General features: G+C 37.3%; 76 protein-coding genes, 1 other RNA gene and 4 pseudogenes. 66 read left to right on the top strand and 15 right to left on the bottom strand.

The annotated features are described in order from the left end of the window. The first annotated feature begins 340 nt into the window (after window positions 1-340). Together GD441_RS07165 and GD441_RS07160 are read left to right on the top strand one after the other, a co-directional pair. A complete protein-coding gene (locus GD441_RS07165; RefSeq protein ID WP_153125177.1) occupies window positions 341-547 on the top strand; it encodes a hypothetical protein in 207 nt (68 codons plus the stop codon). Between the two features lie 175 nt (window positions 548-722). Beyond that, window positions 723-1,727 carry a phosphotransferase enzyme family protein gene (locus GD441_RS07160; protein ID WP_153125175.1) on the top strand — a complete coding sequence of 335 codons (1,005 nt, stop codon included), beginning with the start codon at window positions 723-725 and terminating at the stop codon, window positions 1,725-1,727. A gap of 83 nt (window positions 1,728-1,810) precedes the next feature. Here the strand turns inward: GD441_RS07160 and GD441_RS07155 are convergent, their stop codons facing one another. Beyond that, window positions 1,811-2,377, bottom strand: a complete 567-nt coding sequence (locus tag GD441_RS07155; protein ID WP_153125173.1) for a biotin transporter BioY — start codon at window positions 2,375-2,377, stop codon at window positions 1,811-1,813. Between the two features lie 256 nt (window positions 2,378-2,633). Here GD441_RS07155 and GD441_RS07150 point away from each other — a divergent pair, with 256 nt between their 5' ends. The 3 genes from GD441_RS07150 to adhE all read left to right on the top strand — a co-directional run bounded on the left by GD441_RS07150 (window position 2,634) and on the right by adhE (window position 6,799). Then, the gene (locus GD441_RS07150; RefSeq protein WP_153125171.1) at window positions 2,634-3,572 is read left to right on the top strand and encodes a DMT family transporter; all 939 of its coding nucleotides are present in this window, start codon (window positions 2,634-2,636) and stop codon (window positions 3,570-3,572) included. A gap of 129 nt (window positions 3,573-3,701) precedes the next feature. Next, window positions 3,702-3,929: a hypothetical protein gene (locus GD441_RS07145; protein ID WP_153125169.1), complete on the top strand. Its 228-nt coding sequence runs from the start codon at window positions 3,702-3,704 to the stop codon at window positions 3,927-3,929. A gap of 257 nt (window positions 3,930-4,186) precedes the next feature. Then, window positions 4,187-6,799 carry a bifunctional acetaldehyde-CoA/alcohol dehydrogenase gene (gene adhE, locus GD441_RS07140; RefSeq protein WP_153125167.1) on the top strand — a complete coding sequence of 871 codons (2,613 nt, stop codon included), beginning with the start codon at window positions 4,187-4,189 and terminating at the stop codon, window positions 6,797-6,799. Between the two features lie 650 nt (window positions 6,800-7,449). On the opposite strand, the gene GD441_RS07135 is transcribed toward adhE, so the two are convergent. Together GD441_RS07135 and GD441_RS07130 are read right to left on the bottom strand one after the other, a co-directional pair. After that, window positions 7,450-7,728 (bottom strand): hypothetical protein, encoded by a 279-nt coding sequence (locus GD441_RS07135; protein ID WP_153125166.1) that lies wholly within the window; start codon window positions 7,726-7,728, stop codon window positions 7,450-7,452. Window positions 7,729-7,858: 130 nt separating this feature from the next. Then, the gene (locus GD441_RS07130) at window positions 7,859-9,478 is read right to left on the bottom strand and encodes an ABC-F family ATP-binding cassette domain-containing protein (protein WP_153125165.1); all 1,620 of its coding nucleotides are present in this window, start codon (window positions 9,476-9,478) and stop codon (window positions 7,859-7,861) included. A 184-nt stretch (window positions 9,479-9,662) separates the two neighbouring features. Here GD441_RS07130 and GD441_RS07125 point away from each other — a divergent pair, with 184 nt between their 5' ends. After that, window positions 9,663-10,202: a hypothetical protein gene (locus GD441_RS07125; RefSeq protein WP_153125164.1), complete on the top strand. Its 540-nt coding sequence runs from the start codon at window positions 9,663-9,665 to the stop codon at window positions 10,200-10,202. A gap of 48 nt (window positions 10,203-10,250) precedes the next feature. Here GD441_RS07125 and GD441_RS07120 read toward each other — a convergent pair. Further along, a pseudogene (locus GD441_RS07120) lies at window positions 10,251-10,655 on the bottom strand (aminotransferase class I/II-fold pyridoxal phosphate-dependent enzyme); the annotation flags it as partial. 142 nt (window positions 10,656-10,797) lie between these two features. On the opposite strand from GD441_RS07120, the gene GD441_RS07115 reads away from it, so the two are divergent. After that, on the top strand, window positions 10,798-11,661 hold the full coding sequence (locus GD441_RS07115) for a CvfB family protein (protein ID WP_153125163.1): 864 nt from the start codon (window positions 10,798-10,800) through the stop codon (window positions 11,659-11,661). A 198-nt stretch (window positions 11,662-11,859) separates the two neighbouring features. Continuing rightward, the gene (locus tag GD441_RS07110) at window positions 11,860-12,042 is read left to right on the top strand and encodes a cold-inducible protein YdjO-related protein (protein WP_153125162.1); all 183 of its coding nucleotides are present in this window, start codon (window positions 11,860-11,862) and stop codon (window positions 12,040-12,042) included. Between the two features lie 91 nt (window positions 12,043-12,133). Here GD441_RS07110 and GD441_RS07105 read toward each other — a convergent pair whose 3' ends face one another. Next, the gene (locus tag GD441_RS07105; RefSeq protein ID WP_153125161.1) at window positions 12,134-13,444 is read right to left on the bottom strand and encodes an anaerobic C4-dicarboxylate transporter family protein; all 1,311 of its coding nucleotides are present in this window, start codon (window positions 13,442-13,444) and stop codon (window positions 12,134-12,136) included. A 214-nt stretch (window positions 13,445-13,658) separates the two neighbouring features. Between GD441_RS07105 and GD441_RS07100 the strand changes: the two genes are divergently transcribed. The 6 genes from GD441_RS07100 to GD441_RS07075 all read left to right on the top strand — a co-directional run bounded on the left by GD441_RS07100 (window position 13,659) and on the right by GD441_RS07075 (window position 17,928). Then, the gene (locus tag GD441_RS07100) at window positions 13,659-14,267 is read left to right on the top strand and encodes a nitroreductase family protein (RefSeq protein ID WP_153125160.1); all 609 of its coding nucleotides are present in this window, start codon (window positions 13,659-13,661) and stop codon (window positions 14,265-14,267) included. Window positions 14,268-14,493: 226 nt separating this feature from the next. Next, a complete protein-coding gene (locus GD441_RS07095) occupies window positions 14,494-15,330 on the top strand; it encodes a LysM peptidoglycan-binding and 3D domain-containing protein (RefSeq protein WP_153125159.1) in 837 nt (278 codons plus the stop codon). A gap of 131 nt (window positions 15,331-15,461) precedes the next feature. Beyond that, on the top strand, window positions 15,462-15,602 hold the full coding sequence (locus GD441_RS07090) for a lmo0937 family membrane protein (protein WP_153125158.1): 141 nt from the start codon (window positions 15,462-15,464) through the stop codon (window positions 15,600-15,602). A gap of 266 nt (window positions 15,603-15,868) precedes the next feature. After that, a complete protein-coding gene (aceA, locus tag GD441_RS07085; RefSeq protein ID WP_153125157.1) occupies window positions 15,869-17,152 on the top strand; it encodes an isocitrate lyase in 1,284 nt (427 codons plus the stop codon). Between the two features lie 63 nt (window positions 17,153-17,215). Beyond that, window positions 17,216-17,359, top strand: coding sequence for a protein YhfH (gene yhfH / locus GD441_RS07080; RefSeq protein ID WP_420849663.1), 144 nt, complete (start codon window positions 17,216-17,218; stop codon window positions 17,357-17,359). A gap of 110 nt (window positions 17,360-17,469) precedes the next feature. Continuing rightward, window positions 17,470-17,928: a YueI family protein gene (locus tag GD441_RS07075; protein WP_420849662.1), complete on the top strand. Its 459-nt coding sequence runs from the start codon at window positions 17,470-17,472 to the stop codon at window positions 17,926-17,928. Between the two features lie 48 nt (window positions 17,929-17,976). Here GD441_RS07075 and GD441_RS07070 read toward each other — a convergent pair whose 3' ends face one another. Next, complete coding sequence (locus GD441_RS07070) at window positions 17,977-19,209, bottom strand: aminopeptidase (protein WP_153125154.1); 1,233 nt, start codon at window positions 19,207-19,209, stop codon at window positions 17,977-17,979. A 222-nt stretch (window positions 19,210-19,431) separates the two neighbouring features. Here GD441_RS07070 and GD441_RS07065 point away from each other — a divergent pair, with 222 nt between their 5' ends. From GD441_RS07065 to GD441_RS07045, 5 genes are all read left to right on the top strand, one after another. Continuing rightward, window positions 19,432-20,646, top strand: a complete 1,215-nt coding sequence (locus GD441_RS07065; protein WP_153125152.1) for an alanyl-tRNA editing protein — start codon at window positions 19,432-19,434, stop codon at window positions 20,644-20,646. Window positions 20,647-20,786: 140 nt separating this feature from the next. Continuing rightward, window positions 20,787-21,722: a manganese-dependent inorganic pyrophosphatase gene (locus tag GD441_RS07060; RefSeq protein WP_153125150.1), complete on the top strand. Its 936-nt coding sequence runs from the start codon at window positions 20,787-20,789 to the stop codon at window positions 21,720-21,722. Window positions 21,723-22,584: 862 nt separating this feature from the next. Beyond that, entirely contained in the window at window positions 22,585-24,066 is a 1,482-nt protein-coding gene (dacB, locus tag GD441_RS07055) for a D-alanyl-D-alanine carboxypeptidase/D-alanyl-D-alanine endopeptidase (RefSeq protein ID WP_420849665.1), read from the top strand. A gap of 313 nt (window positions 24,067-24,379) precedes the next feature. Then, a complete protein-coding gene (locus GD441_RS07050) occupies window positions 24,380-25,474 on the top strand; it encodes a branched-chain amino acid aminotransferase (RefSeq protein WP_153125146.1) in 1,095 nt (364 codons plus the stop codon). A gap of 259 nt (window positions 25,475-25,733) precedes the next feature. Then, a complete protein-coding gene (locus tag GD441_RS07045; RefSeq protein WP_191992120.1) occupies window positions 25,734-26,147 on the top strand; it encodes a peptidylprolyl isomerase in 414 nt (137 codons plus the stop codon). 62 nt (window positions 26,148-26,209) lie between these two features. Here the strand turns inward: GD441_RS07045 and GD441_RS07040 are convergent. Beyond that, window positions 26,210-26,428, bottom strand: a pseudogene (locus GD441_RS07040) (phosphatase PAP2 family protein); the annotation flags it as partial. Window positions 26,429-26,522: 94 nt separating this feature from the next. On the opposite strand from GD441_RS07040, the gene GD441_RS07035 reads away from it, so the two are divergent. After that, window positions 26,523-27,437, top strand: a complete 915-nt coding sequence (locus tag GD441_RS07035; protein ID WP_420849664.1) for an MBL fold metallo-hydrolase — start codon at window positions 26,523-26,525, stop codon at window positions 27,435-27,437. 120 nt (window positions 27,438-27,557) lie between these two features. Here the strand turns inward: GD441_RS07035 and GD441_RS07030 are convergent, their stop codons facing one another. Beyond that, on the bottom strand, window positions 27,558-27,824 hold the full coding sequence (locus tag GD441_RS07030) for a DUF2533 family protein (RefSeq protein WP_153125140.1): 267 nt from the start codon (window positions 27,822-27,824) through the stop codon (window positions 27,558-27,560). Between the two features lie 310 nt (window positions 27,825-28,134). On the opposite strand from GD441_RS07030, the gene aspA reads away from it, so the two are divergent. The 31 genes from aspA (at window position 28,135) to GD441_RS06875 (ending at window position 60,207) form a co-directional block, all read left to right on the top strand. Continuing rightward, entirely contained in the window at window positions 28,135-29,559 is a 1,425-nt protein-coding gene (aspA, locus tag GD441_RS07025; protein ID WP_153125138.1) for an aspartate ammonia-lyase, read from the top strand. A gap of 420 nt (window positions 29,560-29,979) precedes the next feature. Then, window positions 29,980-31,143: an ABC transporter substrate-binding protein gene (locus GD441_RS07020; RefSeq protein ID WP_153125136.1), complete on the top strand. Its 1,164-nt coding sequence runs from the start codon at window positions 29,980-29,982 to the stop codon at window positions 31,141-31,143. A gap of 83 nt (window positions 31,144-31,226) precedes the next feature. Next, a complete protein-coding gene (locus GD441_RS07015) occupies window positions 31,227-32,111 on the top strand; it encodes a branched-chain amino acid ABC transporter permease (protein ID WP_153125134.1) in 885 nt (294 codons plus the stop codon). 6 nt (window positions 32,112-32,117) lie between these two features. Further along, window positions 32,118-33,116, top strand: a complete 999-nt coding sequence (locus GD441_RS07010) for a branched-chain amino acid ABC transporter permease (RefSeq protein ID WP_153125132.1) — start codon at window positions 32,118-32,120, stop codon at window positions 33,114-33,116. Further along, window positions 33,100-33,873, top strand: a complete 774-nt coding sequence (locus GD441_RS07005; protein ID WP_153125130.1) for an ABC transporter ATP-binding protein — start codon at window positions 33,100-33,102, stop codon at window positions 33,871-33,873. The genes GD441_RS07010 and GD441_RS07005 overlap by 17 nt, the downstream gene beginning before the upstream one ends. Continuing rightward, a complete protein-coding gene (locus GD441_RS07000) occupies window positions 33,866-34,567 on the top strand; it encodes an ABC transporter ATP-binding protein (protein ID WP_153125128.1) in 702 nt (233 codons plus the stop codon). The genes GD441_RS07005 and GD441_RS07000 overlap by 8 nt, the downstream gene beginning before the upstream one ends. A 463-nt stretch (window positions 34,568-35,030) precedes the next feature. Beyond that, the gene (locus tag GD441_RS06995; protein ID WP_153125126.1) at window positions 35,031-35,804 is read left to right on the top strand and encodes an SDR family oxidoreductase; all 774 of its coding nucleotides are present in this window, start codon (window positions 35,031-35,033) and stop codon (window positions 35,802-35,804) included. A gap of 42 nt (window positions 35,805-35,846) precedes the next feature. Then, window positions 35,847-36,596 (top strand): 2-phosphosulfolactate phosphatase, encoded by a 750-nt coding sequence (locus GD441_RS06990; protein ID WP_153125124.1) that lies wholly within the window; start codon window positions 35,847-35,849, stop codon window positions 36,594-36,596. A 111-nt stretch (window positions 36,597-36,707) separates the two neighbouring features. Continuing rightward, window positions 36,708-37,946: an acyl-CoA dehydrogenase gene (locus GD441_RS06985; protein ID WP_153125122.1), complete on the top strand. Its 1,239-nt coding sequence runs from the start codon at window positions 36,708-36,710 to the stop codon at window positions 37,944-37,946. A 54-nt stretch (window positions 37,947-38,000) separates the two neighbouring features. Next, on the top strand, window positions 38,001-38,753 hold the full coding sequence (locus tag GD441_RS06980) for an SDR family NAD(P)-dependent oxidoreductase (protein ID WP_153125120.1): 753 nt from the start codon (window positions 38,001-38,003) through the stop codon (window positions 38,751-38,753). A gap of 167 nt (window positions 38,754-38,920) precedes the next feature. Continuing rightward, window positions 38,921-40,540, top strand: coding sequence for a long-chain-fatty-acid--CoA ligase (locus GD441_RS06975; protein WP_153125118.1), 1,620 nt, complete (start codon window positions 38,921-38,923; stop codon window positions 40,538-40,540). Between the two features lie 225 nt (window positions 40,541-40,765). Continuing rightward, the gene (locus GD441_RS06970; protein WP_153125116.1) at window positions 40,766-41,173 is read left to right on the top strand and encodes an acyl-CoA thioesterase; all 408 of its coding nucleotides are present in this window, start codon (window positions 40,766-40,768) and stop codon (window positions 41,171-41,173) included. Between the two features lie 22 nt (window positions 41,174-41,195). Next, window positions 41,196-42,266 carry a phosphotransferase family protein gene (locus tag GD441_RS06965; RefSeq protein WP_153125114.1) on the top strand — a complete coding sequence of 357 codons (1,071 nt, stop codon included), beginning with the start codon at window positions 41,196-41,198 and terminating at the stop codon, window positions 42,264-42,266. 27 nt (window positions 42,267-42,293) lie between these two features. Continuing rightward, window positions 42,294-43,073, top strand: coding sequence for an enoyl-CoA hydratase/isomerase family protein (locus GD441_RS06960; RefSeq protein WP_153125112.1), 780 nt, complete (start codon window positions 42,294-42,296; stop codon window positions 43,071-43,073). A 15-nt stretch (window positions 43,074-43,088) separates the two neighbouring features. Then, a complete protein-coding gene (locus GD441_RS06955; protein ID WP_153125110.1) occupies window positions 43,089-44,069 on the top strand; it encodes a quinone oxidoreductase family protein in 981 nt (326 codons plus the stop codon). Window positions 44,070-44,112: 43 nt separating this feature from the next. After that, on the top strand, window positions 44,113-44,898 hold the full coding sequence (locus GD441_RS06950) for an SDR family NAD(P)-dependent oxidoreductase (RefSeq protein WP_225434162.1): 786 nt from the start codon (window positions 44,113-44,115) through the stop codon (window positions 44,896-44,898). A gap of 214 nt (window positions 44,899-45,112) precedes the next feature. Then, window positions 45,113-46,288 carry an acyl-CoA dehydrogenase family protein gene (locus GD441_RS06945; protein ID WP_153125106.1) on the top strand — a complete coding sequence of 392 codons (1,176 nt, stop codon included), beginning with the start codon at window positions 45,113-45,115 and terminating at the stop codon, window positions 46,286-46,288. Window positions 46,289-46,367: 79 nt separating this feature from the next. Further along, window positions 46,368-47,132 (top strand): 3-oxoacyl-ACP reductase FabG, encoded by a 765-nt coding sequence (fabG, locus tag GD441_RS06940; protein ID WP_153125104.1) that lies wholly within the window; start codon window positions 46,368-46,370, stop codon window positions 47,130-47,132. Window positions 47,133-47,155: 23 nt separating this feature from the next. After that, window positions 47,156-47,605: a MaoC family dehydratase N-terminal domain-containing protein gene (locus GD441_RS06935; RefSeq protein ID WP_153125102.1), complete on the top strand. Its 450-nt coding sequence runs from the start codon at window positions 47,156-47,158 to the stop codon at window positions 47,603-47,605. Next, window positions 47,602-48,003 carry a MaoC family dehydratase gene (locus GD441_RS06930; protein ID WP_153125100.1) on the top strand — a complete coding sequence of 134 codons (402 nt, stop codon included), beginning with the start codon at window positions 47,602-47,604 and terminating at the stop codon, window positions 48,001-48,003. Before GD441_RS06935 ends, GD441_RS06930 begins: the two co-directional genes overlap by 4 nt. Window positions 48,004-48,159: 156 nt before the next feature. Continuing rightward, window positions 48,160-49,308 carry an acyl-CoA dehydrogenase family protein gene (locus GD441_RS06925; RefSeq protein WP_153125098.1) on the top strand — a complete coding sequence of 383 codons (1,149 nt, stop codon included), beginning with the start codon at window positions 48,160-48,162 and terminating at the stop codon, window positions 49,306-49,308. 52 nt (window positions 49,309-49,360) lie between these two features. Next, the gene (locus GD441_RS06920; RefSeq protein ID WP_153125096.1) at window positions 49,361-50,542 is read left to right on the top strand and encodes a thiolase family protein; all 1,182 of its coding nucleotides are present in this window, start codon (window positions 49,361-49,363) and stop codon (window positions 50,540-50,542) included. 239 nt (window positions 50,543-50,781) lie between these two features. Beyond that, a complete protein-coding gene (locus tag GD441_RS06915) occupies window positions 50,782-51,951 on the top strand; it encodes a thiolase family protein (RefSeq protein ID WP_153125184.1) in 1,170 nt (389 codons plus the stop codon). A gap of 138 nt (window positions 51,952-52,089) precedes the next feature. Further along, the gene (locus GD441_RS06910; protein WP_153125094.1) at window positions 52,090-52,653 is read left to right on the top strand and encodes a TetR/AcrR family transcriptional regulator; all 564 of its coding nucleotides are present in this window, start codon (window positions 52,090-52,092) and stop codon (window positions 52,651-52,653) included. A gap of 299 nt (window positions 52,654-52,952) precedes the next feature. After that, entirely contained in the window at window positions 52,953-54,635 is a 1,683-nt protein-coding gene (locus GD441_RS06905) for a long-chain fatty acid--CoA ligase (protein WP_153125092.1), read from the top strand. Between the two features lie 40 nt (window positions 54,636-54,675). After that, on the top strand, window positions 54,676-55,539 hold the full coding sequence (locus GD441_RS06900; RefSeq protein WP_153125090.1) for a branched-chain amino acid ABC transporter permease: 864 nt from the start codon (window positions 54,676-54,678) through the stop codon (window positions 55,537-55,539). After that, a complete protein-coding gene (locus GD441_RS06895; RefSeq protein ID WP_153125088.1) occupies window positions 55,539-56,579 on the top strand; it encodes a branched-chain amino acid ABC transporter permease in 1,041 nt (346 codons plus the stop codon). The genes GD441_RS06900 and GD441_RS06895 overlap by 1 nt, the downstream gene beginning before the upstream one ends. A gap of 1 nt (window position 56,580) precedes the next feature. Continuing rightward, a complete protein-coding gene (locus GD441_RS06890; RefSeq protein ID WP_153125086.1) occupies window positions 56,581-57,345 on the top strand; it encodes an ABC transporter ATP-binding protein in 765 nt (254 codons plus the stop codon). Then, entirely contained in the window at window positions 57,338-58,045 is a 708-nt protein-coding gene (locus GD441_RS06885) for an ABC transporter ATP-binding protein (RefSeq protein ID WP_153125085.1), read from the top strand. The genes GD441_RS06890 and GD441_RS06885 overlap by 8 nt, the downstream gene beginning before the upstream one ends. A gap of 93 nt (window positions 58,046-58,138) precedes the next feature. Next, window positions 58,139-59,356: an ABC transporter substrate-binding protein gene (locus GD441_RS06880; protein ID WP_153125083.1), complete on the top strand. Its 1,218-nt coding sequence runs from the start codon at window positions 58,139-58,141 to the stop codon at window positions 59,354-59,356. A 290-nt stretch (window positions 59,357-59,646) separates the two neighbouring features. Further along, complete coding sequence (locus GD441_RS06875; protein WP_153125081.1) at window positions 59,647-60,207, top strand: GNAT family N-acetyltransferase; 561 nt, start codon at window positions 59,647-59,649, stop codon at window positions 60,205-60,207. Window positions 60,208-60,332: 125 nt separating this feature from the next. On the opposite strand, the gene ssrS is transcribed toward GD441_RS06875, so the two are convergent. Then, a non-coding RNA gene (gene ssrS / locus GD441_RS06870) (6S RNA) lies at window positions 60,333-60,522 on the bottom strand. A 99-nt stretch (window positions 60,523-60,621) separates the two neighbouring features. Between ssrS and GD441_RS06865 the strand changes: the two genes are divergently transcribed. Next, entirely contained in the window at window positions 60,622-60,831 is a 210-nt protein-coding gene (locus GD441_RS06865; RefSeq protein WP_225434161.1) for a spermine/spermidine synthase domain-containing protein, read from the top strand. Here the strand turns inward: GD441_RS06865 and GD441_RS06860 are convergent. The 3 genes and pseudogenes from GD441_RS06860 to GD441_RS06850 form a co-directional block, all read right to left on the bottom strand. Beyond that, a pseudogene (locus tag GD441_RS06860) lies at window positions 60,810-62,080 on the bottom strand (Tn3 family transposase); the annotation flags it as partial. The gene GD441_RS06865 and the pseudogene GD441_RS06860 sit on opposite strands and share 22 nt — an antisense overlap. Before the next feature lie 165 nt (window positions 62,081-62,245). After that, on the bottom strand, window positions 62,246-62,719 hold the full coding sequence (locus GD441_RS06855) for a C39 family peptidase (RefSeq protein WP_225434163.1): 474 nt from the start codon (window positions 62,717-62,719) through the stop codon (window positions 62,246-62,248). Between the two features lie 80 nt (window positions 62,720-62,799). Beyond that, the gene (locus GD441_RS06850) at window positions 62,800-63,324 is read right to left on the bottom strand and encodes a hypothetical protein (RefSeq protein ID WP_153125077.1); all 525 of its coding nucleotides are present in this window, start codon (window positions 63,322-63,324) and stop codon (window positions 62,800-62,802) included. Between the two features lie 150 nt (window positions 63,325-63,474). Here GD441_RS06850 and GD441_RS06845 point away from each other — a divergent pair, with 150 nt between their 5' ends. From GD441_RS06845 to GD441_RS06835, 3 genes are all read left to right on the top strand, one after another. Then, a complete protein-coding gene (locus tag GD441_RS06845) occupies window positions 63,475-63,855 on the top strand; it encodes a hypothetical protein (protein ID WP_153125075.1) in 381 nt (126 codons plus the stop codon). A 446-nt stretch (window positions 63,856-64,301) separates the two neighbouring features. Continuing rightward, window positions 64,302-64,640: an alpha/beta hydrolase gene (locus GD441_RS06840; protein WP_153125073.1), complete on the top strand. Its 339-nt coding sequence runs from the start codon at window positions 64,302-64,304 to the stop codon at window positions 64,638-64,640. Further along, on the top strand, window positions 64,628-65,332 hold the full coding sequence (locus tag GD441_RS06835; RefSeq protein ID WP_153125071.1) for an alpha/beta fold hydrolase: 705 nt from the start codon (window positions 64,628-64,630) through the stop codon (window positions 65,330-65,332). The genes GD441_RS06840 and GD441_RS06835 overlap by 13 nt, the downstream gene beginning before the upstream one ends. 198 nt (window positions 65,333-65,530) lie before the next feature. Here GD441_RS06835 and GD441_RS06830 read toward each other — a convergent pair whose 3' ends face one another. Next, a complete protein-coding gene (locus tag GD441_RS06830) occupies window positions 65,531-65,842 on the bottom strand; it encodes a phosphatidylglycerol lysyltransferase domain-containing protein (RefSeq protein WP_153125069.1) in 312 nt (103 codons plus the stop codon). Window positions 65,843-65,849: 7 nt separating this feature from the next. Between GD441_RS06830 and GD441_RS06825 the strand changes: the two are divergent. The 3 genes and pseudogenes from GD441_RS06825 (at window position 65,850) to GD441_RS06815 (ending at window position 69,300) form a co-directional block, all read left to right on the top strand. Then, window positions 65,850-66,505: pseudogene (locus GD441_RS06825) on the top strand (DUF421 domain-containing protein). Between the two features lie 260 nt (window positions 66,506-66,765). After that, entirely contained in the window at window positions 66,766-67,161 is a 396-nt protein-coding gene (locus tag GD441_RS06820; protein ID WP_153125182.1) for an ArsR/SmtB family transcription factor, read from the top strand. A gap of 6 nt (window positions 67,162-67,167) precedes the next feature. After that, entirely contained in the window at window positions 67,168-69,300 is a 2,133-nt protein-coding gene (locus tag GD441_RS06815) for a heavy metal translocating P-type ATPase (protein WP_153125067.1), read from the top strand. Window positions 69,301-69,710: 410 nt separating this feature from the next. On the opposite strand, the gene GD441_RS06810 is transcribed toward GD441_RS06815, so the two are convergent. Further along, window positions 69,711-70,502, bottom strand: coding sequence for a YitT family protein (locus tag GD441_RS06810; RefSeq protein ID WP_153125179.1), 792 nt, complete (start codon window positions 70,500-70,502; stop codon window positions 69,711-69,713). Between the two features lie 585 nt (window positions 70,503-71,087). On the opposite strand from GD441_RS06810, the gene GD441_RS06805 reads away from it, so the two are divergent. After that, complete coding sequence (locus GD441_RS06805) at window positions 71,088-71,390, top strand: amidohydrolase family protein (protein ID WP_225434160.1); 303 nt, start codon at window positions 71,088-71,090, stop codon at window positions 71,388-71,390. A gap of 74 nt (window positions 71,391-71,464) precedes the next feature. Here the strand turns inward: GD441_RS06805 and GD441_RS06800 are convergent, their stop codons facing one another. Beyond that, window positions 71,465-73,105 (bottom strand): multicopper oxidase family protein, encoded by a 1,641-nt coding sequence (locus tag GD441_RS06800; RefSeq protein WP_153125064.1) that lies wholly within the window; start codon window positions 73,103-73,105, stop codon window positions 71,465-71,467. Between the two features lie 178 nt (window positions 73,106-73,283). Between GD441_RS06800 and GD441_RS06795 the strand changes: the two genes are divergently transcribed. From GD441_RS06795 to GD441_RS06765, 7 genes are all read left to right on the top strand, one after another. Continuing rightward, complete coding sequence (locus tag GD441_RS06795; RefSeq protein ID WP_153125062.1) at window positions 73,284-73,721, top strand: hypothetical protein; 438 nt, start codon at window positions 73,284-73,286, stop codon at window positions 73,719-73,721. After that, complete coding sequence (locus GD441_RS06790; protein ID WP_153125059.1) at window positions 73,702-75,069, top strand: 4Fe-4S binding protein; 1,368 nt, start codon at window positions 73,702-73,704, stop codon at window positions 75,067-75,069. The genes GD441_RS06795 and GD441_RS06790 overlap by 20 nt, the downstream gene beginning before the upstream one ends. A gap of 172 nt (window positions 75,070-75,241) precedes the next feature. Further along, a complete protein-coding gene (locus tag GD441_RS06785; RefSeq protein ID WP_153125057.1) occupies window positions 75,242-76,612 on the top strand; it encodes an ATP-binding protein in 1,371 nt (456 codons plus the stop codon). A 3-nt stretch (window positions 76,613-76,615) separates the two neighbouring features. Next, window positions 76,616-77,296 (top strand): response regulator transcription factor, encoded by a 681-nt coding sequence (locus GD441_RS06780; protein ID WP_153125055.1) that lies wholly within the window; start codon window positions 76,616-76,618, stop codon window positions 77,294-77,296. A 54-nt stretch (window positions 77,297-77,350) separates the two neighbouring features. After that, window positions 77,351-78,268: a F510_1955 family glycosylhydrolase gene (locus GD441_RS06775; RefSeq protein WP_153125053.1), complete on the top strand. Its 918-nt coding sequence runs from the start codon at window positions 77,351-77,353 to the stop codon at window positions 78,266-78,268. A gap of 407 nt (window positions 78,269-78,675) precedes the next feature. After that, entirely contained in the window at window positions 78,676-79,407 is a 732-nt protein-coding gene (locus GD441_RS06770) for a DsbA family oxidoreductase (RefSeq protein ID WP_153125050.1), read from the top strand. A gap of 425 nt (window positions 79,408-79,832) precedes the next feature. Then, window positions 79,833-81,335: a malate:quinone oxidoreductase gene (locus GD441_RS06765; protein WP_153125048.1), complete on the top strand. Its 1,503-nt coding sequence runs from the start codon at window positions 79,833-79,835 to the stop codon at window positions 81,333-81,335. Window positions 81,336-82,809: the final 1,474 nt, after the last annotated feature.

The following is an 82,809-nucleotide window of genomic DNA, read 5'->3' as shown; positions in this document are numbered from 1 at the left end:
AAACCATTGTCCAAATGAAGTTTTTCGTGTAATCTTGTCCATAGTGTGTGTCCTTTATTAATGGATTTGGACGGGTTACCACCTGACTTATCCATTATAAAGGACTTTTTCTTTGCACAAAATAAAATAAGTGAAGATTGCGAGTCTTTTTAATATTAAAATTAAATTAATGCAACACTAGTGGTATTGAATAAATAATAAAAATTAATTTTAAAAAATTATGTTCACATAATTGTCAAAAATTAAAATTTCATGTACAATGAGAGTAACAAAGGGACGAACGATTAGGAAGTGATTGGGGATTACTTCCTATCTAATTGGGGGAAAAGGAATGAGTATAATGGGAGTTTTTTTAAAAGCGGTTTCAAATCCTGAGTTTCCTCTATTTATTGGGGGATATTTACTAATAGGGATCTTGATTGGTCTAGGGGTATTTTCATTAATAAAAAATAAAAGTGCTTTCAAACATGCAAGGCTACTTTCGTTAGCAGCTTTTCTTTTTTCATTTGGCATTATGTCTCTTTGTTATGTTTTCACAAATATTTAATAGAAAGGGGACGGTCGTTAGAATCGTCCCCTTTCTTCTTCATAATAAATGAACTAGTTCAATTCATGAAAATCTTCTACACGAACGGTAAACCCTTTTAAAGTTAAAAAACTACACGTTTTGATTACCTTATAAAACGATTTGGTATATGATGGATATATAAGGGGGGATAGGTATGGAGAAAACGGTAGAGGGATTATTTACGGAAGAAATCCTGTGTTTAGCAGCGGAAAAATTTAATGTTGAACCTTCTACTCTAGAAAAAATAGGGGACTTTGAAAATTATATTTTTAAAGGGAAAAGAGAAGATCAAGAAGTAATCATCCGTTTAACCCATAGCAGTCACCGGTTGTTTGAAGACATTGAAGCGGAAATAGATTGGGTATCATTTTTGAAAAATAATGGGTTAAATGTGTATGAGCAGTTCCGATCACAAAATAATGACTATATTGAAGCTTTTACAGCAAAAGACGGTTCCGATTTTTATGCTTGCTGTTATGAAAAAATGCCAGGTGTACGTTTAGGTTGGAAGGATATTAAAAACAATCACGACTTGGTAACGGCATGGGGAAGAACGGTTGGCCGGCTACATAAGGTGACAAAAAATTATGAAGTTCCGGTAGGGAAATCGAAAAGACCAAATTGGGATGAAGAAGAGCTTTTGGAGATTGAAAAATTTAAACCAGATATTCCTAAGGATATAGTCACATATAGGAATGAAGTGGTACATGCAATAAGGAAAATGCCTATGACAAAGGACCAATTCGGCCTCATTCATTCAGATTTACATTTTGGTAATTTTCATTATTACGAGGGCCAGCTTTATTTATTTGATTTCGATGATTGCACTTATCATTGGTTTGCAAATGATATTGCGATGCCGGTGTATTATACAATTTTAGCAGGTGAACTAGCCGGTGAATTTGAAAATACTCACCAGAAAGAAAAATTTGCAGCCAAATTTTTAGCTGATTTTTTCAAAGGATATGACCAAGAAAATAGTAGAGAGTCTATTCAAGAAAAGGATATTGAATGGTTTTTAAGATTAAGGGATATCGTTTTGCTTTCAGTTTTATACAAAAAGTTCGACCTTACCAATCTACCTTCTCAAGAAAAGAAGTTTTTGGATTCTGTTTATCATCGGTTAATAAACAAGGAACTAATTGTCAAATTGACATAAAAATATGTTCAAAGATTGGTCTTCATCTTATGATCACAACAAAAAAGCTTTTCCGTTGTCTAGCAAACAACGGAAAAGCCATTTCATGCTGGTATTTGAGTTTTTGGTAATAATCTTGCGGATGCAAGTCGATTTCTTACAAGAATTCCAATCCAAGATGCAAGAGCTGCTTTTAGGATTCCTCCAATGATAAATGGAGTTGTTCCAACAGCAATCGCCTTCGTCCAAGTCAAATCTGCAGCTACCTTCAACCATGCAGTTCCCAGCGCTAAGGTAAGGATCATTCCGATTAAGTTAGCGATCATGGCATGTACAAAAGTAAATTTCGTTTTCTCCAAATAATAGCCGATAATAAATGCAGTAGGAATGAATCCAACTAAGTATCCTCCAGTTGGGCCAACAAGCTTTGCGATTCCTCCGGTCATTTCGGCGAAAACTGGAATGCCAGTTGCCCCAATGAATATGTATAGCAAAACCGATAATGTCCCATAACGGGATCCTAAAATAGTTGCTGCCAACCCAATGGCTAATGTTTGTCCTGTAATCGGTACAAGAGGAAGTGGAATTGTAAATTGAGCAAAAATTCCAATGATCGCAGCGAAAAGAGCAGATAAAATTAACGTTCTAAACTTCTCACGTTCACTATTCATACTAGTTTTGGTACCCCCCTTTGTTTTTAGTTAACCAATAATAATTTTGGTTAACATATTTGCATTTTATCTGAATACTATTCAAATTGTCAAACTTTTTTTAGGATTTTACATCATTTGTTATAGAAACCTAGATTTATAAAAAGTAGAGGACAGTAATATGGTTATTCAAAAAACGATTTTTTTCTATTTCAACAAAGATTTTTATTTATGGAATTATTTTAGGTAGATTTATAAAAGATTTGAGGTTAGATAGATGGGTAGATACAAAGGCTATATAATGGTAGTCATTGCTGCATGCCTATGGGGCGTTTCTGGGACGGTAGCCCAACGCCTTTTTGAGGAAGATGGCATTTCGATGCGATGGCTAGTAACAATTAGACTGATTATTTCAGGGATCTTATTTATACTCTACGGGCTTTTCAATAAAAATCTCCGTCAAGAAGTATTTGAAATCTGGAAACACCGTTCTTTTATAGGTCAATTCTTTATTTTTGGAATCGTGGGTATGCTTGGAGTACAATACACCTATTTCGCTGCAATAGATGAAGGGAATGCTGCTGTTGCGACCCTTTTACAATATATTGCTCCGGTCTTTATTATGTTTTACTATATTTTGAAAACAAAAGGAATGCCGACTATTTACGAATACCTGTCAGTCACGATGGCATTAAGTGGTACTTATTTGTTGCTCACAAACGGTTCATTTGATTCACTCGCCATACCTTTGATGGGGTTTACCTGGGGAGTTCTGTCTGCCTTGGCCCTTGCTTTTTATACCATTTATTCAGATCATTTGATACGTCAGTTTCATTCCGTACTGGTTGTTGGATGGGGGATGCTGATTGGAGGTATAAGCATTAGCTTTATTCAATCACCATTTGCTGTCAATTTTTCAGGATGGACGACTCTCACATGGGTGTTTGTGGTGTTTGTCATCTTATTTGGAACGCTCATACCGTTTTTCTTATTCATTGACAGCTTACGATATATTTCAGCAAAGGAATCGAGCCTGCTGTCATGCTCTGAACCATTAGCATCCGTACTCACTTCCGTCCTATGGTTACATGTTCCGTTCGGTTTTATACAAGGTCTAGGAACGATATTAATCATTGGCATGGTTATATTGCTAACAGTTTCTCCTAAAAAAATAGAAGAAAACCTGGAGAAATCGGTCCATGGAGAAACGGGCTAAAGCATAATCGGTTTAAAAATTGTAAAAATACGATCCTTTTTAAAATTGACATAGATTGTTCAATATTTCACAATCTATTTTTGTATTTTGGGAGTATAATAAACTCAGAACCAAAAAGGAGTGATCATCATGATGCTATGTGAATGGAAACCATTTTCAACCGACATGAAAACTTATTCGCAAGAGGAATTCGAGGAAATGGTGGGTGACGAATTTGAAGCAATGATGTTTGTAGGGGATGATGAAATTCCTTCCTATATCTGGACTGTTAATTATGTTTGTATCATCAAAAAAAATGCCAGAATCATTAACGACATCAGTATCACAAAAATTCCAAGAAATCCTGTATGCGAATAAAATTGTTTTTTGCCATTATATGCTCAGTACTTCACAAAATAATTCTAGTAAATGATAAGAATAAGACTTTTTTCTAGGTATGATTGCTCAATACTTCACAAATTAATCATAGTAAATAAAAATCATTATATTTTATTTAGTTATAATTGCTCAATGTTTCACAAACTATTGACTGTGTAGATGTTGAGTATATTTATTGATTAAATATGCTCAACATTTCACATAAAATATTTTTATAGAAATGATAGGAGGACATTATGAAACAAGTTGCTAACCAAGAAGTCCAAACTGAAACAAACAATGTTGAAAAAATGATTGATCACCTTGTCCAAAAGGGACAAAAAGCACTGGAAGAGTTTATGAAGCTAAATCAAGAGCAAGTGGATAACATTGTAAAAGAAATGGCGTTGGCTGGACTAGATCAGCATATGAAACTCGCAAAAATGGCAGTAGAAGAAACAGGTCGGGGAGTTTACGAAGACAAAATCATCAAAAATATTTTCTCGACGGAATACATTTATCACAACATCAAATACGACAAAACGGTTGGAATAATAAAAGAGCACCCTCATGAAGGATTATACGAAATTGCTGAACCTGTCGGTGTTGTAGCCGGGGTTACACCTGTGACAAATCCGACTTCAACAACCATGTTTAAAGCATTGATTTCTATTAAGACTCGAAATCCAATCATTTTTGCTTTTCACCCTTCTGCCCAAAAATGCAGTAGTGAAGCGGCAAGAATTTTACGGGATGCAGCTGTAAAAGCAGGGGCTCCAGAAGATTGCATCCAATGGATTGAAACTCCTTCCATTGAGGCGACAAAACTTTTGATGAACCATAAGGATGTAGCTTTGGTTTTAGCAACTGGTGGTGCAGGCATGGTCAAATCCGCATATAGTACTGGAAAGCCTGCATTAGGTGTTGGACCAGGTAATGTTCCTTGCTATATCGAAAAGACAGCAAATATTAAACGATCTGTAAACGACTTAATTTTATCCAAAACTTTTGATAATGGCATGATCTGTGCGTCAGAACAAGCAGTCATTATCGACAAGGAGATCTATCAATCTGTTAAAGATGAAATGATTGCAAATGGATGTTATTTCTTAAATCCTGAGGAGAAGAAAAAGGTTGAAAGCCTAGTAATCGATGAAAATAAATGTGCCGTTAATGCTAATATTGTCGGAAAGCCAGCCTTTGAAATCGCAAAAATGGCAGGCGTAGACGTACCGGCTGATACAAAAATACTGGTGGCGGAAACAAAAAGTGTAGGCCCAGAAGAGCCACTTTCAAGAGAGAAACTAAGCCCAGTGCTCGCTTGCTACAAAGCCAAAAATACTGAAGAAGGCTTGCGAATTGCTGAAGAGATGCTGACATTTGGAGGTCTCGGACACTCCGCTGTCATTCATTCTGAAGATCAAGAAATTATTGAACAATTCGGATTACGAATGAAGGCATGCCGAATCATCGTGAATGCACCGTCATCTCAAGGAGCGATTGGAGATATCTATAACGCCTATGTGCCATCGCTCACGCTCGGTTGTGGTTCATACGGTCATAACTCTGTAAGTACGAACGTTACAGCTGTTCATTTATTAAATATTAAAAAAATGGCAAAGAGAAGTGTTAACATGCAATGGTTTAAGGTTCCGCCAAAAATTTATTTTGAAAAAAATTCTATTCAGTACTTATCAAAAATGCCAAACATATCGAAAGCATTTATTGTTACAGATCAGGGTATGGTGAAGCTTGGATATGTTGACCGTATTCTATATTATTTAAGAAAGCGTCCAGATTACGTGCATTGTGAAATCTTCTCAGATGTTGAGCCGGATCCATCTATTGAGACAGTCATGAAAGGTGCCGAGATGATGAGAGACTTCCAGCCGGATGTAATCATCACACTTGGCGGTGGTTCCGCAATGGATGCAGCAAAAGGCATGTGGCTGTTCTATGAGCATCCAGAAGTCTCATTCCATGGCCTGAAGCAAAAGTTTTTAGACATTAGAAAGCGCGTGTTCAAATACCCTAAGCTGGGATCAAAAGCACAATTTGTTGCCATTCCAACAACATCCGGAACAGGTTCTGAAGTAACAAGCTTCTCTGTCATTACAGATAAGACAAATAATGTAAAATACCCATTAGCTGATTATGAATTAACTCCAGATGTAGCGATCATCGATCCGCAATTTGTTATGACGGTGCCACCTGCTGTAACAGCAGATACAGGTATGGACGTATTGACACATGCAATTGAAGCATATGTTTCGAATATGGCTAACGATTATACAGATGGTCTAGCGATGAAAGCAATCCAACTGGTTTTTGAATACTTGCCAAGAGCCTATAGAAATGGTGATAAAGATGAATTGGCTCGAGAAAAAATGCATAACGCTTCAACAATTGCAGGAATGGCGTTTGCAAATGCATTCCTGGGTATTAATCACAGCTTAGCGCATAAGATTGGTGCTGAGTTCCATATCCCTCATGGAAGAGCGAATACGATCCTCATGCCGCATGTAATTCGATACAATGCGCAAAAACCTAAGAAGTTTACAGCCTTCCCTAAATATGAGCATTTTGTTGCAGACAAGCGTTATGCAGAAATTGCAAGAATGCTAGGACTTCCGGCTCGCACTGTAGAAGAAGGAGTCGAAAGCCTCGTACAAGCGATCATTAAGCTTGCGAAGGAATTGAACATGCCAATGAGCATTGCAGCTACAGGTGTAAGCCAAGAAGAATTCGAAAGCAAAGTAGATATGCTTGCAGATCGTGCGTTTGAAGATCAATGTACAACTGCAAATCCGAAGCTTCCTCTTGTTTCAGAGTTAGCTGAAATTTATCGACAAGCGTATAAAGGGGTTTAACCCTTTTATATATAATTTAATATCATCTCCTATTTTTTGGCCGGTACAACTAATGGTGCCGGTCCTTTTTTTGCATTTGTGTACTCGTTGCTTTTAGTACAGATGATCGAAACACAAAAGTGCTGAACGATTTTTGCACAAAAAGTGTAAAATTACACCATTTGCTGGATTAAGAATAAAAGTGGCGGGATTATCATGAAAACACGAGGGATTATAAGTCGAAGTGGCGAGATTACAGAAGAAACTCGCGGGATTTTCAAGTCGAACTGGTGGGATGATTAAGAAAACTCGTGCGATTACAAATTACAGGATTATTAGGTAGAACCCGCGGGATTAAGAAATGATCCCATTGTAATTTTATGAAAACCCTTTGGAATCCATATAAAAAGGGAGATAATCGTTTTCCTATAAGATTTATGGAGATAAGCCAACTCTTAACGGAAAAGCTCACACTCAATCGAAAAAGCGAAAAATCCCTCGAATGAGCCAAAACAAAATTCTAAATGGTAGAAAAAGTAGTTCTGGAACAAACCAACAAACATCCGAAATGAAATCCCAAAAGGTATACTTATTGTTGTTTTTGTTCATTTTATCTCTTATGTTTTGCATTCTTTTACGTAAACCCATCGTGACCACCTGTTTTCTTTTTACTATTCATACTGATCATTATGAAAAAAAATTTCATAATAATAACTAAAATCTAACTCATTATGACGAAAAGCCGTTTGGAAAGATAAAAATTGAAACCTAAAATCGTCAAATAATATTTTGTGTTCATCTTCAAAATCAAAGGTTGAAAGGAAAGCGGAAAGTACATCTTCACTAAGATCGGTAAAGATTCCAGTGATATCGATCATTTTTGAAAATCTTTTATACAAAAAATCATAACCATGCTCTTGAAAGCATTCTTTTACTTCAAGTAGTTCCAAATTTAATCACCCTTTATATAGTAAACTAGTTTTGTTATTCTTATATCAAGTATTACCCCAAAAAAGGAAATCAAATAATAAAAAAATGCAGGCTCTCAAAAAAAGAAAGCCTGCATTTTTGTAGTCAAAATTATTTATAAAGCTCATCAACTTGTGCTTGAAGTTCTTTGTTTTCCAAATACTCATCATAGGTCATTTGTTTATCAATGATGCCGTTCGGAGTAATTTCGATAATGCGGTTTGCAATCGTCTGCACGAACTGATGATCGTGAGAAGCAAAAATCATAGAACCTTTAAAGCTGATTAATCCGTTGTTTAAGGCAGTAATGGATTCAAGGTCTAAGTGGTTCGTCGGCTCATCCAAAAGCAACACGTTCGCTCCGCTTAGCATCATTTTTGAAAGCATACAGCGAACCTTTTCACCCCCTGAGAGAACACTTGCTTTTTTCAAGACTTCTTCACCGGAGAAAAGCATTCTGCCAAGGAAACCTCTTAGGAAGCTTTCGCTATCATCTTTAGGTGAGTATTGTCTTAACCAATCCACTAAGTTTAAATCACAGCCTTCAAAATACTCTGAGTTATCTTTAGGGAAATAGGCTTGGGAGGTTGTTACACCCCATTTAAATGTTCCGCTGTCAGGTTCCATTTCACCAGCTAAAATTTTGAAAAGTGTAGTTTTTGCTAGCTCATTTCGACCGACAAGAGCAATTTTATCCCCTTTGTTCATAATAAAGCTAACGTTATCTAGTACCTTTTCACCGTCAATGGTTTTTGTCAAACCTTCTACTCGTAATAAATCATTCCCAATTTCCCGGTCAGGTGTAAAATTCACATAAGGATAGCGGCGAGAAGAAGGTTGTATATCTTCAAGCGTGATTTTTTCTAACAGCTTTTTTCTAGAAGTTGCTTGCTTGGACTTTGAGGCATTGGCACTAAAGCGAGCAATAAAGTTTTGAAGTTCTTTTATTTTTTCTTCTTTTTTCTTGTTTGCTTCCTGTGCTAGTTTAAGTGCAAGCTGGCTGGACTCATACCAGAAATCATAGTTCCCAACATAAATTTTAATTTTTCCAAAGTCCAGGTCTGCTATATGCGTACAAACTTTGTTTAAAAAGTGACGGTCGTGGGATACGACAATCACAGTGTTTTCAAAGTTGATTAAAAATTCTTCTAGCCATTGGATTGCTTTTAAGTCTAAATGGTTAGTCGGCTCGTCTAAAAGAAGAACATCCGGCTTGCCGAATAAAGCCTGGGCAAGTAACACTTTTACTTTTTCAGCGCCCGTTAAATCCGCCATTTTCTTATGGTGGAGATCTTCTGAAATACCAAGGCCTTTTAAAAGAATGGCTGCTTCTGATTCAGCTTCCCAGCCATTCAATTCAGCAAATTCTCCTTCAAGCTCAGCAGCACGAATACCGTCCTCGTCTGAGAAGTCTGGCTTCATATAGATTGCATCCTTCTCTTTCATAATGTCATAAAGACGTTGGTGCCCCATAATCACAACTTCTAGCACTTCATGCTCTTCGTATTCAAAGTGGTTTTGTTTTAATACGGCAAGTCGCTCGTTTGGACCCATGGTCACATCTCCGGTTTGAGGTTCAATTTCACCGGATAAAATTTTGAGAAAAGTAGACTTTCCTGCACCGTTTGCGCCAATTAAGCCGTAGCAATTGCCCGGTGTGAATTTTATATTTACATCTTCAAAAAGCTTACGATCTCCATAGCGTAAGCTAACGTTTGTAACAGTAATCATAAGTTAAATCCTCCACATTCTATATTCACCGTATTATATCATGGAATGGTTTAGATAAAAACCAGCAACCTAAGCATTCTTCAAGTGCTACTGATTTCCAAGAAATTACCAGTGAATATTGAAACTTTTTTTATTATTCAATCGTTTAATATAATAGAAGAAAGGGAAAGGAAGAGGGGAAGATATGAAAAGGTACATTTTTCTTTTAATTCTTGTATGTTTGTCATTATTTTCATCTTCCTGCTCATCGAATGCCAGTCAAATCAATCAAGAGAATATGAGAATTATAGATGAAAATTTAATGCTGAAGGAAAAAATGGCGGAACTAGAAATGAAGCTTGAACAACTCCAAGAAGAGATGATCGATACAGAAATAATCCAAAATCAAATCTCTAATGTATTCAAATGTCTTGTTCAAAAAGATTTTAAGCAAGCGAAAGAAAGCTTTTCTGAAGGGGTCGAAATTACACAACAGGAAATTATTTTTGGAAATGGAACTACATTTGATCATCGTATTTTCCATGATCAACAAGTCTTTTTAGGAAAACCGATTGATTGTACGATTGAAAGAAAGGTTGGCTGTGTAACCTATGAGGTATACAATAATAAAGGAGTTCATTATGATGTTACATTTCTCGTGCAAGAACAAGATAATGCCTGGAAAATAAGCGGTATGACCTTTGCACCAACTATTTCACCTGACATGAAAAAAATGAGGGATTAATAAATAGGTTCATCCAATAGCAATGAAAAATATTGCTTTTAGATGAACCCTTGCTTTATAAATTCTTCTAGTTTCCTCGCAAAATGAATCTCCATTCTTTAGCGCTTGAATGCCAGCCTCTTGAATCGGAAAGAATACACCATAATCTAAATTGGATTTGAACTGCTGCAGCGCTTGAATGATTTTTTCATTTCCCGATGCATACCCGATCCGACAACCAGCGATACTGAAGCTTTTGGAAAGGGAATTCATTTCGATCCCAACTTCCTTTGCCCCTTCAATCGATAGAAAGCTAATAGGTGGCTCATCACCGTAATACAACTCTGAATAAGCAAAATCATGCAAAATGACAATCGAGTATTATTTTGCAAAAGCAATAGCCTCTTGAAAAAGTTCGCGAGTAGCGATTGCAGGTATTGGGTTTCCAGGGAAGTTAAGAATCATTAATTTTGATTGTCTAGCAACTGGAAGGTTTTGTTAATCGATGAAAACATATAAAAGAAATAAAATCAGAATTCGAGATAGTCAAATCCTATACAAGTCAATCAATACGTGTTACAGTTATAAGCAGTGTGTTTGATTGGAGGATAGAATCATGACAATTTTAGAGGCTGGAACAGTAGAGGAATTACTCGTTGACCGGCAAACAGAGTTTGGCTATTTCTTAACGAACAGAAATATGGACGTACTTTTGCATAATAACGAAATAAATGGAAGTATAGAGATTGGTGATTGGATCAAGGTATTTCTTTATCATGACAAACAAGGCCGTCTTGCAGCCACGATGACCATCCCAAAAATCACAAAAGAAACATACGGCTGGGCAGAAGTAATGGGGTCTAGGAAAGAGCTTGGTGTATTTGTAAATATCGGTATTGCCAAGGATATTCTTGTTTCGATTGATGAGCTTCCGCTATTCCCATCTTTATGGCCAAAGGCCGGAGATCGATTGTACGTAACACTCACTACAGATAAAAGAGGAAGATTACTTGCTAAGTTAGCAACTGAAGATGTAATAACGGATATTTCTAAAAAGCCGGTTGAAAAACTATTTAATGCAATCCTCACTGGAACAGTTTACAAGGTGAAAAAAGTGGGTACATATGTTATTACGGAAGAAGGATACCGCTGCTTCATTCACGAAAGTCAAAGGAAGGAGGAACCTCGTTTAGGTCAGCTGGTGACAGGAAGGGTCATCGATCAAAAACCAGATGGAAGCTTAAATCTTTCCTTGCTTCCTTTCAGCAAGGAGCAAATCGATGTAGATGCACAAGTCATCTATGATTATATGGAAGCGCGTAACGGTGCCATGCCTTTTAGTGATAAGAGTGATCCAGAAGATATTCGGGCTCGCTTTAATATGAGCAAGGCTGCCTTTAAGCGTGCTTTAGGGAGATTAATGAAAGAAAACAAGGTATATCAAGAAGATGGCTGGACATATCGAGCAGATCGAAACTAAAAGTCTATAAATAAATAATCAAAAAGGGTGAACCTTTGTAACGTACGTAACACAGGTTCACCTTTTTTCATAAGAATCATTTGGGGATGATTATCAATAATCAACCTGATTCCTTTATTTAAATAAATAAATAAAATGCTCAATTGTAACATATGCTATCTCTATGGGAAAAGTTTCAACAATTGAAGGAGGCTTCTAATGTATTTTTCTAAAAAAAATCAACAAGAAGAAGTGATTATTGAAGATACAGTTGTTTACTCCTGCGTTTCAGACATGTGTAATGGCTGGATGAGAAAGGATTTTGCAATGGATCCGTATCTTTGCCCGTTTTGCGGAAGTGAAATGCATCAAGAAGTCAGAGAGCTACCGAAAATTAAATAATACATAATTAAAGGGTGGCTGTATTTCTGTGAATAAGCCACCCTTCGTATTCTATCCAAAGGCTTTTATGAATGTATAAAAACAAATAAAATTAATACAGCAAAGTGGCTAATAATAAACCAATACCAACTGCTCCGATCGTAGCGACTAGACCTGGAATCATAAAGCTATGATTTAAAATATATTTTCCGATACGAGTTGTTCCTGTTCTGTCAAAATTGATGGCAGCTACAATTGTTCCGTAATTCGGAATGAAAAAATACCCGTTTACTGCCGGAAACATAGCAATTAACATCATTGGTGAAATTCCGAGAGCAATTCCAAGCGGCATTAACGCACGTACAGTAGCTGCTTGACTGTATAGTAGAATAGATAAAACAAATAAAGCTAAAGCAAAAAGCCAAGGAGCAGCAGTTACCATATCCATAATGGAGCCTTGAATGGTTTCCATGTTTCCATTAATGAAAGTATCCCCCATCCAAGCAATTCCAAAGATCGCAACAATAGCAGTTGCTCCTGCTTTAAACACACTTCCAGATGTAATATCTTCAATAGAAGGTTTACATACAAGGATGATTAGAGCAGAAACAGATAGCATGATGATTTCTATCACTTGTGGCATAGATAATCGAACGAATTCTCCGTCAACATTCCAACCAGGTCGTAAGGATTCAAAAGATCCGAGAATAACTACAGCGAGTGTTGCTAATAAAAATAGCCAAACAGATCGTTTTGAATGAGAATCGACTTTCTTTTCAACCATGGTTACTTGCGTGTCAAATCCTGCTTGAAGTCTTCTTAAATATTCCTCGTCTTCATCCAATTCTTTCCCCATTTTACTAGCTACAAATGCACCGATCATACAAGCAATAAAAGTAGAGGGGATACAGATCATTAAAATGTTTAGTAAACTAATTTTATAATCGGAAAGCAGTGCTACCATTGCAACTGTTGCTGCCGATATCGGACTAGCCGTAATTGCTTGCTGGGAAGCGATTACTGCAATGGATAGTGGTCTTTCAGGTCTAATGCGAGATTCCCTAGCAACCTCTGCAATGACGGGAAGCACGGAATATGCGACGTGACCAGTCCCTGCACAAAGTGTAAACAAATAGGTAACGATCGGTGCGACAAACGTTATGTTTTTTGGATTTTTTCTTAACGCTTTTTCTGCTAAAGAAACCAAATAATCCATGCCACCAGCAGCTTGTAATGAACCAGCAGCGGTTATGACGGCAAGAATCATTAATAAGACGTCAATAGGCGGGGAGGTTGGCTGTAAGCCGAATACAAATACAAATATCGAAAGCCCTACTCCACCCATGACACCAAGGCCAACACCCCCAATTCTTGCACCGATAAAAATACATGACAGTAATATCAAAAATTGAATAAAAAACATGATGTCCCTCCAACATAAATGACATAACCAAGCTGAAATTATAGCAGAATGTTTGTATTTTGTGCTTCATTTCACTAAATATCCAAAATGCCTTTATTTTTCAATAATTAAAAAAATAAAGGAGGTCAAGCACGTTATTTGACTATAGCTCTCCCATTATGTAGCATGTAAACGTTATTTATTTTCACTTCGAGATATTTTGTAGGAGGACAACATGACTAACTTAGAAAAAGTAATAGAAGCTAGACGTTCTGTTAAGGTTTTTGATCCTGAGGTAACGATATCGAAAGAAGAATTGACTAAAATCCTTGAACTAGCTGGGAAGGCGCCATCTGCTTGGAATTTACAGCACTGGCATTTTGCCGTCTTTGCAAATAAAGAGGTTCAAGAAAAATTGCTGCCAATTGCCTATAATCAAATACAAGTAAAAGATGCTTCAGCTGTCATAGCGGTGCTAGGAGACTTAGAAGCAGATAAAAAAGTTGACAGTGTGTTTGGACCAGCTGTGGAGGCTGGAATGATGAAGCCTGAAATAAAAGAAGTACTGAATAATCAAATTAAAGGTGCATACCAAGACAAAGAATATGCAAAATTGGCAGCATATAGTAATGCCTCTTTGGCGGCTATGCAATTCATGTTAGTTGCTCAGGAAAGAGGTTGGGATACATGTCCAATTGGTGGATTTAATGTACAACAATTTATTGAAACATTTAAGATTGATGCAAGATATACGCCAGTTATGCTTATTGCATTAGGAAAACAAAAGCAGCCTGGACGACCTTCAGGAAGACTTCCGATATCTGAATTAACTACTTGGTATTAATCATTGCAAGGCTCGAAAATACTACTTTCGAGCCTTTTTTATCACTAAAATCCAACTATATGACTGAATAATGATGATTAAATATTCAGACGATTTGTAAGCGTACTGTTAAACAGATGTTACGTTTGTAAATGATTTATAATCTCCCTGTTCTTTGTATTTTCGTTTTTCGTGATATCATAATCTCCGTTAGCTCTAAACAAGCTAATGAGGAGGTTAGACTTATATGAAAAAATCTATGCTTTCTATAATTGCAGCTACTGCCTTAATCATAACAGAAGGTGTACATGCTCATGCTGAAGAAGTGATCGTAAAAAAAGGGGATACACTTTGGAGCATTTCACAAAAACACGGAGTTACAGTAGATGATCTAAAAGAGTGGAATGACTTAATTTCAGATATTATATACCCGGATCAATCCTTAACGATTTCTCCAGAAGAAAATTATAAAGTTGTTTCAGGTGATTCATTGTGGGAAATTGGGGAAAAATATGGTGTAACAGTAAATCAACTAAAAGAATGGAACAAATTATCAGATGATAAAATTTTTCCCGATCAAGAATTAGTGATATTGAAAGACGTGAAAGAAACACCGAAATTTAATACTCCTACGGAAACGCCAATAAAACAACAGCCTTCTGTGGAAACAACAAATAAAGTAGAAAAATCTAATAATGTGTCAAAAAGCGAAGCAACGAATAAGAATGAAAAATCGGATGTTGTGACGAAAAGCAAACCAACGATTGAGGAACAAAAATCTGATGAAGTGGCAAAAGAACTCACAGTAACAGCTACAGCCTACACTGCAAACTGTGAAGGCTGTTCTGGAACAACTGCAACAGGCGTTGATTTAAAAGCAAATCCAGATGCCAAAGTTATTGCTGTTGATCCAAATGTGATTCCGCTAGGTTCAAAAGTATATGTTGAAGGATATGGGTATGCAACAGCAGAAGATACTGGCGGTGCCATTAAAGGGAACAAAATTGACGTGTTTATCCCGTCAAAAGATGATGCATTAGAATGGGGTAGAAAACAAGTAACTGTTAAAGTATTAAATGAATAGATCGTAAGATAAAAGGTGGCGCATATATTTTCGCCACCTTTTTTGTCTAGGTTTTGGAGAGATGCTAGTAAAAAGTATGAATAAATAGAGAATGGGTATATTAAAAGAAAACAAAAAAGGGTGAAAATGATATGTTGTGGACCTTAATAGGGATTTTACTCGTTATTTGGATACTGGGTATTATGTTTAAAATTGCTGGTGGATTGATTCATATCTTTTTAATAATTGCTGGAATCCTTTTCATTGTAAATGTTTTTAAAAGAAGAAAGTAGATGAGATCGTTATGGTTTGGCTTAATACCTCTAAAATAAGTAACTGGCTGCTTCCTTAGGAAAGCTGCCAGTTATTTTTTTTGTCTTTTTACAATTATGGTATCTAGTAAAAATCCACATATATCAAGGCTATATGATTATTTTTTAAAATTTTTAGAATTTTTTACAAAAAAGTCGTGACAATTAAACGGACTTTGTTATACAATACAAACATGAATTGAATACCTGTATTATAACATTGGGATTTGTTAAAAGGAGGATACTTAATGAGACAAGAACAAGCAAGACAGTTAGAAGAAATGTGGAAAACAGATGAGCGCTGGAAAGGTATAACTCGCCCATATAGTGGAGAGGATGTTGTTCGATTAAGAGGTTCTGTTCAAATTGAGCATACATTGGCACGCCGCGGAGCAGAAAAGCTATGGAATTTGCTTCATACAGAGGATTATATTAACGCACTTGGAGCATTGACAGGAAATCAAGCTATGCAACAAGTTAAAGCAGGCCTTAAAGCAATCTACTTAAGTGGATGGCAAGTTGCAGCTGATGCTAACCTTTCTGGACATATGTATCCTGACCAAAGTTTGTATCCAGCTAATAGTGTACCTCAAGTAGTAAAACGAATTAACCAAGCTCTTCAAAGAGCAGATCAAATCTACCATATGGAAGGAAAAAATGACATCGATTGGTTTGCTCCGATTGTTGCAGATGCAGAGGCAGGATTCGGTGGACAATTAAATGTTTTCGAGCTGATGAAAGGTATGATTGAAGCTGGAGCAGCCGGCGTTCACTTTGAAGATCAGCTTTCCTCAGAGAAAAAATGCGGACATCTTGGCGGAAAAGTTCTTCTTCCAACACAAACAGCAGTACGCAATTTGATTGCTGCTCGGTTAGCAGCAGACGTAATGGGTGTACCAACTGTATTAGTTGCTCGTACTGATGCAAATGCTGCTGATTTAATTACAAGTGATGTGGATCCATATGATGCACCTTTCATTACAGGTGAAAGAACATCTGAAGGATTCTTCCGTACAAAAGCAGGATTAGATCAAGCAATTGCTAGAGGCTTAGCATATGCACCATATGCAGATCTCATCTGGTGTGAAACATCGGAGCCTAATATTGAAGAGGCTCGCCGCTTTGCTGAAGCGATTCACGAAAAATTCCCTGGTAAACTGTTAGCATATAATTGTTCACCATCCTTCAACTGGAAAGCGAAATTGGATGATGAAACAATCGCTAATTTCCAAAAGGAACTAGGAAAAATGGGTTATAAATTCCAATTCGTAACACTTGCTGGATTCCATTCGTTGAATCACAGTATGTTCGAGCTTGCTCGTCAATATAAAGATCGTGGAATGGCAGCATATTCCGAGCTTCAACAAGCTGAATTTGCAAGCGAAGTATATGGATATACAGCTACAAGACATCAACGTGAGGTAGGAACCGGTTACTTTGATGAAGTAGCTCAAGTAGTAACAGGAGGACAATCCTCAACTACCGCTTTAAAGGGATCAACGGAAGCTGAACAATTTACAACTGCAAAATAATCAATCCCAACATTTCTGTCTATCACTCAGTCTCAGGAACAGATCATTAAAGGAGAGCACATTATGAAATCAGAAAAAGTGAAAATGAAAGAATTCATAAGAGCTGGTCAAATGCGAAAATGCCCTGAGTGCGGTGAAAAAATTCACGAATATTCTGGGTGGTATATAATGGAATGTGACCGTTGCTTATCTAAAAGACCAGATTAATCAGCAAAAAAATCCCCGCTAAATTTAGTGGGGATTTTTGCCGTTTTATTAGACTCATATGATGAACCAAGAAGGGAAATGATACATATAAAAATTAGTGAGAAAAAGGAGTGAGAAGTTTGGAAGATTTCAAGGTTCATGAGTATTTACTGCAAGGAATACACGGGAAAAAAGAAACAAATCCGGAGGAAAGAAAGAAGTTCCTAGGTACGATTCGAGAAAGAATTGTGTTCGTTCTAACACAAGCCCAAGTGATGAAAGATGAGATTATACCGAAAGCAGAGGCAATTATACAAGAAAACTCTAAGGCTCACCTCTATTTAAATGGAAATATTCGATATTCTTATCTTTCAAAGTATATAGCTCTGGCCTCAAAATTTAATATGGATCATACCATTGTTACAAATAAAGAGTATCATTCTGACATTGGGCTTGTATTAGCATACGACCATGCAATCGATCGAGAAGAAATTTATATAAAGGAACCGAAACAAAATATTCAAAAAATTGCTGTCGAAAAAGACAAAGGATTTTTAATTGCACTTAAAAAGATATTTAATAAAAAATGAGGCGTTCCTATTGAAACGCCTTATTTTACTTGATTAAAACCTAAGTTGTTAAAACGCCCAGTTTCCGTTTCTGAATACGGGCTCTGCCTTACCGTCCTCGTTAACTCCGTCAATATCCATTTCCTGTGAACCAATCATAAAATCCACATGTGTAATGCTTTGGTTTAAACCGTGTTGTTTAAGCTGATCAGGTGACATAGCTTTTCCGCCTTCTAAGCAGAATGCATACGCACTTCCAATCGCCAAGTGGTTCGATGCGTTTTCATCAAACAAAGTATTGTAAAATAACACTTTAGTATTAGAGATTGGTGAGTCATAAGGGACGAGTGCTACTTCCCCTAAATAATGGGAACCTTCGTCTGTTTCAATTAGATTTTTCAATACATCTTCACCAACTTCAGCTTGAACGTCAACAATACGACCGTTTTCAAATGTGAGCTTAAATTTGTCTATAATATTTCCTCCATAGCTGAGCGGCATCGTACTTGAAACGACCCCATTGACCCCAGTTTTTAAAGGAACTGTAAACACTTCTTCAGTCGGCATATTCGCCATAAACTCATGACCTTTTTCGTTGACACTTCCAGCACCAACCCATATATGACCTTTTGGAAGTTCAATCGTCAAATCTGTACCGGGAGCTTTATAATGCAATTTATGATATTTCTTTTCATTCAAATAGTGAACTTTTTTATGTAAATTCTCGTCATGTTTTTTCCAGGCCTCGATAGGATTTTCTTCGGTTATACGTGTTGCTTGGAAAATCGCATCCCAAAGCTTACTAACTCGCTCTTCTTTTGGAACAGTTGGAAATACCATGTCTGCCCATGCCTGAGAAGGTGCTGCAAGAACAGTCCAGCTTACTTTATCTGATTGAATCATTTGACGATATTCATTTAAAGCAGTACCGGCAGCTTTTTGGAAATTAGCAATTCTTTCGCTTTTGACTCCTTTTAAAAGATAAGGGCTTGAGGAAACAATGCTCATAAAAGCAGCCCCATTTTTAGCTAGCTCAATCATCTCTTTAGCACGCCATTTTGGAAATTCTGTAAATACCTCATCAGGTGCTAATTCATATTTGATTCGACTCACTATATCGTCCGTCCAGTTTATGATTACATTTCTTGCTCCACATTCGTAAGCTTTTTTCGTTACTAAACGAACTAATTCTGCTGCATCAATGGTTGCATTGACGACTAGCGTTTGCCCTTTTTGGACGTTGACACCCACTTTTACAGCGAGTTCAGCATATTTGTCTAAGTTCTTTAGAAAATCGCTCATGGTATGATTCTCCTTTTACATAATGTTCTTATATTTTATCTAGAATTCTCTGAAAAATAAACATTTTTAAAGATAATCAATATGTAATATAAGGGATTAAAGCAACCCTAATCCAAGCTTTCAAGCAAGTGATAGAGATGGTATGATAATTGAATAGTGCTCGTAGCAAAGGCTTACATATAAATCGGTTTACAGTAGCGCAAACCAATGGGAGGTACGAACATGACGAAAAAATTATTTTATATAGATCCGTATCTTAAGGAATTCAATGCTAAAGTTCTTGATGTGAAATATGATGAAAACGGAAATCTATATGCCGTACTGGATCAAACGGCATTTTATCCAACGGGAGGAGGTCAGCCTCACGACATCGGAACAATCGGAAACGTTAAAGTAACAGATGTACAAGAAATAAACGGGGAAATTCGCCATTACATAGAAGCACCAGTTTCTTTAGAAGCTTTTGTCTGTAAAATCGATTGGAATAGAAGATTTGATCATATGCAGCAGCATGCTGGACAGCACATATTAACTGCAGCATTTGAAGAAATATTCGGATTAAAAACAGTAAGCTTCCACCTCGGAAAAGAACTGTGTACGATTGATCTTGCAGCTTCAGATCTAACAGAGGAACAGACTATGAAGGTTGAGAAGCGAGCGAATGATGTGATATTACAAAACAAACCAATCAATACAAAATGGGTGACGAAAGAAGAATTGTCTAGCTACTCTCTTCGGAAAGAAACATCGGTCAAGGAGAATATCCGCTTAGTCATCATCCCTGACTTTGATTACAATGGCTGTGGCGGAACCCATCCGAAATCAACAGGAGAGGTCGCAAGTATTAAGATCTTAAGCTGGGAAAAACAAAGAAATCATATCCGAGTTTCTTTCGTTTGTGGAAACAGAGTACTTTCCCAGCTCCATGAAAAACAGCGGATTTTGACATCGTTAAACCCATTACTAAATGCTCCCCAAAACGGACTTGAGCATGCAGTAAAACAACTTCTCGACAAAGAAAAAAGCTTAATAAAAGAATTAGAAAACTTGAAAGAAAAACTAATACAACAGGAAGCAGAGGAATTAATAAGCCAAGGATCCGAACAAAATTTGATTACTGCTATTTATTATGATAAAAACATGCAGGAATTGCAAAAGCTCGCAAGAATAATAGCTGAAAAAGGAGAGAACCTTGTATTTTTATTGGTTAATGAATCAGAGGAGCAATTGCAAATTGTATGTGGAAAAGGGAAAAATGGAGAGGTGAGTGCAAAGGAATGGATTGCAATCATTCTTCCTCTTATAAATGGAAAAGGCGGCGGAAACGAATTCTTAGCTCAAGGTGGAGGAGCTAAGCATATGAGAGGAGAAGAGCTTGTTGAAAAAGCCCTCACTTGTCTTGAGAGCTTTGTAAATCCTCATCAAAATACTGTATAATACTTTGGGTTGCCTTATTCAAAAACCGTTTGCAACTACTAGATAAAATTCGTAGCTTCTTATTAACAATACGTATGAAAAATTGTATGATAGAGGCTATGGAATAGTAATCAATACATAATGAAAAGGAGCGAATAAAAATGGAAAAGGTATTTGTTTTTGGACATAAAAATCCAGACACTGATTCTATTTGTTCTGCGATCGCTTATGCTGAATTAAAAAAGCAGCTTGGAATGGAGGCTGAACCAATCCGTCTCGGTGAAGTGAATGCAGAAACACAATATGCCCTAGACACATTCAATGCACAAGTGCCTCGTTTAGTGCAAACTGTTTCAAATGAAGTAAAGCAAGTTATTTTAGTGGACCATAACGAGCGCCAGCAAAGTGCGGATGATATTGACAAAGTTCGTGTACTTGAAGTAATTGACCATCACCGAATTGCAAATTTCGAAACAAGTGATCCTTTGTACTATCGTGCAGAGCCAGTTGGCTGTACGGCAACGATACTTAAAAAGCTCTATAAGGAAAATGGAGTGGAAATTAAGAAAAATATTGCAGGATTAATGCTATCTGCTATTATTTCTGATTCTTTACTGTTTAAATCACCTACTTGCACGCAAGAAGATATTGATGCTGCAAAGGAGCTTGCGGAAATTGCAGGTGTAGATGCTGAAAGCTACGGATTAGACATGTTAAAAGCTGGTGCAAACCTAGCGGATAAGACTGTAAAAGAATTAATCTCATTGGATGCCAAGGAATTTCCAATGGGTGATAGCAAGGTTGAGATTGCTCAGGTTAATGCCATTGATGTGAACGATGTCCTTTCTCGTCAAGCCGAACTTGAAGAGGTCATTCAGAATGTTATTAACGAAAAAGGACTAGACCTTTTTGTCTTAGTCGTAACAGATATTCTAAATAGTGACTCAACCGTGTTGGCACTTGGTAATAAAACCGAGGCAGTTGAAGAAGCTTATAACGTAACCTTACAGGACAATAAAGCTCTCTTAAAAGGTGTTGTTTCCCGCAAAAAACAAATTGTCCCTGTATTAACGGACTATTTTACGAATAAAAACTAATCCCATACAAGGGGTTGTCTAAAAGGTCCCTAAAATGAAGCAAGTGGAGAAAAACGATCCGTTTTTCTCCACTTGCTTTTGTGTTATTTGGATTTTTCTTTGAAAGTAGCTGGCGGATGCCTGACTGATTCTTTTTATTTTGGTATTTTTTTAACGTAACCTTTCTTCCATTCGGTCAAAAAAATAATCCTCTTGCTCATGATAGGTCCAGTTTTTCGCGTTTTTGATGCCTTTTTGTATTTGACTGTCTGTTCTTGAATATAGGATCCATATGGAATGAGAAAATCAAATCGGGAAGTGGATGCGTTCTGTTCAATCATTTATTAATCCAGTTTCTTCATTTTTAAAATAAGTCAATAATCTGTATGCTGACTCACTGATTTTTTTGTTTTTATTTTTGGCTGTTTTCGTAAAGTTTGTTACTTTTTTAGTGTAATTTAACGATACTATCTGAGTTGATTGTAGCGGAGGGTACTTGATTCCAGCGGGAATAAGAGGGAAGTGGGAGACCCCACAGGCGGCAACGCCGAGGAGGCTTCCATCCCTCCCCGCGGAAAGCAAGTGCCTGGAGCGGAAATCAACGGGCAAACTTTATAGTCTAAAAACATCATTCTATGTGAAAAGAACTTTATTTTTTATTTTCTGAAAAATACGATATAATATAAACTGTTTTTTTTAAAAAAAGAATAACCAATAATATTATTATGTAAACTTATAATTCAATCCATCATAAATAGATTGCCAGTTCTTTTTAAGAACAAGAGTTCTAGTTTATTTCTCATACAGAATAATATGTTAAAGAATCCATACAAATAAGAAGACTAGCTGTTTTTAAAGGTGGGAGCATATGCCTAATCCATACATTAAGTTTGGTATTCTATGCTGTATGGCTATTATATTATCTTTTATACCCATACATATAAAAAACGAAGACAAACCTGTTCAAGCAAGGGATGAAAAAAATACAATGGAAGAACGTATTGGAGAAGTTTTAAGGGATCAAAGGTTACAAGGTGCAATAGCTGGTATTAGTGTAAGGGCAGCTGATACTGGAGAAGTAATATTTGACCATTTCGGGGATATCAGGCTGAGGCCAGCATCCAATATGAAGTTGCTAACTTCAGCAGCAGCTTTGTCGGTGCTAGGAGAAAATTATCGCTTTAAAACTGAAGTATTAACAGAAGGAATGGTAGTAGGGAATATTTTACAAGGTAACGTTTATTTAAAAGGGAAGGGTGATCCTACACTTTTAAAACAAGACTTTGACACTTTTGCGAAAGAGATCAAGAAAAATGGTATTAGTATGATCCAAGGAGATATCGTAGGAGATGATTCATGGTATGATTCGATCAGGTATTCTGAGGACTTACCATGGTCGGATGAGACGGAATATTACGGAGCCCAGGTATCTGCACTTACAGCATCCCCAAATGAAGATTTTGACGCAGGGACTGTTATTGTGAACATAAAGCCTGGAAAAAAGATCGGTGATTTCGCTCAAGTGTCTTTGCATCCTAAAACTGATTACGTAACGTTAGTAAATCGGATCAGAACAAATAATGAACCTGTTTCGGAGGAAGATGAAAGTTATAAAGTGTATCGTGAGCATGGCACAAATACAATTGTGCTTGAAGGTACCGTCTCCATGTCAATAATTAGAGAACGAAAATGGGTTCCTGTATGGGAGCCGAGCTTATTTGCACTTGACTTATTTCGACAATCCTTATTGAAACAAGGCATTGTTCATATAGGCAAAATAAGAATGGGATTCACACCACCAACTGCAAACGTGCTGTATACTCATGAATCGATGCCTTTATCAGAGCTGCTAAATCCATTTATGAAATTAAGTAATAATGGACATGGAGAAATACTTGTTAAAGAAATGGGTAAGAGGATAAAAGGTGAAGGCAGCTGGAAAATGGGACTTGATGTCATGAAGAGTGAGCTCTCACATTTAGGCTTGGATGTGGAAACTATGGTAATACGGGATGGCTCTGGCATTTCACACGTCAACTTAATTCCAGCGAATGAAATTTCAAGGCTACTATTCAATATTCAATCTAAACCGTGGTTTCCTGTCTTTTTAAATTCATTGCCCGTTGGAGGGGTATCCGATCGGAAAATTGGAGGCACCCTTAGGAATAGAATGAATGAAGGAATGAGTAAAGAAAGGACGAGGGCAAAGACAGGTACTATCACAACTGTTACTTCTTTAGCTGGTTATGTAGAAGCGAAAAGTGGAAAAACCCTTATTTTCTCCATCCTTATCAATAATGTTTTAGATGAAGAAGATGCAAAAGAAATAGAAGATCGAATCGTTGAAATCCTGGCTGAATCATAGAGTAACTTTGAGGAAAATATGAGGGGAGAAGGGGAGTATTCAGGCCCATAAAGATTGGTTTTGTCTTTAAAACATTTTCTAAAAGCCCATAATTTCTTTAACAGAAAGATGCTTCTTTAGACATAACCTTTGAACAATTAATTATTTTTTATAATTTTTATGAAAATTTAGTAAATGTACCTTGATACAATGGAAAGCTAGGAGTAAAATTACTTGTATTAACGAAGAGAAAAAACATAAACAGCCAGTGGAGACAAAAATGATCCATTTTCACGTGGCTGTTTAGAAGCTACATGGGCAAGGAGACATAAATATGACAAGACAAATCATTCGTGTAACTCAAAGTACCTCAAAAAAACAAAAGCCAAACCCAGATGAATTGGTTTTTGGAAGAATTTTTACTGATCACATGTTTATCATGGACTACTGTATCGAAAAGGGGTGGCATGATCCGAGAGTCATTCCATTTCAACCTCTTTCATTAGATCCAAGTGCCATGACTTTTCATTACGGACAAACGGTTTTTGAAGGGATGAAAGCATACCGTACAAAAGATGATAAAGTTTTGCTTTTCCGTCCTGAAAAAAATATGCAGCGTTTGAATCAGTCAAACGACCGCTTATGTATCCCACCGATTGATGAGGAACTGGCTATTGAGGCATTGTACACCTTGATTGATATGGATCGAGACTGGATTCCTACTCAAGAAGGTACATCGCTATATATCCGACCTTTTATTATTGCAACCGAGCCGTATCTGGGTGTATCACCTTCTAAACAGTATCAATTTATCATCATTCTTTGTCCAGTAGGGGCTTATTACAAGGAAGGAATCAACCCTGTAAAGATTGCAGTGGAAAGTGAATACGTCAGAGCTGTTAAAGGTGGTACAGGTACTGCAAAAACCGGTGGAAACTACGCGGCAAGCTTAAAGGGACAAGAGATGGCTGCCGAAAAAGGGTGCGCACAAGTGCTCTGGCTGGATGGAGTTGAAAAGAAATACATTGAAGAAGTAGGAAGCATGAATGTGTTTTTCAAAATAAACGGAGAAGTTGTTACCCCAGCTCTTAACGGAAGTATATTGCCTGGTATTACAAGGGATTCGATTATTGCTCTACTAAAACATTGGGGTTTACCGATTTCAGAACGTAGAATTTCAATGGAGGAAGTTGCTCAAGCTTATAAGGATGGAACTCTTGAAGAGGCATTCGGAACAGGAACTGCGGCTGTGATTTCACCGATTGGCGAGTTGATCTGGAACAGCGAAAGCCTTATCATTAATGAAGGAAAAACAGGTGAATTAGCGAAAAAATTATATGATACCTTGACTGGGATCCAAACAGGAAAACTCGAAGACCCATTTGGTTGGGTAAAAGAAGTAAAAGTTCACTCAAAAACCATTTTATAATCGTTTACTAATTTAGATTAGAATGTAGCTTTAGAGATTAATGAGGTAGCCGGGAAGCAATAAGCAATCCCGGCTTTCTTACTGAAAAGATATAAAATCACAATTGAAAATGTAAACATTTTGTGAATAAAATATGAACAAAATAACCTTTTTATGAAGTAAGCTTTTTCATTTCATTGTTAATTGAATAATGATATGATATAGTCTGATTTAATATAAAAGGGAGATGTACTTAGTGGAGAAAAAAGGATACATACAAATGCAAAATGGTGACATAATCGAATTTGAATTATTTCCAAACGAAGCTCCAGGTACGGTTGCAAACTTTGAAAAGCTTGCGAATGAAGGTTTCTATAACGGGCTAACTTTCCATCGTGTAATTCCTGGTTTTGTAAGTCAGGGAGGCTGTCCTTATGGAACAGGTACAGGTGGGCCAGGATATACCATTAAATGTGAAACAGAAGGAAATCCTCACAAACACGAAGCTGGTGCAATTTCTATGGCACATGCTGGGAGAGACACAGGTGGAAGCCAATTTTTCATTGTACATGAGCCACAGCCTCATTTAGATGGTGTACACACAGTATTCGGTAGAGTGACTTCTGGTCTTGACGTAGCTAGAAACATGAAAAATGGGGATGTAATGGAAAAAGTGGTCATCATAAATTCATAATAATAACTTTGGAGTGGATTCAACGATCAATGAATCTGCTCCTTTTTTGTAAACCACCTTAGTTATTTCCTCAAAGAAGAACTTTCAGTTGTTTTTTCTACAAACATGCTGGTTAGACTGCCAATGATTGCACTACCAATCAGGTCAGATGGATAATGATGACCTACCCATATTCGTGAGATTGCTGTTAAAATAGACAAAATCCACATGATCGCACCTAATACACGATCTCTTAGGAAAATGGAAGTTGTGACAGCCGACATAAGTAAAACGTGTTTGCTAATAGAATGAAAGCATGTAGACAAAGTATATTTCACGCACATTCAGACTGAATAGAATGAAGCATTTTATTTTGAGGTGTGTCCATTGAAGAAAATAAAAACTCGATTCCATAATTACGACAATGTTAGTAACAAAAAATCTTTTTCAGATTTATTAAAATGGTCGAAAGAAAGAAGAAGGAAGAAAAAAGATTTAACAATGCAAATTCCACATGCTGACAACAAGGAAATGGACCGAATCAAACAAAATCTTTCTCATTTTTCCATCACATGGATCGGACATTCAACCTTTCTTATTCAAGCAGCAGGTTTAAATATTTTAACAGACCCTGTTTGGGCAAAACGAATGGGATTTCAGAAACGTTTAACAGAGCCGGGGATTCCATTAACACAGCTACCTGAAATTGATATTGTTCTCATTTCTCATGGTCATTACGATCATCTAGATTTTGGAACCATTCGAAATTTGAAGGGAAATATCACGTATTATGTTCCCATGGGATTGAAGAAAACCTTCACGAGAAGAGGATATAAACAAGTGTTGGAAGCGAATTGGTGGGATTCATTCAGTCATAATGGCATACGAATTACCTTTGTTCCTGCCCAGCACTGGACAAGGAGATCCATAAACGACATGAATACTTCACATTGGGGTGGGTGGATTATTGAGTCAGAGAAATCTGTTTATTTTGTGGGGGATACAGGATATTTCAGGGGTTTTAAGGAAATTGGAGAGCGTTTTACTATTGATTATACACTCATGCCTATTGGAGCTTACGAGCCGGAATGGTTTATGGCTGATTCTCACATTAATCCGGAAGATGCAATAAAGGCATTTTTAGAAACGAAGTCAAAAACGATGATTCCGATGCACTATGGTGCTTATCGACTAGCAGATGATACAGGTCCTGAAGCACTTGAACGTATGTATAAGGAATGGGACAGATTGCAGCTTCCTTCTAATAAACTGGCTGTTTTAAAAATAGGAGAGACACTTTGGTGGGAATAGACAAACCTAAAAGAATGCCTAAACATAAAAAGGGGTGTCCAAAATTTGAAAATTTGACTTATTGGACAGCCCTTTTTTCTTAAAATATCGGAATCTATTTCAAAGTAGCCGATACACCGCTTACTCAGATTTTAATTTTTTTACATAATCCTCTACCATTTGAGGTGTTACTAATTTTCTTGATGGCAGGTTTTCAATTTTTTTCGATATTTCGTTCATCTTTTCCGTTACTTCATTGATCAGGTAAGTAGAAAATTCTTGTCCTGATATACAAAGGTGGATGGCTTCTTCGATTCGTTTTTCTCTTTCTTGATCTAGTAAAAGGAACTCTTTGATAAGTTGATTTTGGTTATTAACATGTTGAGTTATAGCTTTATGAACACTCATACCTTATCTCCTTATAAATATTCGTTTTACTAATCATATCAACTTTTTTGATTACATTGAAGATTTTTCTAAAATGATTATTTCCTCTCCAATTCTTAATGTTTTTGCAGTATAATTTTCCTGTGCTATTATATTTTAGAAAGGGCGAATAATCAGAGAGAAGAAAAGAAGTGAGAGTGTTTCATGTTATAGGCTCAAATAAGTCCTTGTAAGGATCTATCATACATATCCATTTAAAAGGTCAAAATAAATGATAAGTAAATTCATCACTTAAAGAAGAATTTGTTTTTTCATATAGGAGGAATTTGACGTGACAAAAGCTAATGTTCGAATAGAAAAGGATTTTCTTGGCTCAAAAGAAGTCAACATCGATGCGTATTATGGAATTCAAACGCTTCGGGCTGTTGAAAATTTCCCAATAACAGGCTATAGAATTCATGAAGAGCTTATTAAAGCAATGGCTATGGTAAAAAAAGCGGCTGCGCTTGCCAATATGGAAACGGGCAGACTATATAAAGGTCTTGGAGAAGTTATTGTACAGGCTGCAGATGAAATTATAAACGGAAAATTGCATGATCAGTTCATTGTCGATCCAATTCAGGGTGGAGCAGGAACTTCCATCAATATGAACACGAATGAAGTCATTGCAAATAGAGCACTTGAACTGATGGGGGAGAAAAAAGGAGATTACTCAAAGTTAAGTCCGAATACCCATGTGAACATGGCTCAATCTACAAATGACGCCTTTCCGACGGCTATACATATTTCTGTTCTGAATCTTTTAGAGAAACTTTTAGAAACGATGCGTAAAATGCATGAGGTTTTCTCACAAAAAGCAAAGGAATTTGACTCGGTTATCAAAATGGGGAGAACTCACCTTCAGGATGCAGTTCCAATTCGCCTCGGACAGGAGTTTGAAGCATACAGCCGTGTCTTAGCACGAGACATTAAGCGTATTGAGAATACTAGAGAGCATCTGTACGAAGTAAACATGGGAGCAACAGCTGTTGGAACAGGTTTAAATGCTAATCCAAAGTATATTGTAAGTGTTGTAAAACATTTGGCGTTTATCACTGGTCTTCCACTTAAAAATGCAGACCATCTTGTGGATGCTACCCAAAATACGGACGCGTACACTGAAGTTTCTGCAGCCTTAAAGGTTTGTATGATGAATATGTCCAAAATAGCCAATGACTTGAGGTTGATGGCATCAGGTCCGAGAGTGGGATTCAATGAGATTACTTTGCCAGCTCGCCAGCCTGGTTCCTCTATTATGCCTGGTAAGGTAAATCCTGTTATGGCTGAATTAATTAATCAGGTTGCATTCCAAGTAATTGGTAACGATCATACAATATGCCTAGCATCAGAAGCTGGACAGCTAGAACTGAACGTTATGGAGCCAATACTAGTTTTTAACTTAATTCAATCGATTAGTATTATGAATAACGCGTTCCGTGTATTTACTGAACATTGTCTAAAAGGAATAGAAGCAAATAAAGAAAAGCTAGCAAAAGATGTAGAGAAAAGTGTAGGAGTTATTACTGCAGTTAATCCGCACCTTGGCTACGAAGCTGTTGCCCGCATCGCTAGAGAAGCCATCCTTACTGGAAAATCAGTTAGGGAATTATGTTTAGCCTATGACGTGCTAACAGAAGAAGAACTGGACATCATCCTAAATCCATATGAAATGACAAACCCTGGTATTGCAGGCGAAGAATTATTAAACAAAAACTGAAAAAAGTAGTTATGAGACAATACGATTTAAAAGGCAAAACTGATCATTTTTTCAGTTCTGCCTTTTTCTTTTTTTAAATTTTCAGTTACAAGTCTAGATTACAAAGATAAACATGTAGGAAAAGAAGAGATGAATATTTTTTGTAAAATCATCAAAGGTAGTTGCATAATACTAGTTTTTATTTTAAAATTAACTGAAAATTTATAAAAATAATAATTTTAAATTATTTACACTATTTATTATTAAATAGTGATAGAGGTTAGACAAAGTATATTACTCGCACATTCAGATTGAATGCGAGTGAGAGAACTTTCACTTAAATCAAAGGAGCTTTCACTTAAATCGTTTGCGGGTCGTCTGACACTATTTTTTTAATAGTGCCATAAATAATACATACAAAAAAAGCAAGGGGGTAAAAAAATGAGAAAATCGATCAAACGTTTCCTTTCTGTTTTTGCAGTATTAGCATTGATTCTAGTGTCTGCATGTAGCGGTAAGGAAGCAAGTAAACCATCTACAGAAAGCAATGATGGTGGAAAATCTGGGGCTGTAACTGTAAAGGTTGGCGTGATATCTTGGTTAACCGGTGCAGGTGCGGGGTATGGAGAAGCCATTACAAATGGATTAAAGCTTGCCAACAAGGAAATTAATGCAGAGGGTAAGGTCAATATCGAGTTATTGACTGAGGATTCTGCTGGTAAGCAAGAACAAGCTTTATCAGCTGCACAAAAATTAATGAACTCTGAAAATGTTTCAGTGATTATAGGACCAACCCTAAGCACTGAAATGAAGGTGGTAGGCCCAGAAGCTGATTTGAACGGAGTACCAATCATCGGGACCTCTACAACAGCTGACGGAATTCCACAAATTGGAGATTATGTTTTCCGAAATTCAATTCCAGAAACATTGGCGATTCCTGCCTCTGTACAAAAAGCCGTAGAAGCATTTGGTGTGAAAAAAGTCGCGATTCTGTATGGAAATGACGATGTGTTTACGAAATCAGGATATGACACGATGAAAAAAGTGGCTGAGGATATGGGACTAGAAGTCTTAACGACTGAAACATTCCAAAAAGGCCAGGCCGATTATAATGCGCAGCTTACTAAAATTAAAGGGACCAACCCAGACCTAATCCTTTGTTCAGCACTTTATAACGAAGGTGCTGTCATCATGAACCAAGCAAGAAAAATGGGGATCACCGTCCCATTTGTAGGCGGTAATGGTTTTAACTCTCCGGAAGTTATTAAAATTGCAGGAGATTCTGCAAATGGATTAATTGTTGCAACACCTTGGTTTGGAGGAAAACAAGACGAGAAAGTACAAGGTTTTGTTGAAAAGTATAAAGCAGAATATGGAAAAGAACCAGATCAATTTGCTGCTCAAGCTTATGATGCCTTGTACATTTTAGCTGCTGCCATTGAAAGAGCAGGTAGCGATGATCGCAATGCGATTCGTGACGCATTGGCAGAAACAAAAGGTTTTGAAGGCATACTTGGAGAAATGTCTTTTGATGAAGAGGGAGACATTGTGATGGAACCAACCGTTTTAACCATTAAAGATGGTAGTTTCCAGATATTCGAATAACAATCTGGCTAAAGAGAGTGAACAAAACACTCTCTTTAGCTTTCATTCATGTTGACGTATAACATAAAGAGGTGAAATCGAACTTGTTGCTAGAACAATTGATTAACGGGCTTACATTAGGCAGCATCTACGCAATCGTTGCGCTTGGCTTTACGTTGGTATTTGGTGTCCTAGGTATTATCAATATGGCGCACGGAGAGATTTTTATGTTTGGTGCGTTCATGGGTGTGTTTGTCACCCATACGTTGGAGCTGCCACTTTACTTAGCTTTTGTAGTAGCTATCGCAATTACTGGAGTTTTAGGATTATTTTTAGAATGGATCGCCTTAAGACCTTTAAGAGGTAAGAAGGGCGTATCGCATCTAGCCCCATTAATTAGTACAATTGGAGTCTCTATTTTTTTAGAAAATCTTGCCCACCATCTTTTTGGTGCTGGAAACCATCCGTTTCGAACTCCTTTTTCTGAAATGAGCTTTCAAATTGGCTCGATTACGGTATATGCCGTTCAGATTGTTATTTTTGTCATTGCCGTTCTTTTAATGATTGGACTTTCTATATGGTTATCGAAAACAAAGGCAGGAAAAGCGCTTCGAGCTTGTGCTGAAAACCTTGAAGCAGCCAGCATACTTGGCGTCAATACGAAAAAAATGATTACCATGACCGTTATCATCGCCTCTGCAATGGGGGGAATTGCTGGCGTTTTAGTAGGAATGGCATTTAATTCTGTTACACCTCAGATGGGATTATCAATGGGATTAAAGGGACTCGCTATTATTATTTTAGGTGGAATGGGCAATGTTCGTGGTGCTATGATAGGCGGTCTCATTCTAGGGTTATCAGAAACAATGGTTGTAGCATTCGGAGATTCAGGTTATCGGGATGCCATCGCATTCATTGCTATTATCATCATTTTGCTAGTAAGACCACAAGGACTATTTGGTCAAGCTGCACCAGAGGCAAGGCGGTGAATGTAAATGTTAGCTGAAATGATCAATCCTTATTATTTGCAGGTAATGTCCTTTATTTTAATCAATATTATTCTTGGGGTTAGTATCTATATAACCCTATCGACAGGACAACTTTCATTGGGACACGCTGGATTCATGAGTATTGGAGCCTATACATCAGCGATATTAACCATCCATTATGATCTTCCATTATTTATCGGTATTATATGTGGTACAATACTCGCTGGAATAGTTGGGATCTTAATAGGTATTCCAACGTTACGTCTACAAGGAGTATATTTAGCAATTGCGACACTCGGTTTTGGGGAAGTCATTCGTGTTTTGTTTGTCAATTGGGAAAGCCTTACTCAAGGTGCAATTGGGATTTCATCCATCCCCCATGTGGGCCGTGAAATATTTATCTTTTTAAGGGATGCTGGTTTTAATGCTAGGCAGCTGGGACTTCAAAATAACCAGTTTATTAGTTTAACTGTATTTCTTTTACTGTTGATGATTACCCTTGTATTAATCTTTTTCTTTGTAAGACAAAACAACTCCCGTGTTGGACGTGCTTTTGCAGCCATAAAAATGGACGAAAATGCAGCAGAAGCTATGGGGGTCAATATTACGTATTACAAAATTCTTGCATTTGCTCAAGGCGCCATGGTAGCCGGGTTTGCAGGGGCACTGTTTGCGCATATCACTTCCTATATTAGCCCTTCCGATTTTGCTTATCATCGGGCCGTTGAGATTCTTATTTTTGCTGTATTTGGAGGAAGCGAAGTCATTTGGGGACCTGTTTTTGGAGCAATCTTCCTGACCGCAGTTCCAGAATTTCTAAGGGAAGTTAGCGAATACAGATATATGGTTTATGGTGTGATTCTCGTCCTAATGATGGCATTTAGATCACAAGGACTCATTGATTATCATTTGGTATATAAAATGAGTAATAGGCGAAAACAGAAGAAAAAACATAAGGAAGCAAGCAAGGAAAAGGAGAATCAAAGTCATGGTATTGGAAGTTAAAAATATTACAAAAAAATTCGGTGGAATCCAAGCCTTGACAGACGTATCTTTTCAAGTTGAAAAAGGAGAGGTTTTTGGATTAATAGGTCCAAATGGAGCAGGGAAAACAACCATGTTTAATCTTATTACCTCCATGTTTCCTGCTACTTCAGGAGAAATTGTCTTTTCCGGACAAACCTTAACAGGATTGAAGCCTTATCAGATTACGAAAATAGGGGTATGTAGAACCTTTCAAAATATTCGCCTTTTCCCTGACATGACGGTCCTTGATAATGTGACAGTAGGTCAGCATTGTAGAACCAAATCGGGAGTATGGTCAAGTGTATTTCGAACAAAGTCTCAGCGTCTTGAAGAGAAAAAAATAAAAGCAAAAGCACAAGAGCTATTGCAATTAGTAGGTTTAGAGGATTATGAAGATACGTTTGCTGATAGCCTTGCATATGGTCAACAGCGCCGTCTCGAAATAGCCCGTGCCCTAGCAAGTGAACCAAAGCTTTTATTGCTGGATGAGCCAGCTGCTGGAATGAATGAGAAAGAGACAAACGATCTATATGAGCTTATTCTAAAAATTAAAAAGCTCGGAATTACGATCTTACTCATTGAACACGATATGCCCCTTGTCATGAAGGTGTGCGATCGAATTGCTGTTCTTAATTTTGGTAAAAAAATTACACAAGGAACACCAGAAGAAATCAAAAATAATCCTGAAGTAATTGAAGCCTACCTCGGCCGAGAGGAGGAAGAAGAGCTTGCTTAGCGTAAAAAACATCCATACATACTATGGAAATATCCAAGCTTTAAAAGGCGTTAGCATCGAGGTACCCGAAGGAAGCATCGTAACAATTCTAGGAGCAAATGGTGCCGGAAAAACGACAACCATGAAAACCATTGCCGGACTATTAAAGCCAAAGGAAGGGAAAATCTCGTTTTTAAATCAAGATGTGACTGCAGATCGTCCTGACCAATTGGTTAGAAAAGGAGTCGCTCTCGTTCCGGAAGGCCGGGCGATTTTATCTGGAATGACAGTGCTAGAAAATCTGGAAATGGGAGCTTTTCCAAGAAAAGATTCCGAAGTCAAAGCCGATTTAGAAAAAGTGATGGATCGGTTTCCAATCTTGAGAGAACGAAAGTCCCAACTAGGTGGAACCCTTTCTGGTGGCCAGCAGCAGATGCTAGCCATTGCGAGAGCACTTATGTCAAGACCGAAATTGCTTCTTCTCGATGAACCATCTATGGGATTAGCACCTTTAATTGTCCAAGATATTTTTAAAATCGTAAAAGAAATCAATCAAGACGGAACAACTGTATTGCTAGTAGAACAGAATGCAAGGCAAGCTCTGAAAATAGCAGACTACGCCTACGTCCTCGAAATAGGTAAGGTCGTGAAAGAAGGTCCAGCACGAGACTTACTGCATGATCCAAGTGTTAAAGAAGCCTATCTAGGACATTAAATCAATAGAAAATGAATTTGCCCAGACTCAGTCTGAAGATGCAGCCCTTCTAATTATAGAAGGGTTTTTTGTTGTCCCTATACCTTTCTAAAAAGTACCGTTTGGCGGAAGTAATATTCAAACTGGCGGGAATATCAAGAAAACTAGCGGAATTATTGTTCAAACCTGCGGGATTAAGACTAAGACCCGCGGGTTATTGTAAAGCACAACTGAACTTCAATAAATCCAGTGAAATCGAAAAAGTGTTTCTGATATTAGAAAGGTTTGTAGAATAAGTCTATAAAAATAATCATAGCAATAAAAACAGAAACAATCATTTTATAGGTCAGCTATAAAAAATGTGTTGAATATTCAGAATTTATTTTATATGATGTATGTAACAAACATACCGACTGGTTAGTATTTAATTGATCTGCAAGATTGAAAAAGCGATCAGCTTACAAATTTATTAGGAGGTCATGCTATGCATGTTAACGAACTTTTTGATTTATCGGGAAAAGTAGCGCTTGTTACGGGAGGAGGTAGAGGACTTGGTGAACAAATCGCGAAAGGATTTGCTGAAGCAGGTGCAAACGTTGTGGTTTGTTCTAGAAATGAAGAAGCGTGTAAAGAAGTAAGTGAAGAATTAAGAAAAATAGGAGTAGAATCGTTAGCTCTTAAATGTGATGTTACAAATCCTGAGGATGTAAAGTATGTGGTTGAAAAAACCTTCGAAACCTTTGGTCGAATTGATATTTTAGTCAATAATAGCGGGGCTTCTTGGGGAGCGCCAATGGAAGAAATGCCGCTTGAAGCATGGCAGAAAGTGATGAAAGTAAATGTAACTGGAACGTTTTTAATGTCCCAAGCTGTTGGAAAAATCATGCTAGAACAAAAAAGTGGAAAAATCATCAATATTGCTTCCATAGCAGGATTAAAAGGATCCGATCCAAAATACATGGATGCGATTGGTTATAGTGCGAGTAAGGGTGCTGTTATAACCTTTACAAAAGATTTAGCCGTAAAATGGGGACCGCGTGGGATTCATGTAAATGCCATTGCTCCAGGATTTTTCCCGACAAAAATGTCAAAAGGGCTATTAGAAAAAGGAGGCAAAGCCATTTTAGAAGGAACTCCTTTAAGAAAATTTGGTAGTGACAATGACTTAAAAGGAGCTGCACTTTTCTTAGCTGCACCTGCTTCAGATTTTGTGACAGGGGCCATTTTAGTAGTGGATGGTGGATCCTCTGTTATGTAAGTGTGCAAACCTTGGATTATACTCTAATAAAGGAGTTAAAAAATGCCAAAAATACATCTTTTGATGAAGAAAGAAGATATTGATCAGCAAAAACTTAGTGATAATAAGTTAGTTGTAGTTTTCGATATTTTGCTTGCAACCACGACTATTACAGCTGCTTTAGAATTTGGAGCAAAAGAAGTAATACCAGTCTTGAACGGAACAGAAGCAAAAAAAGAGGCTGAGGGAAGGATTGAAGGGAGTTATTTGCTTGTTGGCGAATATGAGGGAGCGACATTAGAAGGGTTTCTATCTCCTAATCCAATGGGTCTTAAAGAAATCGTATCAGGTAAAACCATCATTTTATCTACAACAAATGGAACGGTTGCACTAAAAAACTCTGAAATGGCCAAAAAGGTATATGCTGCTTCAATTTTAAATAGTAAAGCTGTAGCAGAGCAACTAAGAAATACGCATCAGGGCGAATCCATTATATTAATATGTTCAGGATCCTCAGGAGAATTTAATATAGAGGATTTTATAGGAGCTGGCTATTTTATCGATTGCCTTCTTACTGGAAATTTTACATGTGAATTAACAGATGCAGCGAATGCAGCCTATCAATTTTATCTTGGAAGCAAAGGTAGAAGTGAAGAAATCATAAAGGAATCAAATGTAGGACAAATGTTAACCCGTTATGGTTTTGAAGAAGCATTAACCTTTGTTTCTAAAAAAAGTGTATGTCATGTAGTTCCAGTTTTACTAGATAAAAGTGTTGTAGATGAAAAAAGAAGTGTTGAATCGATTTCATGAACCATTTTCTATACGTAAGAAAATGAACGATCTATTTAAACCGTCTAATGTTTTTGCCGTGCAAAAATATCGTAATACGAATCGTTTAATATGTAAAAAGGAGATGATCGAATGGATTTTTCCTATTCACCTAAAGTAATAGAATTGCAACAAAGATTAACGCAATTTATGGAGAAGTATGTGTACCCAAATGAAAAAGTATATGAGGAACAGTTGAACGAGCAAGAATCTCGTTGGAGTGGAGTTCCACCCATTATGGAAGAATTAAAAGCAAAGGCAAGAGCGGAAGGTTTATGGAATCTTTTCCTACCTGAAAGCGATTCTGGTGCAGGGCTGACGAATCTAGAATATGCTCCGCTATGTGAAATTATGGGTCGCTCTATGATTGGGCCAGAAGTATTCAATTGTAGTGCCCCAGATACAGGGAATATGGAAGTTCTAGAACGATATGGCTCTGAGGAACAAAAAAGACAATGGCTAATTCCGCTTCTTGCAGGAGAAATCCGTTCTTGTTTTTCCATGACGGAGCCTGACGTTGCTTCTTCTGATGCCACCAATATTCAAGCTAGTATTCAAAGAGATGGAGACTCCTACATAATCAATGGCCGAAAATGGTGGTCTTCAGGAGCTGGAGATCCACGCTGTAAAATTGCGATTGTCATGGGAAAAACCGATCCTAGTGCAAATCGTTATGAACAGCAATCGATGATTCTTGTTCCTTTAGATACCCCAGGTGTTAAAATCGAAAGATTGCTCCCTGTATTTGGTTATGATCATGCGCCACATGGACATGCGGAGATTAGCTATGAAAATGTTAGAGTCCCTGCTGAGAACATTATTTGGGGAGAAGGGAAAGGCTTTGCCATCGCTCAAGGTCGATTAGGCCCAGGCAGAATTCATCATTGTATGAGATTAATAGGAGCTGCAGAACGTGCACTAGAAGAATTATGTAAGCGAGTTCAAAATCGTGTAGCCTTTGGCAAATCACTAAGTAGCCAAGGGGTCATTCAAGAATGGATCGCCGATTCAAGAATTGAAATTGAACAGGCTAGATTGCTAACTTTGAAAGCAGCATACATGATGGATAAAGTTGGAAACAAAGAAGCAAAAACAGAAATTGCCATGATAAAAGTAGTTGCACCTTCCATGGCATTACGTGTAATTGACAGAGCTATACAGGCTCTTGGTGCAGCAGGAGTTTCAAATGATTTTACTCTAGCTGCTCAATGGGCAAATGCTAGAACATTAAGACTGGCTGACGGTCCAGATGAAGTACACCGTGCTCAACTTGCTAAACTCGAGCTTCGAAAATACCAGTGGAAATCTGATTTAGTCACTACTCAAAAATAGATAAGATCGTGCATTAACATGAATCTACCTCTAACTGAATAAGGGGGTTCAAAAATGAGGTTAAAAAAAAAGGTAGCCATCATTACAGGTGGAGGCGGTGGAATTGGTCGTTCCACTTCCCTACGCTTTTCTCAAGAAGGAGCAAAAGTAGTTGTTGCTGATATAGATTCGGTGTCTGGGCAAGAAACCGTTTCTTTTATTAAAGAAAAAGGTGGTGAAGCATGTTTTATTAAAACAGATGTAACAAATTCAGAAGATGTACAAAATTTGATACATTCTACTGTTGAAATTTTTGGCGCTTTGGATGTTTTGTTTAACAATGCTGGAATTGGAAACTCAGAAGTGAGAAGTGTAGATCTGCTGGAAGAAGAGTGGAATAAGGTGATCGATAGTAACTTAAAAGGGGTTTTTCTTGGGATAAAATATGCGGTTCCAGAACTTAAAAAGTCTGGGAATGGGGTTATTATTAATACTTCAAGCGTCATGGGGTTAAAAGGCCAAAAATATTTATCCGCCTATAATGCTGCTAAAGGTGGAGTCATCTTATTGACGCAAAATGCTGCGTTAGAATACGGGAAATACAATATTCGAGTCAATGCCATTGCTCCTGGTGTTATTGACACAAAAATCATTGATCAATGGAAAAATAACGAACGTAAATGGCCGATTATTTCACGTGCTAATGCACTCGGCAGAATTGGGAATCCAGAAGAAGTGGCAAATGCCGTTTTATTTTTAGCATCAGACGAAGCCTCATTTATTACTGGTGCAACATTGTCGGTTGATGGTGGAGGAGTGATTTTTTAATATTCTTAATCTTAGTTTTCATTGAAACGGAAAAATCCTCTTATGTTTACACTTTGTTAAATCAAGTAAAACCTATAATCCAGTTCTATTAATCTGCTAGATGCTAATATACTCTCCTATGAAATATAAATTGTAATACCTAAATAATATTAGGGAGGTATTAAGAAATGAATGCCAAAAAAGCCTGGATATCCCATTACCCTGAAACAATCGCCACAGATATTACTATACCAAGAAAATCATTACCTGAAATGCTACATGAAATTGCTTCAAAATATCCTTCCAATAACGCCATCTCATTTTTTAATAAGAAAATCACCTATCAAGAGCTTCAATTCGCAGTAACAGCTTTTGCTTCTTCTCTACAAAAAAATGGCATTCAGAAGGGTGATCGAGTGGCCATTATGCTCCCAAACTGTCCTCAATACGTCATTTCCTTTTACGGAATATTGACAGCTGGTGCTATTGTTACACAAGTGAATCCTATGTCTGTTGAACGGGAGCTAAAGCATGTAATACATGACTCTGGTGCTGAAACAATTATCGTATTGGAGGCTCTATATCCAATAGTAAAAGCAATACAGCCTAAAACAAATATAAAGAAAATCATTGTTGTAAGTTTACCGCCTTCTGGTAAAAATTTTACTCCTGATCGTACATTTGAAGATTTTTTAACAGAGGGGAATGGTCAAGTACTTCCAGTAAGCATACAGCCTGAAAATGATGTGGCTGTTCTTCAATATACTGGTGGTACTACAGGTAGATCCAAAGGGGCCATGTTAACTCATCGTAATATTTTTGCGAATGTGATTCAATGCTATGAGTTTTTTAAAGATCATATAGAAATTGGAAAAGAGCGTAATTTATCCGTCATCCCATTTTTTCATGTCTTTGGAATGAATTCTTGTATGAATCTTACCCTTTATACGGCAAATGAAATGATTCTTCTTCCTCGATTTGAATTAATGGAAGTGTTAAATACCATAAAAACAGAACAGCCTACGATATTTCCAGGTGTTCCTACGATGTATGTGGCCATTACTAATCATCCTGAGGCAGAGGAATACGGAATCAATAGTATTAAAATTTGTAATAGTGGCAGTGCTCCAATGCCAGTTGAATTATTAAATCAATTTGAAAGAATTACAGGTGCAAAAATATTAGAAGGATACGGGTTATCTGAGGCGTCTCCAACGACCCATTGCAATCCAGTATTTGCTGAAAGAAAGCCTGGTACGGTCGGTATTGGTGTGCCATCGACTGATTATAAAATAGTGGATTTGGGAACGGGAAATGAAGAAGTCCCGACAGGTGAAATAGGCGAACTAATTATAAGAGGCCCTCAAATCATGAAAGGGTATTGGAATATGCCAGAGGAAACTGCTCATACACTTCGAGACGGTTGGTTGTATACAGGAGATATTGCTAAAGTGGATGAGGATGGGTATGTTTCGATTATCGATAGAAAGAAAGATTTGATCATTGCAAGCGGATACAACGTTTATCCACGTGAGGTCGAAGAAATATTATATGAACATCCATGTATACAGGAGGCCGTTGTAATAGGTGTACCTGATCCTTATAGAGGTGAAAATGTAAAAGCTGTCGTTGTATTAAAACCAGGTAAAACTGCAACGGAACAAGAAATCATTGACTTTTGTTTAAGAAATATGGCAACTTATAAAGCTCCTCGGATTGTAGAATTCCGTGAGCAGCTTCCAAAAACAAGTGTTGGAAAAATTCTGCGGAGGGCACTTCGAGAAGCCTTGGAGTCAAAACCCAATTAACGTTAATAACACCCAAAGAAAAGATATAAAAGAAAGGTTCGGGAGATTTTTGTTATTACTGATCCTCTCTTTTTCGCCGAGGAGTGAGATCCCTCCCCGCGGAAAGCAACTGCCTAGAGCGGAAATCAACGGACAAACTTTTTAGCCCAAAAACAACAATCTATGCGAAAAGAGCCAAAAAATAAAAGTATTTTGTATCAAATCAACTCGTAAGGAGGTGTGTTCATGCACGAAATTGAAATAACGGGGCGATTTTCAGAAACAGATGCATTAGGACATATCAATAATACAAGCTACTTTGTTTACCTTGAAGAAGCAAGAATAAAATTTTTTCAATTTTTAGGGTTTAACATGAAAGCAAAAGATTGGAACTTTATTTTAGCATCAACAACCTGCAACTTTATCAATCAAGGTTACTTCAATCAAATTTTTTCCATCAAAACCTGCGTTTCTAAAATTGGTACAAAAAGCTTTCAATTAGAACACGAAATCGTTTGTGCCCAAACAAAACAAATCATAGCAAGCGCAAGTGCAATTGTTGTCTATTACAATTATGAAGAACAAAAAAGTGAACAGATTCCAGAATTATTAAAAAGTCAGCTAGCAGGGCATATGAAGTCTGAATGTTCTTAACATTGAGGAAGGAGGGTAGTTTATGGAAAAAGTAGACAGAGAAACGATTCATGTTCGACAAGGAGAAGAATTAAACCTTCCAGCATTAAAAAAGTTTTTATATGAACAGATTGAAGACTTACCAATGGAGGAGTTGACCATCCGTCAATTTTCAGCAGGAAACTCCAATTTAACGTATTTATTGAAAATAGGTGAGTGGGAAGCCGTGTTAAGGCGCCCACCACTAGGGCCAGTAGCACCGAGAGCTCATGATATGAAAAGAGAATATCGAATCCTATCTGAAATTCATCCTTTATATTCAGCAGCTCCTAAACCAATCCTTTTTTCGGAAGATGAAAGCATCGTTGGAAGTCTGTTTTTTATTATGGAAAGGAAGCATGGAGAGGTCTTCGATACCTCTTTCCCTGAACATATTACTGTAACAAAAGAACTATGTGAACGGATCTCCAATGAAATGGTTGATAAACTCGTAGAGCTTCACTCCATTGACTACAAAAAGACTGGTTTATTGGAAATAAGTAAACCGGAGAGATTCATGGAAAGACAAGTTCATGGGTGGATTTCAAGATACGAGCGAGCAAAAACGAGTGAAATAACAGAAGTTGAGGCACTTACAAGCTGGCTAATTAAGCATATCCCAAAAAATCATCAATCTGCCGTTATTCATTATGATTACAAATTGAATAATTCTATGTTTAGTAGAGATTTATCCACATTGATTGGTTTATTTGACTGGGAAATGGCTACAGTAGGCGATCCTCTCGCTGATCTAGGTGTGGCAATGGGCTATTGGATCGAAAAGGATGATCCAAACCTTTTAAAACAAGGATTGGGTAAAGCTCCTGTAACAGTATACGATGGGTTTATGACACGTAAACAATTCATTGAAGCTTATGCAAGGAAAAGTGGACGAGACGTTTCGAATATGAATTTTTATTTATCGTTTGCTTATTTCAAGCTAGCCGTTATCGTTCAACAAATCTATTATCGCTATAAAAAAGGCCAAACAAACGATCAACGGTTCTCCAAGTTTGATGAATTTGCCAAAAGCTTAATCACCCATGGATCGAATGTGGCTTTAGAGAAGGTTTGAGCAGTAAATAAAAGGGGGAAGTTTTTCATGAGTAATCAAGACTTATTAGTAGATGTATCGAATCGCGTTATGACATTAACGTTAAACAGACCAGAAAGTTTAAATGCATTTAGTGCTGACATGATTAACGGTTTAGTGGATGCACTTGAAAACGCTCAAAAGAATCCAGAAATTAGAGCAATTGTTATGTTTGGAGCTGGCCGTTCATTTAGTGCAGGCGGCGACGTGAAAAATATGGGGAAAGCTAATCCACAGCAAGTATATGAGCATATTAATAGATTGAATAAATGCATTTTGAAAATAAGAGAAACAGAGAAGCCAATCATTGCGGCGGTTCATGGGTTTGCTGCTGGTGCAGGCTTTAACTTGGCATTGGCATGCGACTTAATTATTGCAGCAGAAGATAGTAAATTCGCACTGAGCTTTTCACAGGTTGGATTAATCTCTGATGGTGGAGGGTCGTATTTCCTTCCACGAATCATAGGTCCACATTTGGCAAAACAGTTTTTCTTTACTGGCGAACCGGTATCTGCTGAACGTTTGTATCAGTTAGGGGTCGTGAATCGGCTTGTTCCTGCTGAAGACTTAAAGGAGGAAGCGTTAATGTTTGCTTCTAAACTAGCGTGTGGACCTGGTAAAGCATATGGGATGATGAAAAAACTGATTGATCATTCTTTTACTGCTACTCTTGACGAAATTCTAGAACAAGAAGCGATTACTCAAACTTTAATGGTCACAACAGAAGATCATGTAGAAGGAGTTTCAGCTTTTAAAGAAAAAAGAAAACCATCTTTTACAGGAAGATAAGAATAGGAGGAAGTTATGAAAGCGATACAATTCACAAAATTTGGTGGACCTGAAGTTTTACAGAAAGTAGAAGTTGAGAAACCTGTTCCGAAAGGTAGAGAAGTATTAATCGAAATTCATGCAGCTGCCGTCAATTATGCGGATACCGCACGAAGAGAAGGTCAATATGTTGTGAAAACCACTCTTCCATTCATTCCTGGTGCTGAAGTAGCCGGAATTGTAGTAGAAGTAGGAGAGTATGTAACGTCAGTAAAGCCAGGAACAAGAGTCGTGACGTTAATTGAATCCGGAGGATATGCGGAATACGCAATTGCTGATGAGCGGTCTCTTATTCCAATTCCAGAACAGTTGGATTTTAATCAGGCCGCTGCACTACCATTACAAGGCTTAAGTGCTTATCATATTTTAAAAACAATGGGGCGACTGCAAGAAGGTGAAAGCGTATTAGTTCATGCAGCAGCAGGAGGTGTAGGTACATTGGCTGTACAGCTAGCTAAGCTTTTTGGGGCCGGAAAAGTAATTGCTACTGCCAGTACAGAGGAAAAGCTACAGCTAGCGCACGAAATGGGTGCAGATGTTTTGATCAATTACACAAATGAAAATTGGGAGGAACAAGTGCTTGAAGCAACTGGAGGAAAGGGTGTGGATGTTGCACTTGAAATGGCAGGTGGAGATGTTTTCATCAAAACCTTAAAATGTCTTGCTACCTTTGGAAGACTCGTAATCTACGGTGTAGCTAGCGGCGAGCAAAGTCGATTCTATCCCTCTTCTCTGATGGCCAGAAATCAATCGGTTATAGGTTTTTTTCTTCCACAAATCATGAGAAAGCCAGAGTTATTAAAAACGAGTTTACAAGAGTTGTTTCAGTATTTAGCTGAAGGGAAGCTGAAATTAACCATTGGAGATGTTTTTCCTTTAGAAGAAGCTGCCCATGTCCACGCTCTCTTGCAATCCCGAAAAACTGTTGGAAAGCTTATATTAGAACCAAAATCATGATAATTGATAAATCCATTAATTTTTTGTAAAAGGAGGCATGGAATTGAACAGGTTTTCGCAAACAATAGCTGTCATTACAGGAGCAGGAAGCGGTATTGGGGAATATACAGCCATTCGACTTGCTAATGAGGGTGCAAAAGTGATTTTAGTTGGCAGAACGAAGGCAAAGCTTGATTATGTAGCAAATAAAATTAATCAAACGACTAAAATACCTGCAGCAGAAGTTTTTACTTGTGACGTTACAGATGAAGAAGACGTTGCTGAATTGGCTGAATATGTTGACAGTCATTATGGAGACTTGCACGTTTTAATTAACAATGCAGGAGGATCAAGCCAATCCAAAATTTTAGAAACATCCTCTCAAAATTGGGATGATGTCCAAAAAACCAATTTGAAAAGTGTATTTCTTGTATCTAAAGATTTAGGAAAGATCATGGTGAAAGGAAGTCAACAGGATTTAGGTGTTACCCAAAGAGATCGTGCGATTGTAAATGTTGCTTCCCTATCTGGATACAAAGCAGGCTCACACATTCCCCATTACAGCGCAGCAAAAGCAGGAGTGATGAATTTCTCAAGAGCACTTGCCTATGAGCTGGCACCTCATGGCATCCGGGTAAACTCGGTTTCTCCAGGCTTCATCGAAACCCCATTGACTGATCAGAGATTAAAAAATGAAAAATTTCAAGAAGCCATAAGAAAAAATACGGCATTAAAAAGAGTAGGCAGACCAGAAGAAATTGCAAATATTATCGCATTTGTGGCCTCACATGAAGCTTCTTATATGACTGGTTCAGACGTACTTGCTGATGGTGGCTGGCTGATTACTTAAATCAGCTAGCAGGCTTTAGCAAAAAATCTGGTAACTACATATATTTGTAAAGTGAAAATTCCTTTTTAAGAAATATAAAATGTCACATGAATAGAAATTAAGGTTGTATTTTCTGAAAAGTCAAAATAAAATAGAAATAACATACTAACTGGTTAGTATAATTGGCAGGGTCAGTTAGTTTTAAAATAGGATCTTTCCGAATGGAGTGGATGAAATGTACTTACGCCTAACAGATGAACAAAAAATGGTACAAAAAACAATTCGTAAGTTTGTAGAAAAAGAACTCATGCCTCTTGAAAATGAAGTACTAAGAAATGAAAGAGAAGGCAGACCAAGTTTACCACCAGGCAAACTAAAAGAACTTCAACTAAAAGCAAAGGAAGCTGGGTTCTGGGGAATCAACACGCCTGAAGAGTATGGAGGTGCTGATTTAGGCCAAATGATGATGGCCATCGTATTAATGGAGGTTTCAAAAACGTTTGTTCCTTTTCATTTTGGAGGATCAGCAGATAATATTCTCTATTATGCAAATGAAGAACAAAAGAAAAAATACTTAATTCCTACCATCAATGGAGAGAAGAAGTCGTGTTTTGCCATGACAGAACCTGACGCTGGCTCTGACACAAGAAACATTAAAATGACCGCAGTGAAAGACGGGAATGAATGGGTGCTAAACGGAGAAAAAACGTTTATTACGGGCGGAAACGAAGCGGACTTTGTCATGGTCATTGCGATCACAGATAAAGAAAAACATAAGGCGACAGGCCGAGACGGTGTCACGTGCTTTATCGCTGACCGTGACATGGGCTGGAGATCCGAGTATATAGACACAATGGGAGAGTGGGGGCCAGCAGCATTAATTTTTGACAATGTTCGTGTGCCGGAAGAGAACATTTTAGGCGAAGTACATGGTGGCTATAAGCTTGGACTTGAATGGATTGGGTTTGCTAGGTGGATTGTTGGTGCACGTGCAGTCGGATCTGCTGAAAGATTGCTGCAAATGGCGATTGATTATTCAAAAGAACGGATCACGTTTGGCAAACCGATTGCTGAAAGACAAGCTATTCAATGGCAAATTGCTGACTCGGCGGTTGAAATTGAGGCAGCCAGATGGCTTGTACTAAATGCAGCCTTCACGCTAGATCAAGGGGAAGATAATCGCCACTTAGCCTCTATGGCTAAATTATATGGATCGAATATCGGTAATCGGGTGGTGGATCGTGTTCTCCAAATTCATGGAGGAATGGGTTATACGAGAGAATTGCCGATCGAACGCTGGTACCGAGAAGCGAGATTATGGAGAATTTACGATGGTACAGATGAAATCCAACGTATGATCATTGCTAGAAATCTAATTAAAGGACATGTAAAAGTGGGGCAATACGTATAATGAATCAACATTCACAATCTATTATACTCTTTTAATTACTAGTTGATCTTGAAAAAAATAAGAACTGGAGGAAAGAAATATGGCTGGAAGATTTGATGGTAGAGTCGCTTTTGTCACTGGCGGTAGCCGGGGAATCGGGAAAGGAATCGTTCAGCTTTTTGCTGAAGAAGGGGCAAAAGTAGCGCTGATCGATGTAAATGAAGAAGCACTAAGTGAAACAACAAGTGAATTAAAAGAAAAAGGGTATGATGTATATTCCAAGGTTGCTAATGTCGTTGATGCACAGCAAGTAGAGCATGCAGTCAAGGAAGTATATGAAACGTTTGGCTCTGTTGACATTCTTGTCAATAATGCAGGGGTAATCAGAGATAACCTTTTATTCAAAATGACAGATTCTGATTGGCAAACCGTAATGGATGTCCATCTAAAAGGTTCTTTTAATACGGCTCGCGCTGTTCAACAATACATGGTCAACAATAAGTATGGACGAATCATCAATATCTCTTCAACATCCGCACTCGGGAACCGGGGGCAGGCCAATTATGCCACAGCAAAAGCAGGTTTACAAGGATTTACAAAAACACTTGCCATTGAGCTTGGAAAATTTGGAATTACGGCAAATGCAGTTGCACCTGGGTTTATTGAGACTGAAATGACAAGAGAAACCGCAAACAGAATCGGAATTTCATTTGATGATCTAATTAAAGCAAGCGTTGCGAATATCCCGGTAGCCAGAAGTGGAAAACCATCGGATATTGCAAACGCAGTCGCGTTTTTTGCAGATGAGAAATCATCCTTTGTCAACGGTCAGGTTTTGTATGTCGCCGGTGGGCCAAGATGTTAATAAGAAAGTGAGGGATACATGATATGTTCGAACAATATATTGGAATACGATCCAAGAAGGTAAAAAACATTGTCGAAAGAGGTGCTGTGAAAAAGTTTGCATTAGCCATTGGTGACCCGCACCCCATCTATTTGGATGAGGAGACAGGTAAACAATCCAGATATAAAAATAATATTGCGCCTCCAACCTTTCCAAGAGTTTTTGATTACGGCGTCATTGAAGGATTAAACCTTCCAAATAAAGGACTCATTCATGGAGAACAAATTTATCATTATGAAAGACCTCTATTCGTTGGGGAAGAAATTTTATGTTATTCAGAAATAAAGGATTACTATGAAAAAACTGGGAATAACGGAAAAATGGGCTTCCTGGTATTAACAAGCAATGGCAAAGACATGCAGGGGAATACGATCTTCACTTCTAAACAAGTAGTCATCATTACAGAAGCTGTTAGAAAGGTGTTGATGGTATGAATAGTTTAACAGAACTACAAGTCGGTGATTCTCTAAATGAAGTAATACTAGAGCCAGTATCAAGACTGGACTTGATCAAATATGCCGGTGCGTCAGGTGACTATAACCCGATTCATACAATCGATGAAGAGGCAAAAAAAGCTGGATTACCCGGCATAATTGCTCATGGAATGTGGACCATGGGAAACTTAGCAAAGCTTTTTACTTCCTATTATGAGGAAGGGTTTATTCAGGATTACTCGATCAGGTTTAATGGAATGGTTTTTCTAAACGATATCCTTACACTGAAAGCAACGTTGAAAGAAAAAACAGAAAATAAACTCCGTTTTAATGTCCTAGCTGTTAACCAAGATGGAAAAGAAGTCATAAAGGGAGAGGTAGTATTTTCAATAGGATGAGTTTCATTCCTACAATGTTTCACCTTTCCTAAACAAAGATGAAAGCGCATTCTCCCCATTCCCCCGTTTTATTTTTTACCCGGTGACAGAAGAAAATCCTTTTTGTTGCCGGGTTCATTTCGATCATTTATTTGCAAAATGAAGGGAGGTGAGTCCATGAACTTTGAATTAAGTGAAGACATTCAACTTTTGAAACAGAACGTACGGGACTTTATTCAAAATGAAGTGGAAGCCGTTGCTATGCAAATTGAAGAGGAAAATAAAATCCCGCAAAGAATTATCGATTTGTCTAAGGAAATCGGTCTTTTCGGGTTAAGTATACCAGAGGAATATGGCGGACTTGGAGTAGGCATGGTTGGCAAATGTGCATTGTACGAGGAAATTGGTCAAACTCACAATGGATATACAACTTTAATCGGTGCACATACTGGAATCGGAACGGTAGGAATCGTTGAAATGGGGAATGAAGAACAAAAGAAAAAGTACCTGCCATACATGGCGAGTGGGGAAAAGCTAGGTGCTTTTGCTTTGACTGAACCGGAAGCAGGCTCCAATGCCTCCAACCTGAAAACTACAGCTGTAAAAAAAGGCGATAAATATATATTAAATGGCATTAAACATTATATTACGAACGCAACAGAAGCAAGTATCTTTACAGTAATGGCAGTAACAGATCCAGAAAAAGGGGCAAAGGGGATCACTTCCTTTATTGTAGAAAAAGATTTTCCAGGTTTCAAAGTAGGAGCGATCGAGAAAAAAATGGGATTAAAAGGTTCCCATTCTGCGGAATTACTATTTGAAGATTGCGAGGTTCCTATTGAAAATGTTCTTGGAAAAGAAGGTCAGGGTTATGTCAATGCATTAAAAATCCTAGCCAATGGTCGGGCAGGACTAGCATCACGCAATCTAGGCTCCTGTCAAAAGCTTCTTGATCTGTCAGTGTCATATGCTAAGAATCGTATTCAATTTGGAAGACCTCTTTTGAACCATCAGGCAGTTGCACATATGCTAGCTGAAATGGCTGTCGAAATTGAAGCTCTTCGTTCCTTTACTTATCGTGTTGCCTGGATGGTGGATCAAGGAATGAAGGTTATAAAAGAAGCTGCCATGTTAAAGCTTTATGGTTCCGAGGTTTATAACAGAGTAGCTGATAAAGCTGTACAGATTCATGGAGGACTAGGTTACATAGCTGACTACCCAGTTGAACGATTTTACAGAGATGCGAGAATTACAAGGATTTATGAAGGGACTTCTGAAATACAGAAAAATATCATCGCTTCTCAATTAGAGAAAGAATATAGCTGATCGCTGTGGGCTAGTTGAATGGTTAAACCAAGTGAATAAGGGGAGTGGAAGGATGAGTGACATTGTCATTGTCAGTGCAGTAAGAACACCGGTTGGTCGGTACGGAGGGTCATTAAAAAGCCTGAATTCCGGGCATCTAGCTTCCATTGTAATAAGAGAAGCGATAAAAAGAGCAGGTATATCGGCAAATCAAGTAGACGAAGTGATTTTAGGAGAAGTAAGACAATCCACTGAATCTTCAAATGTCGCTAGAGTGGCAGCATTAAGGGCTGGTGTTCCAGAATCTTCACCAGCATTTACAATAAACCGCCTATGCGCATCTGGTATGCAAGCCGTTGCATCTGCTGCACAGCAAATTGCATTTGGACAGGCGAATATTGTCGTTGCTGGAGGAACCGAGAGCATGAGTAATGCACCTATATACTTGAGAAATTCTCGTTTCGGAGGTGATAATGCAAAGCTCGTGGACTCCAATACAGAAGCAGGCCAGCAGCCCATTGAAATTTACGGAAGTCAATTAGGAATGGGGATCACGGCTGAAAATGTAGCTGAAAGATACTCTATTTCACGTGAAGATCAAGATGCTTTCGCGCTTGAAAGCCAGCGTCGTGCCATAAGTGCTATGACAGAAAAAAAATTTCAAGACGAAATGGTTTCTGTCGAAGTAAAAGAGAGAAAAAACTCCTTTCTTTTTGAAAAAGATGAACATCCTAGGCCAGATACAACCATTGACATGCTAAGCAAGCTGCGACCGGTTTTTAAAGAAAATGGTACCGTTACTGCGGGGAATTCATGTGGAAGAAATGATGGGGCAGCAGCAATGGTATTGACTTCCGCAACAAATGCTCGAAAGCTGGGGCTAAAGCCGATGGCTAAAATTGTGGATTGGGCTGCCTCAGGTGTATCTCCTGAAGTAATGGGAATTGGGCCAGTTCCTGCTGTAAAAAAGCTATTAGCCCGTACAGGTTTAAACCTTAATGAAATCGGATTAATTGAATTAAATGAAGCCTTTGCTTCCCAATCATTAGCCGTTATTCGTGAGCTTCATTTAGATATCGAAAAGGTTAATGTAAATGGGGGAGCAATCGCGCTTGGACATCCACTTGGGGCAACAGGTGCCAAAATTATGATCACTCTGCTATATGAAATGATACGGAGAGGCGAAAAACGTGGAATAGCAACCCTTTGTGTGGGTGGGGGTCAAGGTATGGCTATTTTGTTAGAGCTTCTTTAATCCATACTGATAGGGGAACACAGGATGAGTACGTCCCAAAGAATCATATAATATTCGACAAAAAACGAAGTTGAAGATTCTGAAATCTTTGCTTAATATTGGTATTAACACATACCGACTAGTTAGTACGATAAAAGATTATTGAAACGATCATTTATATTAGTCCTTACTTGAAACTGAAAGATTCATTCATGCTGCACAAGTCACTGGAAAAAGAATACGAGGGAGTGAAGGATCTATTGAAAAGAGATGCGGTAATTGTATCGGCTGTTCGAACTGCAATTGGAAGACAAGGAAGTGCTCTTGCATCTGTTCCAGCACATGTTTTAGGAGCTGAAGTGATAAAAGAAGCTGTGAAACGAGCAAACATAAGTGCTGAGATGATAGATGATGTCATTATTGGAAATGTCCTAAGCGGCGGGGGAAATATTGCGAGATTAACAGCCCTACAAACTGGTCTATCCTTAGATTTACCTGGTTTAACGATTGACAGACAGTGCGGATCAGGGATCAATGCCATAAACTTAGCTGCCCAAGCTATTCGCGCAGGGGATGGCGATATCTATATTGCAGGGGGAACAGAAAGTATGAGTCGCGCTCCCTATTTAATGGACCGTCCGGACCGACCATTTAGTCCAGTGCCACCATCGTTTAGAAAGTCTCAGCTTTCACCAAAAGAAATCGGAGATCCTCCTATGGGCATTACAGCTGAAAATCTAGTTGAAAAATATAAGATTAGCAGACAAGAACAGGACGAATTTGCTTTTCGAAGCCAGCAAAGAATGGCCAAAGCAATGGAAGAAGGTCGTTTTGATGAACAAATCGTACCTATTCGTATAGCTGTCAAAAAGGGAGAATCCATCACATTTAAAACAGACGAACACCCACGTCCGCAAACAACAATCGAGGGACTATCAAAACTCCGGCCAGCATTTTTAGAAGAGGGAACGGTAACGGCTGGTAATAGTTCAGGATTAAATGATGCAGCATCTGCACTTGTTATCATGTCGAGAGAAAAAGCGGAGGAACTAGGTGCAACTCCATTAGCCACAATTCGAGCATATGCAACAGCAGGTGTTGATCCAAATATTATGGGGATTGGTCCTGTTCCAGCCACCAAAAAAGTTTTAGAAAAATCGGGGCTTACACTTGAGGAAATGGATCTTATTGAAATCAATGAAGCCTTTGCGGCCCAAGTGATTGCTTGTAACAGGGAGCTTAGAATGGATCCTGAAAAAGTTAATGTGAATGGCGGTGCAATTGCACATGGACATCCTCTTGGTGCGACTGGTGCCATACTGACAACAAAAGCCGTCTATGAATTAAAGCGATGCAACGGCAGATATGCACTCATTACTGCTTGTATTGGCGGAGGCCAAGGGATTGCAACCATCATTGAACGTGAATAATAGATGGCTCGATATATCAAGGTTGTCAAAAAAACAATAAGCTAATGGATATTTATAAATTTAGTAGAATAAATAAAGAAGTAATTATTATGCTATAATATTACTGAAAATTTCTACTAAATGAGAGGATTATAACAAATGAAGCAAAAAATTCTAGATACAAGTATTCATTTATTTGACCAACAAGGCTTTAAAGAAACATCTATTCAAGACATTGTCGATTCAATCGGGGTAACGAAAGGAACCTTTTACTATTATTATAATAGTAAACAAGAATTGTTAAAGGATATTTGCTTGACCTATATTGAGGATCTTGTAACACAACAAGAAGCCATTATACATGATGGTGAAAAGGATTGTATGACAAAGCTTTATGAGATCGTTTATATGCTCATCCACAATATTAAATCGCAAAGAAGAAGTGCAAGAATTTTCTTTCGAGAAATGAGGCATTTAGGCGAACATCAATTTAAGGAAATCAAAGCGAAACGAACTTTATTTAGGGAAAATTACCAAAAATTAATCGAAGAAGGGATAAGTAAAGGAGAATTTAAAAATAGCCTAAACCCTGATATGCTTACATTTGGGATTTTAGGGATTACAAATTGGAGTTATTACTGGTTTAATCCAGAGGGTGCCGTTTCTGAAGAAAAACTTACTGAAATTTATATGGATTTGATTTTAAATGGGATTAAAAAATAATGAATCCTTTGTTACTACATAGAAAATACTTTTCTATCATTCATTTTGTGATTTTAGGCATTTGTTGATCTATTCACTTCATATTTATTATACTGACTAGTTAGTATTTATGGAAGAGTACCGTGAACAATGATGTATGGGATGCACTTTGTGAAGATACTCTTCCTTCTATTACCTATTACGGCTTTAAAATACTGAATATTTACATAATTCAGTAATATTCATCCGCACCATTGGAAGCCAATATGTATGACCTGCAGGTGTCTATAAAAAAATATTTTATAAAAGGAGAGATCCACATGCTTACCCTCCATTATGAATTTTGGCCTAAAATTACAAAGTCTTTAACTGTCCCTGCCACTACTCTATACGATAACCTCAAAGTCACTGCTAACCGATATCCTGATAATGATGCAATCTATTATTATGGTAAAAAAATGAATTACAGCGAATTACACCAGGAAGTCAATGCTCTTGCAGGCTACATGCAACATAAATTAGGTGTATGTAAAGGAGAAAAAATCCTATTATTTATGCAAAATTCTCCACAATTCATTATTGGGTTTTACTCCATATTAAGAGCAAATGCAGTGGTTGTTCCTATTAACCCTATGCTTACAGCTGATGAATTAGAGTTTTACGTTAAAGATTGTGAAATAAAGACTGCTATTGTTGGTCAGGAATTATATGGAAAAGTTTGCCCGTTGCTTGAGACAACCTCATTAACCAACCTCATTATTACAGCTTACTCTGACTATATTGACGATACATTTGAAGGAAGTTTACCAAAAGAAGTTGAAGCACCAAGGGCGGTTTTTAGTCAGGCCAATCATTTTCTTTGGAATGATGCACTCCAGGCCAATTATTCGCCAGGGGAGCATATCTCAACTGGAGACGATCTTGCCGTTCTTCCTTACACTTCAGGGACAACAGGTCTACCAAAGGGTTGCATGCATACACATCGGACAGTACAAGCAAATACAGTGGGTTCATATCACTGGGCACGTGCTACCAGCAATACTGTTCATTTAGGGACTTTGCCGTTCTTCCATGTGACAGGAATGATTCACAGCATGCATATGCCTATCTACAGTGGAAGTACTATGGTTATTATGACTAGATGGAACCGCGAAATTGCTGTAGAGCTTATCAAAAACCAAAAGTGCACTCATTGGGTGACCATTAGCACAATGATTATTGACTTTTTATCCAATCCAAAATTAAAAGCAGAGGATATTTCCTCTCTAACATCTATTGCTGGAGGAGGTGCAACCCTACCAGAAGCTGTTGGGGAAAAACTCCACCAATTGACCGGAGTACATTTTGTAGAAGGGTATGGTCTTTCAGAAACGATTGCCCAGACGCATTCTAATCCACCTGATCGGCCAAAACTGCAATGTTTAGGTATTCCTTCCTTTGATGTGGATGCTAGAATCATAGATCCATTGACATTAAAAGAACTTGGAGTAGGTGAAGTCGGAGAAATCATTGTAAATGGTCCTCAAGTGATGATTGGTTATTATAATCGGGAAGAAGAGAATAAAAAATCCTTTATCGAGATTGAAGGCAAAAAGTTTTTCAGAACAGGAGATATCGGCCGTTATGATGAGGAGGGCTATTTCTTCATTGTTGATCGAGTCAAACGAATGATCAATGCTTCAGGTTTTAAGGTTTGGCCAACTGAAGTGGAGTCCTACCTATATAAACATCCAGCCATCCAACAGGCATGTGTAGTGGGAGTACCAGACGTAAAGAGAGGCGAAACTGTTAAAGCGTTTGTTATTTTACATGAAGGTTATGAAGGAAAAGTGAGTGAAGAAGATATTATTGAATGGGCGAAAGAACACATGGCCGCTTATAAGTATCCTCGTTATGTTGAGTTTAAAAAGCAATTCCCAATAACAAGCAGTGGAAAAATATTATGGCGTAAACTCCAGGAAGAGGAATTAGAAAACGCCCAAAAAATGAATCAATTAAGATAAGCAGTGAATAACTTAATCTAATTCAAGAGGAGGAGAGCGATTGGAGATCTTCGTACAGCAATTATTTAATGGACTTACAATTGGAAGCGTTTACAGTATGGTTGCTTTAGGATTAACACTGGTTTATGGAATATTACACATACCCAATTTTGCACATGGAGCCTTATACATGATGGGAGGATACATTACATTAACCATGATGACCAAACTGGGGTTCCACTATTGGCTAGCCATTATCGTTTCTGTTCTTGCTGTAGGATTCATTGGAGTTTTGATGGAAAGGTTTGTGTTTAATCTTCTAAGAGATGCACCTCCCATACACGATAAAATTGCTGCAATCGGGATCCTCTTATTTCTCGAAGCTTTTGCTCAATTTGTATGGGGGGCTGACTATCAAACGATGCCTACACCATATGGTCAGGTAGTAAACCTATTTGGTCTAACCTTTACTCTACAAAGAATCCTCATCATTGTTTCAGCCATTATCGTCATGATCTTGCTTTACCTCTTCTTGAAAAAAACCTTTACTGGCGCCACTATTATTGCCATGGCCCAAAATCGCGAAGGAGCGAATTTAGTTGGAATTAACACGAACAAAGTCGCGATGTTAACTTTTATGATCTCAGGTGGTCTCGCAGCACTCGCTGCATCTCTTGCAGCTCCCATTAATCTTGTATTCCCAGGAATGGGCCACCTAGTTATATTAAAAGCATTCGTTATTATTATTTTAGGCGGAATGGGCAGCATACCGGGGGCGATAATCGGCGGTTATATTTTAGGTTTCAGTGAAAGTTTGGGAGCAACTTATATTTCAAACGATTACAAAGATCTTATAGCTTTTATTTTGCTTGTCATAATATTAACCGTTAAGCCAACTGGTTTGTTTGCAAAGGGGGGGCATTAATGTCTGGAGTTTTCAATCAAAGGAACATTATCATCGGATTGCTTTTATTTTCGATTGCCTTTCCCTTCATCACTCAAAATGACTACTATATTCACATTATGACCCTATCGTTCATTTGGATGATTGGAGTATACGGCTTAAATTTACTCGCTGGATATACTGGATACTTATCTCTTGCACATGCAGGCTTTTTTGCAATAGGAGCGTATTCGCTTGGATTATTTACGGTAAAAGCTGGGCTTTCTTTCTGGCTTTCATTTATTCTATCCTGTCTGATTACGAGCGCACTTGGATTTTTAATTGGCTTAATTGCACTGAGAACGAAAGAACACTTTTTTGCGATATATACACTATGTGTAGGGTATATCATTTATTTAGTTATTGATAAATGGGACAGTTTAACAGAAGGTGTCCGGGGCTTAATTGGAATTCCTGCTCCTTCTAATATTGGGCCCATTTCATTTCAAACACCAACCTCTAAATATTTTTTAGTCTTGTTCTTCCTGCTTTTAGTGATTTTGATCATGTATCGAATCGTCTATTCCTTAACAGGCAGAACGTACATTGCCATTCGAAACAGTGAAGATTTAGCTATAACAATAGGAATCTCAACGATGAAAAATAAGCTAATGTCTTTTGTGGTATCCACTTTTTTTGCTGGTTTATCAGGAGCCCTTTATGCATCCTTTATTCGATTCATTGGACCAGATATTGGCGGCATTTCTATTACCTTTGACTTATTAATCTATCTATTAGTTGGGGGAATTGGAACGCTCTCAGGCCCAATCGTAGGGACAATTATTATTGTTTGGCTTTCTCAGAAGCTTCAATTTCTACAAGACTATCGAATGTTAATTTTTGGCCCGATTTTAACATTGCTTATCATTTTCTATCCTAGAGGATTAGTTGGAGGCTTTATTAGCTGGAGAATGAAGTTCTTGCAAAAAAGGGAACAAAAGATGGAGCTTAAAAGGGCTGTATCAAACGATCCACGATTCGATATTCAAGCTGCGACGGAAAAGCAAGTGAAGGAGGGCTAGTATGTATTTGGAAACAAGAAACTTAACGAAAAAATTTGGAGGCTTGGTTGCTGTAAACAATGTTAATTTCTCCATAGAAAAAGGAAAAATTAATGCAATTATAGGTCCCAATGGAGCAGGCAAATCTACTTTTTTTAACTTAATAAGCGGCTTTCACCCACCTAGCTCAGGGCAGGTCCTTTTTAAAGGCAAGGATATTACCCATTTGCCTCCAAACAAAATAGCTGAGCTTGGAGTAGCTCGGACTTTTCAAACGACCAATTTATTTGAACAATCCACCGTTTTAGATAATGTTATGGTTGGTCATCGTCTCAGAACAAATTCAAATCTAGTGGATGCCATTTTTAGAACGAAGCGTTTAAAAAGAGAAGAAAAACAATGCAAAGAAAAAGCAATAGAGGTTTTAGATTTTGTAGGGTTAATGGGCGCTGCATACAAAATGATTGGAAATATTTCTCAGGAAGAAAAAAAGCGGGTTGCCTTTGCTCTCGCTTTAGCGACTGATCCAGAAATTATCTTTCTTGATGAACCAGCTGCAGGTGTAAATCCAGGTGAAACGGAAGGTCTTGCTCTCCTAATAGAAAAAATGATTCAAAATGGTCTAACCGTATGTCTTATTGAACACAAAATGGAAATGATCATGAAATTGGCACATAAAATTATGGTTCTAAACTATGGTGAGAAAATAGCAGAAGGAACTCCAAATGAAATTCAGAACAATGAAATGGTGATCAAGGCATATCTGGGAGGGAGCGCCATTGCTTAAGCTGAAAAACGTCTCTGTAAAATATGGAAATTTTACTGCGATTCATGATGTGAATATTGACGTAAACGAAGGAGAAATTGTCGTTTTGTTAGGATCAAATGGAGCAGGGAAAAGTACAACATTCAGAACAATAAGCGGTTTAAATAAACCTTATCATGGAGAAATCCTTTTTCAGGAAACCGCCATTGACAAGAAGTCTCCTGATCGCATTGTTCAATCAGGGATTGTCCAATGCGCGGAAGGACGAAAACTATTTCCTCGTATGACCGTTTATGAAAATTTAAGAATGGGCGCTTATGTGCATAGAAAAAAGAAAGAAGAGATTAAACAATCACTAAAGAACGTTTATGAGTTATTTCCCATTTTAAAAGATAAACGAAATGATGCTGCAGGTTCTTTAAGTGGTGGACAGCAGCAAATGCTGGCGATCGGCAGAGCATTGATGTCTAAACCTAAGCTAATGATGCTAGATGAGCCTTCCGTAGGTCTGGCTCCATTAATTGTAGAACAGATGTTTAGTGTTATTAAACAAATTAATAAAGAGGGAACAACCATTTTATTAGCTGAGCAAAATGCGAATGCTGCCTTACGAATTGCTGATAAAGGTTATGTGTTTGAGAATGGCGTCATAGTCGTTCAAGGTACATCGGATGAGTTGTTTGCCAATGATCGAGTTCGAAAGGCATATATTGGTGCCTGAATTAAAGTAGAGCTTATCTTTTAAGGAGGTGGAGAAGTCAAAGTCACCACAATTATTTTCGGAATATTAAAAATAAGAAAAGAGGGGTAATTCATGAAAAAAGGAAAATTTCTACTTTTGGCCATTGCGATTTTCACCATGATTTTTAGTCTAGCTGCATGCAGCGGTTCACAATCTAGCAATACAAAAGAAAAAGAACCTAAGAAAGAAGCAAAGGGTGAAAGTAAAACGGAAGCTAGTACAGTGAATATTGGCTATACTGGACCTTTAAGCGGACCTGCTGCATTTTATGGAGAGCGAACATTAAATGGAGTAAAAATGGCGGTCGACGAAATTAACAGCAGCGGCGGTTTTGAAGTGAATGGTAAAACATACACAATCAATCTTGTCCCATTAGATGACAAATATTTACCGAACGAAGCAGGTGCAAACGCAAAAAGGCTGATCCAGGAGCATAAGACACCAATTATCTTCACTCCACATAGTGGTGGAGTTATGGCTTTACAAGTCTTTAACGAAATAGACAAATTTATCATTGGAGCCTATACGAGCGAGCCGAAAGTTGCAGAAGGTGGAAATACACTAACCGTTCGAATCCCACCGCGATATGATGGCTATATGGAACCATTCAGCAAGTATGCAATGGAACGCTTTGGAAAGAAAATTGCCGCACTACCAACTGCCTCACAATACGGAAAAGATTGGACAGAAACCTTACTTCCATACTGGGAAAAAAGTGGTGGAGAGGTCGTTTTCAAGTCAGCTATTGACTTCTCAAAAGAAACAGATTTCTTTACAGTGGTAACAAATGCACTCAAAGAAAAGCCTGATGTTTTGTTTATCGGTGGAGCTTCTGAACCAACAGCTAAAGTAGCTAAACAAGCAAGAGAATTAGGTTTCAAGGGCGGCTTTATTATCATGGATCAGGCTAAGCTAGATGAAATGAAAGCAGTTACTGGTTCTTATGATGTTCTAGAGGGATCAATTGGAGTTTTACCTTTAGTGAATTCAGACAGTCCAGCAATACCGGAGTTTGTTAAGAACTACCGAGCGAAATTTAATGTCGACCCGGGTTCTGAAGCAGGCCTTAATTATATTGCTATGCACATATTTGTTGAAGCCATGAAAGCTGCTGGTTCCGTTGACGATGCAAAAGCTATACGCGAGCATATTCAAGATGGCTTAGATCAATTACCTGAAGATAAAAAAGTATACTACATTAACAAAGTTGGAGCAGACGGTGGCTTTGAATCGGACTTAAGTATAGCTGCAGTGGAAGATGGCAAAATTGTTTTGAAAAAAGTAAAGTAATCTAAATTAAAAATCCCTCTACGTACGAGGGATTTTTGTATTTGAGAATTTTTTATTGTTCGATAGAAGGAAATAAGGATTATAAAACCGAAAATAAGAAAAAGGTATCTATTGAGTAGTTATTTGAAAAAGATAGAAAGGAAGGACGACAATTTGGATCATGAAGCCGTTATTGAACAGGTACTGTCCTCTTTGAAAAAAGCTGAATTAGCACCAGAAAAAGCATTCTTATTTCATTTTTTTAATTTCAAATTTTCCTATAAAATAATAGACTTACAGGAGTGAACAAAATGAATCCAATGCTTATGGACTTTCCCACTCAATTTTCTACCGAAAGATTGTTCATACGAATGCCCTTACCAGGGGATGGTAGAGCTGTGTATGAAGCGATAAAGGCTTCTATTCAAGAATTAAAGCCATGGATGCCTTTTGCCCAACAAGAACAATCAGAAGAGAATGTAGAAGCTAATATAAGGGAATCCTATATTCAATTTTTAAAAAGAGAGGATCTACGATTGTTGGTATTTTTAAAGGATTCAGGTGAATTTGTTGCTTCTTCTGGATTACACAGAATGAATTGGTCTGTCCCAAAGTTTGAAATCGGATACTGGATCGACACCAGATTCAGTGGAAATGGCTATATGACAGAAGCTGTTCAAGGAATTGTTGATTTCGCAACAAAAGAGTTAAAAGCACGAAAATTAGAAATACGCTGCGACACCAGAAACAAAAAAAGTCGTGCCATACCAGAAAGACTTGGTTTAAAGTTAGAAGGAATTTTAAGAAATGACTCTCTTTCGGCTGACAGCCAGGAATTAAGAGATACGTGTGTGTATGGAAAGGTGTTCTAGTAACATTAAGATGTAGAATTGATGTCCTCCGTTTCAAACAACTATAATAAAGGAATTTTATTCAAAACAATAGAATATAAAACGAAAATCCAGTTCTTAGTAAGAACTGGATTGAATCGTCAATTGAAAAAGCCACATTTGCCGTAATTCGCTTAAGAAAGTTTTAAACCACCACTCCTCAAAGTGGGTGTTTGCAGATCCTTTCCTGTCGTCCTCCTGTACATAACGAGGCATGACATTCCAGTTCAATGTTAAACTCCCTATTACAGCTTAAAGGTTAAAACTTAATTAAAATTACGTACAACGCAGCTTGTAGTCTAATACTACATGATTTATAAATGAATTTCAACGTAAAAAATTCCTAAATAACTTTTTATCCTAACCTTCATTATTCGTCATAACTATCTGGAAGCTTTGGTCAAATTTAATGAAGGTGCTTTAAATCACTCTAAAGTACGTACAGAAATTGAAAACGGCAGGAATTTTATTGAAAATACCGAAGGGAAATGGGATGCCATCTTTGTGGACATTCCAGAACCTAGTGAAGAATTGCCTGAACTAAGCCGTCTTTTTAGCTGGGAATTTTTTAGACTTCTAAAAGATTGGTCACTCGTAAATCGATAGATGGTGGTTCCTTTTCCAGTTCCGTAATGTGGGTTTGAATCTGCATGTAGTGACAAAACACCCAGCTGCATTCTCATACCATCTGACGAGGATGTTGTACCGTCTCCCCAATAGGAAGATAATTGTAATTTGTGATGAAAATTTACTAATACAGCTTGGGCTTTATTCATGGTATCTTCATACATGCGCCATTGAGATACATTGGCTAATTGTTTATATGTAAGTCCGGGTGTTGCTTCAGCCATCTTTCTCAAGCCAATATTCATTCCCATTCCTAAAAGGGCAGCCATGATAATGATTGTTTCTTCTTTATCTGGTTTTCGATTATTGGAAGCATGAGTGAATTGCTCATGAAATCCTGTTATATGAGCAACATCCATTAGTAAATCAGTTAATTTTATTCTTGGCAGCATTTGATAAAGGCTCGCACTAAACTTTTTTGCATCTTCCGGAACATCTTTTTCTAAGCGTGCAAGTGACAGCTTTCCTTTTTCAAGAGAAACCCCGTCTAACTTGTTGGAATTGGCAGCTAACCACTTTAGCCTTTCGTTAAGTCTACTGGTTCTCTCTGTCATATAATCTCCAAATGATAAACTAACTGATAATCTCGTATTCTCCTTCGTTTGATTCCATGTATCTTCTGAAAACAAATATTCCTCAAAATCTCTATATTGTCTGCTACCAACAATTGAAACATCTCCTGCCCGAACATGCTCCCGAAGTTCTGTTAAAACAGCCATTTCATAGTAATGACGATTGATTGTTGTACCATCATCCTCATACAAATGCTTTTTCCAACGTTTTGAAATAAAATCCACAGGTGAGTCATCAGGTACTTTTCGTTTCCCAGATTCGTTCATTCCTCGGACAATCTCTACAGCTTTTAAAAGTGGCTCATTTGCCTTTGTAGAATGAAATTCCAATACCTTTAATAGCGTTGGCGTATACTTTCTAGAGAATAAAATCGTTTTTGCAGTAAGTCTAAATAATCATAGTCGGCAGGACGTGCAAGTTCTTGAGCTTCTTCCACCGAAGAGACAAAAGAATTCCATTCAATAACAGATTCTAAAACCTCAAAAACGTCTAATTTTTCCTGTTTTGCTTTAATTAAAGCATGTCCGATGTTAGTAAAGTGTATAACCTTCTCATTCAGCTTTTTACCGTTTTGTTTCTGAATTTCTTCTTGAGCCTTACGGCCTTTTGATAACAGACTAAGTATTTGTCTGTCATGAATTTCAAAAGATCTTTCCTTTTCTAATATTTAGACACCTCAAAAATAAAATGGACACCTATGAAAGGTATCCCTTTATTTCAAGAATTATTGAATTGCATTTAAGAAACTATTCAACCATATAAATTACAACTACTTAATTTTACCAATGTCTTTTTGATGATAACTATAATCAATGTCAATTTAATTTGGTTGTACCTTTATTACATAGTCAAAATAAGAAGTCCATTTAATCCAGTAATCTACAGGAGTGCTGCTCCATGTATCATGTAAGATTACTTGGCGATACCAAGTAAAATCGCTATTATTGTAATATTCTTCATAGCCAACGCCAGTCATTGCATGATCACCCCAAACTGGATGATTGGCAGTTGTAACCCAATCAGGTCTACCTGCATTAATTTCGTTCATATGAGTACTAAAAGAACCCGAATAAGTAGTTACTGTTACTCCGTATCCCCTTGCTCCCCAAAAATTTATCATTCCAGTTCTCATGTTAGAAACAGAGGTTCCCCCGGTACTACGATTTGTGTTCATACTTGTAGCTAATTGGTCAATCAAACTGTGAGTAGTTTGAGATGTACCAACAAGGTTGGGATATCCTCGGCTATCCCAATATTTTACGATATTTGCTCCCGAAGTTGGCGCACAACCGATATCCCATGTATAATCCGGTACACCAGAAATAAGCTTATATTTGTAGTTAGTGACTGCTTGTGTACCAATTTGCTCAGGTTCTACAGTTGAGGTAGCATTGCATATTTTTCAATATTTTCATAGCTTAATGGTGCATTTAATTTTAGTTTTGATTTTTTTTCAACTTTTTTATTACTTAAACTCATAGCATACTCGTTATCTACTTTGCTAAAGTGCAATACGGGTCCAACATAAATGCTGTCATTTTCTTTCACATTAACATAGGGATTAGAACCTTCCCTAGTAGACTCTAAAACACCAGGAATCTCAGGAATAGCACTAATAATAATATAGCCTTGATCTTTACCTTGATTTTTTACTTGAAATAAATAAGAGGTTAGATTTCCATCAAAGTCATATAGTTTTTTACCTTTTTCTAAACTTGCATTTTTCCACCCGTCAAAAGAATTTTGAGAAACAGTTATTAAGTAGTCCTTTGCAAAATGTTCGGCATTTTTTAAAGAGACATTATCAACTTTACTAGACGCGCTTGAAATAATACCATTTGACATTATAATGCTGAACAATAAAAGCAACGTACCTAAAAATACAAATAAACGTTTCACACATGACACTTCATATAAATTATTTTGCAGCATTTATATATTTCGATATGAATTGAATAATTTCCTTTTTTTTCAAAATAATATTTTAATTATTTTTAATTTTCGGTTTTATAGCATATAATTAATATGGACTAGGAGGAGGGATTAGTGTTGAAAGTATTTTCATTTTTACTAATAGCTATCGTAATATCGGTTATTACAGCTTGTGGATTCACTACAAATGAAACAAAGTGGGATAGTTTTAATAATTTTATTACTAAAGGAGAAAAGAATATTATTGAACTTAGGGATGGTAAAACTGGAAAGACTGTTGAAATAGTCGAAGAAGAAAAGGTGAAAGAGTTTCTATTATTATTTGAAAAAATAAATTTATTAAAAGTCTCAGATGAAGAAATTAAAGGATACCAGTATCTTGCTAACATTGGATCTGACCAAATTCTTTTTTTTAATAAAATGATAAAGATAAATGATCAATATTATAAAACAGATAAAGAAGTTCCGATAGAAAAAATAAAAAAATATTTCGAATAGTTTTAGGACTAGAATGTAGGTATAAGCCAATCTCTTTTTACAATGAGATTGACTATTTACTTTTGATATACTTAACGTTGTAAATCCGCATTTTCCTGACGCTACCCCTTTATGAAATCTCATGAAGAAATTAATCTAAGAGTAATCCTATAAAGGAAAAACTATATTTTACTTGAGATGGGTGAAAAAAATAACATTTCAGGGTTGGTAAATGAGACACGGAACATTAAAATTTGTACTGTTTTAGTAGTGTAATACCAGACACTAAACTAATAAAATTACTAAATGAAAAACAGAGTACCTACACTCTGTTTTTTCATTTTTGTTAAAAACGTAAACGGGACTTTTGGATTAAGCAGGTTTTTTTTCATTATCAAAAGAATATTTATATAGAAATCTAAAATGATTTTGATTAATCTTTTAAAATCATTTAATGGGGGAGAGCCATGGCATTCTATTCGAAAAAAAGGGACTTTACGATTGCAGATACTGGAATCGATAGGGTTGAAATGGTAACACTTGGTGGACTTAATCAGTCTATTCTTATCCAAGCAGAGGATCCAACAAAGCCTGTGTTGCTTTTTGTTCATGGCGGACCATGCATGCCGGTTCCGGGTGTTGTTTCTCGTGGGCAAGATTATGCGGTGGCTACTACAACAAAAGAACTTGTTAAACATTTTGTTGTAGTATTTTGGGATCAAAGGGGCGCCGGTAAATCATTTGATCAGAACATACCAGCTAAATCGATGAAGGTAGAGCAATTTATTAATGACTGCCTGAACTGATTGATGTATTAAGAGATCGTTTTCAACAAGAAAAGGTTTTTTTAGTTGGTCATTCTTGGGGGAGTATTATCGGATTAACGATTGCATCGAGGTATCCAGAAAAACTCCACGCGTATGTTGGAATTTCACAAATTTTAAATGGGGCTGAAAATGATTCGCTATGTTATGAATGGGTAAAGAGTCAAGCGGAGAAAGCAAATGATCAAAAAACTCTGAGAAAATTGGAGAGTTTAGGAAGACCACCATATGTGAAAAACCCAAAGCAATGGACTGGCTTCCGTCAGCATTTAATCAAATACAAATCGATGGTATACGAAAGCGAAACAATAAAACATCCAGGTTTGCTTGGTGGCTTTAAGTTGTTTTTAGAGAGTCCTGAATATTCTTTAAAAGATATATTTCACACTTTTTATAGTTCATTCAATTTAACGTATACACAAGAACTGATCGAAGATTTTGCAGAAATTATGCTAGATACAATAAAAAGAATAAACGTTCCTGTTTCGTTTATGCATGGGAGAAAGGATTTTCATGTGAACGGCCAACCTGTAGAGAAATTTTTAAATGAATTAGATGCACCCTTTGGAAAAGAAATGGTATGGTACGAAAATTCCTCTCATATGTTTCATCAAGAAGAAGCGAAAGAAATTGAAAAATATATCATTGAGTTATCAAAAAATCCAGTTTCATAATTAGAAACTGGATTGAACATTCATATAAGACATTTGCCGGACATATTGCTCCTGATGACCGATAAATTGAAATGACGACTGATAAATAGCTCCTGATGACCGAGATCTACTAGTGAAGACTCTAATAAAGTGGTTTCAAATATACTTAATCATCCTGCTTTTTTCAGTTTTTTAGGGAAAAACTTCAATTTTACAGCCTTAGCAGAATCTTTTCTGCGATGGATCAAGTACACAATCTGGACCAACAAAATAGGCAGGAAACATTTCTGATAGGCTAAATACCTTGGCTCCCAAAGTGGATAAAACTTGTTTTTGTATAACAAACTCGTCTGTATAAGGAGGATGTACGACCATAAACTGATAACCATTTCTTTCAAACTTATTCTTCCTCGTACGAAGCTTCGCGCCTTTTTTTCCGGCTAAAGAAAAATCATGTAATGGAACTCTTGCCTCTTCTCCTAATTTAAATAAGTGATAGTCAGCTTCCAGCCAGGAATCACTTACTGTCACTCAGTGGATCTTAAGGGCCGTTGTTTCGTTTTTCTTTTTACTCATAGCAGCAAAAATAATGGGGCAACGATCCATTTCTCAGTTAAGATTACTTGATTTTATTATGGCTTTAATGCTTGGAAACATTATTGCCCACCCTTTGTCTGATGAACAGTTAGGATTGATGGGATCGATGATCACAATGAGCGTTTTGGTAATTTTATATACTCTTTGTGTTTTTTGAGTCTAAAATGGCACACATTTAGAAAATTTCTTGATCCTGCCCCTTTTACACTGATTAAAAATGGTGAAATCAGATATAAAGCATTGACTAGAGCAAGAATTTCAATTGACTTTTTATTATCACAATTGAGAAAAGAAAAAATCGAAGATGTGGAAAAGGTTGCTCTAGCATTATGGGAACCAGATGGTACAATTTCGATTTTTTTACATCCTCAATATCAAACGGTGACCCCAGCAGAAATGGAATTGGTGACAAAACCATTGCATTTTCCAAGGACGATTATTAAAGAAGGGAAGATTAATTTCAAAGAATTACATAAAATTGGCAAAGACGAAATGTGGCTAAAAAGCACAATCAAGAGATTATACAACGCTGATGTAACCGAAATTTTGTTAGCAACGATTGATCAAAACGAAACCGTAAAAATTTATTTATATTAAAAGGATTAGAAAAACAAATACCAATGTAAACATTTCATAGGAGATACAAGAAGTCTAATACCTTGATGCCCCATCATCTTGTGTAAAATATTTATTTACATTTATCAAACGTCACTATGGACAGCAGGTACCATTCAATATGGTGCCTGTTGCTTTTTTATGTAACAAAATAGTTAGGTTTAAAAAAGAACCTTTTATTATTTTTCGAAGAGAATAGATTGACAATCAAACATGTATTTGAATATGATATGTTCAAATATATGTTTGATTATTCAAAATTAAACGAGGAGGGTTCTTTTCTGAAAAAGCAGGATATTTGCGAAGTAACCTGTGTTCACGAAGATCCAGTGAACCGGGTGCATGCTGTATTAAATAAAGTGGATACAGCAGAGGTAGCAAAATTATTTAAAGCCTTATCGGATGAAACTCGTGTCAAAATTGCCTATGCTTTATCTTTGGAAGAAGAGCTTTGCGTATGTGATATTGCCAATATTGTAAAATCATCAATCGCAACGGCTTCCCATCATTTAAGACTTCTGAGAGATTTAGGCTTAGCTAAAAATAGAAAAGAAGGTAAACTGGTTTATTATTCAATAAAAAATCTACATGTTAAGCAATTCATTCAATTAGCTTTTGATCATCAAAGAGAGAGGTGAGCAACCATGGGTGAAGGAAAACCAAATCTTGAAGAAAGACAGGTTTTTCGTGTACAGGGCTTTTCCTGAGCGGGGTGTGCCAAAAAGTTCGAACAGAACGTAAAGCACCTGGATGGTGTTTTGGATGCGCAAGTTAACTTCGGTGCTTCAAAAATAACAGTTGTTGGAAGTGCCTCTATTCAAGAATTAGAAAAAGCAGGAGCATTTGAGAATTTAAAAATTTTGCCCGAAAAAATCGGAGAAGAAGGACCGAAAGAATCTTCTTTGAAAAAATATTCAGTATTACTAGTATCAGCAGCTTTTATCATAGTGGGGTACCTGTCTCAAACTCTATATGGAGCAGAGAGCATTTCAACTATGCTAGCTTTCTTGGCAGCCATTGTTATTGGGGGCTTTTCATTATTTAAAGTAGGAATAAAAAATCTGTTTTCATTAGATTTTGATATGAAAACGTTGATGACGGTTGCTATCATCGGGGCAGCTATAATTGGAGAATGGAGCGAAGGGGCAGTCGTCGTCATATTGTTTGCCATCAGCGAAGCACTTGAAAGATATTCCATGGATCAGGCAAGACAATCTATCCGTTCTTTGATGGATCTGGCTCCTAAAGAAGCGCTTGTACGCAGGAACGGTAAAGAAGTAAGCATACATGTAGACGATATCCAAATGGGAGAAATCATGATTGTCAAGCCAGGGCAAAAAGTGGCAATGGACGGAATCATCGTGAATGGGGCCTCCTCACTCAACCAAGCAGCCATTACTGGTGAATCCGTACCGGTCGAAAAAACGGTGGGCGATGAAGTTTTTGCTGGAACATTAAACGAAGAAGGCTTGTTAGAGGTTCGTGTTACGAAACTTGTTGCTGATACAACCATAGCAAAAATTATTCATCTTGTAGAAGAAGCTCAAGCAGAGCGTGCACCTTCACAGGCATTTGTTGATCAATTTGCGAAATATTACACACCTACCATTATGATCATAGCAGGATTGGTAGCTATTATACCTCCTCTATTGTTTGATGCTAGCTGGAGTAAATGGATTTACCAGGGTCTATCCGTATTAGTAGTTGGCTGTCCATGCGCCTTAGTTATTTCAACACCAGTATCGATTGTGACAGCCATTGGGAATGCAGCCCGTAACGGAGTCTTAATTAAAGGTGGAGTTTACTTAGAAGAAGCAGGAGCTCTACAAGCGATTGCATTTGATAAAACTGGAACGTTAACAAAAGGAACACCAGTCGTTACAGATTACAAAATTTTTGCGAATAGAGATGAAAGAGAACTTTTTTCCATCATTACTGCACTTGAATATCGATCCCAGCACCCACTTGCAACTGCCATACTGAAAAAAGCAGAACAGGATGCCATCTCCTATAAAGAGATTGTTGTGCAGGATTTCACGTCTATAACGGGAAAAGGAATAAAGGGCAGCGTTGAAGGAACAGAATATTGCATTGGAAGCCCGAAGCTTTTCGAAGAAGTTGCACTGTTTACCACACAAGATTATAGAATGGAAATTGAAAGGCTGCAAAACCAGGGTAAGACCGTCATGATGATCGGCAGCAATCAAGAAATACTCGCGATTCTTGCAGTAGCGGATGAGGTTCGAGACACTAGCAAACAAGTTATAAAAAAACTGCATGAGTTAGGTTTAAAGAAAACCATTATGCTGACTGGAGACAATGAAGCAACTGCAAATGAAATTGGCAAACAGGTTGGAGTTTCTGACATTAAAGCAGAATTAATGCCACAGGACAAATTGGCCTATATTAAAGAGTTGCGTAAGGAGTATCAAAAAGTAGCTATGATTGGAGATGGTGTTAATGATGCACCCGCATTAGCTGCTGCAACAGTCGGAATTGCAATGGGTGGGGCCGGTACTGATACAGCTCTTGAAACCGCAGATATTGCTTTGATGGGGGATGACTTAACGAAACTTCCTTTTACCATTAAACTAAGTAGAAAGACGTTAGGTATTATTAAGCAAAATATTATTTTCTCGATCGGAATAAAGCTGATGGCTCTTGTTTTGGTTGTACCAGGTTGGTTAACTCTTTGGATTGCCATTTTTGCTGATATGGGTGCAACCCTACTAGTGACTCTGAATAGTTTAAGATTATTGAAAATAAAAGATCGTTAGAGGGTTTCCTGAATTTAGGAAGCCTCTTCTTCGTTTTAGAGGTGAACGGTTGTTGTAAATAGCACTATATTGGTTTCATAGTTCAAAAAAGGGGCCGAATTTTCGTTTCGCTTAAATGAAGAGATGTTTCGCTTAAATCAGGAGACTTTTCGCTTAAATCAAGAGATGTTTCGCTTAAATCAGGAGACTTTTCGCTTAAATCAAGAGATGTTTCGCTTAAATCAGAAGGCTTTTTGCTTAAATGACGAATTTTTTCGCTTAAATCAAAATTTCAGGTACAAAAAATTCTCGCTGAAATGCTCAAATATGAAAATATAAGTAAAATTCGACCGAGTTTCCGGTCATGCCTTTCTTATTAAAGCCCAAAAAGACTCTACTCTTCAAAAGAATAGAGTCTTTTTTTAGTAAAGTTACATTCGTTTATGAAATAATCCCATCACTTCTACTGTTTCGGTAATGTTTACGAACGCATAGGGATCGACTTCTTGAATGAGGGATTTTACTTCCGACAGCTCGTAACGTGAAATGACGGTCATGATGATATTACTCTTTTCATTGGAATAGCCTCCCCTTGAATCGATCATGGTGACACCTCTATAAATATTAGACAGCAAATGCTGTTTTACTTCCTCACCTTTTTTCGTGATAATCATTAAAGTGACTTTTACATGGTGTGTATGAATGGAATCAATAACTTTTCCGGTTACATAAATCGATACCAATGTATTTAAAGCAGCATCCCAGCTAAACAAAAATCCAGAAAAGACAATAACAATAGAGTTCATGACGGATAAAAGTGCTCCCATCGGAAAATCCCTACGTCGAGTAAGAAGCATGCCAATTATGTCAAATCCACCAGATGAGGCAGAACAACGAAAAATAATCCCAATTCCAAGACCGGCCAACGCTCCACCAAAGATAGAACACAAAATAGGATTCGAAGCAATAGGTTGAACAGGAATGAAATACATCGCGATTGAAATAGTCACAACGGATAATATCGTATGTAAAATAAAAGTTCTTCCTAATTTAAGATAACCGATCACTAATAGAGGGAGGTTTAATAGAAAGTTAAAAATACCTGCATTTATAGAAGTAACCATCCCCAGAATAATCGACAGTCCGCTGAGACCGCTACTCATAATCTCATGTGGAATTAGAAATAAATTATATCCGACTGCTACAACAATCGAACCAATCATTACTCCAACTGCTTTCAAAGCTGCCACCTCCAATTAACAATCTCGTAAACACTATTATATCTAGCTAAATAGAGAAGTGGATTTAATAGTTTATTTGAATTTGAGTGAATTTTACGAAATAAGATTCATATATAAAAATTATGTTTTTTAGAAGAATGCAGTGGTTATGTGAAGAACTATATTCCCGAGGATAAAAATAGTGTCTTAATTCAAAAGGGAGATCTAATTGGAGAGGGAAAGTCCCCTAGAGGAAACAATTAAGAAGATTTGAATAAACTCGATCAAGTTTTCCCAAAACCGAGAAAGAAAGTGCCTTTGGATATTATTTAAGCAGAAAAGAAGCCTTCCTTAGAGATTTTTAGATTCTAGATAAAAATTTCTTAAGTTCATTCTAATTGAAATCGCTTGTCGGTCATATAAATCGGTCATCAGGAGTAAATTTTCAGTCGTCATACCGATATATCAGTCGTCAGGAGCAATTTATCGGTCGTCGTTCCGATATATTGCATCAAAGAGGAACAACCCAAGAGAGGACTGGAGCTATCATAGACAGTAAGGCGGGCATCGCACCAATTAGTCATATGCTTGAAAAAGGGGTTAATGTTTGTATTGGTAATTGGTACGGATTACGCAAGTGTAAACATCTGGGAAACAATGAAGCTTGCCTATTATTTGCTTAAAAATAATCCTCATTCAAATCGATTTATTGCAGAGGATGTATTTAAAATGGCGACCAAAAATGGAGCAAAGGCTTATCATCGCGAGTTCCATGGTTCTATTCAAAATGGTTTTATGGCTGATCTTGTGTTTATCAAAAAGAATCCTAACATATCAATGATTCATACTAACGATTTTTCTACAGTAGTTCATAATCTGAAAAAAACCTAAACCATCACTTTTTATTATTCCACACACATCTACTAATAAAAAAATGCGACAGATTCTGCCGCATTTTTTTAGTACTATTCAGGTTTATTTTCAGTATTTGGATCCACTTTAAATTTGGTTTTATATCCATCATATTTTACCATGTTGACCATACCTGCTGTAGCGTGGTGTAAGTCATGGCAGTGGAAAAGCCAGTTTCCAGGATTGTCCGCTTTAAATGCAACAACGTATTCCTCTCCAGGTTTTAAGTTTATTGTATCCTTTACAATTGGTGAGCCTGAAATAGGTTTACCGTTCTTACTTAAAACTTGGAAGAAGTGCCCATGTAAATGCATCGGATGACCATCCTTATGTGAGTTATTAACTAGGCGTACCTTCACTAAATCTCCGGTTTTAACATTTATATTGTCTGTGTCAGGGAACGTCTTTCCATTAATGGTGAAAACCATTCCATTACCCATCATTTGAGTATTTAAATCCATCGTGTATTCAACATCATATTTTTGATGTAATGTAAATTCACCTAATTTATTTTTACCATAATTTACGAAATCAAAATTAGGAAGATTCTGTTGATCGTTCGGCTTATCATTGCCTTTTTCTACACCATCATATTGGATTAAAGCCTTCATTCCAGGTGTTCCTTCCAGATCCCCATGACACTCCAAATACCATTGACCTGGGTTATTTGCGACAAATTCTATATCGTACCTTTCACCTGGTGCAATGGAAACCAATTGGTCTTTGATTTCTTTCGGAGCACTTAATTCTTGGCCATCAACTGCTACGACTTGAAAGGTATGACCATGCAGATGGATTTTATGAGACAAATAACCAATATTTATGAATCGCAGTCTTACACGTTCGCCTTTCTTCACTTGAATAGGGGCGACAGCGTCTCCACTCTTTCCGTTTATTGTAAACGTATCATACATACTCATATCATGGGCCATTGTCATACCAGAACCATGACCACCAGGCATTTCCTCTGTCTCCTTGTCTTCATGATGCATGTCGCCCATATTGTGATCCATTCCATCCTTATTGTCCATCATTCCATTAGAATCAGTAGCTACAGGATTGCTCATCCATTCGTCTAAAACGAGAGCATAATCTTTATCGTATGTTTTTTCTTTTGGTTCAACAATGAACGCACCATAAAGACCTTTATCAATTTGATTTACACCGTCCTGGTGACTGTGGTACATATACGTTCCCGGAACAGAAGCAATAAACTCGTAAGTGAAAGTTTCGCCAGGTTTAACCGCATTTTGTGTGACTCCAGGAATGCCATCCATTTCATTAGGAACAGGAATGCCATGCCAATGAATGGATACGGGAGCAGGTAACTCGTTTTTAAAATGAATGGTTACTTTTTCTCCTTCTTTTACTCGGATTTCAGATCCAGGAACGGAACCATTAAATGTCCAGGCAGTTACTTTTGTTTTTCCGTTGATTTTATGAGTAGCCTCTTTAGCCACAATCGTAAATTCGTTTCCCTTTAATGTTTTTGTCTTAGTTGTTTTAATGAGGTTCGTCTGTTTAGAACTAGTATCTTTACTTGATGGTTCTTCCTCATTCATTTTTTCATGATTCATCCCACTCATATCATGATTCTTTTCCGAGCTACAAGCTGCCAGCAGAAATACGGCAAAGAATAAGATAAAAAACCATTTGATCTTCAAATTAAATCCCCCTTTGTTAGAAATAAACATACCTACATGCTATCGAAAAAATTTGCAAAAAGTATGGAGGAGACTTCGAGATTTTAAGGAGATACTTAGACAAAATATGTACAAAGAAAAAGGAAGATTTCTGCATACTTTCCTACTAAATTATAACTTGCCTTCAAAAGATTAAGATTTTACTAATGTACATGTGGTGGTGAAAAAAGTGATGAATTTGCGAATTTTATTAATATTTTCGCTAGTATGGATTCTTTCCAATACAAATATAGTTTGGGCACATGAAAACCATAAAAATCCAAACCCTGCCTCATTTCTAAATCAAAATCATACAGTGCATTCCAAGGAGAACGGTGATGCACACAGGAATCAAGAGGAAGGAAGTGATCATGTAGAAGGGGTTGTCTCAGATGAGCACAGTAATCATCAAGAAGGCATTGGTCATAAAGAACATCAAGGAAAGCATGAGGAAGACCATAGCCATGAGGAACAAGGCGGCCATGGTGAAAAAGTGGTAATGGAGCAGCCCGCAAATAAACTCGTTTTAGGAACGTTTGGTGCCATTAATTTGTTCTTTTTATTCATTGGTGTATGGAATAAATGGGTAAGAAGAAAGGGTGGAAATAATGTCAGTTACTCAAAATAAATTAAAATCTTCAAAAAAACCTTTTAATCTCTTGTCTATTCCTTTTATAAAGAGATTTATACAAAGTAAATGGTATCCCGGGTTATTTCAGTGGATCGTTCTTATGGTTTTTTCAGTCATTGTATTTGAACTCGTAGCAGGCACTGTCAATCCAAGTAGAAATTTTGGAACTTCAATGACATGGGTTTTATGGTGGCCGATTGTTCCAGTCGTATTTCTTTTGCTTGGGCGATTTTGGTGTGCTGTTTGTCCATTTGGGAAACTAAGTGACATCATAAGAAAAGTGCTTGGCAGTGAAAAGCCGATACCAAAGTTTTTAAAGAAATATGGGATTTGGCTAATCGATCTATTCTTCATCATCATTACTTGGAGTGATCATATTTGGGGAATTGTCGAATCTCCTAGAGGATCAGGTTATTTACTTCTTTTTCTCGTAACGATGGTTGTAATCACATCTGTTTTTTATGAAAGAAGAACCTTTTGTAAAACTTTATGCTTCCTAGGAGGCTTAGCAGGAAATTATTCGCGTTCTGGAGCTTTAGAGCTTAGAGGTACTCCTGAGATATGTAAAACCTGTAAATCCCAATCCTGTTTTAAAGGAAATGAAAAAGTGGAAGGATGTCCAATGTTCCAATTTGTTCGAACAATGGATTCGAGTGCGGATTGTAATTTATGCGGAAACTGTGTAAAAACATGTCCGAATCATTCCATTCGAATATCTCCAAGAATTCCAACATCAGAATTATGGGGAATTAAAAAACCTAAATTAGAACATGCTGTTCTTGCGGCAGTGATCATGGGGATCGTATTCGTACAAAACATTACGATGCTTGAAATTTGGGAAGATATTTTAACAGTAATCGGATCTGTTACAGGTACAGAAAACTACACGATTAATTTTACTATTGCATTTATCATCTCAATGATTCTACCGATAGCCCTTTTATTTGGAACTGCTAAACTAGCAACGGTAATCGGTTACCCGAATAAAGTGAAAGATAACTTTGTCCAGATGGGATATGCGATTATTCCTTTAGATCTAGCAGGTCATTTGGCTCATAATCTGTTTCACATCCTCACTGAAGGTAAAGCAGTGTGGTATAACACACTAGGATTATTTGGTTTTTCGGCTATAAGTACGAATTTAGGTTTTGCTGAACCAACCACTGTTCAAATATTTCAATACATGATCATCTTGTTTGGGCTTATAGGCTCAGGATACACCGTATATAGGATTGGCAATAAGGGGACCTTAAAGAAGCTGTGGCCATTTTTTACTCTGATGCTTTTACTGGCTGCCATAAATATTTATTTATTCTCTCTTCCAATGGCACATCGAGTACATTAATATCTTTTTTTAATTTTCAAATGATGATCCATTTATTGCTCTAATAAGAAAACAGTACCTACTAATGTAAAAGAGTAAAATAAAAAATACATAAAACGCCTAAAAAATGCACAATTTCTTGATAGTTTTTATGTATCATTAAAGACAAATCGAAAAAAAGTGGTGAACACGAGTGAAGAGGCTCTCCTTTAAACTTGGCATTATGATTTTTCTAGTGGTTTTTCTTTTAGAAACTGTCCTATTCCTCTTTCTGCATAATGCGATTGTGGATACGAGAATAGAGGAGGAACTTGCTGCGCTTCAGGCAAGAGGAAACAGTCATCGCGATGTTTTAGAAAAATCCTACAAGAAAGAAACATTGCATCACATTGCATTAATGGAAGCTCAAGCTGAAACAGAAGTGGCCATAACAAATCAAAACCAAGAAGTTATTACCTCTTCACAGCCTTTAGACAATGAGGAAATAAAAATTATTTCTTATTCTATTGGGCAAATTCCACGAGAGGGAAAAGTTTTAGAGAATAGGTGGAAAACAGAAAAGTATATTGCGACGATCAGTCCTTTTTATGTGAGTGGAGAGAAGCAAGGCTATGTGTATATGTTTAAAAACACAGAGCAGGTGCAGAGCTTGATTTCCAGGCTTAATCAACATTTCTTTTTAGCAGGAATTCTAACAATCGCATGTATGTTCCTTACGATAATTTTTCTTTCCAAAGCTCTGACAACACCCTTATTGAAAATGAAAGAAGCAACAGAGCGATTAAGTAAGGGAGATTTTTCTGTAAAACTACCAAAGCTAAAAAATGATGAGCTTGGAGAATTATCCAATTCCATTAAAATCTTAGCTGATGATTTGAACCATTTAAAAAATGAAAGAAATGAATTTCTAGCAAGTATTTCTCATGAACTTAGAACACCTCTAACCTATTTAAAAGGCTATGCAGATGTATCAAGACGAAAAGAGTTAGAGGAATCAGATCGGAATAAGTATCTGAATATTATTTATGAAGAATCAGTGAGACTTGAAAGAATGATCAAAAGTTTATTTGATCTTGCAAGAATGGATCGTAACACCTTCACGATTAAGAAAGAAAAGGTTGAATTATGTTTATTCTTAAATAGCATCCGCGAGAAAGTATTGCCTGCTTTTAATGAAAAAGAAATTCAGTTAGACATTCAATGTGAAAAGGAAATGGAAGTATTTATTGATCCTATAAGAATGGAACAAGTGTTTTTGAATTTATTGGATAATGCGAGAAAGTATTCTCCGCCCCGAACGAAAACCTCCATTCAAGTAAAAAAAAGCAAGCAAAACGTAATCATAGATATTAAAGATGAAGGATTTGGCATTCCAAGAGAAGACCTAGCTTATATATTTGAGAGATTTTACAGAGTAGACAAATCCAGAGCAAGAGCTTCAGGCGGAACAGGACTAGGGTTAGCCATTGTAAAGGAATTAATTGAAGCTCATAACGGTACAATCAGTGTTCAAAGTGAAGTAAATAAAGGGACTACTTTTAGCATTACGATTTCGGAGGTTTAAGTTGTGAAAAAAATTTTATTAGTAGATGATGAACAAAGAATGTTAGATCTTCTAAGCATTTATTTATCTCCATTTTACAGCTGTATAAAAGTATCTTCTGGTCAAGAAGCCCTTGAATACCTTGAAAATCATCAGGTAGATTTAGTCTTGCTAGATATCATGATGCCTAGAATGGATGGATGGGAAACGTGTAGAGAGATCAGAAGGTTTTATGAAATACCTATTATTATGCTGACAGCCCGGAACGAAAAAGATGATGTAATCAGAGGATTAAAAGAGGGAGCAGATGATTATATTACAAAACCGTTTGATGAAAGAGAGCTGCTAGCAAGAATTGAAGCTGTTTTGCGTAGATGGCAAAATGGTGAGAAAAAGTTAGTCAGTTTTAAAGGTCTTGTGTGGAATGAAGAAGCTTTTGAGTTAACTTATAATGGTTCAGAAATTTCAACAACGCCAAAAGAGTTTGCGTTGATTGGTCTTTTTCTACAAAATCCTAACCGTGTTTTTTCAAGAGAAAGCTTACTAAAAACGATTTGGGGCAACAAGGTATATACGGAGGACAGAACGATTGATTCTCATGTTAGAAATGTAAGAGACAAATTGAGACAAGTGAACTTTCCTGTCGACGATTATTTAATTACAGTGTGGGGAGTCGGTTATAAATGGATCATAAAGCAGGAGTAAAAATGTAAGTAATAGTCCAATCTACAATCGAATTTCACCACATGGAGGCTCACAATGAAAAAACTAAAACCCGTACTATGGATCATTATGTTAGGCTTATTATTAGCTGGGTGTTCAAATGATGGGAAAGAAGAATATTTTACCGATGCAAAAAAAGCGAAATTTGACCATGTGCATGGTATAGGATATCCAGGGAATACAGAATCTCTACTAGTAGCTACACACGAAGGGTTATTCAAATATGAAAATGGAAGTTGGAAAAGAAATACTAAGAATCAGCACGACTACATGGGCTTTCAAGCTACAAAAGAGGGATTTTATGCAAGTGGACACCCTGAAACTGGAAGCGATTTGAATAATCCTTTAGGTTTGGTGAAAAGTATAGATGAAGGGAAACGTTTGAAAAAACTGGCTTTCTACGGTGAAACAGACTTTCATTATTTAGCAGCTAGTTACCAAAAGGGAACGGTTTATGTTATTAATGAGGAACCTAATTCTAAGCTTCAAACAGGACTATATTATACAAAGAATGAAGGGAAAGATTGGCATCCATCAAAGCTTGAAGGATTAAATAGTTCATCAGTAGGCGGAATGAACGTCCATCCTACAAAAGACAATATTATAGCTTTGTATGCAAAAGAAGGCATCTTCCTTTCTTATAATTATGGAAATACGGTTGAATTAATTCCAATAGATGGGATCATTACATCACTTGTGTTTAAAGAAACATCTGCTATGTACTCTAAAATGAAAAATAATAAACTATCTTTATATGAACTAGATTTGAATACTAAGAAGGAAAAAATGTTAAATGGTTTATCCTTAGATCCGGAGAATCCAATTACTTTTATAGCCATTAACCCATTAAATGAATCAGAAATAGCCGTTGTCACGAGTAAAAACGATATATTTTTAACGAAAGACAACGGGGAAAATTGGAAGAAAATTGCTGAGGAAGGAGAAACAAAGTAATTGGCTTTGTTTCAGACTGTTGACAAACGCTCGCATTCATCGTCACGAACCCTCCTCCTGTGCTCATTACCATTTAAGGTAACTCCGCTCCTCGTACGGGTTCGTTCCTCGACTGACAAGCGTTTTCAATCAGTTTGATTGTGTGTGAAATATACTTTGTTTTTCTTTTGTTTATGGATAAAGCATTATAAAGGTTGCGATTCTACTGGATCCATGAAAGGGTAGAAGAAGGATTCATTTAACGTAAAAAATTAGATTGAACTTGGGTAACACTCATTTTTCCTAAAGCCTCTGCCAGTAATGGTGGGGGTTTGTTTTTAATGTAAGCCTGAGCATCTTAAGATGGAATTTTTTCATCTTGTGGTACTATAATAGCTAATTGCTAATTAAAAAATGAGGTGTTAGTCATGAAGATCGAAATATGGTCTGATTTTGTATGTCCGTTTTGTTATATAGGAAAGCGCCGGTTAGAAATGGCTCTTGAACAATTTCCAAATAGAGACCAAGTCAAAATTGAGTTTAAAAGCTTTGAACTGGATCCAAATGCTCCGAAATATAGCGATAAACATATTAACGAAGCACTCGCTGCAAAATACGGAATGAGTGTAGAAGATGCTAGACGAACAAATGAAGGTCTCAAGCAGCAAGCAGCCACTGTTGGATTGACCTTTAACTTTGATAACATGAAGCCAACCAATACATTTGATGCCCATCGCTTAGCTAAATTTGCGAAGACTGTTGGGAAAGAAGCAGAGCTTACAGAAAAACTGCTGGCTGCGTATTTTACAGAATCGAAAAACGTAGGCGATCATGAAACATTACTTGATATTGCAGAAGCAGCAGGCTTAGACCGACAAGAAGCACTCAACGTTCTTCAAGATGAAAAAGCATTTGCAAACGATGTCCGCATAGACCAAGCCATCGCCCAGCAGTATGGAATTAGAGGCGTTCCGTTTTTCATCATCAATCAAAAATACGCCATATCAGGTGCCCAACCAACCGAAACCTTCGTAGGAGCTCTTCAAAAAGTATGGGAAGAAGAAAACCCAAAACCAATTTTGCAAGATCTATCTGCTGAACGTGGGGAAGGTGCTGTTTGTACGGATGAAGGGTGTGTTGTGCCGGAGAAGGGGGAGTAGCCTTTTAGAATAAAATGGATTAAATATGGACTTTTTGCATGTTAAACACTCTCTTTATACATTAAAGGGAGTGTTTTGTTTATTTATTGTACGGAGAACCTTACCACAAGTAATGGCCAAAATTAGATGGCGTCGGTTCACTGGTAATGGCAAGCCAAAGCCTAAATCCTTGAAAGAAGCTGAGTTAAGGCCTTGGTTTTTGTGTGATCCTAAGGTCTTGAGGGCGGACTTCTCACTATTTTCAGCTTTAAATAGTTTATAATTATCAGAAAATACTAGATTTATTACTCTATAAATAATTATAATAGAATATGGTATAAGTGAGACAAATATGGTGTGTCCTTAGGTGATGCCTTTCTTGTTGTATCGCCTATGCAGAAGCGTCTACTATTTTTTGCAAATATAGGGGGATAAGGTAGGTTATTATGAGCAGCGTACAGAACAAAACAGACGTTATCTTAATTGGTGCCGGAATTATGAGCGCGACTTTGGGAACATTACTGAAAGAGTTAGCACCAGAATGGGAAATCAAAGTGTTTGAGAAACTCGAAAACGAAGGAGAAGAAAGCTCTAACGAATGGAATAATGCAGGTACGGGCCATGCTGCACTGTGTGAGCTTAACTATACATCCGAAAAATCTGACGGATCGATCGATATTAGCAAAGCTATAAAAGTTAATGAACAGTTTCAGCTTTCAAGACAGTTTTGGTCTTATCTTGTAAAAAGCAATCTGATTCGTAATCCGCAGGACTTTATCATGCCAATCCCACATATCAGTTTTGTACAAGGGGAAAAGAATGTAACGTTTTTAAAAAAACGCATGGAAGCGCTGTCAGCTAATCCGCTGTTTCAAGGAATGGAATTTTCTGATGACCCTGAAAAACTGAAGGAATGGATTCCGCTTATGATGGAAGGCCGTACATTGAATGAACCAATAGCGGCAACAAAAATCGACTCAGGAACAGATGTCAACTTTGGTGCTTTAACGCGTATTTTGTTTGACCACTTAAAGAGGAAAAACGTCGAAATAAACTATAAGCATAGTGTTAAGGATATTAAACGTACTAGCGACGGCTCGTGGAAAGTGAAAGTATATGATATCGATAGCGGTAAAATCGAATACCATACAGCAAAATTCGTCTTTATCGGAGCTGGGGGCGGAAGTCTCCCTTTACTGCAAAAAACCGGTATTCCTGAGTCAAAACATATTGGAGGATTCCCGGTAAGCGGACTATTTATGGTTTGTAACAATCCGGAAATTGTTGCGCAGCATCATGCAAAAGTATACGGTAAAGCTAAGGTTGGTGCTCCACCAATGTCTGTTCCGCATCTTGATACAAGATATATCGACAACAAAAAAACATTGTTATTTGGACCATTTGCCGGTTTCTCACCAAAGTTCTTAAAAACTGGTTCAAATTTTGATTTGATAGGTTCCGTAAAACCGAATAATGTCTTCACTATGTTGGCGGCAGGCGTAAAAGAGATAGGATTGACAAAATATCTGATCCAGCAAGTTATGTTATCGAATGAAAAGCGCATGGAAGAATTACGAGAGTTTATTCCAACCGCCAAAAGCGAGGATTGGGATATAGTGGTAGCGGGCCAACGTGTGCAAGTTATTAAAGATACTGAGACCGGCGGTAAAGGAACACTTCAATTTGGTACAGAAGTTGTGAGTAGCACGGATGGCTCGATAGCTGCGTTGCTTGGCGCTTCTCCGGGTGCTTCTACTGCTGTTCACGTTATGCTTGAGGTATTAGAAAAATGCTTCCCACAAAATATGAAAAAGTGGGAACCGAAAATAAAAGAAATGATTCCTTCTTATGGCGTGTCACTAGTGGAAAACCTAGAGCTTTTCCAAGAAATTCATACTTCAACAGCCCATACGCTTGGACTAGTCGAAAAAGAACTGGCATATAATTAAATCTTTGGATGCAGGAACAAAGGTATTTAATGAAAAATTGGACAATTGTTTCTATGATGAAGAGATTGAAAAGGCAATTACAGAGATAAAATAAATAATCGCTTAAAGAATTGAGTAAATAATAGAATGTCATTGATAATAGAACTTAGAACCTTGGATCTATCTTTGGATCGAAGGTTCTTTTTTCAAAATTCGCAGCTAGAGAGGCTACGGTGAAGTAATGAGGTTTAATATAATAGAAACATCAATGTATAATTGAATTAGGGTTGACACAAGGATATAACTGTAGATAAGTATGAAAAGAATATTTCTATTTTATTAAGAGAGAAGAGATATAAATTAGTAAGGCAAAGACGGAAATGAAAGTATTGGCTAAACGTACTAATGAAAAAAAGTTACTGAATAGGATAGAAAAGATGGTCCCAAGAACTGTTGTTTTGCCTATTTTTTGATGTGGTTCTTACATTAATTATCCTGAAGCCAATAATATCTTCTAGGTTTTATGGATGGAGTTTAAATGCGGGTCTCCGTTAAATTTGAATCCTATTCGACAGGGGAAGGTGGAAAAAGCCCGTGCGAGTCTGAGTACAGGTCTCATTCGGACAGGGGAAGATGGAATAAGCCAAAGCGTGTCTGAATACAGGTCTCATTCGGACAGGGGAAGATGGAATAAGCCAAAGCGTGTCTGAATACAGGTCTCATTCGGACATGGGATAGTGGAAAAAGCGTGTGCGTGTCCGAATACAGGTCTCATTCGGACATGGGATAGTGGAATAAGCCTTAGTGAGTCTGAATGCAGGTCTCATTCGGACAGGGGAAGCTGGAATAAGCCAAAGCGAGTCTGAATACAGGTCTGATTCGGACTGGGGAAGCTGGAATAAGCCTGTCCGAGTCTGAATACAGGTCTGATTCGGACTGGGGAAGATGGGATAAGCCAAAGCGTGTCTGAATACAGGTCTCATTCGGACAGGGGAAAGTGGAAAAAGCGTGTGCGTGTCCGAATACAGGTCTCATTCGGACAAGGGATAGTGGAATAAGCCTTAGTGAGTCTGAATGCAGGTCTCATTCGGACAGGGGAAGCTGGAATAAGCCAAAGCGAGTCTGAATACAGGTCTGATTCGGACTGGGGAAGCTGGAATAAGCCTGTCCGAGTCTGAATGCAGGTTTGATTCGGACTGGGGAAGATGGGATAAGCCAAAGCGTGTCTGAATACAGGTCTCATTCGGACATGTGAAGGAGAAAAAAGCTTTGATCGGTTTGAATACATCAGGTTAGAGATGTTCATAAAACCTCTCAAGTCAAAAAAGATTATTAATATATTTATTTATAATAAGTCACTAGTGTTGCATAAATATTGTCGCAATTTTCAGTTTTATTATTTTTTCTGTTTAGAGCCAAAAAGGTAAATACCCAATTATAGGTGACTCCATCCATTTGGAAATTTATTGACAATTAGACCTGTGCGACGACGACA

Origin of the sequence: Peribacillus tepidiphilus (genome assembly GCF_009466385.1) — a bacterium.
GTDB lineage: Bacteria > Bacillota > Bacilli > Bacillales > DSM-1321 > Bacillus_BN > Bacillus_BN tepidiphilus.
Note: the sequence above shows the minus strand (reverse complement) of the source record. Positions and strands in the feature narration are given on the sequence as shown.

What these genes read in the sequence shown, in the direction of transcription:
- GD441_RS06980 (WP_153125120.1), top strand. Translation starts at nt 38,001, where the DNA reads ATGAGGTTAAAAAAAAAGGTAGCCATCATTACAGGTGGAGGCGGTGGA.
- GD441_RS07145 (WP_153125169.1), top strand. Translation starts at nt 3,702, where the DNA reads ATGATGCTATGTGAATGGAAACCATTTTCAACCGACATGAAAACTTAT.
- GD441_RS06990 (WP_153125124.1), top strand. Translation starts at nt 35,847, where the DNA reads ATGCCAAAAATACATCTTTTGATGAAGAAAGAAGATATTGATCAGCAA.
- GD441_RS07070 (WP_153125154.1), bottom strand. Translation starts at nt 19,209, where the DNA reads ATGAGCGATTTTCTAAAGAACTTAGACAAATATGCTGAACTCGCTGTA.
- GD441_RS06790 (WP_153125059.1), top strand. Translation starts at nt 73,702, where the DNA reads ATGTCAGTTACTCAAAATAAATTAAAATCTTCAAAAAAACCTTTTAAT.
- GD441_RS07150 (WP_153125171.1), top strand. Translation starts at nt 2,634, where the DNA reads ATGGGTAGATACAAAGGCTATATAATGGTAGTCATTGCTGCATGCCTA.
- GD441_RS06895 (WP_153125088.1), top strand. Translation starts at nt 55,539, where the DNA reads ATGTCTGGAGTTTTCAATCAAAGGAACATTATCATCGGATTGCTTTTA.
- GD441_RS06880 (WP_153125083.1), top strand. Translation starts at nt 58,139, where the DNA reads ATGAAAAAAGGAAAATTTCTACTTTTGGCCATTGCGATTTTCACCATG.
- GD441_RS07105 (WP_153125161.1), bottom strand. Translation starts at nt 13,444, where the DNA reads ATGTTTTTTATTCAATTTTTGATATTACTGTCATGTATTTTTATCGGT.
- GD441_RS07060 (WP_153125150.1), top strand. Translation starts at nt 20,787, where the DNA reads ATGGAAAAGGTATTTGTTTTTGGACATAAAAATCCAGACACTGATTCT.
- GD441_RS07125 (WP_153125164.1), top strand. Translation starts at nt 9,663, where the DNA reads ATGAAAAGGTACATTTTTCTTTTAATTCTTGTATGTTTGTCATTATTT.
- GD441_RS06925 (WP_153125098.1), top strand. Translation starts at nt 48,160, where the DNA reads ATGAACTTTGAATTAAGTGAAGACATTCAACTTTTGAAACAGAACGTA.
- GD441_RS07090 (WP_153125158.1), top strand. Translation starts at nt 15,462, where the DNA reads ATGTTGTGGACCTTAATAGGGATTTTACTCGTTATTTGGATACTGGGT.
- yhfH (WP_420849663.1), top strand. Translation starts at nt 17,216, where the DNA reads ATGAAATCAGAAAAAGTGAAAATGAAAGAATTCATAAGAGCTGGTCAA.
- GD441_RS07155 (WP_153125173.1), bottom strand. Translation starts at nt 2,377, where the DNA reads ATGAATAGTGAACGTGAGAAGTTTAGAACGTTAATTTTATCTGCTCTT.
- GD441_RS07005 (WP_153125130.1), top strand. Translation starts at nt 33,100, where the DNA reads ATGGTATTGGAAGTTAAAAATATTACAAAAAAATTCGGTGGAATCCAA.
- GD441_RS07160 (WP_153125175.1), top strand. Translation starts at nt 723, where the DNA reads ATGGAGAAAACGGTAGAGGGATTATTTACGGAAGAAATCCTGTGTTTA.
- GD441_RS06995 (WP_153125126.1), top strand. Translation starts at nt 35,031, where the DNA reads ATGCATGTTAACGAACTTTTTGATTTATCGGGAAAAGTAGCGCTTGTT.
- adhE (WP_153125167.1), top strand. Translation starts at nt 4,187, where the DNA reads ATGAAACAAGTTGCTAACCAAGAAGTCCAAACTGAAACAAACAATGTT.
- GD441_RS06810 (WP_153125179.1), bottom strand. Translation starts at nt 70,502, where the DNA reads ATGATTGGTTCGATTGTTGTAGCAGTCGGATATAATTTATTTCTAATT.
- GD441_RS07100 (WP_153125160.1), top strand. Translation starts at nt 13,659, where the DNA reads ATGACTAACTTAGAAAAAGTAATAGAAGCTAGACGTTCTGTTAAGGTT.
- GD441_RS07030 (WP_153125140.1), bottom strand. Translation starts at nt 27,824, where the DNA reads ATGAGTGTTCATAAAGCTATAACTCAACATGTTAATAACCAAAATCAA.
- GD441_RS07095 (WP_153125159.1), top strand. Translation starts at nt 14,494, where the DNA reads ATGAAAAAATCTATGCTTTCTATAATTGCAGCTACTGCCTTAATCATA.
- GD441_RS06905 (WP_153125092.1), top strand. Translation starts at nt 52,953, where the DNA reads ATGCTTACCCTCCATTATGAATTTTGGCCTAAAATTACAAAGTCTTTA.
- GD441_RS06875 (WP_153125081.1), top strand. Translation starts at nt 59,647, where the DNA reads ATGAATCCAATGCTTATGGACTTTCCCACTCAATTTTCTACCGAAAGA.
- GD441_RS07065 (WP_153125152.1), top strand. Translation starts at nt 19,432, where the DNA reads ATGACGAAAAAATTATTTTATATAGATCCGTATCTTAAGGAATTCAAT.
- GD441_RS06920 (WP_153125096.1), top strand. Translation starts at nt 49,361, where the DNA reads ATGAGTGACATTGTCATTGTCAGTGCAGTAAGAACACCGGTTGGTCGG.
- GD441_RS06935 (WP_153125102.1), top strand. Translation starts at nt 47,156, where the DNA reads ATGTTCGAACAATATATTGGAATACGATCCAAGAAGGTAAAAAACATT.
- GD441_RS06965 (WP_153125114.1), top strand. Translation starts at nt 41,196, where the DNA reads ATGGAAAAAGTAGACAGAGAAACGATTCATGTTCGACAAGGAGAAGAA.
- GD441_RS06945 (WP_153125106.1), top strand. Translation starts at nt 45,113, where the DNA reads ATGTACTTACGCCTAACAGATGAACAAAAAATGGTACAAAAAACAATT.
- GD441_RS07115 (WP_153125163.1), top strand. Translation starts at nt 10,798, where the DNA reads ATGACAATTTTAGAGGCTGGAACAGTAGAGGAATTACTCGTTGACCGG.
- GD441_RS06955 (WP_153125110.1), top strand. Translation starts at nt 43,089, where the DNA reads ATGAAAGCGATACAATTCACAAAATTTGGTGGACCTGAAGTTTTACAG.
- GD441_RS07045 (WP_191992120.1), top strand. Translation starts at nt 25,734, where the DNA reads ATGCAAAATGGTGACATAATCGAATTTGAATTATTTCCAAACGAAGCT.
- GD441_RS06985 (WP_153125122.1), top strand. Translation starts at nt 36,708, where the DNA reads ATGGATTTTTCCTATTCACCTAAAGTAATAGAATTGCAACAAAGATTA.
- GD441_RS07020 (WP_153125136.1), top strand. Translation starts at nt 29,980, where the DNA reads ATGAGAAAATCGATCAAACGTTTCCTTTCTGTTTTTGCAGTATTAGCA.
- GD441_RS07110 (WP_153125162.1), top strand. Translation starts at nt 11,860, where the DNA reads ATGTATTTTTCTAAAAAAAATCAACAAGAAGAAGTGATTATTGAAGAT.
- aceA (WP_153125157.1), top strand. Translation starts at nt 15,869, where the DNA reads ATGAGACAAGAACAAGCAAGACAGTTAGAAGAAATGTGGAAAACAGAT.
- GD441_RS07010 (WP_153125132.1), top strand. Translation starts at nt 32,118, where the DNA reads ATGTTAGCTGAAATGATCAATCCTTATTATTTGCAGGTAATGTCCTTT.
- GD441_RS07130 (WP_153125165.1), bottom strand. Translation starts at nt 9,478, where the DNA reads ATGATTACTGTTACAAACGTTAGCTTACGCTATGGAGATCGTAAGCTT.
- GD441_RS06890 (WP_153125086.1), top strand. Translation starts at nt 56,581, where the DNA reads ATGTATTTGGAAACAAGAAACTTAACGAAAAAATTTGGAGGCTTGGTT.
- GD441_RS06775 (WP_153125053.1), top strand. Translation starts at nt 77,351, where the DNA reads ATGAAAAAACTAAAACCCGTACTATGGATCATTATGTTAGGCTTATTA.
- GD441_RS06975 (WP_153125118.1), top strand. Translation starts at nt 38,921, where the DNA reads ATGAATGCCAAAAAAGCCTGGATATCCCATTACCCTGAAACAATCGCC.
- GD441_RS06840 (WP_153125073.1), top strand. Translation starts at nt 64,302, where the DNA reads ATGGCATTCTATTCGAAAAAAAGGGACTTTACGATTGCAGATACTGGA.
- GD441_RS06930 (WP_153125100.1), top strand. Translation starts at nt 47,602, where the DNA reads ATGAATAGTTTAACAGAACTACAAGTCGGTGATTCTCTAAATGAAGTA.
- fabG (WP_153125104.1), top strand. Translation starts at nt 46,368, where the DNA reads ATGGCTGGAAGATTTGATGGTAGAGTCGCTTTTGTCACTGGCGGTAGC.
- GD441_RS07050 (WP_153125146.1), top strand. Translation starts at nt 24,380, where the DNA reads ATGACAAGACAAATCATTCGTGTAACTCAAAGTACCTCAAAAAAACAA.
- GD441_RS06800 (WP_153125064.1), bottom strand. Translation starts at nt 73,105, where the DNA reads ATGTTTATTTCTAACAAAGGGGGATTTAATTTGAAGATCAAATGGTTT.
- GD441_RS06960 (WP_153125112.1), top strand. Translation starts at nt 42,294, where the DNA reads ATGAGTAATCAAGACTTATTAGTAGATGTATCGAATCGCGTTATGACA.
- GD441_RS06970 (WP_153125116.1), top strand. Translation starts at nt 40,766, where the DNA reads ATGCACGAAATTGAAATAACGGGGCGATTTTCAGAAACAGATGCATTA.
- GD441_RS06765 (WP_153125048.1), top strand. Translation starts at nt 79,833, where the DNA reads ATGAGCAGCGTACAGAACAAAACAGACGTTATCTTAATTGGTGCCGGA.
- GD441_RS07165 (WP_153125177.1), top strand. Translation starts at nt 341, where the DNA reads ATGGGAGTTTTTTTAAAAGCGGTTTCAAATCCTGAGTTTCCTCTATTT.
- GD441_RS06820 (WP_153125182.1), top strand. Translation starts at nt 66,766, where the DNA reads ATGTTTGATTATTCAAAATTAAACGAGGAGGGTTCTTTTCTGAAAAAG.
- GD441_RS06910 (WP_153125094.1), top strand. Translation starts at nt 52,090, where the DNA reads ATGAAGCAAAAAATTCTAGATACAAGTATTCATTTATTTGACCAACAA.
- GD441_RS06770 (WP_153125050.1), top strand. Translation starts at nt 78,676, where the DNA reads ATGAAGATCGAAATATGGTCTGATTTTGTATGTCCGTTTTGTTATATA.